This window comes from Vibrio diabolicus (assembly GCF_011801455.1).
GTDB classification, from domain to species: Bacteria; Pseudomonadota; Gammaproteobacteria; order Enterobacterales; family Vibrionaceae; genus Vibrio; species Vibrio diabolicus.
This window is the reverse complement of record NZ_CP042452.1, coordinates 1,613,973-1,729,315: the sequence shown is the minus strand read 5'-3', so window position 1 is coordinate 1,729,315 and position 115,343 is coordinate 1,613,973. Positions and strand designations below refer to the sequence as shown.

General features: G+C 45.3%; 104 protein-coding genes, 1 pseudogene and 1 riboswitch (2 of these 106 cut by a window edge). Of the genes and pseudogenes, 41 read left to right on the top strand and 64 right to left on the bottom strand.

Translation table 11 applies throughout. The features are described from left to right. Window positions 1-2,758, bottom strand: the 5' portion of a protein-coding gene (gene pulA, locus FR741_RS23030; RefSeq protein ID WP_167427803.1) for a pullulanase-type alpha-1,6-glucosidase. It extends 1,232 nt beyond the left edge of the window; 2,758 of the gene's 3,990 nt are visible here — the first part of the coding sequence; it begins with the start codon at window positions 2,756-2,758; the stop codon falls past the left edge of the window. Window positions 2,759-3,304: 546 nt separating this feature from the next. Here pulA and FR741_RS23025 point away from each other — a divergent pair. From FR741_RS23025 to pdxY, 6 genes are all read left to right on the top strand, one after another. Continuing rightward, complete coding sequence (locus FR741_RS23025; RefSeq protein WP_046875696.1) at window positions 3,305-4,501, top strand: tetratricopeptide repeat protein; 1,197 nt, start codon at window positions 3,305-3,307, stop codon at window positions 4,499-4,501. Between the two features lie 540 nt (window positions 4,502-5,041). Next, window positions 5,042-5,488, top strand: coding sequence for a helix-turn-helix domain-containing protein (locus FR741_RS23020; RefSeq protein WP_031780583.1), 447 nt, complete (start codon window positions 5,042-5,044; stop codon window positions 5,486-5,488). Window positions 5,489-5,896: 408 nt separating this feature from the next. Further along, complete coding sequence (speF, locus tag FR741_RS23015) at window positions 5,897-8,077, top strand: ornithine decarboxylase SpeF (RefSeq protein ID WP_069528156.1); 2,181 nt, start codon at window positions 5,897-5,899, stop codon at window positions 8,075-8,077. Between the two features lie 61 nt (window positions 8,078-8,138). Next, window positions 8,139-9,449 carry a putrescine-ornithine antiporter gene (gene potE, locus FR741_RS23010; protein WP_005396773.1) on the top strand — a complete coding sequence of 437 codons (1,311 nt, stop codon included), beginning with the start codon at window positions 8,139-8,141 and terminating at the stop codon, window positions 9,447-9,449. Window positions 9,450-9,593: 144 nt separating this feature from the next. Beyond that, window positions 9,594-9,782: an AbrB/MazE/SpoVT family DNA-binding domain-containing protein gene (locus FR741_RS23005; RefSeq protein ID WP_005396772.1), complete on the top strand. Its 189-nt coding sequence runs from the start codon at window positions 9,594-9,596 to the stop codon at window positions 9,780-9,782. Window positions 9,783-9,883: 101 nt separating this feature from the next. Further along, window positions 9,884-10,753, top strand: coding sequence for a pyridoxal kinase PdxY (gene pdxY / locus FR741_RS23000; protein WP_167427802.1), 870 nt, complete (start codon window positions 9,884-9,886; stop codon window positions 10,751-10,753). Window positions 10,754-10,825: 72 nt separating this feature from the next. Here pdxY and sstT read toward each other — a convergent pair whose 3' ends face one another. The 7 genes from sstT to malT all read right to left on the bottom strand — a co-directional run bounded on the left by sstT (window position 10,826) and on the right by malT (window position 19,552). After that, window positions 10,826-12,043 carry a serine/threonine transporter SstT gene (gene sstT, locus FR741_RS22995; RefSeq protein ID WP_005396770.1) on the bottom strand — a complete coding sequence of 406 codons (1,218 nt, stop codon included), beginning with the start codon at window positions 12,041-12,043 and terminating at the stop codon, window positions 10,826-10,828. A gap of 357 nt (window positions 12,044-12,400) precedes the next feature. Continuing rightward, window positions 12,401-13,477 carry a ribosome small subunit-dependent GTPase A gene (gene rsgA, locus FR741_RS22990; protein WP_167427801.1) on the bottom strand — a complete coding sequence of 359 codons (1,077 nt, stop codon included), beginning with the start codon at window positions 13,475-13,477 and terminating at the stop codon, window positions 12,401-12,403. 269 nt (window positions 13,478-13,746) lie between these two features. Further along, window positions 13,747-14,055: a PTS transporter subunit EIIB gene (locus FR741_RS22985; RefSeq protein ID WP_005396768.1), complete on the bottom strand. Its 309-nt coding sequence runs from the start codon at window positions 14,053-14,055 to the stop codon at window positions 13,747-13,749. Next, entirely contained in the window at window positions 14,045-14,659 is a 615-nt protein-coding gene (locus tag FR741_RS22980) for an SCO family protein (protein ID WP_006740812.1), read from the bottom strand. Before FR741_RS22980 ends, FR741_RS22985 begins: the two co-directional genes overlap by 11 nt. A gap of 9 nt (window positions 14,660-14,668) precedes the next feature. Beyond that, on the bottom strand, window positions 14,669-15,094 hold the full coding sequence (locus tag FR741_RS22975; protein WP_167427800.1) for a hypothetical protein: 426 nt from the start codon (window positions 15,092-15,094) through the stop codon (window positions 14,669-14,671). A 251-nt stretch (window positions 15,095-15,345) separates the two neighbouring features. Continuing rightward, a complete protein-coding gene (locus tag FR741_RS22970; protein ID WP_041853110.1) occupies window positions 15,346-16,263 on the bottom strand; it encodes a DUF368 domain-containing protein in 918 nt (305 codons plus the stop codon). Window positions 16,264-16,843: 580 nt separating this feature from the next. Further along, window positions 16,844-19,552, bottom strand: a complete 2,709-nt coding sequence (gene malT / locus FR741_RS22965) for an HTH-type transcriptional regulator MalT (RefSeq protein ID WP_104972957.1) — start codon at window positions 19,550-19,552, stop codon at window positions 16,844-16,846. 734 nt (window positions 19,553-20,286) lie between these two features. On the opposite strand from malT, the gene FR741_RS22960 reads away from it, so the two are divergent. The 5 genes from FR741_RS22960 to FR741_RS22940 all read left to right on the top strand — a co-directional run bounded on the left by FR741_RS22960 (window position 20,287) and on the right by FR741_RS22940 (window position 30,586). After that, window positions 20,287-22,740, top strand: a complete 2,454-nt coding sequence (locus FR741_RS22960) for a glycogen/starch/alpha-glucan phosphorylase (RefSeq protein ID WP_005396762.1) — start codon at window positions 20,287-20,289, stop codon at window positions 22,738-22,740. Window positions 22,741-22,857: 117 nt separating this feature from the next. Next, the gene (gene malQ, locus FR741_RS22955; RefSeq protein WP_048625439.1) at window positions 22,858-25,038 is read left to right on the top strand and encodes a 4-alpha-glucanotransferase; all 2,181 of its coding nucleotides are present in this window, start codon (window positions 22,858-22,860) and stop codon (window positions 25,036-25,038) included. A gap of 282 nt (window positions 25,039-25,320) precedes the next feature. Next, window positions 25,321-27,516 (top strand): 1,4-alpha-glucan branching protein GlgB, encoded by a 2,196-nt coding sequence (glgB, locus tag FR741_RS22950; RefSeq protein WP_233059817.1) that lies wholly within the window; start codon window positions 25,321-25,323, stop codon window positions 27,514-27,516. A gap of 151 nt (window positions 27,517-27,667) precedes the next feature. Further along, entirely contained in the window at window positions 27,668-28,345 is a 678-nt protein-coding gene (gene mtgA, locus FR741_RS22945; protein ID WP_167427799.1) for a monofunctional biosynthetic peptidoglycan transglycosylase, read from the top strand. Window positions 28,346-28,525: 180 nt separating this feature from the next. Next, on the top strand, window positions 28,526-30,586 hold the full coding sequence (locus FR741_RS22940) for an alpha-amylase (protein ID WP_167427798.1): 2,061 nt from the start codon (window positions 28,526-28,528) through the stop codon (window positions 30,584-30,586). Between the two features lie 67 nt (window positions 30,587-30,653). Here the strand turns inward: FR741_RS22940 and FR741_RS22935 are convergent, their stop codons facing one another. Next, entirely contained in the window at window positions 30,654-31,370 is a 717-nt protein-coding gene (locus FR741_RS22935) for a DsbA family protein (RefSeq protein WP_167427797.1), read from the bottom strand. A gap of 96 nt (window positions 31,371-31,466) precedes the next feature. Beyond that, complete coding sequence (locus FR741_RS22930) at window positions 31,467-31,754, bottom strand: hypothetical protein (protein ID WP_084742283.1); 288 nt, start codon at window positions 31,752-31,754, stop codon at window positions 31,467-31,469. 448 nt (window positions 31,755-32,202) lie between these two features. Here FR741_RS22930 and FR741_RS22925 point away from each other — a divergent pair, with 448 nt between their 5' ends. From FR741_RS22925 to FR741_RS22910, 4 genes are all read left to right on the top strand, one after another. Beyond that, a complete protein-coding gene (locus tag FR741_RS22925) occupies window positions 32,203-32,940 on the top strand; it encodes a nucleoside recognition domain-containing protein (RefSeq protein ID WP_104970429.1) in 738 nt (245 codons plus the stop codon). Then, window positions 32,940-33,407: a YjiG family protein gene (locus FR741_RS22920; protein WP_005458317.1), complete on the top strand. Its 468-nt coding sequence runs from the start codon at window positions 32,940-32,942 to the stop codon at window positions 33,405-33,407. The genes FR741_RS22925 and FR741_RS22920 overlap by 1 nt, the downstream gene beginning before the upstream one ends. 9 nt (window positions 33,408-33,416) lie before the next feature. Further along, window positions 33,417-34,541 (top strand): M20 family metallopeptidase, encoded by a 1,125-nt coding sequence (locus FR741_RS22915; protein WP_167427796.1) that lies wholly within the window; start codon window positions 33,417-33,419, stop codon window positions 34,539-34,541. 171 nt (window positions 34,542-34,712) lie between these two features. Beyond that, window positions 34,713-35,087 carry a YkvA family protein gene (locus FR741_RS22910; RefSeq protein ID WP_074190348.1) on the top strand — a complete coding sequence of 125 codons (375 nt, stop codon included), beginning with the start codon at window positions 34,713-34,715 and terminating at the stop codon, window positions 35,085-35,087. Window positions 35,088-35,096: 9 nt separating this feature from the next. Here the strand turns inward: FR741_RS22910 and FR741_RS22905 are convergent, their stop codons facing one another. The 8 genes and pseudogenes from FR741_RS22905 to FR741_RS22870 form a co-directional block, all read right to left on the bottom strand. Further along, window positions 35,097-36,290, bottom strand: a complete 1,194-nt coding sequence (locus tag FR741_RS22905) for a lipase family protein (RefSeq protein ID WP_065646924.1) — start codon at window positions 36,288-36,290, stop codon at window positions 35,097-35,099. Continuing rightward, on the bottom strand, window positions 36,290-36,763 hold the full coding sequence (locus FR741_RS22900; protein ID WP_233059816.1) for a DUF6795 domain-containing protein: 474 nt from the start codon (window positions 36,761-36,763) through the stop codon (window positions 36,290-36,292). Before FR741_RS22900 ends, FR741_RS22905 begins: the two co-directional genes overlap by 1 nt. A 645-nt stretch (window positions 36,764-37,408) precedes the next feature. Next, window positions 37,409-37,776: pseudogene (locus FR741_RS23705) on the bottom strand (IS3 family transposase); the annotation flags it as partial. A gap of 109 nt (window positions 37,777-37,885) precedes the next feature. After that, window positions 37,886-39,190 carry a dicarboxylate/amino acid:cation symporter gene (locus FR741_RS22890; RefSeq protein ID WP_167427794.1) on the bottom strand — a complete coding sequence of 435 codons (1,305 nt, stop codon included), beginning with the start codon at window positions 39,188-39,190 and terminating at the stop codon, window positions 37,886-37,888. A gap of 402 nt (window positions 39,191-39,592) precedes the next feature. Beyond that, window positions 39,593-40,858 (bottom strand): DUF1835 domain-containing protein, encoded by a 1,266-nt coding sequence (locus FR741_RS22885; RefSeq protein WP_167427793.1) that lies wholly within the window; start codon window positions 40,856-40,858, stop codon window positions 39,593-39,595. Between the two features lie 366 nt (window positions 40,859-41,224). Continuing rightward, a complete protein-coding gene (locus FR741_RS22880; protein WP_048625432.1) occupies window positions 41,225-43,390 on the bottom strand; it encodes a polysaccharide biosynthesis tyrosine autokinase in 2,166 nt (721 codons plus the stop codon). 55 nt (window positions 43,391-43,445) lie between these two features. Beyond that, window positions 43,446-43,886 (bottom strand): arsenate reductase/protein-tyrosine-phosphatase family protein, encoded by a 441-nt coding sequence (locus FR741_RS22875; RefSeq protein ID WP_031780663.1) that lies wholly within the window; start codon window positions 43,884-43,886, stop codon window positions 43,446-43,448. A 130-nt stretch (window positions 43,887-44,016) separates the two neighbouring features. Beyond that, window positions 44,017-45,135, bottom strand: coding sequence for a polysaccharide export protein (locus tag FR741_RS22870; RefSeq protein WP_006740798.1), 1,119 nt, complete (start codon window positions 45,133-45,135; stop codon window positions 44,017-44,019). Between the two features lie 455 nt (window positions 45,136-45,590). Here FR741_RS22870 and FR741_RS22865 point away from each other — a divergent pair, with 455 nt between their 5' ends. Then, window positions 45,591-46,484, top strand: coding sequence for a hypothetical protein (locus FR741_RS22865; RefSeq protein WP_167427792.1), 894 nt, complete (start codon window positions 45,591-45,593; stop codon window positions 46,482-46,484). 65 nt (window positions 46,485-46,549) lie between these two features. On the opposite strand, the gene nfsA is transcribed toward FR741_RS22865, so the two are convergent. Further along, complete coding sequence (nfsA, locus tag FR741_RS22860) at window positions 46,550-47,272, bottom strand: oxygen-insensitive NADPH nitroreductase (protein WP_167427791.1); 723 nt, start codon at window positions 47,270-47,272, stop codon at window positions 46,550-46,552. Window positions 47,273-47,467: 195 nt separating this feature from the next. Between nfsA and FR741_RS22855 the strand changes: the two genes are divergently transcribed. Together FR741_RS22855 and FR741_RS22850 are read left to right on the top strand one after the other, a co-directional pair. After that, window positions 47,468-48,109: a MarC family protein gene (locus FR741_RS22855; protein WP_005397799.1), complete on the top strand. Its 642-nt coding sequence runs from the start codon at window positions 47,468-47,470 to the stop codon at window positions 48,107-48,109. Between the two features lie 179 nt (window positions 48,110-48,288). Then, entirely contained in the window at window positions 48,289-49,161 is an 873-nt protein-coding gene (locus tag FR741_RS22850) for a patatin-like phospholipase family protein (RefSeq protein ID WP_048625429.1), read from the top strand. 53 nt (window positions 49,162-49,214) lie between these two features. Here FR741_RS22850 and gbpA read toward each other — a convergent pair whose 3' ends face one another. From gbpA to FR741_RS22835, 3 genes are all read right to left on the bottom strand, one after another. Beyond that, entirely contained in the window at window positions 49,215-50,678 is a 1,464-nt protein-coding gene (gene gbpA, locus FR741_RS22845) for an N-acetylglucosamine-binding protein GbpA (protein WP_167427790.1), read from the bottom strand. Between the two features lie 105 nt (window positions 50,679-50,783). After that, window positions 50,784-50,884: riboswitch (cyclic di-GMP riboswitch) on the bottom strand. Between the two features lie 272 nt (window positions 50,885-51,156). After that, on the bottom strand, window positions 51,157-51,657 hold the full coding sequence (locus FR741_RS22840; RefSeq protein WP_167427789.1) for a fasciclin domain-containing protein: 501 nt from the start codon (window positions 51,655-51,657) through the stop codon (window positions 51,157-51,159). An 80-nt stretch (window positions 51,658-51,737) separates the two neighbouring features. After that, on the bottom strand, window positions 51,738-53,219 hold the full coding sequence (locus tag FR741_RS22835) for an FAD-binding domain-containing protein (protein ID WP_167427788.1): 1,482 nt from the start codon (window positions 53,217-53,219) through the stop codon (window positions 51,738-51,740). A 108-nt stretch (window positions 53,220-53,327) separates the two neighbouring features. Here FR741_RS22835 and FR741_RS22830 point away from each other — a divergent pair, with 108 nt between their 5' ends. Beyond that, window positions 53,328-53,633, top strand: a complete 306-nt coding sequence (locus FR741_RS22830) for a DUF6482 family protein (protein WP_005397804.1) — start codon at window positions 53,328-53,330, stop codon at window positions 53,631-53,633. Between the two features lie 70 nt (window positions 53,634-53,703). Here the strand turns inward: FR741_RS22830 and trhO are convergent, their stop codons facing one another. Next, window positions 53,704-54,684: an oxygen-dependent tRNA uridine(34) hydroxylase TrhO gene (gene trhO / locus FR741_RS22825; protein ID WP_085342522.1), complete on the bottom strand. Its 981-nt coding sequence runs from the start codon at window positions 54,682-54,684 to the stop codon at window positions 53,704-53,706. Window positions 54,685-55,148: 464 nt separating this feature from the next. Next, the gene (locus FR741_RS22820) at window positions 55,149-56,444 is read right to left on the bottom strand and encodes an alpha/beta fold hydrolase (RefSeq protein WP_167427787.1); all 1,296 of its coding nucleotides are present in this window, start codon (window positions 56,442-56,444) and stop codon (window positions 55,149-55,151) included. A 210-nt stretch (window positions 56,445-56,654) separates the two neighbouring features. On the opposite strand from FR741_RS22820, the gene FR741_RS22815 reads away from it, so the two are divergent. After that, window positions 56,655-57,812 carry a D-alanyl-D-alanine carboxypeptidase family protein gene (locus FR741_RS22815; RefSeq protein WP_006740788.1) on the top strand — a complete coding sequence of 386 codons (1,158 nt, stop codon included), beginning with the start codon at window positions 56,655-56,657 and terminating at the stop codon, window positions 57,810-57,812. Between the two features lie 85 nt (window positions 57,813-57,897). Here FR741_RS22815 and FR741_RS22810 read toward each other — a convergent pair whose 3' ends face one another. Together FR741_RS22810 and FR741_RS22805 are read right to left on the bottom strand one after the other, a co-directional pair. Next, a complete protein-coding gene (locus FR741_RS22810) occupies window positions 57,898-60,555 on the bottom strand; it encodes an alpha-amylase family glycosyl hydrolase (protein WP_167427786.1) in 2,658 nt (885 codons plus the stop codon). A 129-nt stretch (window positions 60,556-60,684) separates the two neighbouring features. Further along, window positions 60,685-62,148: a helix-turn-helix domain-containing protein gene (locus tag FR741_RS22805; RefSeq protein ID WP_408646640.1), complete on the bottom strand. Its 1,464-nt coding sequence runs from the start codon at window positions 62,146-62,148 to the stop codon at window positions 60,685-60,687. A gap of 167 nt (window positions 62,149-62,315) precedes the next feature. Here FR741_RS22805 and FR741_RS22800 point away from each other — a divergent pair, with 167 nt between their 5' ends. Both FR741_RS22800 and FR741_RS22795 read left to right on the top strand, forming a co-directional pair. Next, window positions 62,316-62,969 (top strand): oxygen-insensitive NAD(P)H-dependent nitroreductase NfsB, encoded by a 654-nt coding sequence (locus FR741_RS22800; RefSeq protein ID WP_005374924.1) that lies wholly within the window; start codon window positions 62,316-62,318, stop codon window positions 62,967-62,969. A gap of 69 nt (window positions 62,970-63,038) precedes the next feature. Further along, entirely contained in the window at window positions 63,039-63,329 is a 291-nt protein-coding gene (locus FR741_RS22795; protein ID WP_005499915.1) for a putative quinol monooxygenase, read from the top strand. Here the strand turns inward: FR741_RS22795 and FR741_RS22790 are convergent. Further along, entirely contained in the window at window positions 63,326-64,249 is a 924-nt protein-coding gene (locus FR741_RS22790; RefSeq protein WP_167427876.1) for a LysR family transcriptional regulator, read from the bottom strand. The two genes, FR741_RS22795 and FR741_RS22790, sit on opposite strands and share 4 nt — an antisense overlap. A 150-nt stretch (window positions 64,250-64,399) precedes the next feature. Here FR741_RS22790 and FR741_RS22785 point away from each other — a divergent pair, with 150 nt between their 5' ends. Continuing rightward, on the top strand, window positions 64,400-64,618 hold the full coding sequence (locus FR741_RS22785; protein ID WP_005396617.1) for a VF530 family protein: 219 nt from the start codon (window positions 64,400-64,402) through the stop codon (window positions 64,616-64,618). A gap of 968 nt (window positions 64,619-65,586) precedes the next feature. Here the strand turns inward: FR741_RS22785 and FR741_RS22780 are convergent. Continuing rightward, the gene (locus tag FR741_RS22780; protein ID WP_005374933.1) at window positions 65,587-66,039 is read right to left on the bottom strand and encodes an acyl-CoA thioesterase; all 453 of its coding nucleotides are present in this window, start codon (window positions 66,037-66,039) and stop codon (window positions 65,587-65,589) included. 210 nt (window positions 66,040-66,249) lie between these two features. Between FR741_RS22780 and FR741_RS22775 the strand changes: the two genes are divergently transcribed. Further along, the gene (locus FR741_RS22775) at window positions 66,250-67,014 is read left to right on the top strand and encodes a ferredoxin--NADP reductase (RefSeq protein ID WP_167427784.1); all 765 of its coding nucleotides are present in this window, start codon (window positions 66,250-66,252) and stop codon (window positions 67,012-67,014) included. A gap of 134 nt (window positions 67,015-67,148) precedes the next feature. On the opposite strand, the gene FR741_RS22770 is transcribed toward FR741_RS22775, so the two are convergent. From FR741_RS22770 to FR741_RS22725, 10 genes are all read right to left on the bottom strand, one after another. Next, window positions 67,149-67,820, bottom strand: coding sequence for a DUF2057 domain-containing protein (locus tag FR741_RS22770; protein ID WP_005396614.1), 672 nt, complete (start codon window positions 67,818-67,820; stop codon window positions 67,149-67,151). 216 nt (window positions 67,821-68,036) lie between these two features. Beyond that, window positions 68,037-69,185: an AI-2E family transporter gene (locus tag FR741_RS22765; RefSeq protein ID WP_005396613.1), complete on the bottom strand. Its 1,149-nt coding sequence runs from the start codon at window positions 69,183-69,185 to the stop codon at window positions 68,037-68,039. Beyond that, entirely contained in the window at window positions 69,178-69,864 is a 687-nt protein-coding gene (locus FR741_RS22760; protein WP_005396612.1) for a potassium channel family protein, read from the bottom strand. Before FR741_RS22760 ends, FR741_RS22765 begins: the two co-directional genes overlap by 8 nt. Window positions 69,865-69,880: 16 nt before the next feature. Further along, window positions 69,881-70,771, bottom strand: a complete 891-nt coding sequence (locus FR741_RS22755; RefSeq protein WP_167427783.1) for an HlyD family secretion protein — start codon at window positions 70,769-70,771, stop codon at window positions 69,881-69,883. A 12-nt stretch (window positions 70,772-70,783) separates the two neighbouring features. Beyond that, the gene (locus tag FR741_RS22750; RefSeq protein ID WP_005462724.1) at window positions 70,784-70,987 is read right to left on the bottom strand and encodes a DUF1656 domain-containing protein; all 204 of its coding nucleotides are present in this window, start codon (window positions 70,985-70,987) and stop codon (window positions 70,784-70,786) included. Continuing rightward, entirely contained in the window at window positions 70,987-72,630 is a 1,644-nt protein-coding gene (locus tag FR741_RS22745; RefSeq protein ID WP_167427782.1) for a TolC family protein, read from the bottom strand. Before FR741_RS22745 ends, FR741_RS22750 begins: the two co-directional genes overlap by 1 nt. A gap of 10 nt (window positions 72,631-72,640) precedes the next feature. Then, window positions 72,641-74,815, bottom strand: a complete 2,175-nt coding sequence (locus FR741_RS22740; RefSeq protein WP_167427781.1) for an FUSC family protein — start codon at window positions 74,813-74,815, stop codon at window positions 72,641-72,643. 388 nt (window positions 74,816-75,203) lie between these two features. After that, window positions 75,204-76,073 carry a DMT family transporter gene (locus tag FR741_RS22735; protein WP_140087581.1) on the bottom strand — a complete coding sequence of 290 codons (870 nt, stop codon included), beginning with the start codon at window positions 76,071-76,073 and terminating at the stop codon, window positions 75,204-75,206. A 141-nt stretch (window positions 76,074-76,214) separates the two neighbouring features. Next, window positions 76,215-77,183, bottom strand: a complete 969-nt coding sequence (gene yidZ / locus FR741_RS22730; RefSeq protein ID WP_024702169.1) for an HTH-type transcriptional regulator YidZ — start codon at window positions 77,181-77,183, stop codon at window positions 76,215-76,217. After that, window positions 77,158-78,348, bottom strand: coding sequence for an MFS transporter (locus FR741_RS22725; RefSeq protein ID WP_152813220.1), 1,191 nt, complete (start codon window positions 78,346-78,348; stop codon window positions 77,158-77,160). Before FR741_RS22725 ends, yidZ begins: the two co-directional genes overlap by 26 nt. 132 nt (window positions 78,349-78,480) lie before the next feature. Here FR741_RS22725 and FR741_RS22720 point away from each other — a divergent pair, with 132 nt between their 5' ends. Together FR741_RS22720 and FR741_RS22715 are read left to right on the top strand one after the other, a co-directional pair. After that, window positions 78,481-78,951 (top strand): GNAT family N-acetyltransferase, encoded by a 471-nt coding sequence (locus FR741_RS22720; RefSeq protein ID WP_167427780.1) that lies wholly within the window; start codon window positions 78,481-78,483, stop codon window positions 78,949-78,951. A gap of 25 nt (window positions 78,952-78,976) precedes the next feature. Continuing rightward, window positions 78,977-79,432, top strand: coding sequence for a GNAT family N-acetyltransferase (locus FR741_RS22715; protein ID WP_167427779.1), 456 nt, complete (start codon window positions 78,977-78,979; stop codon window positions 79,430-79,432). 10 nt (window positions 79,433-79,442) lie between these two features. Here FR741_RS22715 and FR741_RS22710 read toward each other — a convergent pair whose 3' ends face one another. Further along, window positions 79,443-79,955, bottom strand: coding sequence for a DUF2799 domain-containing protein (locus tag FR741_RS22710; RefSeq protein WP_053808269.1), 513 nt, complete (start codon window positions 79,953-79,955; stop codon window positions 79,443-79,445). A 343-nt stretch (window positions 79,956-80,298) separates the two neighbouring features. Beyond that, window positions 80,299-80,973 carry a fructose-6-phosphate aldolase gene (locus tag FR741_RS22705; RefSeq protein WP_167427778.1) on the bottom strand — a complete coding sequence of 225 codons (675 nt, stop codon included), beginning with the start codon at window positions 80,971-80,973 and terminating at the stop codon, window positions 80,299-80,301. A 213-nt stretch (window positions 80,974-81,186) separates the two neighbouring features. On the opposite strand from FR741_RS22705, the gene FR741_RS22700 reads away from it, so the two are divergent. Further along, window positions 81,187-82,116 carry a glycyl-radical enzyme activating protein gene (locus tag FR741_RS22700; RefSeq protein ID WP_167427777.1) on the top strand — a complete coding sequence of 310 codons (930 nt, stop codon included), beginning with the start codon at window positions 81,187-81,189 and terminating at the stop codon, window positions 82,114-82,116. 2 nt (window positions 82,117-82,118) lie between these two features. Then, on the top strand, window positions 82,119-84,542 hold the full coding sequence (locus FR741_RS22695; protein ID WP_167427776.1) for a formate C-acetyltransferase/glycerol dehydratase family glycyl radical enzyme: 2,424 nt from the start codon (window positions 82,119-82,121) through the stop codon (window positions 84,540-84,542). 49 nt (window positions 84,543-84,591) lie between these two features. On the opposite strand, the gene FR741_RS22690 is transcribed toward FR741_RS22695, so the two are convergent. The 4 genes from FR741_RS22690 to FR741_RS22675 form a co-directional block, all read right to left on the bottom strand. Then, a complete protein-coding gene (locus tag FR741_RS22690; protein WP_167427775.1) occupies window positions 84,592-85,674 on the bottom strand; it encodes a saccharopine dehydrogenase family protein in 1,083 nt (360 codons plus the stop codon). Between the two features lie 24 nt (window positions 85,675-85,698). Further along, entirely contained in the window at window positions 85,699-86,643 is a 945-nt protein-coding gene (locus FR741_RS22685) for an SDR family oxidoreductase (RefSeq protein WP_167427774.1), read from the bottom strand. 253 nt (window positions 86,644-86,896) lie between these two features. Then, window positions 86,897-87,334: a MerR family transcriptional regulator gene (locus tag FR741_RS22680; protein ID WP_167427773.1), complete on the bottom strand. Its 438-nt coding sequence runs from the start codon at window positions 87,332-87,334 to the stop codon at window positions 86,897-86,899. A 98-nt stretch (window positions 87,335-87,432) separates the two neighbouring features. After that, a complete protein-coding gene (locus FR741_RS22675; RefSeq protein WP_025788520.1) occupies window positions 87,433-87,978 on the bottom strand; it encodes a TetR/AcrR family transcriptional regulator in 546 nt (181 codons plus the stop codon). A 98-nt stretch (window positions 87,979-88,076) separates the two neighbouring features. Here FR741_RS22675 and FR741_RS22670 point away from each other — a divergent pair, with 98 nt between their 5' ends. The 4 genes from FR741_RS22670 to FR741_RS22655 all read left to right on the top strand — a co-directional run bounded on the left by FR741_RS22670 (window position 88,077) and on the right by FR741_RS22655 (window position 89,630). Continuing rightward, window positions 88,077-88,550, top strand: a complete 474-nt coding sequence (locus FR741_RS22670) for an HPP family protein (RefSeq protein ID WP_005462762.1) — start codon at window positions 88,077-88,079, stop codon at window positions 88,548-88,550. A 139-nt stretch (window positions 88,551-88,689) separates the two neighbouring features. Next, window positions 88,690-88,905 carry a TIGR02450 family Trp-rich protein gene (locus tag FR741_RS22665; protein WP_046875742.1) on the top strand — a complete coding sequence of 72 codons (216 nt, stop codon included), beginning with the start codon at window positions 88,690-88,692 and terminating at the stop codon, window positions 88,903-88,905. Between the two features lie 118 nt (window positions 88,906-89,023). Next, window positions 89,024-89,401, top strand: a complete 378-nt coding sequence (locus FR741_RS22660) for a PH domain-containing protein (RefSeq protein ID WP_104973117.1) — start codon at window positions 89,024-89,026, stop codon at window positions 89,399-89,401. A 10-nt stretch (window positions 89,402-89,411) separates the two neighbouring features. After that, window positions 89,412-89,630 (top strand): DUF6500 family protein, encoded by a 219-nt coding sequence (locus tag FR741_RS22655; protein ID WP_006741989.1) that lies wholly within the window; start codon window positions 89,412-89,414, stop codon window positions 89,628-89,630. Here FR741_RS22655 and FR741_RS23700 read toward each other — a convergent pair. The 9 genes from FR741_RS23700 to fliD form a co-directional block, all read right to left on the bottom strand. Continuing rightward, entirely contained in the window at window positions 89,627-89,914 is a 288-nt protein-coding gene (locus tag FR741_RS23700; protein WP_031780567.1) for a hypothetical protein, read from the bottom strand. The two genes, FR741_RS22655 and FR741_RS23700, sit on opposite strands and share 4 nt — an antisense overlap. Before the next feature lie 78 nt (window positions 89,915-89,992). Next, on the bottom strand, window positions 89,993-90,985 hold the full coding sequence (locus FR741_RS22645; protein ID WP_005396581.1) for a flagellar motor protein MotB: 993 nt from the start codon (window positions 90,983-90,985) through the stop codon (window positions 89,993-89,995). Next, on the bottom strand, window positions 90,985-91,842 hold the full coding sequence (gene motA, locus FR741_RS22640; protein ID WP_005396580.1) for a flagellar motor stator protein MotA: 858 nt from the start codon (window positions 91,840-91,842) through the stop codon (window positions 90,985-90,987). The genes FR741_RS22645 and motA overlap by 1 nt, the downstream gene beginning before the upstream one ends. A gap of 10 nt (window positions 91,843-91,852) precedes the next feature. Then, window positions 91,853-92,581, bottom strand: a complete 729-nt coding sequence (locus FR741_RS22635) for a FliA/WhiG family RNA polymerase sigma factor (RefSeq protein WP_167427772.1) — start codon at window positions 92,579-92,581, stop codon at window positions 91,853-91,855. Between the two features lie 12 nt (window positions 92,582-92,593). Continuing rightward, window positions 92,594-93,094, bottom strand: coding sequence for a flagellar basal body-associated FliL family protein (locus FR741_RS22630; protein WP_005398533.1), 501 nt, complete (start codon window positions 93,092-93,094; stop codon window positions 92,594-92,596). Window positions 93,095-93,116: 22 nt separating this feature from the next. Then, window positions 93,117-94,190, bottom strand: a complete 1,074-nt coding sequence (locus FR741_RS22625) for a flagellar hook-length control protein FliK (RefSeq protein ID WP_167427771.1) — start codon at window positions 94,188-94,190, stop codon at window positions 93,117-93,119. Further along, window positions 94,187-94,507 carry a hypothetical protein gene (locus FR741_RS22620; RefSeq protein WP_005398525.1) on the bottom strand — a complete coding sequence of 107 codons (321 nt, stop codon included), beginning with the start codon at window positions 94,505-94,507 and terminating at the stop codon, window positions 94,187-94,189. The genes FR741_RS22625 and FR741_RS22620 overlap by 4 nt, the downstream gene beginning before the upstream one ends. Further along, entirely contained in the window at window positions 94,491-94,877 is a 387-nt protein-coding gene (gene fliS, locus FR741_RS22615) for a flagellar export chaperone FliS (RefSeq protein WP_005398523.1), read from the bottom strand. Before fliS ends, FR741_RS22620 begins: the two co-directional genes overlap by 17 nt. A 20-nt stretch (window positions 94,878-94,897) precedes the next feature. After that, entirely contained in the window at window positions 94,898-96,235 is a 1,338-nt protein-coding gene (gene fliD / locus FR741_RS22610; protein ID WP_006741986.1) for a flagellar filament capping protein FliD, read from the bottom strand. 388 nt (window positions 96,236-96,623) lie between these two features. On the opposite strand from fliD, the gene FR741_RS23695 reads away from it, so the two are divergent. Beyond that, entirely contained in the window at window positions 96,624-96,911 is a 288-nt protein-coding gene (locus tag FR741_RS23695) for a hypothetical protein (RefSeq protein ID WP_041853112.1), read from the top strand. A gap of 282 nt (window positions 96,912-97,193) precedes the next feature. Here FR741_RS23695 and FR741_RS22605 read toward each other — a convergent pair whose 3' ends face one another. The 10 genes from FR741_RS22605 to FR741_RS22560 all read right to left on the bottom strand — a co-directional run bounded on the left by FR741_RS22605 (window position 97,194) and on the right by FR741_RS22560 (window position 106,780). After that, complete coding sequence (locus tag FR741_RS22605) at window positions 97,194-98,516, bottom strand: 6-hydroxymethylpterin diphosphokinase MptE-like protein (protein WP_167427770.1); 1,323 nt, start codon at window positions 98,514-98,516, stop codon at window positions 97,194-97,196. A gap of 55 nt (window positions 98,517-98,571) precedes the next feature. Beyond that, entirely contained in the window at window positions 98,572-99,417 is an 846-nt protein-coding gene (gene lafA, locus FR741_RS22600; protein ID WP_005398051.1) for a lateral flagellin LafA, read from the bottom strand. Between the two features lie 304 nt (window positions 99,418-99,721). Then, complete coding sequence (locus FR741_RS22595) at window positions 99,722-100,492, bottom strand: EAL domain-containing protein (protein ID WP_047009608.1); 771 nt, start codon at window positions 100,490-100,492, stop codon at window positions 99,722-99,724. Window positions 100,493-100,511: 19 nt separating this feature from the next. Then, window positions 100,512-102,602, bottom strand: coding sequence for a flagellar biosynthesis protein FlhA (gene flhA / locus FR741_RS22590; RefSeq protein WP_006741984.1), 2,091 nt, complete (start codon window positions 102,600-102,602; stop codon window positions 100,512-100,514). A gap of 31 nt (window positions 102,603-102,633) precedes the next feature. After that, window positions 102,634-103,761, bottom strand: coding sequence for a flagellar biosynthesis protein FlhB (gene flhB, locus FR741_RS22585; protein ID WP_006741983.1), 1,128 nt, complete (start codon window positions 103,759-103,761; stop codon window positions 102,634-102,636). Next, the gene (gene fliR / locus FR741_RS22580; protein WP_167427769.1) at window positions 103,758-104,534 is read right to left on the bottom strand and encodes a flagellar biosynthetic protein FliR; all 777 of its coding nucleotides are present in this window, start codon (window positions 104,532-104,534) and stop codon (window positions 103,758-103,760) included. The genes flhB and fliR overlap by 4 nt, the downstream gene beginning before the upstream one ends. Next, entirely contained in the window at window positions 104,534-104,803 is a 270-nt protein-coding gene (gene fliQ, locus FR741_RS22575; protein WP_005375036.1) for a flagellar biosynthesis protein FliQ, read from the bottom strand. Before fliQ ends, fliR begins: the two co-directional genes overlap by 1 nt. A gap of 13 nt (window positions 104,804-104,816) precedes the next feature. Further along, the gene (gene fliP / locus FR741_RS22570) at window positions 104,817-105,575 is read right to left on the bottom strand and encodes a flagellar type III secretion system pore protein FliP (protein WP_005398045.1); all 759 of its coding nucleotides are present in this window, start codon (window positions 105,573-105,575) and stop codon (window positions 104,817-104,819) included. Between the two features lie 18 nt (window positions 105,576-105,593). After that, window positions 105,594-105,965, bottom strand: coding sequence for a flagellar motor switch protein FliN (gene fliN / locus FR741_RS22565; RefSeq protein ID WP_005398044.1), 372 nt, complete (start codon window positions 105,963-105,965; stop codon window positions 105,594-105,596). After that, the gene (locus FR741_RS22560) at window positions 105,962-106,780 is read right to left on the bottom strand and encodes a FliM/FliN family flagellar motor switch protein (RefSeq protein WP_005398043.1); all 819 of its coding nucleotides are present in this window, start codon (window positions 106,778-106,780) and stop codon (window positions 105,962-105,964) included. The genes fliN and FR741_RS22560 overlap by 4 nt, the downstream gene beginning before the upstream one ends. A 384-nt stretch (window positions 106,781-107,164) precedes the next feature. On the opposite strand from FR741_RS22560, the gene FR741_RS22555 reads away from it, so the two are divergent. Genes FR741_RS22555 through fliJ form a run of 8 tightly spaced genes read left to right on the top strand, consistent with a single transcriptional unit; the run spans window position 107,165 to window position 115,185 of the window. Continuing rightward, a complete protein-coding gene (locus FR741_RS22555; RefSeq protein ID WP_167427768.1) occupies window positions 107,165-108,184 on the top strand; it encodes a MotY family protein in 1,020 nt (339 codons plus the stop codon). After that, complete coding sequence (locus tag FR741_RS22550) at window positions 108,184-109,515, top strand: sigma-54 interaction domain-containing protein (protein WP_006741978.1); 1,332 nt, start codon at window positions 108,184-108,186, stop codon at window positions 109,513-109,515. The genes FR741_RS22555 and FR741_RS22550 overlap by 1 nt, the downstream gene beginning before the upstream one ends. Before the next feature lie 15 nt (window positions 109,516-109,530). Beyond that, window positions 109,531-109,887, top strand: a complete 357-nt coding sequence (gene fliE, locus FR741_RS22545; RefSeq protein WP_005375045.1) for a flagellar hook-basal body complex protein FliE — start codon at window positions 109,531-109,533, stop codon at window positions 109,885-109,887. A gap of 3 nt (window positions 109,888-109,890) precedes the next feature. Next, window positions 109,891-111,639 (top strand): flagellar basal-body MS-ring/collar protein FliF, encoded by a 1,749-nt coding sequence (gene fliF, locus FR741_RS22540; RefSeq protein ID WP_031780427.1) that lies wholly within the window; start codon window positions 109,891-109,893, stop codon window positions 111,637-111,639. Beyond that, the gene (locus FR741_RS22535; RefSeq protein WP_005394839.1) at window positions 111,608-112,621 is read left to right on the top strand and encodes a flagellar motor switch protein FliG; all 1,014 of its coding nucleotides are present in this window, start codon (window positions 111,608-111,610) and stop codon (window positions 112,619-112,621) included. Before fliF ends, FR741_RS22535 begins: the two co-directional genes overlap by 32 nt. A gap of 4 nt (window positions 112,622-112,625) precedes the next feature. After that, complete coding sequence (gene fliH, locus FR741_RS22530) at window positions 112,626-113,381, top strand: flagellar assembly protein FliH (protein WP_005394841.1); 756 nt, start codon at window positions 112,626-112,628, stop codon at window positions 113,379-113,381. Next, complete coding sequence (gene fliI / locus FR741_RS22525; protein WP_005394843.1) at window positions 113,374-114,720, top strand: flagellar protein export ATPase FliI; 1,347 nt, start codon at window positions 113,374-113,376, stop codon at window positions 114,718-114,720. Before fliH ends, fliI begins: the two co-directional genes overlap by 8 nt. A 24-nt stretch (window positions 114,721-114,744) precedes the next feature. Then, a complete protein-coding gene (gene fliJ / locus FR741_RS22520; protein WP_005394844.1) occupies window positions 114,745-115,185 on the top strand; it encodes a flagellar export protein FliJ in 441 nt (146 codons plus the stop codon). A 13-nt stretch (window positions 115,186-115,198) separates the two neighbouring features. Here fliJ and FR741_RS22515 read toward each other — a convergent pair whose 3' ends face one another. After that, window positions 115,199-115,343 carry the 3' end of a S1 family peptidase gene (locus FR741_RS22515; protein ID WP_395185959.1) on the bottom strand. The gene runs 860 nt beyond the window's last position, so 145 of the gene's 1,005 nt are visible here — the last part of the coding sequence; its start codon lies beyond the right edge, outside the window; the stop codon is at window positions 115,199-115,201.

The window sequence follows — 115,343 nt, the reverse complement described above, 5'->3', positions numbered from 1 at the left end:
TATTGTCGCTTCCATCGAAGAATACACGGTTGAACCAGTCACCAGAATCGTACGAGTCACGCTGCATTGACTTAGAGCGCAATAGCTCAGAACCCATGTGAATGAACGGAATACCTTGACCTAGCATCACCGTTGATAGTGATACAGACTGCATTCGTGCGCGCTCAGCAGATGAAGTGCCTGTCGCAATCTTGTAAGCGTTGTTGTCCCACAGCGTTTGGTTATCGTGCTTAGACACGTAGGAAATGTTCTCTGATGGCACTTTTGTGTAGCCTGCTGGAGCACCATTGTAATCAACATTTTTACCAAGTTTGGTTTCGCCTTTGTAATCCAGAAGGACGTAGTCAGCTAAGTTACCAGCCATACCTAGACGAACCAGATCTTGGTTGTGTAGACGGCCATTCACAGATTCTGCGTCAGTTTTGGTTTCTTCGTTCGGGTAAGCAGCGTTACCAAAGCCTTGGTTGAAGCGAAGTGGGTGCTTACCTTCAGAATCTACACCTCCATCAAACGGGCTTCCGCCACGAACTGCGTCACGCAGACGATCAGAGAAAGTACCGATTTCTGTCCCCGCCATGTTGACTTGTGTTGCTTGATCGAAGCGAGCGTTTTGCGCGACTTCACCGAAGTCCCAGCCTTCGCCGTAGAATAAAGTATTCGGATCAATTTCACGGACTTTTTCAAGTGCGTAAACCATGACATCTTTCGGCTGGTGGCCCATAAGGTCAAAACGGAAACCATCGACTTTATAGTCATCCGCCCACACCATCAATGAGTCAACCATCAGTTTACCCATCATTAGGTTCTCGGTTGCAGTGTTATCACAACAGGTTGAGTTTTCTACGCCGCCAGTGTTGACGTTTAGGCGGTGGTAGTACCCAGGGACAATTTTATCCAGTACTGATTTTTCGTTCACACCGGATGCATTCGTGTGGTTGTACACCACGTCCATGACCAGTTTCAGATCCATTTTATGCGTCGCTTGCACCATTTCGCGGAACTCAAGAATACGCTTAGACCCGTTAGGATCGGTCGCATAACTACCTTCTGGCACGGTGTAGTGGTATGGGTCGTAACCCCAGTTGAAGCTGTCTAGCATGCGAAGATCGTTCATCAACGCTTGTGCTTTGCCCGTTGTTGGGTCGTAGCTGTTTAATACCTCTTCAATCACTTTGCCGTCGTCTTCGGTCTCACAGATGGACGCTTCTGGCTTGATGCCACAAAGTTTACCCACGGTGTCGGTGATATCGACTCGTTTGTCGGCGTCTTCATCCACGGTTGCAATATCAAATGCTGGTAGGATATGCAGCGTTGTTAGGCCTGCATCTTTTAAGGCTTGTAAGTGAGAAACAGACTCACGCTCAGGTTCTGTAAGCGCCAGATATTTGCCATCAAGACTTGGTGTGCCTTTGCTGTCGTTAAAGCTGAAATCACGAATGTGTGACTCGTAAAGGACGTGGTCTTCGTCTTTTTTAACCGTTGGGCGTGCGTAGTTTTTCCAATCTTGAGGCATTAAGCTTGGATCATCTAAATCAACCACTTGCGAGTATCGTGAGTTCTTAGACAAGCTCATTGAATATGGGTCTGTTACCAAACGCGTTTCAACGACGCCAGTTGTAGGGTGGTACACCTTAACTTGGTAGCGATAGTATTTGTTAACAACATTACTTTGTGCCTCAGAAGCCCAGATACCTGTTGCTGGATCTTCTGTCATTGCAACGGTAGCTTCTTCCGCTAAGTTTTCATCGTAGATTATCAGATCAACATCTTGAGCAGTTGGCGCCCATAGCTTGAAGGTTGCAGCATCGCCTTCCACAATCGCGCCGAGCTCTTGACCAATCGCGTTACCTGCCTTGGAATCTGCAAATACCGCATCCAAAACGCCCGGCTTTTGCACTTCAGTTGCAGAAATGACGTCACCATTCGCGTTGTAAGCTACCATAACGATTTGTGACTTCAGGATCGTGCGTAGGGTCGCGTCATCGACATCAATGCCTGCAGCTTGGAGGCTAGCAAGGTGACGGAAGCGTGATTTCAGACCATCAGATAAATCACCTGCTTTCGTCAACTCAACCGCCGTGCCACCGGAGATTTGCTTGTCTTCATCCATTTTAATGTCGTTGCTGAGGCTGTAGAACAGCTTCATGGAATCCGCATTGGCCGCCGCTTCCCACGCGATGGTGTTGGCATCTAGCCAATGCGCTTTTTGACCATCAATATCAACAGGGCGTTCTTCGATTGGCTCGTAGTAAAGCTCACTGCTGCCGTGGAAGCCAAACAACCCTTTAGATTCGCCGATTTTCGTCAGCTCTACTTTTGAATTTGCACTGCCGAATGCTTTCTCATCGCCTTTGTGCAGAATGAAGTTCATGCATTCGTGTGGGTCAGAGGCATCTGGGTTCACTTTCAGTACGTAATAAGCACCGTAGGTGTCGTTGATGCCATCGAATGGATGCGGTGCCGACCAATCCGTTCCTGTGCCAGGAATGCCCATTGCGTCTAAATCTGTGCTGGTACAGCCTTCACCGTTCCACAGGTGCAAGCCCCAACCTTCGTAGTCGCTGGCCGTTGAAGCGGACGCCACGTCGCGTTTGTAATAAATGACGACCTCGTTCTCTCCCGCAGGGTACAAGCCTGAGCCTGGGTTCGTCGTATCTTCGTTCGTGCTATCACTACCACAACCGCTGATGACTGCGACGGAAATCAAAGGCAGTACGGTTTTGGCAATTGTTGATAATTTAAATGTCTTATTGTCCACGTTTACAAATCCATTGTTATTGAATTGATATTGAGCTGCGCGCTGCCTTCGCTGACTCAGTCATCAAGAAGGTTTCGCACACGCTAGAAAGGCAGATGCCGAAAAAGGAAATGTTCAACTAGATGCTAATACACTGAATCATCAGCAAAATGTGAGAGCAGGCAGTTAAGTTTTTTACAAGTGAAAATTTTCTGTCACAGTCGATTTTGTTCACAAATTAAATAATAAAACAGACGCATAGTGAGAGCTTCTGCACATCATTAAAATGTAAAATTTTATAGGAGGAGCAAGGGGGGATGATAGGGGAGGAGAATATCTCAGCCCCAAAACCGTGACTAAGTTCTATAAAAATCACAGTGATATTTTTCAATTAAAAATAAGTTGCAGTGATATTGCATAAAATACCGCCATTAAGTCTTGGCAAGCTTCAGATTTTCGCTAAGTGGTCGTTATATAATGAAGGTAGTCGGCGTTATGTCGGCGCGTAATCTTAAGATTTCCCTGAGAGGGAGATGAATTGGGCCCTGAAACCAAAAGAGGCTATTTATGAGTAGTATGGGCATTGCCATTGCGGCAACTGGCCTTTCACTCGTCCTGATATTTGTGTGGATGATCTCGTTGTCGATGCGGAAACAGAGACTCGAGGCAGAGAGGAAAGCTCGCGAAGCCGCTTATCGAAAGGCGATGCAAAAAGCGCGAGAGCAAGAGCGTAAAGAGCGTGAGTTCAAAGCAGAAACCGGACATATCCCCACCATTTTATTTCTAGCGAAAGAAGCTGAGAAGGACAACATTCGTCAAGCGCTGTATTGGTATGATAAAGCCGCTAAGTTGGACAATGTGACGGGAATGTACGGTATTGTTCGCTTGAGTGAGCGCATGCGTGAAGATGTGATTTTAAAAGAGCAGGCAAACTTTTGGCGTACCGCCATTGCCGGAATGGAAGGGGATACCGAAGCGAAATTTGCGACAGGCAAAGCGTTGGTTTTTGGCCGCGGAACGGAAAAAAATATTCCCAAAGGTAACCAACTGATTGAAACTGCAGCCGAAGAAGGCTGCATTGATGCCATGCTTTACATGGGTGAATGGCAACTTTCACCAGACAATAGTGCAGGACGCAGTGCAGATGCGCTTTATTGGTTTATGAAAGCGGCTGAAAAAGACAGTGCGGACGGAAAGATCCAAGTTGGCTTATGTTACCTAAATGGTGTTGGTACAGAAAAAAGCATGGTCAAAGGCTGCTATTGGCTTGAAAGAGCCGCAGAAGGTGGCAGCGCCGAGGCGATGTATCATGCTGGCGAAGCGTGGAAGGACAAAGGTAAAACAGGCAATGCGATTGCTTATGTTTGGCTGTTTCTTGCTGCCAATATGGGGTATCAGCCAGCGCGTACGTTGCGTGACGAAGTGGCGACCAATATTGGTGTTGACGTCGTCGTTGGATTGCAATCTATAGCGAAACCGTTGCAAAGAAAGCTGGCGTCAGGGATGGTAAGAAAGCATTCCATTATTCGGGCGCTGAACAAGGTGTACAAACGCGAAGCGTATTTTCCTGCAGAGGAGGAGCTTAACGCGGTGCTGAGTGACGAAAATAAAGACGATGCTAACGCATGGGATGAAGCATCGGCGCCGAACTTCCAGCCAGACATGACCACAGCAACGACGGAAGGGCAGACAACCACATCGTCTACCGAAAAAAAGCTCTCTAAAGAGGCGCTCGATTTCACGCAGAATTTCCTTCAACCATAATTTATCTTATCCATAAGCCTCATAATTGAGGCTTTTCTTTTGCCTTTCTGTCTCAGTATCTCTGTCGATCACAATTACAGACTGTAAACTTATCTAAGCGATTCATTTACTGGACTGCATACTATTTGTTCGATTTTTCAACACATTTTTAGTGCTTCGCTAAGATGGGATATGTTTATCTTCAAATAGAGGGATTTCCCTCTTTATCTACTTCTCCTGTTGGGCTCAAATCAAGTCTCTTCAATTGATAGTAATAATGATTGAAGAGCAATACTTGATGCCCAGAGTAATAGGTGAATAGTATTCATTACTTTATCTAATAATGTAAATTAAAAATTGTATTATAAATCTTAAATTGTGTTTTTATATTTAGGCATGGATTATTGATTTTATAATTAATTAGGCGCAAGATGACGTACAAAATAAAATAGCATAGATAATATGCAGAATTACACTAGGAAGTAACTTTTTCATTACATGTTTCAGCAGAAATGGAGCGAATTAGTTTGCTCTGTTTTTATTTCTATTAGAGATTTGTGTATGTTGAGAATCATTAGTGCAGATAAATTCATCTCTTCAAGATTTATCTTAGAGTACAGTAAGGCTGAGTTCGCTTCTTTATTAGGCGTTTCCGTTGCTAAGATAAGTAATATTGAAAGTGGAAAATCTTCAATCCCCCCGGTGTACGATTACGCCATTAATTATTTACTTAGTGAGCATCCTTTTAAAGATAGTGCAGTTGACGCTTTATGCTCTCACGAAACGTTAAACTTTGCTCGGCGTATTGACGTCAACACCAAAGTAAAGCGCCTGTCCTGCAAGCGCTGCGATAGCCGAAGGCTGCACGTTATGGCAGGAATGAGTGGGTTGTATTTTGTTGAGTGTATGGATTGTAAACATACCATGTACTCGTCAGGCATGTCTGTAAAGCGTTATCAGCAATGGTCGAATGGTGGAGTCAAGCTAGATAGTCATTTATTCAATTAAGTTGTTTTTTCTTTATATCCAAAGTAAAGAGCCATCAATACATGTGTTGATGGCTCTTTTATTATGTGTTTAAATTTGGTTAAAAGTGGAGTGTTTTAAACTGCAATAATATAATTTAACTTATTATATAGTGATGGAAATCTCAAAACTTTATTTTCTTATAATAACCTTCTTTTTAATAATGGGCGTTGTCACATAATTATTGAAGGTTCTTTCCTTTTAGGTGCGTTTCAATATCATTGAGATAGAAGCTGGAAAGTGATGAAAGTCTCTAAATTTTAATTCGATAAAATAAGTCTTTTAAATATGAAAATTTAATCACGAAATTTGTAATTTGAATTTTAAATAAATATTTCGTTTGTAATATCTGTCCTTGTCATTTTTAAAGAACAAAAAGAGATATTTCAAATGAAACGTTTAATTATAGGTGTTAGTAATTACATGCCTGAAGACTTTAGCTTATTAGCTGAATCTTTAGATGAACAATTTAATCGTCACTTACTGCCTTTAGAACAAGTTGAATTAACCGACGTTGGTGCGGCTATTATTACGTCAGCAGACATTAAAGCGGGTCTGCACAGAATGATCTCGGAAACAGGGTACGGAATTCCTGTTTTCTTAGTGACCGATGAAACTCCAGTTTCGGCAGAAGATTACGTTTGGTTAACGGGTGTTATTGATTTAGAAAGACAATCTATCGATTACTACTGCCGTCAAATTAATGAAGCCGTGACTAAATATGAGTGTCGTCTGCTCCCTCCTTTCTTCAAGCAATTAACGCACTACGTTGAGATGGGTAACTCGGCGTTTGACTGTCCAGGGCACCAAGGTGGTCAGTTCTTCAAAAAACACCCTGCTGGTAAACAATTCTACGATTTCTTTGGCGAAAACCTATTCCGTAGCGACTTGTGTAACGCGGACGTGGACTTAGGTGACTTACTGATCCACGAAGGTTCTGCACACCAAGCGCAAGCACACGCTGCAAAAGTATTTAACGCTGACAAAACTTACTTCGTACTCAACGGTACTTCTGCTTCAAATAAAGTGGTGTGTAACGCGCTAGTAACTGAAGGTGATTTGGTATTGTTCGACCGCAATAACCACAAGTCGAATCACCACGGCGCGTTAATCCAAGCGGGTGGTATGCCGGTTTATCTAGAAACGGCGCGTAACCCTTGGGGCTTCATTGGTGGTATGGATGAGCATTGTTTCGATGAAGAGTACATTCGTGCTCAAATCGCGAAAGTATCTCCAGAGCGTGCACGAGATGAACGTCCGTTCCGCCTGGCCATCATCCAGTTGGGTACTTACGACGGTACAATTTATAACGCTCGTTACGTCATGGATAAGATTGGCCACCTTTGTGACTACATCTTGTTTGACTCGGCATGGGTAGGCTATGAGCAGTTCATCCCTATGATGAAAGACTGTTCGCCACTGCTACTGGATCTGAAACCAGATGATGCGGGTGTGATCGTGACTCAGTCTGTTCACAAGCAACAAGCTGGCTTCTCTCAAACGTCGCAAATCCACAAAAAAGACCGCCATATCAAAGGCCAAGCTCGTTACTGCAATCACAAGCGCTTTAACAACGCGTTTATGATGCACGCATCGACATCTCCTTTCTATGCGTTGTTTGCTGCATTGGATGTGAACGCGAAGATCCACGATGGTGAAGCAGGCTTACGTTTATGGAGCGACGCGGTTAAGACAGGTATCGAAGCGCGTAAAGAAATTCTCAAAAGTTGTGAGTTAATTCGTCCGTTCATTCCAAATGAAATTGAAGGTCAACCTTGGGGCAGTTACGACACGGATGTGATCGCGACCAACAAGAAGTTCTTCATGTTCGAGCCAGATGCAAACTGGCACAAGTTTGAAGGTTATGGCGAAGGTCAATACTTTGTTGACCCATGTAAATTGTTGCTAACCACGGCAGGCATTGCCGAAGACGGCAGCTACGCAGATTTCGGTATTCCGGCAACGCTATTGGCGAACTTCCTTCGCGAAAACGGCATCATCCCTGAGAAGTGTGACTTGAACTCCATCTTGTTCCTACTCACTCCAGCCGAAGATATGGGTAAGATCCGTCACCTTGTCGCGCAAATCAACCGATTTGAAAAATTCATTCGTGATGATGCACCTCTCAGTATCGTGCTACCAGGCGTCTACGAAGCGAACAAAGAGCGCTACCGTGGTTACACCATCCGTCAGCTATGTCAGGAAATGCATGACATGTACAAAGAGCTGAACGTGAAACAGCTACAAAAAGCGATGTTCCGCAGTGAATACTTCCCACAAATGGTTCACAAACCAGACGTGGCAACACGCAAATACTTCCGCGGTGAATGCGATTACTTACCACTTAAAGAGGCCGTCGGCCGCGTAGCCGCCGAAGGTGCGCTGCCTTACCCTCCAGGCATTATCTGTGTGATCACTGGTGAAATCTGGACCCAACAGGTGGTGGATTACTTCTTATCTCTAGAAGAAGGCATCAACCGATTCCCAGGCTTCGCGCCAGAAATTCAAGGTGTGTACCTTGAAGATGTCGACGGTCGCACTACCGCACATTGCTATGTCCTAAAAGATTAATCTACCCGTTCGCACCACGCTCTGGCGTCGGTGCGAACCGCTTATTCGTGGAGAATAATTTATGAGTACTGAAACTAAAAAAATGTCGGTGGTGCAGTTAACCATTCTGACGTTCATCAACATGGCTGGCTCCGGTATCATCATGCTGCCAAGTAAACTGGCGCAAGTGGGCACCATTTCTGTGTTGTCTTGGTTGATCACGGCAGCGGGCTCTTTGGCGTTGGCTTATGTGTTTGCAAAATGTGGTCGCTTTAGTAAACGTGATGGCGGTATGAACGGTTACGCGTCTTACGCATTCGGTAAATCGGGTGCGTTTATGGCGGGCTGGACTTACGGTTTGTCGCTCCTTATTGCGAATATTGCGATCGCGATTACCTGTGTGGGTTACGGCTCCGCATTTTTTGAAGTGACCCTATCTCCGGTCGAAACCTGTTTGTACACCATCGCCATTCTTTGGATTTGTACTTTCGCTAACTTCGGTGGTGCGAAAATCACAGGTCAAATCGGTACCTTCACGGTATGGGGTGTGATCCTACCGGTATGTTCGCTAGGTATTGTTGGTTGGTTCTGGTTTAACCCAACCATGTACATCGAAGCTTGGAACCCACACCACCTGCCATTTGGTGAAGCTGTGAGCGCTTCTATTGCCATGACACTATGGGCGTTTCTTGGTCTTGAATCAGCTTGTGCGAACTCTGAAGCAGTAGAAAACCCAGAGAAGAACGTACCAATCGCAGTATTGGGCGGTACGTTGATTGCTGCGGTGGTTTACATTGTATCGACAAACATCTGTTCTGGTATCGTTGCAAACTCTGAGCTTGCCGCTTCTACCGCGCCATTCTCAACCGTATGGTCTGTGATGCTTGGCTCAGCAGCAGGTAAAGCGGTTGCTGGTATGGCGGTATTGGCTTGTGCGGGTTCTCTATTAGGTTGGCAGTTCACTATCGCGTCAGTGTTCAAATCATCTTCTGATGCGGGCTTCTTCCCTAAATTGTTCTCTCAAGTGGACAAACGTGGTACGCCAATCAAAGGTATGGTGGCCATCACGGTTATCCAATCGGTGCTGTCTTTAATGACTATTTCTCCAACGCTGAACGAGCAGTTCGAAGCGCTGGTTAACCTAGCGGTAGTAACGAACGTTATTCCTTACATCCTATGTATGGGCGCAATTTTCATCATGCAGCAAGTGGCGCACGTGCCAGAGCGCGAGATGAAAACCACCAACATTATCGCTCTGATTGGTTCCCTATACAGCTTCTACGCGCTATATGGTTCTGGCTACGAAGCGATGATGTGGGGCTCAATCGTCACCTTCCTAGGCTGGAGTGCTTACGGTCTGATTGCTGCCAAGCATGAGCCTTTAGCAAATTAAAAAATAATGAAAGAGCCTTCCCAAACGCGGTGTGGAAGGCTCTTTGTTTTTAGGCGCTTATGCCAAGCCCAAGTCAGAACAAGGCTCTTGGGAATAAATATCCAATGATGTGAAAACTCATTTTCGACATTTGGAGGACGAAAGATGATAAGTCAACCTGTTAAAATCGGTGACGATACCGCCGTAGTCATTCCAAGCGTAATCCTGACTCAACTCGGGATAAGGGAAGGAGATACCCTAGAAATCGCACTGAATAAAGACAAAATGGAAATCAAGAAGATGGTGTTGAAAACCAGCGCTCCAACTTACTCTGAAGAAGTTAACGAGAATTGAGTTAGAGAATCTTGGTTTGTCGGATACACTACTGGTTTCGCAAAACTGGCGCTTGCCGCTGTCTTTGAACTATCGATAACAACAATAAGAGGTAAGGTACTATGCAAGGTATCCTCTCTATACAATCTCATGTTTCTTTTGGTCATGCTGGTAACAGCAGTGCCGTTTTCCCAATGCAACGCATGGGCTTCGAAGTATGGCCGATTCATACCGTTCAATTTTCTAACCACACGCAGTATCAAGAAGGCTGGACTGGGCGAGCGTTTGCGGCTGAAGACATCAGCGAGTTAGTTCGTGGTCTTAGTAACATCGGTGCATTGGAAAAGTGCCAAGCGGTGTTGACGGGCTACCAAGGCAGCGCAGAGCAGTGCCTTGCTGTTGAAGAAACCGTGACGAAGGTGAAGCAAGCGAACCCGAAGGCACTTTATGTTTGCGACCCTGTGATGGGCGCGCCAGACAAAGGCTGCATTGTAGCTCCGGGTATTGCTGAAAATCTTCTGACTCGTTTGATGCCAATGGCGGACGTGATCGTGCCTAACCAGTTCGAGCTAAGCCAATTTTCAGAGATGGAAATCCACTCACTAGACGATGCGATCACCGCATGCCAACGTGCACTAGCGAAAGGTCCAAAAATAGTGCTAGTGAAGCACCTTTACTGCCTAGAGAATGGCAGCTTCAACATGTTACTGGCAACGCAAGAAGGCATTTACTTAGCGAAGCGTCCTCAGTTTGAGTTTGCCAAACAGCCTGTGGGTGTGGGTGATCTTATCTCGGCTATCTTCACCGCTGGATTATTGAAGGGGTGGTCTCCTAAGCAAGCTTTCCAACACTGCCATGACGCGTGCTACGGGGTATTAAGCGCCACTTACCATGCAGGGGAGTGGGAGCTGCAAACTATCGCGGCACAGCAAGAGTTTGTTGAGCCAAGTAAGCATTTCTCAATTGAAGAGGTGGCTCTGGCCACCGCGTAATTGAGCGCAAATAATTAGTATATAAAAAAGGGGAGCCATCATCGGCTCCCCTTTCTATTTATTCTGTCAGTCTTACTGAGCTTTTTGCTGTTCTGATTTACAAACTGCTGCTGTGAAGACAACGTCTGTTGAACTGTTTAGTGCAGTTTCAGCAGAGTCTTGAATCACGCCGATGATGAAGCCAACCGCTACAACCTGCATTGCTACGTCGTTTGAGATACCAAACAGACCACACGCAAGTGGGATAAGTAGTAGCGAGCCACCTGCAACACCTGATGCGCCACATGCAGAAACCGCAGCCACAATACTGAGCAGTAGCGCAGTCAGTAGATCAACTTCAATACCCATAGTGTGCACAGCTGCAAGCGTTAGCGTTGTGATAGTGATTGCAGCACCAGCCATGTTAATGGTCGCACCTAGTGGGATAGATACTGAGTACGTATCTTCGTCCAGTTTTAGCTTCTCACATAATGCCATGTTTACTGGGATATTCGCCGCACTTGAACGAGTGAAGAACGCGGTTACACCACTTTCACGTAGGCAACGGAATACAAGTGGGTAAGGGTTTTGCTTAGTTTTAACGAACACGATCGCCGGGTTTACAACGAGTGCGATGATCATCATTGCGCCAAGAAGAACCGCCAGAAGGTGTGCGTAGCTTGCTAGTGCGCTAAAGCCTGTTGTTGCGAACGTTGAAGCAACCAGACCAAAGATACCAAATGGTGCAAGACGAATGATAAAGCGAACAATGTGAGACACGCTGTGGCTGAGATCTTCAAACACGGCTTTCGTTGTTGCAGATGCGTGGTGTAGCGCAAGACCCAGACCCACACCCCAAGCAAGAATGCCAATGTAGTTTGCTTCTACTAGTGCATTTACTGGGTTGTCGACCAGTTTAAACAACAGTGTGCGTAGAATTTCAGCAATACCTTGAGGCGGCGTTGCACCTTCAGCGCCGGTGACAAGCGTTAAATTGGTCGGGAAAAGGAAGCTTAGAACCACTGCTGATAGCGCCGCGAAGAACGTACCCATCAGGTACAGTACAACGATTGGACGCATGTACGTGTGCTGGTTTTTCTTTTGGTTCGCAATTGAAGCGGCAACCAAAATAAACACAAGGATTGGCGCGATCGCTTTAAGAGCACCAACAAAAAGGCTACCAATTAATCCTGCACTTTCGGCATGGCTTGGGGAAATTGTGGCGAGCAAAATACCAAAGACAATACCGACAAGGATCTGGACGACGAGGTTACCACGAGCAAATCGGGCAACGAGGCTGTTGTGTTGCATACATCATTCCTGCAATTTTATGCCAGAGCGAGCAGGGCAATAGTCCATCATTACACGGCGATAATGCCCTTGTATTGCAAGGGGTGAGCATTGCTTCTGGTCACTAAGACACATGATTATCAATTATCCTGTTTTTATAAATTCAGCCATTTTCTTGCTGAATATCACATATCTTAGCTTGGTAATATTTTGTGTCTAGTTTTAGTTTGTTTTTGGATTAAATGTTTGCTCAATGTTATTTAAATAAGATTTTTATGTTGAAAATTATCATTAGTTATGAGTAATGGTTTTTAATAAAGTTGTTAAAAAGGAGACTTTCGTCTCCTTTGATTTTATTGACAACTCAAACGTAACAAATCAATAACTTTGTTGGCGCCTGCGCTTATCACTCATGGCATTTCGAGTGAGTTTCCCGAACTGTCGACTTTGAGCTCGTTGTTCTGCCAAAGTCGCGCCGTTAAAGGCTTGTTCTCGCAATAGTTTTTGATAGTTATTGAAACGACGAACCTCCAGTTTGCCATTTTCAATCGCAGCTTGAACTGCGCAACCCGGCTCAGTTTGATGCTGGCAATCACCAAAGCGACAACGCTGAGCGAGAACCTCAATGTCAGAAAATGCCTCACTGACGCCCACTTCGCAGTCTGCTAGTTGAAGCTCGCGCATTCCCGGAGTATCAATCAAGATGCCGCCATCAGGTAATAGATGGATAGAGCGAGATGTGGTTGTATGTCGCCCTTTGCTATCGTCTTCACGAATATGCCCAGTCGCCTGTTCTTGCTGCCCGAGTAATGCATTCACAAGAGTTGATTTGCCAACGCCTGAAGAACCGATAAAAGCGACGGTTTGCCCCTCATTACACCAACTCATGAGCTTAGAAGTACTTTCTGCATCTAAGCCGTTGACCGTCTCAATGACTAGCAGAGGGTCTAGCTTCTGTACTTGGCTTTTGAGTTCATTGACGTCGTCACACAAATCGGCTTTGGAAAGGACGATGACGGGTTCGACTTCGGCTTCATGAGCCAAGGCGAGATAGCGTTCAATACGACTTAAATTGAAGTCGTCGTTAAGGGAACAGACGATAAAAACGGTATCCACATTTGCGGCGATGAGTTGCTCTGCCACTTTGCTGCCCGCTGCTTTGCGGCTAAAGAGGCTCAAGCGATCCAGTAAGCGAACAAATTGCTGATCGTCATTTAAGATAACCCAGTCTCCGACGGTCATATTGGGTAGAGAGTGGTGGGCATTGAGGTGGACTTGCCCCGTTTCTGTCGCCAATAGGTAACCACTTCGGTGATGCGCAATCACACGTGCAAAGATAGTGTCGTCGTAATCGTCTAGTGTCAGTTGTTGCGGAAAAAATGGTTTCCAACCCAATCGTTTTAGTGGGTTTGAAGTTGAAATTAATGTGTCACAAAAAGTATGTGTTTGATTCATTGTTGAATTATCCCAGACGCAAAAAAGCGCCTTAATACAAATCGCATTAGGGTCTAATTCGGATAGAGTTGACCCCGGTGAAGACCGGGCAGAGAAGGGGAGTTGTGGCTATGCCACGTAATTGGTGCGGTTACCCTTGCGATGCCCAGTTAGTGTTATTCAATACAATCATCATGTGTCCTCTTCGTTGGTTAATAAATAAGTGAATTAATTAAGCCAAGAGAGTATAGCCGCCCTTTTTCTTAGAGGGTAGCTATACTGCGAAAATATTAGCTTTGTTTGTTGATGCGCTCTTCCATTATCTGCGAATACGTGTTGGCTTTTAAGCCGTATATGATTTGGACATGACGCTCATCCAATATCACGACGCCATGTGCGCCATGATTTTTGAGTGCATTTTTATCGATGATGGACGTCGTTCTAAGGGTAAGACGCAGCCGAGTCGCGCATGCCCCAGTTTCTAGCAGGTTTTCTATCCCCCCAATGGCGTCAATGATCGTATCGACGTCTTGTTCGACATTGGGGTTGGTTTGAGTTAGGAAACTGAAAAACTGTTTCAGCAATGACTTAACTGTCATTTGAGGAGCCTTCAGTTGTCAGTTTTGAAATGGCTTCAACAATCGGTGCCGGCGAGAGTGTATGCGGTACCTTGGTGATTAACGTGCCATCCGGCTTCAAGAAGTAAAAGTAAGAGCTGTGATCAAGCGTGTATTTGAGCTCCGAGCCTTCCAATTCGGTTTTGCGGAAAATAACACCATAGTTGTGTGCCAAAGGTGTGGTTACATCAAGCGGTGCCGATAGGCCTTCAATCATTGGATGGAAGTAATGGGCATATTTCGCCGAGGCATCGGCCTCATCACGCTCTGGATCTAAAGAAATGAACATTGGGCGCAGTTGCGCTTTTTGCGCTTCATCGATCTGATTTAGGGCTCCTGCCAGCATAGCAAGCGAAGTTGGGCAAACATCTGGGCAGCGAGTAAAGCCAAAATAGACGACTCGAATGCGAGGGTCATTCACATCGAAGATATTGACGGCTTGGTTATTTTCCCCAAACAATACCGTTTGTTGAGAGGTGGAACTATCCACTTGCTCTGGCTTCGTTTTCTGATTATCTAAATAGCTTTTTACGCCAAACCCGAGGGCGAAAGCAACTACGAGAAATAGGGACCAATTGCGGCTCATAACGATTCCTTATCTTTGCATTTTTATAGCAGGGTAAACGGTACTCTCTCCATCACTGAGTTCACCAACCCAGGTCATGGCGTCTTGAGTGCAAACCGGCAGAATAATGTCACCTTGATATCGACCGGGAGCGACTTGCTTCAGTAAAAACTTGGGTTCTCCCATCTCCATTTCTCTTCCTGAAAGGCTTAGGACTAGTTGCTCAGCATCGCTTGTGCGCCACTCAACATTCAGAGTTGTAGGGACCAAGGGTTGAGCAGTATCTGCGTTGAGCGTCATCGTAACATTCTCTTGAACGCACGAGGCAGTAGAGAGAAAGCAATACTCATCTATCGGTTTGATCGGAGTGGATGAAGAAAAGCTTTTTAGTAAAGTCGGGGCATAAAATCCCGCAATCAGTGCGGCTGAAACAGCGGCGATTTGTAACACTTTCATTAAGGTTCAGCATTTATCACTTAACATTACCTGCATCGTAGCACAGAAGCGTCATTCGCCAACTCGTGGCCTAGATAAATTGTGCGTTGTGCCTCGATGACAGAGATCAAAATAACCGCGCGGTGTAGGGGTTGTTGAATCAAGCCCATAAAGATTTTCAATTGCGATGATTTTCTCTTTGCCAACAAACAAGAACGAAGCCAATTGGCTCCGTTCTTGTTTGTTGATTCCGTATTGATTTGATACCGCAGTTACTTGTCTGAATCTGCAAATTTTTCGAGACTCAAAACCAGCGCAATGGCAGCAAGCATCATCACAACGGCAAGCACTAACTGAGAAGGTTGTGATGTCACGTGTTCAAATTCAAATGGTGATAGGTTGTGTTGTAGCAAGGGCACTTGCTCACCCTTGGAATTGGTACGCCAAGTGATGGTTTCTTTCCAAGGCCAAATTTTTGGTAACGTACCAATCATTAAGCCTGTCAAAAACATCAGAGTGAAATCGCGGAACTTGCGTAGTAACCACGACAATAGATGCGAAAAGGACAGCAAACCAATCACACAACCTGACAAAAACAGCGCCAATGTATCGACTTGGAAACCTTTCACGGCGGCTAATACTGGCGCATACATCCCAATCAATAACAAGATAAAGCTGCCAGAGATGCCCGGTAAGATCATCGCGCAAATCGCGATAGCACCAGCGAACAATGTGTTAATGGCCGTTGGTTCCATGTGCAGAGGTTTAAGCACGGTGATGCTGTAAGCAAACCCGACACCAACAAGTAAAGTCACGAAGCGGATAAGATCACGTTGTTCAACCTGACGAATAATGTGATAGACCGATACCAAAATCAGACCAAAGAAAAATGACCAAAGTGGGATGGGGTGTGTGTCAAGAAGCCAAGTGATCAACTTTGCTAGCGTAGCAATGCTGGTGAAAATACCGGCAAACAGAGCGATAAGGAAGAAACCGTTGATGTGATTAAAGGCGGCTTTAACCCCTTTTTTTCGCCAAATAGAGAAAAGTGATGGGTTAATGCGTCGAATGCTCTCAAGCAGCGTATCGTAAATGCCGGTGATAAACGCGATGGTGCCGCCTGATACGCCAGGAACAACATCTGCTGCGCCCATGGCGATTCCTTTGAAGAAAGTAATTAAGTAGTTCATTGCTCTAATGCTAAGTCGTTTCGATGGCACAGAGTATACAAACATTGCGACGAAAAAAGTATGAAATAGTGCTGTAGCTACTGGGTTTTATATCCAAGTAATTGCTTATTTTTGTTACAGGTTATGAGGTGATTCCAATGCAACGATCTCTTAATATTTGGTTTACATTATTGAGATGATTAACTGTACTATCAATGGCTACGTTTGTTGCATTATGCAAATGCAATTTGATAATTAAATTTGCGTTTTGCTAAATTTTATATAGACAAATTCACTTTATATGAGATCCTGTGCCCAAAAATAAGTCTTTGCATTTTGGCATGATTAATGCATAATACTGCTCGACCCTTCTTAAGCCGAGGGTCACCTAGCCAACTGACGTTGTTAGTGAATACAATTTGTTCACACTAAATATAAGCCAATCGCGATTATTGCGGTTGGCTATTTTTTTATATGAACAACGTTACTTACGTGCTTTGCAAATTGCACTTCCCTCGTTCTAGACTCATAAAAAAGGGCTGACTCATCACGCCAACCCCTTGTATTTCACTTTAGGTTTTAATCTGTTTTCTCGAGCTGATCAGTACCCCATCAACTGGAGTAAATTTTCAGCTGTCACAATGGCTTCTTTACGATTGGCGATATTGAGCTTTTGGTACAAGTTGCGAATGTGGGTTTTAATCGTGGTGCCTGCCACATCAAGCTCTTGCGCGATTTGCTCATTACTGAAACCAGAATAAATCAAACCAAGCACCTGCCACTCACGTTGAGTCAGTGGGCTTGTGCGAACCAGTTCCGGTACGTTAGGGTGGTTTACCAGCTTCTCAATGAAGTCTTCATCAAAGTGAATAGAGCGGCTGCGCTGATTGGAGGAAATATCCTTCATCAATTGTTGAGCGCGGTGACGTTCTAGATCGCCTAACTCATGGCGGAGGCTTAACTTCTCCAGTAGTCCGCCAATGGTGGCGCCATCAATGAGGAAATTACCTACCATCCCCGTCTGGTTTGTCATCACTAACGCTTCTTTTAGCAATGCTTTTGCTTGCTCTTCGTCTTTTTGGCGAGCAGCAAACACCGCTTCGACCACTAAGTTGCGATTAGTATCTGTGATCAGGTTGGTTCGACGAGCTTCACTTTGGAGGAAATCCAATGCTGTGCGCGCTTCGGTATATTGACCTAAGTTGATGTGTGCGCGTGCAATGTTACGCCATTGCAATTGTGAAAAGTGGTTGCATGCCGATTCAGGACGAACCGCAGTGTTGAGCCATTCTTGCATTGCATCGGTATTCCCGCGCGCTTGCCAAAACAGGATCAACGATAGTGAAGCGTTTGCTGTCCAATCTACGTGGTAAGTTGACTGTTTCATCAAGTGTTGGATATGCTCAATGAATTTACCAGCTTTGTCTAGCTCGCCACGGCCAACCGCAATACGCGCCAGCATCGAGTAGCTGTGTAAGTGCTTACTTGGCGAATGGTTTTCGAGAATTTGTAGACCTCGGTAGGCACATTCCTCTGCTTCATCAAGTCGGTTCCAGCACCAAAGCACTTGCGCACGAATACGCAGCAAAAACTCGTGCAGAGGAACATGTTGAAGTTGCTGATCTTCAATCAAACGGAATGCGGAATCTTGCAGCTCAAAGGCGGCTTGTACGTAACCTTGCGCAATCAAAATCTCGCTTTGTTGTAAAATCGCCCATAACGCTTGGTGGTAAACTTGGTACTGACGAGCCAGCTTCTCGGTTTGTTGCATCATTGGTAACGCGCGGTCGAGTTTACCTAGTACGTGGTTGACTTCGCCAACAACCGAAGTCGCCACAATGCGGCTACGATAAATCGTGTTATCAAGTTGGCTAAGTGCTAGCTCCGCTAATTCGAGTGCTTTCTCTGGCTGGTTGCTGTTGATAGCCACTTGAGCAAGTAGCGCGTTTGCTTGACCTTGATAATGAATATCTAACTCAATGTTACGCTTTTTATGCTCCTCTTCCGCTTCTTCAAGCAGGTGGCCTACTTGGTTATAACGATGCTGACTTTGAGCCAACCAAGCTCGGAGCATCGTAAGTTTTGGGTGGCTGAACAGAAGCTCAGCATCCAACTTATTAATTGAGCTTTCCAGTGTGCTGAGCTCGCCTTGGTTAAACATCTTCCAGCCGAATTCGTTTAGAATTTCTACCACCAAGTCTTTATCGTTCGACTTTTGTGCATGGTGAATCGCTTGGTGCGGTGCTTTTTGTTGTAACCAGGCAACAGCTGCATTGCGGTGAAGATCTTTTTCTTGCTGAGGAATACGCGCTTGGCGCTCATGAGACAAAAACTCGCCAAATAAGTTATGGAATCGGAACCAGTTTTGCTCCCCTTCGAGTGGGTAGATGAATAAGCCGTAGCGGTTTAATGATTCGATCAAACCAAGCGCATCTTCGCGTTGGGTGAGGGCAAACACCAACTCATCATTGAAGTGGTCAAGCACGGAAACTTGCATCAAGAAATGACGAGTTTCGTGATCGAGTAGGTCAAATACTTCTTCGACCAGATAATCCCACAAATGCGCGTGATTGAACTGTGATACTGACTCTACGGTTTGCGCCAATGTGCGGTTTTGATGCTGCGCTTGTAACGCGATCAACTGCATCGCCGATGGCCAACCTTCCACATAGGTTCTGAGGTTGTTTGCCATGTCTTCGTCGATGCCATCGGCAATACGCTGATTAAAGAAGCGAGTCGTTTCTTCGGTATCGAACGCCAACATCTCGTTGCCTATTTCGATCATTAAATCACGAACACGTAAGTTTGCAGTACCCAGAGGCGGCGCTGCACGACTTGTTACCACAACGGTGAGGTTGTCTGGCATGTGTTTTAAGAAGAAACGCATGGATTCATGAATTTCATCGTTGGTGATCAAGTGATAGTCATCTAGCACCACGTAGCACTCTTGATGAAAATCAGCCATTTCCGCGAACACTTCGCTGAATAAAGAACGTAGAGAAGAGATCTGGCGTTTTTCCGCCAGTTTTTGTGCGTTAGAGCAACTGAAGTTGGTGGCTTTGTTTAATGCTTGAAGCAGGTAATTTACAAAGCGAAAGCCGTCGTTATCGCTGTCATCAATGCTGTACCAGCCGACGTTTGGTTTATCGGATAGCCACTGTGCTGCCATGGTGGTTTTTCCGTAACCTGCTGGGGAGCGGAATAAAACCAATTTGTAGTAAGGCGCTTGCTGTAGTAAGTCCAACACTCGTGGGCGCACGATGGCATTGTGCAGGCGTCCTGGTCGAGTAAGCTTAGATGGAATCCACATTAGTAATTATGTCCTTATTTATGTATACCCAAGTGATTGCGACGTGATCATTTCAGTAAGGCCCCCTCGAAAGCTTCGTCTTACTGAATGATGTCATCAGCATCAAAAACTGCTTGAATGCCGGTTAATGTCGCCTCTTGTTGGGGCTTGCATCCGTCTGAAAAACCATTCCATACGGTCACTTAGATATAAAAGCTAGCGAAAACTAGAAATAACTCACACCGCCTAATTCTAGTTTGTATAAAAAGCGTACAATCCTGTGAGCCGTGTGGGATGGTACGACATCAGAAATGTCCGTTACTTTGATCCACTTCCTAATTCTCAAGGGTTGATGGATTTACCATCAACTACGCCCTTTATTTGTGATTCTTGTCACTTAAATATCTTTTGTGTCGAGTGTATTAAGATCTCGTTGCACATCGATTATGAAAAATCTTTTCATGTTAACCAAGTTAATGTGACCAATATTACAATTTTCACATCATCAGATGAGTGGGCTATAAAAAGCGTCATGAACGGGTTTTAACCTTTCTCATATTCCATTGTGATCAAAATCACTAAGAACTGAAGCAAAGTTCACTTTGTTGAGATTTGGATCACTAACCTAGCAATGGTACCCCTCTACGCCCTCAGCCCTCCTCCTTCAAAGGAGGAGAATTAGGAGGATGTTTATTCACAGAGGTAAATGCACGATGTATGGCAGATGAATTACCAAAAGACGTGAGAATTTCGTAATGAAACCTACTCAACAAAAACAATTTGACAAGAAGTCGTTCCAAGAAAGCGTAAAGAAACACCTATCTGTAACTTACGCTCACACGATTGAAAACGCAGACAGCCGAGCTTGGTACCTAGCAATGGGTCATGCACTGGCTGAGTTCACTACTTTAGATTTGCTTGCTACTGAAGAAGATCCACGCATTAAAAGTGCGAAGAGCGTTAACTACCTTTCGCTAGAGTTCCTTATCGGTCGTTTGACGGGTAACAACCTAATCAGCATGGGTCTGTACGAACAAGTAACAGAAGCAATGGCTGAACTGGGTTACAACCTAACTGACCTGCTAGAAGAAGAACGTGACCCATCATTGGGTAACGGTGGTCTTGGTCGTCTAGCGGCATGTTTCATGGATTCATGTGCGGCGCAAGAATTCCCAACCGTCGGTTACGGCTTGCACTACGAATACGGTTTGTTCAAACAGTCTTTTAAAGATGGTCGCCAGCAAGAAGCACCTGACGCATGGCGTGGTGTAGAAGGCTACCCTTGGGAAATTGCTCGTCCAGAACTCGCACAAGAGATCGGTTTCTACGGTCACGTTGAAGTGGTTAACGAGAACGGCAAAGAAGTTCGCAAATGGGTTCCTGGCATGTCTGTAAGAGCAATGCCTTGGGATCTACCAATCGTGGGTTACGAATCAGACACGGTTTACCCGCTACGTCTTTGGGAATGTCAGGCAATTGCACCATTCTCGCTAGCAAGTTTTAACAACGGTGACTACTTCGAAGCGCAGCACGCACTGATCGACGCGGGCAACATCACTAAAGTGCTTTACCCGAATGACAACCACGAGAAAGGTAAAACACTGCGTCTAATGCAACAGTACTTCCACTCAGCTGCGTCTGTACGTGACATCCTACGTCGCCACGAAGCAGCTGGCTACTCGCTAGCGGATCTACCGAAGCAAGAGACTATTCAGCTGAACGATACGCACCCAACGATTGCGATTCCTGAGCTAATGCGCATCCTGATGGACGAAAAAGGTCTTACTTGGGAAGCGGCTTGGGAGATCAGCTCTCAAACATTTGCGTACACAAACCACACGCTACTTCCAGAAGCACTAGAGACATGGCCAGAGTCGCTAATTCAGCACCTACTACCACGTCACATGGAGATCATTTACGAGATCAACCACCGCTTCCTACAAGACGTACGTGCAATGTGGCCGGGTGATGTCGCGAAACAACAGAAGCTTTCTATCATCGAAGAAGGTTTCCATCGCATGGTTCGCATGGCAAACCTATGTGTAATTGGCTCTTACGCAGTAAACGGTGTAGCGGCGCTTCACTCTGAATTGGTTAAGAAAGACCTATTCCCAGAGTTCCACGAAATGTACCCAACACGTCTACACAACGTAACGAACGGTATTACGCCACGTCGTTGGTTGAAGTTCTGTAACCCAGGTCTTTCTAAGCTAATCACAGAGAAAGTCGGTCCAGAATGGCCTGCGAAACTAGAGCAACTAGAAGGCATCGCTAAGTACGCCACTGACGAGAAATTCCAGAAAGAATTCATGGCAGTGAAGAAAGAGAACAAAGAACGCCTAGCTAACTGGGTGAAAGAGAACATGGGTATTGAACTCGATACTAATGCGATCTTCGATGTTCAAATCAAGCGTCTGCACGAGTACAAGCGCCAGCACTTAGACCTTCTACACGTACTGTCTCTGTACCATCGCATTATTAACGAACCAGGCTTCGAATGTGTGCCTCGCGTTGTGTTCTTCGCAGCGAAAGCGGCACCGGGTTACCACCTAGCGAAAGAAATCATTTTCGCTATTAACAAGATTGCTGAGAAAGTGAACAACGACCCTCGCATCGGCAACAAGCTGAAAGTGGTCTTCATTCCTGATTACCGCGTGAGTATGGCTGAAATTATTATTCCTGCGGCGGACGTATCACAACAAATTTCACTTGCGGGTAAAGAAGCATCAGGTACTGGTAACATGAAGATGGCGCTTAACGGTGCCCTAACGATCGGTACGATGGATGGTGCTAACGTTGAGATTCGTGAAGAAGTAGGCGATGAGAACATCTACATCTTCGGTCTAGACGTTGAAGGTGTGAAAGCGCTGAAAGCTCAAGGTTACAACCCATTTGATTACTACAATGCGGATCACCTACTCAAAGCGTCTATGGACCTACTACTGGGTGAAGAATTCACTCCAGGTCAACCAGGCTTACTGCGTGCAACGTACGACAGCCTACTAGATGGTGGTGACCCGTACTTATGTCTTGCGGACTTCGCATCTTACGTGAAAGCGCACGAAGACATGAGCGAACAATACAAAGACCAAGCTGGCTGGGCGAAGAAAGCCATTCTTAATACCGCCCTTGTCGGCAAGTTCACCTCAGATCGCTCAATTCGCGACTATGTGAACAACATCTGGAAACTAAAAGCGGTTCACCGTTAATAGAACAGAGTTAAGACCAAGGTAGCCAAGCGCTACCTTTGGTCCTTTTCCAAAAGAAGTTATTGATAACAATAAAACCCTACATGGAAGGTGTTGGTATTACCTTCGGAGAAAGCGATGAAAGAACAAACAGCATTAAAGAAAGTCGCGGAAATGGCGAGATTGGCTGATAGCTATGTCAGTGCTTGGGGAGATGAGGCAAAAGTGTCTGAGGAGACGCTACGCCGCTTGCTCGCTTCGCTTGGCTACGATACTAGCAGCGATGAAAAACTATTGGCTTCTGCTGAAAAGAAACATAAAAAAGACGTACTAGCCCCTGTTCTTGTTTTACGCGACGGCGAACCAGTCGAAGTGGAACTAAACCTAGGTACGAGTGCTCGTGAGAGTGAATTCAGCTGGCGTTTAGAAACAGAACAAGGAGAGGTACTTGAAGGCTATCTTCAGTCCCAAATTGTTCGTGATGAGCGTGCTGAGGGTGGCCCTCTAGTGTTTGCATTGCCAAAGAACTTGGCTTGGGGTTATCACAAATTGATTGTCAGCCGTAAGCGTCGTAAAACGCCTTACGAGATGTCATTGATCATCACGCCGAAAGCGTGTTTCAAACAAGACGATCTAAACCAACATAAAAAGCTATGGGGTCCTAGTATCCAGCTTTACACACTGCGTACTCAGCACAACTGGGGTATCGGTGATTTTGGTGACCTAAAACAGTTGGTGAGCGATATCGCTTCTCGTGGCGGTGACTTCATTGGTTTGAACCCAATTCACTCACTGTTCCCAGCGAACCCAGAAGGCGCGAGCCCATACAGCCCGTCTTCTCGTCGTTGGTTGAATATCATGTACATCGACGTAAGTTCTGTACCTGAATTCGCACTGAGTGCTGAAGCTCAGCAACGTGTTGGCAGTGCAGAGTTTCAACAGCGTCTACAAAAAGCACGTGACTCTCATTGGGTGAACTACACAGAAGTTTCGCAACTGAAAATGAGCGTTCTTCCGCTGCTGTTTAGTGAGTTTAAAGCTCGCCATTTAGATAAAAACACCGACCGCGCTCGTGCATTCTTGGATTTTGTAGAAAAAGGCGGCGACAGCTTGTTACACCAAGCTGCATTCGATGCGCTTCATGCTGATTTACACGCAGAAGATTCAAACATGTGGGGTTGGCCTGTATTCCCTGAGAAATACCGCACATTCGACGCAGCCGGTACTCAGAAATACATCAAAGACAACCAAGACCGCGTTCACTTGTACATGTACCTACAGTGGATCGCAGACGATCAAATCAAAGAAGCGCAGGCACTGGCAGAAGAAAAAGGCATGGCTGTGGGCTTGTACCGTGACCTTGCTGTCGGTGTTGCCGACTCAGGTAGTGAAACTTGGGCCGACGACGGTAACTTAGTGTTGGACGCCAGCATCGGTGCGCCGCCGGATGTACTTGGTCCTCTGGGTCAAAACTGGGGTCTGCCACCGCTTAACCCTCAAGTTTTAGAAGCGACTGGCTACGACGCGTACATCAAGTTGTTACGTGCCAACATGAAGCACTGTGGTGCATTGCGTATCGACCACGTGCTTGGTCTACTTCGTTTATGGTGGATTCCAAAAGGCGAGAAAGCGACAGAAGGCGCTTACTTGTACTACCCAGTGGAAGATATGCTCGCAATCCTAGCACTTGAGTCGCACCGTCATCAGTGCTCTGTGATTGGTGAAGACTTAGGTACTGTGCCAGATGAAATCGTCGATATCCTACGCGATGCAGGTGTGCACTCATACAAAGTATTCTTCTTCGAAACTTCGAAAGAAGACGGTGGGTTCATTTCTCCGAAGCACTACGCAGAGCAATCGATGGCGGCACTGTGTACGCATGACATGCCAACCCTGCGTGGTTTCTGGCACTGCGATGATTTGAAAATGGGTCGTGAGATTGGCCTTTACCCAGATGAAAAACAGTTGGAAGGCTTATTTGCTGATCGCTTGAAGTGCAAGCAAGGCATCTTAGACAGCGTTCGCTGGCACGGCTATTTGCCAGAAGGCATTGGTCATGATGCTCAGTACGTACCGATGGACTCGTACCTAAGCGAAGCGCTGCAACTGCACGTAGCAGCGGGTGACTCTGCACTGCTTAGCGTTCAGCTTGAAGACTGGCTAGAAATGGATCAACCGGTCAACATTCCTGGCACGGTGGATGAGTATCCAAACTGGCGTCGTAAGTTGTCGATGAACCTAGATGAAATCTTCAGTCGTGAAGATGTGAATCGCATTTCCAAACGCCTCACTGAAGTTCGCGCACAGGCGAGCAAATAAGATGCGTAGAGTGACGTAGATGAATGAGCGGATTACCAATTTTGTTAGCTCAGAGGTACGAAAGTTCCGTCTAGGTCACTCATTCCGAAAACACAATCCGTTAGGATGAAGTACCGTTATTATGCCCGCGACAATAGCGGGCATTTTTTGTTTTTGACATCGCTTGATGCATACATGTTTTAAGCGAAGTCTTTTGTGAGTTCACAACGTTGGCTGTGGAGAAACCGATGTTTGATTCAGATTTCTGGTCTTGAAAAGGATATTGGCTCTAGGGAGAAAGATTTGAAAACCACCAAAACCAAGAAAATAAAGAAACAACACGAACGCGCATATGAACTGCTTGCTGAGGCGGCTTACTCAGACCCATTTTCGGCGTTGGGGCCATTCATTGATGATGGCGAAGGATCGCTGCGAGTGTGGATGCCGGGCGCAAACAAGGTTGAACTGCTTGTTAATGGCGAACCTCGCGTGGCGCTTGAGCGTGATGGTGACAGCGGTTTTATCTTAAAAGAACAACGCGATTTACACCTGACCCACTACCGTTTGGCGGTCGATTGGAATGGTGTTGAACAAATTATTGATGACCCGTACCAGTACCACAATATTTACCAAGAGTACGAGCATCTGCATACGCCCAAAGACATGTATCACTATATGGGCGCACACTTTGTCACGCTAGAACGTGGCGGTGAAAACATCTCCGGTGTTCGCTTCCTTGTCTACGCACCGCATGCATCGGCTGTTAGCCTTGTGGGTTGCTTCAACCAATGGGACGGTCGTCGTCACCCAATGCAACGTTTAGATTATGGCATTTGGGGTTTGTTCATTCCTGGCTTAGAAGAAGGCGTTCAGTACAAATTTGAGCTCAAAGGGCCAAATGGGGAAGGGCTGCCACACAAACAAGACCCTTGGGGTTTTTACTCTGAGCAGTACCCATCGTTCGCGTCCATTACTTACGATCACAAGCGTTACCAATGGCAAGATGCGAAATGGCAAAATCGCGCAGTGACGCAAAAGCGTGATGAAGCGTTATCATTTTATGAGCTACATGCTGGGTCATGGAAGCGCAACGAGAAAGGCGATTTCCTCAACTACCGCGAACTCGCGGAGCAGTTGGTGCCATACCTTGTGGATATGGGCTACACCCACGTTGAGCTGATGCCTGTGTCTGAGCATCCATTCTATGGTTCATGGGGCTATCAACCCGTTGGCTTGTTTGCGCCAACCAGCCGTTTTGGCTCACCTGATGATTTCAAATTCTTCGTGGATGCGTGTCACCAAGCTGGTATCGGTGTAGTGCTGGATTGGGTTCCTGCGCATTTCCCATCGGATGATCATGGCTTAGCGAACTTTGATGGTACGCCTCTGTTCCACGACCCGGATCCGCGTCGCGGTTGGCACCAAGATTGGAACTCATACATCTACGATTTAGGCCGTGAACATGTGCGTCGCTTCCTTGTATCGAACGCACTGTACTGGTTTGAACAATTCCATATTGATGGCATTCGCGTGGACGCTGTCGCGTCGATGCTCTATCTCGATTATTCACGTAGCCACGATCAGTGGGTACCGAACGTCGACGGTGGCAACGAAAACTACGACGCAATCGCAACCTTAAAATGGATGAACGAAGAAGTGTACAAGCACTTCCCGAATGCGATGACGATTGCGGAAGAGTCAACGGCGTTTCCGGGGGTGTCTGCGCCAACCTTTATGGGTGGTTTAGGTTTTGGCTTCAAGTGGAATATGGGGTGGATGCACGACAGTCTTTCATACATCAAAGAAGATCCTGTTCACCGCAAATACCACCACAATACCATCACATTCCCGCTGGTTTATGCGCACAGCGAAAACTACGTCTTGTCTCTCTCTCACGATGAGGTGGTGTACGGAAAAGGCTCTATCCATAACAAGATGCCAGGTGATGAATGGCAGCAAACCGCAAACCTACGTGCATACTACGGTTACATGTATGGTCAACCGGGCAAAAAGCTGAACTTCATGGGCGCGGAAATCGGCCAAACGGCGGAGTGGAACCACGATGATCAGTTGCAATGGTTCTTGTTGGAATACGAACGTCATCAAGGCGTTCAAAAGCTGATGCGCGATTTGAACCACTTGTACCGAAATGAAGCGGCGATGCACGATCAAGATTGTGTTCCTGCTGGTTTTGAGTGGCGTCTACAAGACGAAGCGGATGCGAGTATCCTAGCGCACGAGCGTATCAGTAAAGAAGGTGAGCGTATTTTGATCATCACCAACTTTACGCCCGTACCACACGAGCGTTTTCGTTTAGGCGTTCCAAATGCAGGTCAATACGAACTACTGCTGAACACGGACGACAGCAAATACGGCGGCAGCGATTTTAAAGTGCAGACCAGTGTGAAAACGGAAAAAGTCGAAAGTGAATCACTGCCTCAATCACTTGAGCTTCGTTTACCACCACTTTCAACCGTGTTCTACAAGCTGAATAAATAATTCAGTCTAATCAAATTCTAAGCTCGTTTTACATTGTAAATCGGGCTTTTTTTGACCTATTTTTTACCTCAAAAACTTGTTGTTCCTGATTGAATCAGGCAAGCTCGCTGGTTTGTTTATCATCAATCGCTAATGCATTGGGGAACCACACATGTTGAAAAGGCTTAAGTCATTTCTATTTAAAATGGTGTTGATCTTGCTGATCGCCCCAGTCGTTTTGGTTGGTGTGGTGAAATACGTCGATCCGCCAATATGGGGATGGAAGTTAAGCCGCATTGTTGTGCCACCAAAGAACTATCCAGACAGCAGCCAACACGAATGGGTACCCTTGTCGCGTATTTCAAAAAATATGCAGTTAGCGGTGATTGCGACCGAAGACCAAAAATTCCCTCATCACTATGGATTGGACTTCGAATCGCTATTCGACGTGATTGCCGAAGCAGGTGACAATGGCCCGTCGAGAGGCGCGAGCACGATTACCCAACAAGCCGCGAAAAATGTGTTTTTGTTTCCTTCTCACTCCTACGCTCGCAAGGCTTACGAGCTTTACTTTGCTTTGCTGATGGAGCTGATGTGGAGTAAAGAGCGCATTCTCGAAGTGTATCTAAATGTGGCTGAATTTGGTCCCGGTATTTACGGTGCTGAAGCGGCGGCGCAGAATTATTTTGGTGTCAGTGCAAAGCAACTCTCGAAGTGGCAAGCAGCGCGTTTAGCCGTGGTGTTGCCAAACCCATATCGAATCAAAGTCTACCCACAAAGTGATTACACTGCTCGCCGCACAAGATGGGCGATGAACCAAATGAGCAATCTTGGCAGCGTGCAACTTTAAGTCCCTCAATCCATTGCGCTTAAATAGAACTACGCCCCTATATCAATAAAATGTGAAGCGTCACAACCTTTGGGGCGTAGGCAGTTAGAATGATGTGTTCAGTTTCTTATCTAGGCACAATTAGTGTGAATAAAACTAATAAATGTGCATGGTTACCATGTGCTGCCAATGGACTGAACGATGAAACTGAACCTGATTACCACTACTTTACTGCTTGCGTCGGCAAGTGCCATCGCCGAGCCTAACATCACCATTTCTACCACGACCAACAGCCGTGACTTCCCGCTAAGTGCAGAGCAGCCTTTGGTTGTGCCTCTAACCAAAGACGGATACACGCTTAAAATCACGGGCGTTGAAGGCGACTGCATTGCCCCCGATGGTCAAAAAGTGAAGTTCAATAAACCTCTTGCGCTAAACTGCGGTAAGCCAACGGAGCTGCCATTAAAAATCCGCTTTACCGGCGATTACTCTTTTGCTTTTGATGCAGAAGCCAGAACACTGCGTTTTAAGCGTGAACCTAAGAAAGCCGCCAAAAGTGAGTTCAAACGCCCAATTCCACAAGTACAATGTGAGGTTTACCAAGGCGGAGAAGTCACCATTGCGTTAGGTGACAGTTTCCCGGATGGCACCAAGTTGCGAGATGCTTACTCGGGGCAAATGGTTGAAGTGCAAGATCAGCAAGTATCGCTGACGCCAAGCAAAGACTCTGGCGGCCTAGTGCTTTTAGAGCCTGTACAGAAAACCAAAGAAGCGGTGCCATTTGATTACCGCAATGCCAACATTTACTTCGTGATGGTTGACCGTTTCAACAATGCTGATACGAGCAATGACAACAGTTATGGTCGCAAAAAAGACGGCAAAGACGAAATTGGCACGTTCCACGGCGGTGACCTTAAAGGCGTGATTGAGAAACTGGATTACATTAAGAGCCTAGGTACAGACGCGATTTGGTTGTCGCCAATCGTTGAGCAAGTGCACGGCTTTGTCGGTGGTGGCGATAGTGGTTCATTTCCGTTTTATGCATACCACGGCTACTGGACGCGCGATTTCACCAAGATTGATGAGAACTTCGGTAACGAAGAAGATTTAAAAACGCTGGTGGAAGAGGCGCACAAGCGCGGCCTTAAAGTCTTGATGGACGCAGTAATCAACCACACTGGTTACTCAACGTTAGCCGATTTGCAATTTGACGGTATTGAGGTGTTAAAACCTAATGCCGAGCTGCCCAAGAAATGGGGCGACTGGCAACCAAAAGCGGGTGAAAATTGGCATAGCTATCACCAGAATATTGATTATCAGAGTCCGAACTGGGCTAAATGGTGGGGCGGCGATTGGGTAAGAACCGGCTTGCCAGGTTACCCAGCTCCGGGCAGTAGCGACATCACCATGTCATTGGCGGGGCTGCCTGACTTTATCACTGAACAAGGCAAAGCTGTAAAACCAGCTCAGTGGCTATTAGATAACCCTGGCACTCGCGTAGAAGCTCGTGACAATTACACCGTCTCGGATTACTTGATTGAGTGGCAAACTGACTGGGTGAAACGCTTCGGCATTGATGGTTATCGCGTCGATACGGTGAAACACGTCGAAGGTGAAGTTTGGAAGCGTCTAAAAGAGGAAGCATCGAACAGCTTAGAGCAGTGGCGTAAAGAAAATGGCAAATCAGGTCAGCCGTTCTGGATGATGGGCGAAGTCTGGGGACACACCGCGTATCGGAGCCCTTATTTCGATGATGGTTTTGACGCGTTGATCAACTTCGATATGCAGAAGAAGCTAGACAAAGGCGCGGCGTGCTTTAGCCAAATGGCAGACACTTACCAAAGCTATGCGGACACTATCGCGAACGAGAAAGACTTCAACCCAGTCAGTTACATGTCTTCTCACGATACGGAGTTGTTCTTCTCACGTTTTAAAGATTACGGCATGCAACGTAACGCCGCGAACGCATTGCTCCTTAGCTCAGGAGCGGTTCAGGTTTATTATGGCGATGAAGTAGGCCGTAACATTGGCCCCTACGCGGATGATTTCCACCAAGGCACACGCTCTGACATGGTATGGAAACTATCGGATGAGAAGCAAGCGCTGCTGAAACATTGGCAAACCCTTGGTCAGTTTCGTAAAGCGCACCCAGCGATTGGTGCGGGTCAGCACGAAGTGATTGAACAAGAAGGCGCGTATGTGTTCTCTCGTTCACTTGGCGATGACAAAGTCGTCGTAGCGTTTGTTGGGCGCGATAAGTAACCAAACGTTCTTTATGTCGATAAATAAAAAGCCCTTCCTTGGGTTCTCAGGGAAGGGCTTTGTTGTCTTAGTTCGCCAGTTCTTGGTCGATGACTTTTTCTAGCTCGTCAAACGGCACATAGCCAGGAATGACTTGATCATTAATAATCAACGCGGGCGTGCCGCGTAAACCAAGTTGCGTGAAATACTGATAGTTTTTATCAAGCAGCGCTTTGGTCTCTTTGTCGTCGACAAGCTGCGCTTCTGTCCCCGTTTTGTTCGCGATTTGTTTTAACGAACGTGCATCATGTGCGCCCGGTTTTTTCACCAGTAACTCATGCACTTGTTCGTACTTATCTCGCTGGTTTTGCCAAACATTTAATGCGTAACTTGCCGAGTTGTAGCCGTTTTTCTCGTATTGTTCTTTAAAAGAGACATTGAGGTTAAGCACTTTTATCTGCGGATATTCTTTGCCAACTTTGACCAGTTCTCCTTCTAAACGTTTACAAAAAGGGCAACTGTAGTCCGTTACGTTAATAATGGTTAACTCAGGGTTTTCAGCTCCAAAAGAGGAATGTTTGTCATCACTTAGATAGTGACGAACCTCCTTCAAGGTGTCTCCAAATGACTGTTGATACGCAATGTACTCTTGAAGGTTTTGGTGCAATGAATCAAGAATTTGAGGATTCTCTTTTAGTATCTGAGTAACTTCCTCTAGCTTTTGTTCTGCGGTCTTTTCTGATGCGAAAGATACGGCAGGTACGATAGCCATCGTTAACGTCAAAAGTGTACGAGTGAATGTCATAATATTTCCTAAAACTTTTAGATTTCGTTGTTTGTTATGTGAAGTGAATAAAATACGTACAAAAGTCAGGCGATAAGGTCTTTCGCCTTGCTAGGTTTATTCTCTAAACACGCAAAGTTTTAGGTGAACCCGATACTTTTCCGGTATCGGTTCTGTGTATTCCAGATAATGAATTGCTGTGGATGCCATCGGCAGCGCCACAATCAAAGCAAACAGAAAAAATGGAATAAGAATATGGTCCAACTGGTGTTGGTACGCTTGAACCAGCTTCTCTGAAAGGTCGCAAGATGGTGATAAATTCACACTTTCATCTTGCTGACTCTGTATTTGGTGAGCCTTAGGGCAGCTTTTCGAGAAGCCGGAGTTTTGGCTTAAACATACCATCACCACCCAAAACACGAGGGCGAGTGTCCACTTGGCTATTTTAGGTTGTGAGCGTAACAATGGGCTGCCTAGTCCTGTTGATTCTGGTTTATGCCGTTTGCATGTGACCGGACAATCCTAACCTAAATTTCATTATGGAATGTTACTTTCGAGTTAATCGATATCGCCTCAATGCCAAAGTATGAAGTACGTCATGAATGTTGTAGAAAGCAATATTCGTTGGAATCATTGGTCGGATTGATGAAGAATTCCTGAGGTATCGATATAGATTAATATACCTAATTGTTAGCACAAATTTTTATTATCTTTCAAATGTGATTAAAATCATAAAACAAAACTTCATAATTGAGTCGCCAGAATGTTCGGCAGGCGGATTGATTTTGATCATCTCTCTAGCACATTATTCGGGTGAACATATGTGTCCTGTCCCACATGTGTAGGTAATGTTATGAAAAATCCTGTTCAAACCGAGCGCAAGGTTACGCTGGGGTGCTACGTTGCACTGGCGTTTGCGGTCGTCTTCTTCTCTGGTCTCATGCAATCGAACGAATGGTATGGCGTATTTGATTTCACCACGTTGAATGGCTCTTTCGGCAAGGTGGCTTATGGTGTTACCGAAACGGCTGACGGTGTGCAAGTTGCAACAACGTCGCTTCGTGGTACTGGTGGTAGCGGTGCACGTGACGGTTTCATTTTTGCACTTACTTTGATTCCTACCGTTATGTTCGCACTGGGTATGATCAATGTACTTGAGCACTATGGTGCGCTTGAAGCAGCTCGTAAGCTTCTTACTCCTCTTCTACGTCCTCTAATGGGCATCCCAGGTAACTCTGGTTTGGCTCTTATCGCTTCGCTGCAAAGTACCGACGCAGGTGCGGCGATGACTCGTCAGCTTAAAGATGAAGGCCATCTTACCAAACGCGAAACCGATGTGTTCACTATGTTCCAGTTCACCGCTGGTGCCACCATTGTTAACTTTTTCTCCTCAGGGGCGGTGCTGTTTACGCTGACGATGGCGGATGGTTCGCTTGCCGTAACGTCTTCTATTGGTTTGGCGGTTGTGGTGATGTTCTTGTTTAAAATTGTGGGCGCGAACTTATTCCGTATCTACCTAAACATCACAGAAGGTAAAGAAGACAAGCAAGAGCAAAACAAATCTGAGAACTTAAAAGAGGAGACGGCGTAATGAGTGATGTAAAAGTAAGTAAGCCGATGGTGACGGATATTTTCGTTGAAGGCGCTAAAAAAGGCTGGGTTATTGCGACAACATCAACCGTGCCTAACGTTCTTATGGCGTTTGTCATCATTAAAGCGTTGCAGATTACTGGCGCGTTGGATTTGATGGGCTCGGTATTTTCTCCAGTAATGGCGGTTTTTGGTTTGCCAGGTGAAGCGGCTGCGGTGCTGATTGGTGCTTGGATGTCGATGGGCGGCGCAGTTGGCGTGGTTATCACATTGTTTGACCAAGGCATCTTGAACGGTACGCACATTGCGATTCTTGCACCTGCAATTTACCTAATGGGCTCACAGGTTCAGTACATGGGGCGAATTATGGGACCTATCGGTACTGAAGGTCGTTATATCCCAATTATGATTGCGATTTCCGTATTGAACGCATTTGGCGCAATGCTAGTCATGAACTTGTTTGTTTAGGGGGCAATCATGCAGTTTTCTCTCAATGAATATCTCGAAGAACTTCGTCCTCTCATCAATGTCGATTGTGGCACGTACACCACTGATGGCATTGAGTTCATCGCTTCTCAATTTGAAGAGAAGTACCAAGCGATGTCAGGTTGGAGCGTAAAACGCATCGACTGTGGCAGAGCGGGTATCGGTCTTGAAGTTCGAAACAAGCCTGAAGCTGAGCAAGTTGACGTGATGCTGATTGGTCACATGGACACAATGTTCCCTGTCGGTACCGCAGAGTTACGTCCTATGTCTCAAGACGCTGAAAAAGCGTACGGTCCGGGTGTCTCGGACATGAAATCTGGCTTGCTGAATATTGTGTACGCGATGCGTAACCTCGACCAAGCGGTGTTGGATAAACTGTCGATTTGTATCTGCATGAACCCAGACGAAGAAACCGGATCGTTAGATTCGGTCGACTGGATTCAATCTGTTGCAAAAAACGCGAAGAACGTATTGGTGGCAGAAGCAGCACGTGCAGACGGCGGTTTAGTCAAAGCGCGCAAAGGCATGGCGCGTTACAAAATCACGTTTAACGGCGTGGCGGCCCACGCTGGCAACGAGCCAGAAAATGGCCGCAGTGCAATTACCGAGATGGCGAACTGGATTCTCGCAATCAATGCCATGACGAACTTCGAATCTGGTACCACATTAAACGTGGGTATTGTGTCTGGCGGTAACGGCGCAAACATCGTCCCTGAGCACGCTGAAGCGATCGTGGATGTGCGTTTCTGGAGTAATGAAGAATACGATGATGTCGATGGCAAGCTAAACGGCATGCTGGAAACACCATTCGTTGATGGCGTTAGCATCGAGTTGGTTCGTAAAGCTTACAAACCTTCTATGGTGCCAAGCGCGCAAACTGAAAGCTTGATGGCATTAGTTGAAGAAGCGGCAAGTGAACTGTCTATCGACATCAACTGGAAAGAAGTGGGTGGCGGCTCTGATGCAAACAATACGGCAATTCTTGGCGTTCCAACTTTGGATGGTCTAGGACCTATCGGTGCAGGTTTCCACAGTGACCAAGAGTACTTGTTGCTTGAGTCTATCGAACCACGTATCAAAATGCTGATGCGTGTACTGGAGAAGATTGCTCAATAAGGCATTCTCCTTCTAAAGCTTGGTTCCCAACATCACGATCCCCAGACTTTGGTTTGGGGATTTTTCTATCTGTGTTTTTGTTTCACTTTACTATCATTTCTTGTTATTAATCTTGCGTTCAGGTTCGATTTATTAATATGTTGGCCACAGTCATAAATTTCGGAGGCAACGATGAGCACAACAATGTCTGTAAAATCGGCGCCGAAAGACGCCAAAGATCAAACGATGCAAGCGCCAGATGAGAAAACATTCTGGCGCAAAATGAAAGGGTCGGTTAAGAAAGCGGGTGAAGAAATTGCCGTTATGGGTATCAAATCATGGCTCGCGATGACAGATTCCAACACCGCCGTTCGCCATAAGGCGATTTTAGGTGGCGCGTTGGCTTACTTTGTATTGCCCACCGATATGGTGCCAGATGTGTTAGCAGGCGTCGGCTTTACCGATGACATGGCAGCGCTTACCTTAGCCGCTAACTCAGTCGGCAATGCCATTACTGAAGAACACGAAGAACGAGCCAGAGAAAAATTGAATTCGATGGCGGATTAAGTTGAAAATTTATTGTACAGCGCTAATAGCCATTTGTGCTGCTCGATAAAGTTTTCCAAATACCATAAGAAAAACATTTCTAATAAATTTTGCAGACATATCTTCAATTGCTGTTACTGGTTTTCCAATAAACACCAGCATATGGCCTAAAAGCCCTTTGACTTGTGATTCTCTTACTTTAGATGCTTTAGCTACTTTTTCTATATTTCTAGCGAGTATGTCATAAAATGTCATTCCAGTAGATACTGTGGCTTGGGCTGCTATTGCTGAAAACAAGCCAGTATCTTTTAATAATGTTATTAATGCTGCTTGAATTCTTTCTGACCAATACTCTGTAAATGATGCTTGGTTTCTGTGCTCAAACTTAAATCTAGTAGGAGTATACAAGTACTTGTTAGATCTGACTTTTATTGCTCCCCACGTTTCGGAGTTAGCATTATCTAAATACCCTAAACTTGTTTCGCTAGACATACTATGAGCATTTAAATTAAAGCCAGTACTAGCGTCTAAGCGGTACTCATCGCCATTATGTGGCGCATGAATAAATGGCCAGACAGGTACTTTAGGTACAGGATCTGCGCCGTGAGTACAGCGGTATACTTTGTCGTTGCTTTTACTAGATTTACGGGAATATTGTTCTAAACCAACTCTAGGTGCGCCAAAAGTATATAAATTCACTCTTAATGAATACTCTTCTCTCAGCCAATCAGAACATAATGAAGCTAGAGCCCCTCCTAAACTATGCCCAACACAATGAATTCGGTTAGGTAAACTTTGGAATTGCTGTAAATATTGTTTTATACTTGGTTTGATACTTGAAAATGAATTAATAAATCCAGCATGAGCAATAGAGCCATTTGGAGAGCCTTTAAGGCCTACATTTAGGTTGGTTACCCAATCATTGGCGTTTTGCGTCCCTCTAATGGAAATTACTAAATCTCCCTTATATTTTCCTTTCCCAACACCAATTACCGCAAACGCTTCAGATGTTCTCATTACACCAGGTATCACTTTTCTAAACAATGGTATACGATCTAATCCTGTGATACCTCCAGTTCGGCCACTAAAAACATCTTGCTGCGAAAATGCAAAGTGTTTTTCAAAACCTCCTTGTCCCTTGAACGCTAGTCTCCCTTGCCCCTGATATACTCCATACGGTATATTCGCGATCTCTGATGCAAGTTTTGGTGTTAAAGACGGCATTATGTATCCTCCGTAAACTCTGCTTTATATAAAAATCCATTTAAATTGCAATTGCTAATAACCATTAGATCTCGAGCATTATCTAGATTGATATTTTTGAAAAAATATCGGAATTCTTTATTTTTAAGCTCACAGTAAAGATTATTTAAGTTATCTTTTATAAATATAGGCGGTGAAACGTAGTTTAACTGGGACTCCCAAATGTACTTCTTTTCTTCATTTATATAGGTATATATTCCGATATATGAATATGTTTGATTCAAAGCTGATTCTTTGAACCTTTGAGAATGTATGACTGGTTTAAAGTGAAATTCACCTAACTCATTAGTACTTGAACTCCTTTTGTAAGTATTCTTTAAAAAATTAGCTTCTAAGTAAACGGTTACATTTTCTAGAGGTCTTTGCTCAAGAACTAAAGTACCTTTTATCTCTGGGCTTAATGTGTATTTAAATTTCTTAAAAAAACCGAACATACTTTCGTTGAAACCTAATGCAAGTATTGGAAATGAGAAACTGAATAAAAAAAGACTATTTTTAAACATGAATTTATGATGTATGTATCTTAGTACCAAATTAATTATCAGACTACTACCTATCGCGATTTGGTTTTGATCTTTAATTTAATAATGGAATTTGTATCTCTATATGATGAAAATGTCCCTTATGTCATTTTCAAAATGATAAACATAGACTAGTAAAACTCTAATTCTTCAGAAGAATTATTATCATAACCTAGCTACTTACCGATTCGTAACTAAGAAAAGTCTAGAAGCAATTATATCTGTACATTAGCACCTTTAGCGGGGGCATCTCGTATCAAAATGCGTTGACATTTTTTACACTAAGCCAACTTCGTTAGCTGTTGGCTTTTTGTATAGAGGCCTCCAGTTAGGCTGGATTTCCCGTAAAGCTTACAGCTATAAGTCAGTTATATAACCCCTTTCAATTTGATAAAAACGTTTTGTGGTCTGGCAATTGCAGAGTTAATTAAGAATTGAAAGGGGTCCCAATGGATACAAAAAGAGCTTAGCGCACACGCGATGGAATTATAAATATCATGTAGTTTTTGCACCAAAGTATGAAGGCAGGTGTTCTATGGTGAGAAGCAAAGGATAGTAGGCGAGATACTTTTTTATGAGATTCGTCTCATGTTCAGAGTCGAGAATATCAATTAACTCGTTAAAGGAGAGGCTCTTCACCCGTTCATCTTCCAATTCTCTTTCAAGTCGTTGGATTTTTTTAGCCGGAAACTCTTTCGGTTTCGTTTTTTATGCATGGTGTTCTTCCTTGGGTTATGTATCCAATCCATTTTTCCATATTTTCTTAGTCAGGTTAAAACCGTTGAACGCCCTTGAATAACATAGGTTGCTTGGGCTTGTTTGTAATTCATGTAGCCTTTTTCAATAGCATCGACGACCTGTAATTTAAAGCATAGTGTGCTTTCACGCGGGGTTCGCTTAACGTAGGGGTTATGTGCAGTAGTCATAATTTGTCCTCAATGTGTAAATACATTTCAGGACAACACATGGAAACAAAAAACCACCTTAGAATAAGGTGGTTTTTTCTTAGACAGGATAACTTAATCGTAAAACGATTTAGGCGTCAGCGCGTTTAAGATGCACTTCTTCTTCGGCTACGCCTGCCATTGGATCGTTGAAGCGAGCTTCATCCAATGCACCTTCTGATTTTGCGACAATGACGGTAACTGCACTGTCACCAGTAATGTTTACCGCAGTACGAATCATATCAAGTAGACGGTCAACACCCATGATGAGCGCGATACCTTCAAGCGGCAGACCAACTTGGTTCAATACCATGGCTAGCATTACAAGGCCAACACCAGGGACACCCGCAGTACCGATAGATGCCAATGTAGCTGTCATGATTACCATGAGGTAATCGCCCATAGTTAAATCAATATTGAAGGCTTGAGCAATAAAGGCGGTTGCTACACCTTGCATGATCGCCGTACCGTCCATGTTCACGGTTGCACCAAGTGGTACTGTGAACGATGATACGCGGTTCTCAACACCCATTCGGTGCTTAACCGTTTCCATTGTTACTGGAATTGTTGCGTTCGATGATGCTGTAGAAAAAGCAAACATGATCGCGTCTTCCATCTTACGTAGGAACGTAATTGGATTTAGACCAGTGAAACCTTTTAACATTAAGCTGTAAGTGACTAGGCCGTGCAGGACAAGCGTACCCGCCAGTACTAAGAAGTACTCTGCCAGATTGACGATTGCGCCCAGACCAAGACCAGTAAATAGCTTCGCCATTAAGAAGAACACACCATAAGGCGCTAAGTTCATCAAAATCGCTACCAGTTTCATGATCACTTCATTCAGATCAGAGAAGAACGCTGCAATACGTTCACCAGGTTTGCCTGCTGCGCTGATCGCAATACCAAATAGCACTGCGAAAACAATAACTTGCAGGGTTTTACCTTCAGCCATTGCACTGATAGGGTTGGTTGGGAACATATCGATGATCACCTGACCCAAAGATGGTGCTTCTGCTGATTTGAATGAACTTGCTGCGGTTAGGTCAGCGCCAGCACCTGGCTGGAACAGAGTACCCATAGTTAGAGCAAGCGTAATCGCGATAGCCGTTGTTGTAACGTAGAAAGCGAGGGTTTTACCACCCATGCGACCCAGTGTAGAAAGGTCTTTGAGGGAGCTAGTACCACAAACTAGTGAAACAAACACTAGAGGGACTACGAGCATTTTTAAGCTGGCGACGAAGATCTGTCCACCAACTTCAAATAATCCATTAACAATGTATGCGTCGACAAATCCGTTGCCGGCAAAAAGTGTGCGAATTGCAAATCCTGTCAAGATACCCGCTACCATACCCAAAATTACGCGGCTGGTTAGCGACATCGGTTTCTTGGTATTCATGAGAACACTCCTTATAGTTATGCACCTTGAGTTCACTTCAAAGCGGCGAGCAGAGTAGCAGTGGAGTGAGAAAATACGAAAGAATAATCCTCTAAATGGTTAATAGATGTGAACTTTATCACTAATAAAAATGGAGTTTTAACCAAATCTTAACTATTTGACTGGTCGAAAAGTTTGTATTTTAACACTTTTATCGAACATACAACCGATAAGAAAGAGTATTTACATTTATTTTTATTAGTAAATGGAGTGCATATTATCTCTAAGGAATGTTGCTCTTGCATAACTATCTAGATTTTATTCAGGCTAGAAGCCGTCTCTTTTTGATTGTTTTTGTATTGGGCTGAACACAAGGGGCTAACGAGCCGTCTATGCCCCTGCTTATGTTATTTATCCGATGAATCAATGAAGGTTGGTCAATGTAGATAATTGGAGGTGATCCCAACTCCAATTATTCTGAGTGGTATTGCTAATACCCCCAACCCAATAGCGTTGCTTCGCTCGGATGAAGCCTTCCAAACAATGCAGACCAGTCTCAGTGATATGGACGCTTTGTTCCCACCACTCCCTTTCACGTGACTCAATCGTGATTAAAGGCGTTTGACCTTGTGCTAGAGGGAGGAGTAAGGCGTAAAACATCGTATCGCCCAGGTAAGGCAGAGGTTCACGTTGTTGATATTGCTCAAACCAATCTTTGATGAGAATTGAACGATTTTGAGAACTTAGGACCTCTAATGCAATCTGCTGAGTCAAGCTTAATCCTGTTTGTGAATGAGGTAACTCTTGCATATGGCGTGTTAGCACGTTGAGCATATTGGGTAAGCAATCTAGATCATGCTGCTCGATCAAATTAACCATAGAGATGGGTGTCGGTGATGTGACTGCGTGCCAGGAATGTTTAGCCTGACTGAATAATTTGGCTGTCACGGGTTTACGGTATTGCCAACAAGCGCGAATAGCCTCTTTAGGCAACTGCCCCAAACCGATGAATCGCTCAGTGCCAGGGAACTGGTTCAACTCAATGATCTCTATCACCTTGTTTTCTACATTCTCTAACAATGTTAGGGCACGAAGCAGCATTAATTGGTCATAGCTGTCATGTTCGACCCAAAAGACGATTCGTTCAAATGTATCACTGAGCAGCGTATCAATATTAGCTTGCTCAAATTTGACAATATCTTGCACTGAATCTTCACGCTTCATCACGGGCAGCAGAGTCTCTACGACATATTGGGCACGAATGGCAAGGAAGTTTTGTGGTGTTGCTGGGATTGGACCCATACAAAGCGGATCTATTAGGGCTAAAAATGTCCCCTCGAATCCGCTGTCTTTAAGCCGTTGCTGAATATCATGCCCACAGCGGACATGGAGCGTTTTTAGTTCGCTATCAAGAGGAGGGAAGTGATTTTTGATGGCGTCTTTGTGAGCTTCTAACTCTTCGACATGCGCTTTTAATTTACTCCAACTTGGTAAACCTAATTCTCTGGCTAGCGAATGTTGAACGTCAGCTAATTGAATTGTATTGGGAGCTAATGACTCTGGTTTGGAGTGAAATCGCTTAACTCGATCCAACATCTCATCATCGTGTTGACGTATAGCTTTGAGCCTTTTTTTAGCAACGGATTTTTGTTGGTTAATGTTGATTAAGAAGCTATTTGTAGAGTTCATTTTTCACCTTTCTTATCTCTTCCACACTCGCCTAAATAGAAGCTAAAAAGAAGGTAAAAACAGATTGTTCCTGCTATACAGAGCAGGGTGGAAGAGTTGCCGTGAACCAAGTTCTTTCCGCGAGTGTTGGGGGCTTTAGGCGTGAGCAGACTGATAGTAGGGTTTCACAATCCATCATGCAACTATTCATGAGAGAACCGCATCACAAAATATCAGCCCCATTAAAGAAGTGCTGAATAGTTTGACAGCCAATGCCTATGTAGATGTTAACGACCATCCGTTTTCTAGTAGATATGCATTACAGGATCCAGTAATAAAAAAGCCCTGCTAGGTCTAGCAGGGCTTTGTAATACATGTAGATATTAATTACTCGCTCTTGTAAGCGTAGTTATAGTAACCGTAACCATATCCGTATGAGTTTGACGCTTTCTTCTCTACGGCGTTTAGAATTACGCCTTTTACTTCCACGCCGGATTGTTCAAAGCGGCCTTGTGCGACTTCAATTTCCTTCAAAGTCGTTTGATCAAAACGAGCTACCATCAGTGTTGTTCCTGCGATTGCACCAACAATGCTTGGGTCGGTAACCGCGAGTACTGGCGGCGTATCGATGATCACAAGATCGTACTGCGCCGACATTTCGTCAACAAAGCTCTTAAAGCGAGGATGCATCAAAAGCTCTGACGGGTTTGGTGGTACTTGGCCACGAGTAACCACATCTAGATTGTCGATGGATGTTGATTTAATGATATTGCTATGGGATGTCTTGCCGCTCAAATAATCAGAAAGGCCGTTATCCCAACGTAAACCAAAACATTGCTGCAAATAACCTTTACGCATATCTGCATCGATAAGCAGTACTTTCTGACCTGTTTTCGCAGCGACGGCTGCAAAGTTTGTCGATACGAACGTTTTACCGATAGATGGTGCTGGACCTGAAATCATAAGAACATTGTTCTTCGCTTCCATCATCGCAAAGTGCAGGCTAGTACGAAGACTACGCAGGGCCTCGATGGAAAGGTCGGCCGGGTTAGCTTCAGCAAGAAGGACTAGCTCATCGTTGCTGCCTTTGTTTCGTTTAAGCTTGTTTGCAAATTCCAGTTGTTGAATAGATTTTGGAACGCTAGCGTAAACAGGCATACCAATCTGCTCAATTTGATCTGGTGTTTCTACACCACGGTGGAATGCCGCACGAATTAATACGAAAGCCACGCCTGCCATGCCACCAAGCAGTGTTGCTAGCACAACGATAAGCGCTTTTTTCGGCTTGATTGGCTTAGAGAACGACTGAGCGTTATCTAAGATTCGAACGTTGCCAACGGTTCCTGCTTTAATGATGTTGAGCTCTTGAACCTTGTTCAATAGCTGGATGTAGATTTGTTGGTTTACTTCTACATCGCGCGTCATGCGTAGAACTTCACGCTGTGTTTTCGGTAACTTTTGAACTTGTTTATTAAGACGCTCTTTCTCTTTGAGTAGCGTCTCACGTTTATCAAGCAGAGACTTATAAGCCGGGTGATCTTGTGTAAAGCGCTGGCTGATTTCACTCTCTTTGAATGTAAGCTCATTTAACTGCGCTTCTAATTCAACCATCACTTTAAGCGTTGATTGAGCTTCAAGGCCTAAGTCGATAGATTCATTTTCTTGACGGAATCGATTTAAAACGTCTTCAGAAGCGGTCAGTTTTGTTTTGATGTCTGGAAGGTGGCCTTTCAAGAACTCGAGACTTTGCTCTGCCTCTGCTGAGTTTCTTTGAACGTTTTGCAAGAAGTAGTTCTGGCTAATGTCGTTCAAGATAGCTTGAATCTTAGCGCGATCTTCACCAGAGAAGCTTAAAGAAATAATCCCGGTTTGCTTACCACGTTCGCTTATCGATAAGTTTTCTTGAAGTTTATTAATTGCATCTAATTTGCTGACTTTACTCACGGTAAAGGATGCGCCGTCTTGCGCTATCATTTCTGTAGCTAAGAATTGATAGCCGTTCTTTTCAATGAGCTCGCCAACCTTACCTTCTAAAATGACGTTATTGTCATCTTCTATAAGTCTGAACGTCTGTTTTTCAGAATCAATAACTTCGAGAGTTAGAGGAATTCCAACTGCGTAAGAAGGGGTATTAAATCGTGAAACGCTCAGACTGATTTGTTCGCCTTGCAGTCGAGCTAAGCCCTTACCGATGATAGGCATGTAATTCGGAGAGACGACCGTGGTTAAGTTGAACTTATCAACTGTACCACCCAAAATCATACGAGATTTAATGATCTCAATTTCTGTTGTCGCTGATGACTCTGCTGAAAACAGCTCTCCCATATCACCAACCATCGCTGAAATACCACCGGAGCTCTTACTTTCAATTTGGATAAGAGCGTCAGCTTTGTAGATAGGTGTTGATAGAATGGCAACGCCGACGCCTATAATTGAAAATAGGACTACGGTACATAGAATGAGCCATTTGGCATCAAGAATGATCCCAAATAACTTTCCCAAATCGATCTCATCGTCGGCTTGACGTGATTGCTTAATAGTTTGTGTTGTCATTACTTTAACTTCTTAAATACCTTGCCATTGGCGTTTATATATTTAGCCTTGCGGCTTATAGTTTTTGAGACCACGCTTTTGCTGCTTTTTCTATAAGCGTATAAGCATGTTCGAAGGCTTCTCTACTTTGTCTGTATGGATCAGGAATGTTTTTTTCACTTATCCATTGTCCAAACAGCATCGTTTTGCCTCGTGCCTCAGGAGCGACTTTGGTTAAGGCTTCTAAATGACCTTTTTCCATAACCAATATCAGATCGTATTGAGCGCAAAGCTCAGGTGTTAATTGTCGTGCTTCGTGTCCATCTAAGCTTACGCCATGTTCGTTCGCGATGGTGGTTGCCATATCATCAGCAGCCTTTCCTGTTAAATGACTTTTATCCACCGCGATTCCCGCTGACGCGACATGTTTGTTTGGTAGTAAAGACTGCAAAAGCCGCTCTCCTGTTGGAGAGCGGCAAATATTGCCTACACAGACGACAAGAATATTAGAAAACAAATGCTTACCCTATTTTAAATTGTATGCCTATGATCCCAACTGAATTGCTTGCTTCTTTATATTGCACAATTGAGCTACGTAACTATTGAATGCATGCCGCAAGAGATAACTTTCTTGCGGCATGTCGTTTTTACGGCCAAGTGCGTACTCGTAGTACACCTTCGGTTAATTCGTTAAAGCCGGAAATGGTTGGAACAAGTTGAGCAATAACGCGGTTCCAACGGCTAACAGGCGCAGCTGTTACATAGACTATGTCGTATGGGTTGAGATCAAACTCTGTTCCAATCACCAAAGCAGAAGCATCAGAAACATCTAACTGATAGATGTCCGCCATTTTAGCTTCTTCTTTTGAACGTCTGATGACGAAAACGCCAGTGGCATCGGCAGAGATTTCATTAATGCCACCAACGCTACTTAGAGCCTCAGTAAGGCTCATACCGCTGCGATCAATTTTGAGTAGCTTCGGATCGTTAACTTCGCCCATAACAAATACTTTTTGTGCATCGTTACGGGGAATATGAACAATATCACCTGGCTTTAGAAGACGGTTTTGAGTTAAGTCGCCTTGTTGCATCAGAGCATACAAAGAGACGTTTTCAACGACACCGTTTCGCGTCAGTGTTGCATTACGCCAATCGGCTTCGGCTGCCAGTCCGCCTGCTCTATTCACGGCATCAAGAAGTGTAAGAGGAATGTTTGTGATTGGTTGTTGCCCTGGCTTGTTCACTTCGCCAGTCACATAAGTCTTTTTAGAGCGAAATGCTGCAACGCTTACATCGACTTGCGGGCTCTCAATGTATTTTGCAAGACGGTTGGCAATGTCTGCACGAATTTGGCGAACGTTTTTACCTTCAACGTGTACAACGCCAATGTAAGGGTAGAAGATCGTGCCATCCGAATGCACCCAGTTACCTGCTTCGGCTGAACTACGATATGAGCCAGCTGGGATCGTGAGCTCTGGGTGGTCCCAAATAGTAATATTTAAGATATCACCAGGTCCTACTTCGTATTCATACTTGGCGATTTCAATATCTAACTCTGGATTTGGCTTTGAAAAAGGATCTATTGAATTTAAAGAGGTCACTCGCTCCAAAGTTAAAGGATAAACCGTAACCTGCGATTCTATATCACTCGATTCAGTGCTCATTACTGTTTTGTCACTGACCGAAAGGTGGCTACCAGGCAGAGTACACCCTGTAAGAAGGATAGGAAGTACTGATATCCCCAAAAATTTATTAAATGTGTTCATTGGTTTATAACTACCGAAAGAAAGTTTGCCGACTGAAATTGATTCATTCTAATTGAACTGCATTTCATCAATGTTGACGATTTACTGCAGTTTTAAGCCTTTAGAAAGCGAGTCCATTCAGAATTATTTGTGTAATAAACACTCCAAATGGCTGCTAGCGACTTAGAGCTCTTAGTTTCATTTATGAAGGTGAAAAATCTACCCCACAAAAATAGTCAACCATTATCCATCTGGTTGCAATAAAGGCAACTACATACTTAAAAAATACTTACGAATACATGACAAAATTATGTCTATTTAGCGTTATTGAGATGAATGCATGATTTTGCACATGTAAACAGGCAGGAATGTGAAAAAACTCATGCCAAAGTTGTATGCATCCTATTTACACCATATGCAACTGCCGTTATGCTTCCTGTTGCGGTCGGATATAACAACAAATATTGGAGCTAATTTTGAAAATCAAACTTTTAACGGTAAGTGTGGCTGCAGTCCTACTAGCAGGTTGTGGTAGTGACAGCGATCCTGAGGTAAAAACATACTCAGTACAGGCTTATGATCCAGCTGTTATCGGCATGGAAGTCTCTTACGACTGTGGTGGAGATTTAAAAGGTAAGGCTGATGAACTGACAACAAACTACAAAGGTATGGTTGGCTATGCGCGCATTAGTCACATAGACGTAGTTAGTGCTCCAAGTGAGTGTACTTTCACATTAAAGCACACTGATAAGAGTGTAGATGCATCTAATGGTAAACGTATTACAACTGATTACAAAATTCCAAAAGGTCTAGCGCAAGCAGATGCACCTGTAACAGGTTCACCGTTTACTACTCTAGTAACGGATACTTTGGAAGAAGGTGCAATTTACACGCCAGAGGTTGCAGAGCAAGTGTTTGCTGATTTAGGTCTTGATGTCAATGCGATGGGCGTTTCAGTTAATGATTTGCTTCGCAATACTGAAAGTGTAGTTAAGCAGTTAGATGAGAGTGGTGATGCTGCAACAAAAGCATTAGCGACTAAACTGGTTGCTACAGCGAATGTAGTTTCAGATGTCATTAAAGCGAACCCTACGGCTTCTCCGAAAGCAATTTCAGTAGCAGCCAAAGCTGTAACTGAAGAGGTAATTAAGAAGAACCCAAATTACCCTAAAAATGATTCTGGTGATGTTATTTACGTAGAGGTATCTGAAGAAGATACTAAAGATGTTGTTAACCAGGTTGAAAAAGAGATCGAAGCAGGAAAACCTGTAGATGATTTCAAACCGGTAGTGCCACCGATTCCAGATGCGAAGCCAGGCAAACCAGTTGATCCTGTTGATCCGCCATCAGGTGGTTCAGGCGGTAACTAATTAACTGTACTGATAATTAAAAGGCCTCTTCAGAGGCCTTTTTTGATCCTATCGTACTGTGTTCATCACCTTTTAGTGAGCCCTTTACTGTTTAAGTAAGGCAGGATGTGCGGACGTGATTCGCCAGCTAGTTTACTGGTGACTTCTTGTGACCAAGTGCTTTGTTTTTGATTGCTCGAACGGTTTGCATAGTAGTTTTGCATGGTTTGGTCATAAGCCTGAATATCATCCAAATTTAGGTCTTGATATTGATTCTCATGCACCACGACATGAGCAGGTAGACGTGGCTTAACTTCAGGGGCTTGATCTGGATGACCAAGACACATACCAAATAAAATGGCTGTATTTTTAGGTAAGCCTAATAACTCGTCGACTTTTTGAGCATTGTTTCGTAAGCCACCAATATACACGCCTCCTAGTCCCATAGACTCTGCTGCAAGTAAGCAGTTTTGTGCCATGATGCCAGAATCAACAGCACCGATAAGTGTTAACTCGGTGAAATTAGCTTGCACATCAGGATTGATACTTGCGTGGCGCTGGTAATCAATGCAAAACACCAAAAACTCAGCAGCGCTTTCAACGTACCCTTGATTCCCCGCATATTGTGCCAATAGCGTACACTTTTCTTTATCAGTCACGCGGATAATTGAGACGACTTGCAACATACTTGATGAAGACGCCGCGAGGCCAGCTTGTAGAATCGTTTCTAATTGTTCGCTCTCAATAGGTTGTGAGGTGAACTTTCGAATTGAGCGGTGATTGAGAATTGTTTGTATCGTACTGTTCATGGTGACTTAACATCCCCTGTTACATGTAAAGGCTGAAGCCTCACCTTAGCGATATTTGATGAGTCGGTAAACTATCTCAAAAGAAAAACAATGCTTAGCGCATAAGTGTGAAGATGAATAGAGAATACATCACTCGTTCTGCTTGAGAGCGTATATACTGTTTTTAGAATCAACAATTTAACTGCAGTGGAAAATATGAAAGAACTCATCGTTCATACAGTCACGGTGTTTATGGGCTTCTTTGCGATCATGAACCCCATCGCCAATATTCCTATCTTTTTGAGTTTAACGGCTGATGAGGATAAAGAAACCGTGCGTTCCATGGCGCTTCGTTCGGTTTTTATTGCATTTGTCATCATTGCGATATTTTCGATCGCCGGTAAATTAATTTTTGATTTGTTTGGTATCACGCTGTACGCCTTGCGAATAACGGGCGGTATCTTGGTGTTTTTGATCGGTTTTAATATGCTTCAAGGTGATTCGACGCATCAGAAAACTAAGGAGAAAGCGTATTCTCCAGCGCAGCAGCAGGCGGCGTTGAGCATTGCCGTTTCTCCACTTGCAATGCCGATATTAGCAGGGCCTGGAACGATTGCTACCGCGATGAACTTTGCTACGGCGGGTGGTTTTGATCAAACCATTATTACCATCGTTTCTTTTGCTGTGTTGTGTGTTATTACCTATATACTGTTTTTATTTGGAGACAAATTGGTCAAAGCAGTTGGACCGAGTGCTCTGAACGTCGTGACGAAAATGATGGGCTTAATCCTAGCGGTTATCGGTACTCAAATGTTTATTGATGGCGCGGGCGAAGCCTATAAAACTGTTTTCTCATAGGCGTCTCCATCTCGTCTAAATCCACACCTACATTTCTAGCTGGTGTGGATTTTTTGAACTTTAGTTTTCACTTTCTAAGAAAGAAATAAATAGACTTCACCTATTTCAATAATAAGAATATTCAATTGTTTTGATTGCACGAATTTCATTACTCTTTTGGCAAGAATAATGGGGGAAATATGGCAACAAAAGCAATTGTAGTGGAAGGTGGCGCGATGCGAGGTGTCTTCGCAAGCGGAGTGCTAGATGCATTTTTAGAGCAGAGCTATAAACCGTTTGATTTTGCCATTGGCGTATCTGCTGGCGCATCAAACTTGATTGGTTATTTGACCGACTATCCGCATCGCAGCATCAATGTCATTACTAAGCTGGCAACGAGTAAACGCTTTTTTGATCCGACTCGATTCGTTAAAGGTGGGGATCTCATTGATGTGAAGTGGCTGTTTGAAGAGTCTAATCGTTTGTATCCCGTCGATGAAAATAAACTGTTTAATGGCATTCCTTTTCTGGCAGCGACGACGAATGTAGATACAGGACAGGCAGACTATTATCGCGTGACGCGTGATAATTTTCATCATGCGATTGAAGCGACAACAGCGTTACCCATTGCATACAAGCACACCCCTTGCTTTTCTGGAGGCTGCTATACCGATGGTGGGGTTGCAGATTCTATCCCGGTGCGTGAGGCTTATCGTCGCGGGGCTCGCGACATAACCGTTGTGCTTTCTCACCCGCTAAATTATGCCAAGAAGCCAGTAAAAACCACATGGCTGATGAAGAAGTTATTTGCCGAACATCCTAAAATGGCGGACGCGATGTTAAGACGTGCAGATAACTACAATCAATCGTTGGAATTTATTCGTAACCCTCCACCGGGAACGCATGTCAGAGTGATTGCACCACCAGATAATTTTCCTGTTCAGCGCTTATCAATGCGACAAAACGTTCTATTGGAAGGTTATGAAATGGGGCTGATTGAAGGGCGGGCTCATTTGGCTAATTTGTCAGGTGTTCATGGTTTAGATCGGGAAAACTGCCATTTTTGCGTTTGATAATGAAAGAGCCTCATAGCGAGGCTCTTTTTACTTAACGTTCAAAGGGCGATTTAGTTGACTTTGTCCCAAGCCATTTCCCAGTGTGAACCTGTTCCTGGTTCGTATTGGTTTGCGCTTTCTTTCCACTGTACACAGTAACCAGAGTATGGGAAGGGTTTACATTGGTAAATGGCACCGTCGCTTGCAAGCACTTTTGTGCCCGCTGTGTAGCTAGATAGCCCTTCAGGAAAGACAAAATCGTACTCGCCAGATGGTGGTGGCGTTACTGACTCTTCTTTTAAGTGAAAGTCGAGCGTTTGCTGATCCACCAAGTTGCCATCTTTGTCTTTAATACGAGTCACGAGCATATGGTGACCAGGCTCTGATTTGCTTAAAGCGAGCGATACAGCCTCCACCGAACCGTCTTTCATTTCATCTGCCCAGCTTGCAAGTGGCTCACGGTGGTGATTGTACACGGTGAGTTCTGCGTTTAAATCGCCTTCAGCAGTTAGTGTCAGATCCAACGTTGTCGGTGTTGACTCAATGATATACTCGTCTGTTAAGCCATCTACTGTGAGTGAGTACTCTGGAGCGGGAGTTTCTATCTTGTAGCCGATTTCTACACGCTCAAGGCCGCTATTAGCTTGCAGGTACACCGGGTTAGTACCATAAACAGGAGTGAATTTATCCTCGGCATACTGTCCAGCTTGCAGTTTAGTTTGCTCTTGGTTGATCTTCGTTGCTAGAGCGTAAGACCAATTTTTCGCTTTGCCCATGACTGCATCGGTAATTTCTAGCTCGGTTCGATAAGCTATGTTTTCACCCGCCTGATCAAATACGCGTGTATAAACCGAATCTCCAACATTTAAATCCATCGTCGGAATAATTTGACCGCCTTGCGTCCAATCTGGAATGACTGGACTGTCACCATCAAATTTCACATCGATCACGTTATAAAATGAAGCCGCTGTGTCGCCAACATCCCATACCGCCAGAATGACGTGATACCCCTCGCGCGTAGGCACATTACATTGATGGCTCACCTGTTTTGGAGGTTGAACCATATTGCCGTCGACTACACAGAAAGGAGTCAGATCAAACGAGTCGCGTGATAGTGAGGCATTTGGGTTCCAATCAGGTTTGGTGATGTAATATTTCCAGTCACGCGTCACATGGTTAGCGGTAAATGTCCATTCAAAAGTATGTGTACCTGATTGAATAGGACGTTTCACCCAGCGGTCGGCAGTTTGTTCATCAAGAGCGGCAGCTAGAGCGGTTTCGGCACTTGCTATTTTTCCATCGCGAGGCCCTGTTTGTGGAAAACCATCAGGACCTTCAACACTTTGTGGCTCGTATTGAATGGCACCGCAGTTATTATTTTTTTCGTTAGTATCAGGTGTTGGATACTTACATAGTGCCGCGCGACTTGCAGCGACACCATCATTGGTTTCTGATACGTAGCCGTGAGCCGCAGCACCTGAGCTAATGCTTGCAAGTGCTAACGTAAGTACGGATTTGGTTGGAAAGGATTTCATCACATGTCCTCTGTTATGGCTGACAAATTAATGTCACACCTCGGCGCATGCTGAGCACGAAGCAACGCTGCATGAATCCATACTTTGGATAATGTAGTGTTGCAACATGGCAACCCCGCTATCATGAGCATTACTTTTGATGATGGAATGCTGACAGACCGGAAGCTTTGCGTCCCACCCTTTCGAGTGGTTTGCCGAAATGTGATTGAGCAGCCAAAATTTAGCTCAAGAATTTACATGTGGAAAAGTAAACGACACTGACATGGAATCATGTTCTCAAATTGAAAGGTAACGGTACGCCAACCTCATTGATATTGTGCTGTTTTGTTTCTAAGGTATTGGTTTTCATGTTGTTTTTGTCTTTTCTATAGCTGGAGTGAATGAGTGATTGGTTGTTGGGTCGAAGGTGGGAAGGGGCAGTATTAAGGATAGAAGAAGCACCGTTTAAAGGGCGGAATATACCGCCCTCTGAATCATTTTATTTAGGCATAATGACGGTATCAATAACATGAATGACGCCGTTTTTAGCTTTCACATCGGTTGCCATTACATTTGCATCGTTGACCATGACTTTATCACCCATGGTTTTAATCATCACGTCTTGCCCCTGAACCGTAGTCGCTTTGTCCAGCTTAACAACATCGGCAGCCATTACTTTCCCTGGGACGACGTGATAAGTCAAAATGGATACTAACTTGTCTTTCTTTTCCGGCATTAAGAGCATATCGACTGTACCGTCAGGCAGTTTTGCAAAAGCGTCATCCGTTGGTGCAAAAACAGTAAATGGGCCTTCTCCTTTGAGTGTATCGACTAGATCAGCCGCTTTCACTGCAGCGACAAGTGTATTGAAAGAGCCGTTTTCAGTGGCAACGTCGACAATATCAGCCTTCATCATGCCATGCTCATGAGCCTTGACGGGAAGCATAAAAGATAAAGTCGCCATCAATGTAGCCGTGATAACCAAGATACGTTTAAACATAATGTGTTCCTTACGAGTTGAGGGTACAACGGTTTCCCTAGAGAATGTCTCCGTTTGTACGTATCTAAATGAAGAGATGATCAACGAGCCCTGCTTTCTTTCGATGGTCTCACGTGTCGCGTTAAAATCCGTTTGCCTTCTTGTTTTACATCGGCCCGTTTGCGCCATGTCCATAGACGCTCCCTTGCGTCTTTAGCTGCGCTATTTAGGTCGACAATAGGCGCTAGGTAATGGCTATCCGGTTTCAAGTGGTACATGACGGTTTCCATCTGTGTCATTTTCCAGGGCTCGAACAATAGTGGGGTGGGGACCATTTGCAATTCAGGCACCCATTTATAGATGAACGCGCCATCAGGGTCATGTTCTTGGGCTTGCTTAACCGGGTTGTAAATCCGGATTGTATTGGTCCCAGTTACCCCGGCTTGCATTTGGAATTGTGGGTAATGAATACCAGGCTCAAAGTCGAGGAATAGTTGCGCTAAATGCGTTACACCTACTCGCCAATCCATGTTCATGTGGTGAGTAAGAAAGCTAACCAGCATGGCACGCATGCGAAAGTTAATGTAACCAGTGTGGTGCAAACAGCGCATGCAGGCATCAATCAAAGGTACGCCAGTATGCCCGGATTTCCATGCTGCTAACTTTTCTTCATCGAAAGTACTACTTTGTTTAATCAATGGCTCGTAAGCCCGATTAACGCAGTAAAACTCCATGTCGTATTCCGATTCGAATTTTTGGATGAAGTGACAGTGCCAATGAAGCCGTGAAGACAATGCAATTAAGCTGCGACGAAATCCAGAGACTTGCCAGTATTTCATTAGGTACTGATAAACTTCACGCAAGGATATATTACCCCAAGCGAGGTATGGAGAAAGGCGAGTACAGGCTGTACGTGAGGCTGTGGGACTAGAAATGCTTCGATAGTAATCACGACCTCGACGATTGAAAAAGTCCTCCAGTGTTTTCCAAGCGAGTTGGCTTCCTCCCGTTTGCATTCCTTTGCATTTTGATAGCCAGGATGAAGGTGGCGAAAACGCGCAGCCGAGTGATTCTGCATCCAATGAATGCAACAAGTTGGTTTGCAGCTCAAGAGGGCTTATGGAGGCTCTCATGACCAAATCCCAATGTTTGTCCCAACCCTGCCGGTCTTTTGCTCCTCTAATAACAGCACCGTGCTCGAACTCAAACCACGTGATGTTCTGCTCATGCAGCCAGTCGGCAATTTGCTTATCGCGCTCAAAGGTGCAGTTGAGCCCTATTTCCTGATGAGCAAACACAGCGTTGATTTGATATTGCATTTGAATTGATTGAAAACATGCTAAGGCATCGCCAAACAGAACCGTGATGCGGTGTCCATAGGCTTTGAGCGTTTCATTCATGTCTTGCAATGATTGCCAAACAAATCGCCAGTGACGCTCAGAATAGTGAGGGTTGTTTAACAGCAACGGTTCAACAATATATAAAAGTACCGTTGGGTGCTTTGACGACAATGCTTGTGTTAGGGGCTGGTGGTCAGTCAGTCTTAAATCTCGTTTTAACCACACGACATTGATTGTTTTCATCGGAATCCTCTTTGTTTCCGATGTTGTACGCAAATGACCCGAAGAGATCTCACCTAATGATCGGTTTTGTTCATTAAAACGTAGAGATTGCTCACAAGGAGGTGAGACATGTCGATACCACTGAGTAAGTTAGAAAAGTTCTTCTACGTAGATAAATTGATCATTCACTCGCTTGATCTAGCATTGTATCAAGCATCTGTCGTAGTTGATGGAAAAGCGCAATTCATCACTGATGACAACGGTATTTTTTTGAGGGCTCATTCCCTTATCGAGATGCAAAAGAAGTGCAAGAATATCAAAGCAAATAAGCAGGTTTTAGTACATAAAAGTGCTTATGATGAGATGGTGGGGCTACCCGAAGGCAAAAGAGACAATCAACTAGAGGTTTTGGTGAGGGATACAAAATTGTATTGAAAGAGTGTTGGTGCATAGTAAAAGCGAGCCACCTTACGGCAGCTCGCTTAAAATAGAATTAGAGTCGAGCTTAGTCTTGTTTACGCTGAGCTTCTTTTTGTGCGTACTTAGCGGCACGTCGAGCTTCTCTTTGCTTGGCACTTTCGCCACCAACATGCTGCTCGCCTCGTTGTTCTGCAAGAACAATTTGTTTTTCACGTTCGCGGAATCGAGCAATTTGTTCTTCTGAGTGTGTGCCGTGACATTTCGGGCAGCTCACGCCTTGCTCGAACAATTCTGACTGTTTGTCTTCTTCAGTGATCGGTAGACGACAAGCGTTACATAAGTCGTAATCTGCTTTTTCTAGCTGGTGGTTTACTGCAACACGGCCATCAAAAACGTAGCAGTCACCTTCCCACATGCTCTCTTCTTGAGGAACTTCTTCAAGATATTTAAGAATGCCGCCTTCTAAGTGGTAGACCTCATCAAAGCCCTGTTCTTTCATGTAAGCAGTTGATTTTTCGCAGCGGATACCACCGGTACAGAACATCGCCACTTTCTTATGCTTTTCCGGGTCCATGTTTTCTTTTACATAGTCTGGGAATTCACGAAAGGTTTCAGTATTTGGGTTTACAGCGCCTTTGAATGTGCCGATCTCGATTTCGTAATCATTACGTGTATCGACAACAAACACTTCAGGATCAGCAATAAGATCGTTCCACTCTTGAGGTTTCACGTAAGTACCCACTACGTGGCGAGGGTCTATACCTTCAACACCTAATGTTACGATCTCTTTTTTCAATTTCACTTTGGTGCGATTGAATGGCTGGGTCTCAGAATACGACTCTTTGTATACGGTGCCAGTCAAACGAGGTTCGTTGTTTAGCCACTCCAGTAGCGTATCAATACCTGCACGATCAGATGCAACTGTACCGTTGATACCTTCACTTGCCAGTAGTAATGTTCCGCGAATATGGTGTTTTTCCATCAACGCAAGTAATGGCTCGCGTAGCTCTTGATAGTTATTCAGCTCAACAAACTTGTACAGCGCACAAACTACATACTGACTCATGAGGTTTCCTTTAAAAATACAGGTGGTCAACGACCTTAAAATTTTAGCGGCACGAAGTATACCTGACTAAACTAGTCGGAAATACGGACAAATTATACGGATATTATGAGTAGGCGGGGCCTGGCGGTCTTTGATAGGGGGAGCATGTCCGCAGGTGAAGTCGCTATGTGTTCAAATTATAAGCATTAATTATAGTAGGTTAGGTAGGTTGGAGCCGATACTTTTGGTTTAAATTTATGCTGTTATTCCGTTTTAGGCCCTTCAAAAAAGTTAGGCGCAAGAAGCACCAAGTAATCACCGGAGTCATTGACAAGGAAAGGACATGTCGCAGTTTTATACATGAGGTTGTGAGGGATAAAGGTTTAGGGACAAAGAGTGAATGACTGATCGCCATTGTTCATAAACCGCTATAAAACGCCTTTTCACCACATACTGAAAAGGCGCTTTTCTAACGTCTGCCGTGCTTATTTCAACGTAGCTGCGGTCTGTTTGCCCATGGCTATGAGACTGTCGAGAATACGTTCACCGTCGGCACGTAAACCGTTGTGCTCGTACTCATTGGTGATCCACGCTTTTGAGTTTGGTATTAACGCGAGCGTCTCTCGGCTGATATCCATTTCAACAAACATATCATCGGCGTAAACGGCGCAACTGACAGGCACTTTGTTCTGAGCCAGTTGTGTTTGATCGTACAGCGCAGTCCAATCTTCTTTCGCTGCCAATATTTCTGCTGCGTCTTTTAGTGGCTTGAGGTTAACGTATTGGTCGAACATCCATGGGAAGACCATTTCCCCCGTAAAGTAAAATGGCTTACCAGATTCATAATTAAACTCTAATCGGGTTTGGCGAACGCGGTGCGCACTCCAATTCGACGCAAAACCTTGGCAGTAAATCGATTCATGCAAAATGGCGTAGATCGGGTTGGTTTGGAAGTTTTGCTGCGCCAACATATCGTTCAAGAACTCATAACGAAGTTGTTGTTTGCCGTTCACTTCAATCAATGCACTTTCTAGCCAATAGTAAGTTGGCAAGAAAGTATCACTCACACCAAAGTTGATGCCGATTTGCTGAAATTGCTCCACCGTGAAGCGTTGACCATTTGGTAGGTACTCTTCGTTTTCCTGCAAGTGATTCGCAATGTTTTGGCAGAGTTGTTGCGCTTTTGGAAATTGCTGGAAGAACGCTTGGTTTTTCTCCATGGTGCGTTTGAAGGTGGCTTCATACACATCGTCGGCATGACGCGAGACTGATGGCACGCCACCCGTGATATAGCTTTGTAGCAAGCTGTCTGGGAACAAAGACAAATAGGTGAGGGAGCAAAAACCACCAAAGCTTTGACCTAAGATCGCCCATTTTTCGACGCCAAATTGCTCACGAATGTATTCCGCGTCGCGCACGATGTTATCCGCTCGGAAGTGGCTTAAGTACTCGGCCTGTTGTTGCGGCGTGAAATGAGCCAGAGTCTGATGATTAACCATCGAACTATTGCCCGTACCGCGCTGGTCGAGAAGCAAAACTCGGTACTCTTGCAGCGCGCGTTTTACCCAGCCGTTATTGCCGTTTTGACGCGGAGAGGGAAAGCCTGGCCCGCCCTGAAAGTAAACCAACCAAGGTTTGGTCGATTCTTCATCGCCAACTAGGCAAACCGCACGAGCGAAGACTTCAATGGTGCCTTTACTCACGTCTTGGTAATCCAGAGGAACGGTAAAACTGTGGGGAGTGTAATGCAATCCTGCGTCGATAAATGATTGAGCGTTCATTGTTATCTTTATTTCCTTATTGAGGGGTAGCGCTACTTTACTGCGAATGGCGTGAAGAACCAATGCTATTTCCAAATCGCTTCGTCAGTTCTATACCTTGGTCAAATCAATGTAAGTTCAAGAAAATGAAACGATTAGCGACTGGTGCAACTGGTTGAGTGAGCTATGCTCAATAGAGTTGCGACAAAGTGAGAGCATGGAGGAAGTCGGATGAAAGTGTCACTAGCTCGATGGATTATTGTGACTTGTTTAATAAGCGTACCTACTTTTGCCGTTGTTACGCCCAACCCACCTCAATTAAAGGCGAAAGGTTACGTATTAATGGACTTTCAATCCGGTGCCATTATTGCCGAGCATAACGGGCGAGCAGGCCTTGCTCCGGCTAGTTTAACCAAGTTGATGACCGCTTACGTCGTTGGACAAGAAATCAAAGCGGGGCGTTTGAAATGGGATGATGTTGTCACCGTGAGCGAAAACGCGTGGTCGGCCAAGTTTCCCGGATCTTCTAAAATGTTCATCAAACCGAAAGATGAAATTAGTGTTGCGAACTTAATGCGCGGTGTGATCATCCAATCGGGTAATGACGCGTGCGTTGCACTGGCTGAGCACGTTGCTGGCAGTGAACGCGGCTTTGTCGCCTTGATGAATGGCTGGGCGGAGAAGTTAGGGCTGCAAGACACTTATTTTGTAAACTCCCATGGTCTCGATAGTGAAGGCATCCAAACCTCACCCACCGATATGGCAAAACTCATGCAGTCGATCATCAACGATGTTCCCGCTGTGTATGCGCTATATAGTGAGAAAGTCTTCAAGTGGAACGACATTACGCAGTACAACCGCAATAAATTACTGTGGGACAATTCCATTGACGTCGACGGGGGCAAAACCGGTTACACCAGCAATGCGGGATACAGTTTGGTGAGCTCCGCCAAAGAAGGGAAAATGCGGTTGATTTCGGTAGTGATGGGCACGCCAAGTAAACAGGCTCGAACGAGCCAATCCAAGAATTTGCTCAGCTATGGTTTTCGTTTTTATGACACCAAACAAGTTGCCAAACAAGGGCAGGTTGAGTCTAAAGTTCGCGTTTGGAAGGGAAATGCCAATCAAGTTGAGGCGATCTTCGCTAATGATGCCTATCTCACTCTGCCTCGTTCAATGACGGCTGGGCTTGATAAGAGTGTGGTGTTAAATGAACCATTGATTGCACCGATCGCGCAAGGGGATGAGATTGGTAAGGTCGTTTGGAAAAGCGATGACAGTACCGTGGCGAGTTATCCCTTGGTCAGCAGCCAAGCGGTAGAAGAGGGCTCGTGGTTCGCTCAGCTTTGGGACAGTTTGGTGCTGTGGGTGAAATCGTTCTTTAACTAAAATAAAAACGAGCAGAAGTGTCTTTCTGCATTCTTTGGTTGATGACCCGCCCAGCTAAACGCTGGGCGGTGTCTTATTTAACGGTTTATTCCGACAAGGTGATGATTGGTAAATCGTCCCAAATCTTACTTTCATCCGATGCGCCACCGGAGAAGCTCCAAGGGCCTTTGTTTTGTTCTAGCGGACGGTAAGTTGCTGAAAGGCCGTCTAAGTCCCAAGTCGTGACATAGAAGCGGATACCATCGAGCGACTCTGGGCGGCCTAGTGCATCGCTAGCAAAGTCCATTGAAATGGTGTTGTTGGCTTTGTCTACTGTCACTGTTGGTGCTGGTGTTACGGTTTTTCCCCATGTCGTCGCATTTGCTCCTTTGGTGTTGTAAATCGAGCTTTGCCAGCCAAAAACAACCGCATTACGACTCCACGTTCCGCTTGGTATAGAAGCGTTGATCTTCGGTAGCTCAGACAAGTTAGTTGCGGCTTCTTCAGGTAAATCAATAAAGATGGTGAAACCAACGTGGTCAAAGCCGTTTGGCGGCAACCAAGTATCGGTGATTTTGTCCATGGTGAAGGTCAAGCGCACGTTACTGCCGACGGTAAATATCTCCGCTTTGTTGATTGCGAGTTGGCTGTTGTCTTTGTCGAACGTTGGATCGGTTGGTAGCGAGTAGTTACCGTTAGGACCGCCCATGCCGTCTTGTGCATCGCCTGCATCATCAATGGTGTCATCCGGCGTGTTTGACCAGCTTAGTTTCGAGACAAAATTCACGTCCTCGATGCCTGCTTTTTTCTCGGTGGAATAAATCGCGAAGCGGTGCTGTTGTTCGCCAATAGCAAAGTGACTAGTCGACAGCGTGACGCTAAACTGACCATCAGCGCCTACAGTAATGGTTTGTGCTGTTTCCAAGTTACCATCGACGACAAGGTTCAACTTCTCGTTGGCGTTCGCACTACCCGCGATAACAATATCACCAGTGATGGTTTGTCCTTCCCAATCCTGCGCTAGTTGGATGTTGAGGTCTGGTGTATCTACCGATTGGGTGTCGTTAGTTTTCGAGTAAATCACGGCAGATTTGGCTGGTAGCTCAAGGGTTACGTGACCATTTTCATCTGCGACTAACTGCTCTGGAGCGTTTGCCCAGTTCGACATGATTTGTTGTTTGAAGACGGTGCCGCCAACTTGTTCTACATCGAGTTGGTTCATCAACATCGGCGAGTTGGATGTATTCATCACAACCAAGACTTCGTCGTTATCCAACGTTCGAGTAAAGGCGAAGACGCCCGCGCCCGCTTTATCGCTGCCAATCACTTTTATTTCGCCACGTGTCATAACTTTGTTTTCAGTGCGTAGCTTGGCAAGTTCTTGAATAAACAAGTACATTTCACTGTTTTGGTCGAACGAGTCTACGTAGTTGCCATCTTCACGGTAACCGCCAGCAAACATCGCATCACGCGCCGCTGACATCGCCTGTTCTGTACCTTGGTAAATCACAGGAATACCCGGTACGCTCATCATGGTGATCAGTGCTTGTTTCATGTCATTCACGCTACCTTGCGACAGAAAGCGCGGCATGTCGTGGTTATCAATGAAGTTCGGCATGATGTATGGATTCGGGAACATCTCCATCATTTTCTCAAGACGGAAACGCAAATAGTCGGTCGGTTGCCCTGATGCAAATACGCGCGTCATGGTCGCTTGCAATGGGAAGTTCAGTACCGAGGTTAGCTGTTTCGGCGAGCCACTTTCACCGATGTAAGTCAGCATCTTCTCTTCGCCTTCGGTGTTGTAAGGCGTAGATGTTTCGAAGACTTCTCCAAAGGTCAGGAAGTTATCGCGACCAGTATCAACCGCTTGCGTCATCACACCATCGTCGGCGTGTAGGAAATCGTTCCAGAAATCGTGTTCAACAAACTTCACCGTATCGATACGGAATCCGTCGACGCCGACTTCGCGAATCCATTTTCGGTAGCTCTCTTTTAGATAAGCGCGTACTTCAGGGTCGGACGTATTAAGGTCATCCAAATCAGATAGCTGCCAGGTTTTTTCTTGTACCGAATCGTTGTGGTCGGTGATGGTTGGCGTCCAGTGGTAGCTGCCTGTGCCGTCTGTTTTACACTCGTTCATGTTGAGTGGGTACGGCAGCTCTTGTCCGGCGGGTAGTGCATTTTTAATCAAACGGAAGCCTTGGCAAGGTAGGCTTGGATCATAACTGTAAGGATCATCGTATGTGAAGAAGTTGCCTACATGGTTGGTCACAATGTCCTGAATTAAGAACATGTTACGCGCATGCACTTCGCGTGCTAACGCTTGGTAGCTTTCTAGGTCGCCGAAGTGCTCATCCACTTTTTGGAAATCGCGCGCCCAGTACCCGTGGTAGCCGCCGTAGTTTTGCTCCGCATCCCACCATTGGTTAGCAACTGGCGGAGTAATCCAGATCGATGTGGCACCGAGAGTTTCGATGTAGCTTAACTTATCACTCACGCCAACGAGGTCGCCGCCGCTGAATTTTTTATCCGAAGTTGGATCGAATTCGTTTTGCCCTTGATCATTAAGAGCGCTGTCGCCGTCGTTAAAACGGTCGATCATCAGGAAGTAAATGATTTGATCTTGCCAATCAGGGGATGCCACGTGGCTGCCTGTATCGACTGGTGTGGTTTCGTCGCTTCCACAGCCAGAAAGGGCAAGAGCGATCGCGAAAGGAAGTATTTTTATTTTATTCATTGGGTTAGGTAGAGTTTCAAACACAGTATTTGCCTCCGTTATGCAGCAATGCAGAAACGATAAAGCAAAGGTTTGAAATTGAGAGTGTCATTTCACGCCAAAAAAGACGTGGAATGATGTCACGAAGAGACGATTTTGATCTGACCGACAGTTTTAATTGAGCGGTTGCACAATAGGATATTGTATCGGGTAATGCTCTTTCGCGAGCTCGTTGTCGGATTCATCATAAAGGCGGAAACGGCACTGCTTTGCAGTTTGAGTGAGCGATAATTGCAGCACCCAACAAGCATAATGTAGCGAGTGTTGGGTCAAGCGCATCGCGTGAGGTGTGGGGTCATCATCGACGTAACAGTCAATCCTCGCAACGTTTTCAAGTCGGCATGCCAGTTCGATAAAGAGCGTGTATTGCGCCCCAATATTAATAAGCTGCCGAGTCGGGACAATGTATTCCGTTGCGCCAATTAAAAGCCCCTTAGAAACCACATAATCACGCTGGTGGTTATTCTCAATGTAACGTTCCCCATCGACTTCATAACACAGGCGAAAGGTAAGGGGATGCGCCACCGGAAGTTCAGTCGTTGCCCATAGTTCGATGCCATGACTTAAAAAACGCTCGAAGAAGGCGGGATAGCGCCGCCATGCACCATCACGGTCACGGCATTCTACCGAGACCACTTTTTCAAACGCAATATTGTCCACTTCCATCCAGATTTTGCCGACAGGTTGGTCGATGTGGTTATCGTCGAAGGTATTGGCTTTGGCGTAGTACAAGCGGATCGGTTGCTGATTTAGCTGAGTTCGGTTATCCAAACATTGTTGGCGATACTGCATGGGTGAAAACGGATACCAACGACGAAAAGTGCGGTGAAAGTTCGATGGCTCTTCGTAACCAAGTTGATAGGCGATTTGCTGCGTCGTGAGTTGGGTATCGGCAAGCAAAGTGAGTGCTTGCTTTCTTTTAGCGAAATCAACGCATTGAGAGTAGCTCATTTGCTTTTCTTGCAGTCGACGTTGCAGGGTGCGTTTGGAGACGCCCAGTTGCCTTGCCGCTTGCTCTAACTTGAGCGCGTAATTACTGTTTTTGATGAACAAGGCGTTCAAAACACTCAGCAATTCTGGTTGTTCAATTGGCTGGTGAGAAAGCAGCAAATAAACATGTTTCACCAAGTCAAACACGCTTGAACTCGTTTTAGAATCTCGCGTTTCCCCTAGAAAAATATCGGCCGCGAGTGGGTTGTTGGCGTGAACTTGTACCTGTATTGATTCGCTTAACTCAAGCATTTCCAACTGCATTTTGAGCAAGCCAAACACCGACTCCGCCCAATTTGGCATATCGGCCGTTCTGCATTCGACTTGCAGATGGATTTGGGCATCACCATGTTGAAATGTGACGTACAAACGGCGGTCGAATAATGAAACACTTTTACTCCACCAAAGCAGCCCTTCTTGGAGGTTAGGCGCTTCTTTCAACATCATGCATTGCAAGGCAACCAACTTCTCAATGTGCCAATATTCGCCGGCAATTCGCAGATGATTGTGACCGAGCTTTTTGCACAGAAAGGATGTAATAACGTTATCTTGAGGCAGCATGAGTTGAGTTAGGTTGCGAGCAAATATGCATTATTGTCGAAAAGATGAAGAAGTTCAGTGAGAACGCTCAAAGCCTTTCTTATCGTTTTATTTTCAAATTTATTTTGAAAATGTTTTTAATCGAAATCGGTTTTTCCCTTTATCTCATGAGGTTATGCTGTTACACAGCTTAAATTCATTAATTGGAGAACCTCATGGATATCGTACAAGCTGCAAAATCTCGTTACTCAACGAAAGTGTTTGACCCAACGCGCAAGCTACCTCAAGAAAAAATCGATGCAGTTAAAGAGCTGATTCGTTTTAGTCCATCGAGTGTGAACTCTCAACCTTGGCATTTCATTCTGGCAAGCACAGAAGAAGGCAAACAGCGCATCGCTAAAGCGGCGCAAGAGAACTACGCGTTTAACGCGGCGAAGATTCTCAATGCTTCTCACGTATTGGTGTTTTGTGCAAAAACAGGCATCGATAACGACTACATTGAAGCGCTAATGGTGCAAGAAGAAAAAGATGGTCGATTCCCAACTGAAGAAGCGAAAGCGGCTGTGCGCGGTGGTCGTAGCTACTTTGTAAACATGCACCGTTTTGATCTGAAAGATGCGAACCATTGGATGGAGAAACAAGTTTACCTCAACGTGGGTACGTTGCTGCTGGGAGCTTCGACGCTAGAAATTGATGCAGTGCCAATTGAAGGGTTTGATCCCAAAGTACTGGATGAAGAATTTGGCTTGCGCGAAAAAGGTTACACCAGCGTTGTGATCGTGCCGCTTGGCTACCACGCGGAAGATGACTTCAACGCGAAAACGCCAAAGTCTCGCTGGGACGCAGAAACCGTATTCACCGAGATCTAATTCGAGCTTATTTGCAGGTGACGTAGAACCCTGTAATCAATATATAAATCGCAAAAGAGTGATAAAACGATGATCCACTTAGTTGCAGAAGTGAAAGCCTATCCAGACAGTAAGGATCAGGTGGTGAATTTGCTTGCTGGTTTACTAGAGCCAACTCGTCAAGAAGAAGGCTGTTGCCAATACGAGTTGTATCTCGACGAAAAAGTTGATGGCCTATTTATGTTCCAAGAAATTTGGGCATCGCAAGAGGCCTTGGATAAGCATTTGCAAAGCCCGCACATGGCGGCGTTTCTTGAAACATTGGAAGAGAACGATTGGGTTGAGTATACCCAGATTCGTCCTCTTCGATTTATCGCCTAATGACAGAAGGTTGCCAGCACGTTGGCGCGTTGTTGGCAGCATTTTTGTTGGATAAAGTCGCGGAAAGTCCGAATCGTTGGCGTCAGTAAGCGACGATCGGCGCACACCATGTAGAGCGGTACTGGGCCGCAATCCCACTCTGGTAACACTCGCACCAATCTTCCCTCGATTAAGTCTCGGCTGATGTCCATCAACGATTTATTCGCAATGCCTTTGCCTTTGAGCGCTAACCGATGTGGCAAGTCACTATCGTTGCTCATCAAGTTACCGCTGACCACGACTTGTTCTTTCTCGCCGTCACGCGTGAGCGTCCATTTGTTGTAGACCGAATCCGCGACCATATAGCACAAACAGTTGTGTTGCGTTAAATCGGCAGGAGAGGTGAGTTCTGGATGTGTAGCTACGTACTCTGGCGATGCACATAAGATCCGCTCGTTTGCCCCACACAATGCCAACACGACCAGATTGGAGTCGGCCGGCTCGCCGTAGCGAATCGCAATATCGACAGGCTTGGTGTACATATCCGTCAAGCTATCGGACAGCTCTAGTTTAATGGAAACATTTGGGTAGAGATCGATGAACTCATCCACCCAATCGAGCAACATATTGCGACCAAAATCGGAGGGTGCAGTAATGTGCAGTTGACCAGACAACTCCCCGCGCGCACTTGAGATCTGCTCCAACCCCTCTTGCAATGTTGCCAACGCTTGCGTGGTTTTGTCTAAAAATAGTTCGCCCTCTGAGGTTAAACGCAGGCTTCGAGTAGAACGCACAAACAGTGGGAAACCGATTTGCCCTTCAAGACGCTTAATCGATGCGCTAATGGCGGCAGGTGTCATGTTCATGCTGTTAGCGGCTTTTGAAAAGCTGCCTTGGCGCGCTGTTTCGACAAAAATATTGAGGTCGTTGAGGGCTTTCATCGTGAAAAGGATGTTTGTGAAGTTTGAGCTACTATAGGGGAGATGAGCAAAGTAATTCAAGCTAAACGCCTTTGAAGGTGAAAACATTAGGTTAAGTGGTCACTTTGAGTTAGATTAGCCCGCCACTTACATCGTTACTGGATCAACAACATGAGCAACGAACAGCCGAATAACCCTCTGCATGGGTTGAGTTTAGAAAAAATCGTCACCCGACTAGTTGAACACTTTGGTTGGAATGGCCTGTATGAGCGCGTTCGAGTGAACTGTTTTAAGAAAGATCCGTCGATCAAATCTTCTCTGAAGTTTTTGCGTAAAACGCAATGGGCAAGAGACAAAGTCGAAGCGCTGTATATCGAGACGTTTTGCTAATCGCTCTATGGCCTGCAGCTAGCCGTAAGTAGATTCTTAGTCTCGCTATGGCTCGCTAGAATGACGCCACTTTTCTTATCGTGTGGGCTGGAAGAGTAGCTCTGCTATTACGTCTAAAGCGAGATTCCGAATGACTCGCTTGTGCTCGTCCGGGATGGTTTTTTTAGATAGTGTTTTAGAGTCAGAACCTAAACGAGGTTCGTCATTCTGAACAGCGAGGAAGGAGCGTGATTCATAATCTACCCTCAGATTGTATTGAGTTTATTCATAGCTCTATGGCCTGCAGCAAGCGGTATGTAGATTCTTAGTCTCACTTTGGCTCGCTAGAATGACGTGCTTTTCTTATCGCGTAGGCTGGAAGAGTCGCTCTACTGATACGTCTAAAGCGAGATTCCGGATGGTCACTTAGGCTTGTCTGGAATCGCTTTTTTAGATGGTTTTGTAGAGGTCAGAGCCAAACTCGAACTGTTATTCTGAACCGAGAGGAACGAGCGTGATTCAGAATCTACTCTCAGATTGTATTGAGTTTATTCATGGCTTTATGGTCTGCAGCAAGCGGCAAGTAGATTCTTCGTCGCGCTTTGGCTTGCTAGAATGACGCAGCTTTTCTTATCGCGTAGGCAGGAAGAGTAGCTCTGCTGTTACATTTAAGGCGAGATTCCGGATGGTCACTTAGGCTTGTCTGGAATAGCTTTTTAGATGGTTTTATAGAGGTCAGAGCTAAACTCGAACCGTCATTCTGAACAGCGAGGAACGAGCGTGATTCAGAATCTACTCTCAGATTGTATTGAGTTTATTCATCGCTCTAGGGTCTGCAGCAAGCGGTAAGTAGATTCTTAGTCTCGCTATGGCTCGCTAGAATGACGCATCTTTTCTTATCGTGTAGGCTGGAATAGTACCTCAGCATTATTCCCGATAGCGATGAAGAAGCGCTGTCGGGAACCTCGCCTTTAATCTCTCGTTTCTTGCTACTCTAAATGATGCGTGCTACCCACAGTTCCTTCCAAGTCTAAAATCGACTGGCGAACGTGGTCTGGAATCGCCGCTTTTACGTTGTTCTTAAAATCAAACATCACACCAGTAGCGGTGGCGATGGTCGCAATCTTACCCCACTTCTTACTCAGCACTTGGTATTCCATCGTGATGCGATCTTCTTGCATGTCGATCACGCGCGAGCCGACTAATAACGTGTCTGGGTAAGTGACAGGCAGCTTGTAGCGGCATTGTGTCTCGCTCAGTACTGGTCCAATTTGTGAGGTTTGCAGGTCGACTAGCAGATTAATTTTGTTGAAGTAATCTAAACGCGCCGTCTCGAAGTAGCGAAAATAGACCACGTTATTGACGTGTTGCAGAGCATCCATTTCACCCCATGCGACTTTGATCTCTGTGATAACGGGAAAGTCTTTTAACAGTGTGTCCATTTTTAGTGCTCCTTTTTTATCTGCATTGCCACAAATTGCGACGCGACTTATCACTTTGAGCATTTATTCTAGATGTAATTATTTAATGTGTAATAAAATTGTTTTTAAAATGTGAAATAAAATGGCAATATTATTATGTAAACTAGAAACTTTACATAATCGAGCTGAAGGCGTAAGTTTAACTAAGAGTAACCAAATAGGAGGTGTCTCATGACTGAGCTGAAAGGTTTCAATCTAGCCAAGGTGGAAAAACGCATTGACTGGACTGGCGAACTGTTCAGTTTAAGGGTTTCAGGCGCGCCTCTTTCCTTTAAAGCTGGTCAGTTCACCAAGCTTGCTTTGCTTGATGATGAAGGCAAGCTGATCAGTCGTGCTTACTCTGTGGTTAATGCGCCAAGCGAACAGTTCGATTGGTTGGAGTTCCTAATAGTAGCCGACCCTCAAGGACAACTTTCTCCAAGGCTCCAAAAGCTTAAATCTGGTGATAGCATTTATGTTGGTGAGACCGCACATGGTGACTTAATCCACGATTCTATTCCTAAACAGGCTCATGATCTGTGGCTGCTATCTACAGGTACAGGTATTGGACCGTTTTTATCGCTACTGGATGATATAAACTTACCACCTCATAATGAGCGAATTGTGCTTGTTCATGCGGTTCGCTACGAAAAAGATCTGGTCTACAAATATCTGATTGAGCAACTACAGCAACGATATGAAGGCAGATTAAAGTACATCCCGATAGTCAGTAGGGAAGTGGTGGATGGTCAGTTACAAGGTCGAATTCCTGAACTCATCGAATTTGGTAGACTGTCCAACGCTGCTGATGTGCCATTCTCTGCTCAAAGTAGTTTTGTCATGATGTGTGGGAACCCGCAGATGATCAAAGATACCTTGCCAGTCTTACAAGGGCTTGGGTTGGAAAAGTATCGTCCTAAAACAGGAGGCAATATCATCTATGAGCGTTACTGGTAGCGTTTGGTTAAATTGATATAACCATATTGAAGACATGATGATCACCAATACCAAAGTCGCTCAAGCGTCCTAGCTTGTTCGATTAAAAAAGCCACATGAAGTGGCTTTTTTAATATCGATAGAGTTAATCAGACTTATTGTTGATTAACGTACGCTTTAAAGCGAGCTTTGGTTTCTGCGTCTGCTTTTTGGTACCAGAAGTGCAGCATCTCTTCTGCTGTCGAATCTGATTTAACCGCAGTCGCTCTCGCTTGTTTCATATCTTCAGGAATCTTTGCTGGTAGTGTGACTGGTTGAGCAACGGCTGCACCAGCAACAGCGATAGCAGCAACGCCGCCTGTTTTGTTGTAGCTTTCCACTTCACGCACGTAATCACGACCGATTTGCATACCCGGTTTGATCAATTTGTCTTGCTCAACGGCGACGGTGTTGCCTGAATCATCAACCAGTTTCCAATTTAAGTCCTTGATCTTTTCTTCCGCATCGCGAAGGTTGCGGTATTCTGGCATTTGTAGCGTCAGCTCGGCATTGGCAGCGTCAAATCGTGTAACGATAACATCGCTTTCAACACTTAAACGGTCATTACCTTGGTTAAAGTAAGGGGCGAAGCGAAATACGACTTGGTTAACGCCATCAGGTAACGTTAGTGTTCTTTCCGAGGCGAAAAAACCACCCGAAAGGTCTGCTTTTTCACCGTTAGCCGCTAATACTGAAACGTTGTCAGGAACACTCACGGTTACATCTGCGAATGCCATGCCACTCATTGCGAGAGCAAGCGCACAAGTTAAAGGCTTGATCAATTTCATTGTTTTTATCCTAAGCAAATTAGTGGTCATCGAGAGTGCATCGTTCATTGCCCGATTGCAACTCCCAAGTGTAAGAAGTATGAAAATTTAACAAGAACGTCATTTTTATCGCATTTATTACGGGGAAACTGTGATCCAAATAGAATCAAACCGCTGCAATAGAGCGGTTTGATATCATAAGTTATAGATTAAGTTTCTTTCTAACTTATTGATTTATTATATGCCTGCACCGTGTCCAGGCTCTGATTGGTCATCAGAAGCGTCTTGTTGTTCTGCCATTTCTTCTTGCTGTTGTGCTTTCTCAATGCTCAACCACCAAACAAATAACTCATACCAAATCGCCAGGATAACGGCACCTAAGAACAGACCAACGATGCCGTAGAAAAGCATACCACCGATGGCACCGAGCAGAATCACAGGCATTGGTACGTCGACACCACGTCCCATTAACATTGGTTTGAACAGGTTTTCAGAAAGTGCTGCAACAACTACCCAGACAGTAAACATGGTTGCTGTCGTTGTATCTTGAGTCATGTACATGAAGCCAATCACTGGCAGTACGGCAAGCAGCGCTGGTAGCTGAGCGATACACAAGATCATCAGAATCAGAGTGAGCAAACCAGCTGCCGGAACGCCAAATACAAAGAAACCAGCACCGATCAGTAGCGCTTGAATCGCCGCCACACCGACTACGCCAAGCAGTACGCTTTTAATGGTTGCTGCGATAAGCGTGGTCCAGCTTTTAGCGTTTTCACCAGCGGTACGAATAGCGATGGTTCTTAGACCTGATGCTGCAGATTCAGAGTACGTCATAAAACCTGCTGCAATCGCAAGTGACAAGATTGAAAGCAGTAAACTGCCCAATACACCGCCAAGTGTGCCTAGCAAAGAAGTGAGCGCGGACTTTATCTGCGGCATAAAGGTTTGAATCGCTTGTTCAAGGTTAGTCGCGAATAGGGTCCACACCTCATAGAGCTTATCACCTACGACAGGCCAATCCGCAACGGAAGGTTTTGGACCTGGGATCTTCACTTGTCCGTTTTGCAATACTTCAAGCGCATGCGTTGCACCATCCACAATAGAACCTGACACCATAACAAGTGGTGTGACTAAGAGTGCAATACCAAGTAAAGCAATCGTTGTGGCTGCCAGGCCTCTACGACCGCCATATGCACGCTCCAGCTTTTTTGTAAGTGGCATTAAAGCGACGGCTATAATTGCACCCCAAATAACGGGAAGAATGAAGGGTTTGATGATGTCGTACGTAAACATCAGCAAGACGAAGATCAAGCCAATGCGTATTGCTGATTCCACCATATTACTGATGAAAAGCTTACTGTCGATTTTTACCGATTGTTTATCCATTTTTGTTTACCTGATGATCAATGTTAGAACTGACGAGACTTGAAACAACAATCGCCATATAGAACACACCTGTAATGGCCTCTAAATACACCACGACTTGAGCCAGAGGTGTTAGAGGGCTGATATCGCCATAACCAAGCGTGGTTAAGGTGACGAAACTAAAATACGCCGCATTAGAGAAATTCTGCCCCCAAGAAATGGCTTCCATCCCAGTGAATGAGGTTGGCGAGAACTCTAGAAGAATGAGATAGGCAATTGCCCACATCAGACCAAGCAGCAAGAAAAGCGCGACTGAGCCAATGACTTTGTTGCTATTGACGTGGCCAGTGAAAAGAATCTGCCTTGCGATGGATTTAAAAGTGCCGAAAAAGAACGCGAAGGTGAGGGCAAGCATCACTACATTCATCTCTCGGATGTTGAAAACGGTCTTGATCACAATCACAAGAACCCAAACGCCAAACAGGGTATAGAGGAAACGAGACCACATTTTGTCGAAGCGAAGGCTGGCAAAACAGACAATGAACGTGAGAACCGTGAACGCCTGCAGTATGTGTTCAATCGTCCCTTCACCCACCACTTGTGCCATCGCACTCCCTAGCAACAAAATCACCAGCGCTAAAGTTAGATAGAAGAAGTTGTTTTCTTCATTAATGTTTTTGAGTTTTTTACCAATGACCATGGTTCTTCTCACTTAGTTACTGTTCATTTTCTGCCGATGAATCTTTCATCACCATGATGGACGCAGAAAGCCCGAATCGAAGATCAACATCTTCTGGAAGTTCTTGGATTGAGATTCGCACCGGAATACGTTGTGCCAAGCGAATCCACTGAAAAACAGGGTTCACGTTTGGAAGAAGGTTGTAGCCGACCGTGCCGTCTTTCGGCGCAATACCCCAACCGATAGAGTCAACCGTTGCGTCAATTGGCGTGTCTGGGTGAGACATCAAAGTGACACGTGCTTGGCTACCCGGTTCGATTTGCGCGAGTTGGTTTTCGCGGAAGAAGCCAAATACCCAGAAACTGTTTTTGTCGATCAGTGCGAGCAGTGGTTGGTTTGCGACCGCTTGTGTACCGTTTCGAATATCGAGATTAGACACAAAACCATCGACGGCCGCATAAACTTTGGTGAAACTGAGGTTAAGTCGCGCTGACTTTAATTGCTCTTCTGCAGATTTGATTTGCAGTAGCGATTCCTCGTAAGCGATTTCACGACGAATCAGATCCTTGTGAGAAACAGCGCCGCGGTCTTTCGCGCGAATGTCTTTAAGGCGATCGTATTCGATTTTTTTACCGCGAGAGCTAACAATGGCGCGTTCTAGTGCCACTTCGGCTTGAGACAAAGCAACTTCGTAAGTCGCAGGGTCGATTTCAAACAGTAAATCGCCTGTTTTCACTTCTTGGTTGTCTTGCACCGCGACATTTACAATTGGGCCTGATACACGAGGAGCTACTTTGATGACGTTGGCGCGCACTTGGCCGTCGCGTGTCCAAGGGTTATTAAAATACTCTTCAAATTTTTGATAGCCGAGCCAAGCTGCGCCACCAAGAATGACAAGATTGAGTGCGATTACGAATAGTTTTTTCATCTTGTTTGGCACCTAAAATTGAATATAAAAGCTGTCGATGGCCACCACATAACCGACCATGATGGCAATAAATGTCAGAGACGGAAAAGCGATGAAGCGAGACAAACGTGTCTTGTTCAATATCATCACCGTTATCCACGTTGCCGTGACGGCGAGAAAGAGCACCAGTAACGTGGGAGAAAAGTAAATGTCTCCCCAAGAGAGTTCATGAGGCATTAGAGATCCTCCGTTTTGTTCTCATCACTGGTCTCATCCGGAGTTTCGAGGCGCAAAGGCGGCAATACGCGGTTTTCTTCATTTAAATAACCATCCCAGTCAGTTCGTTCTGTCATTTGCTTGGCAATAGATTCACTGAGGAAGGGTTTGCCTGTTTGGGTTTGCCAGCCTCCACCTAGGGCTTTGTAGAGCGCTACAACTTGGTTCGCGACGTTCCCTTTGATCGTTGCGTAGCTGTCTTCCGCACGGGTCATTTTCTCTACCGAGTTGAGCAGACGTTCAAAAGAGATTTGGCCGTTTTCGTACTGTGTCATGGAGATGTTGAATGCACGAATGGAAGAGTTGACTGATTGCAAGCGTAAATCTTTTTGCTGTAAATACAGGTCATACGCTTCGATTGCATTGGTGACTTCATTAACGGCTTGCAGCACTTTTTTGTTGTAGTTGGTCAGCGTTTCTTGGAAGCGAGCATCTTCGAAACGAATGTTATTTTTCACGCGTCCGTATTGGAAAATATTCCAACTGAACGTTGGGCCAACCACCATGGTGAGCGAATCGCTAAAACTGAAACTGCTGCCATCGGGAACCGTACTGTCGATACCGATGGAGCCGAACAGTGAAAAGCTTGGGTAAAGAGCGGTTTCCGCCACGCCAATTTGCGCACTCTGCGCGCGAGCTTGCATCTCAGAGACTTGCAAATCCGGGCGTCGCATCACTAAGTTTGCGTCCACTTGGGTATCCAACAGAGGTGGACGCGGCACAATGGAGCGCTCGTCGGTGCCCGATAACGCCGATTTTCTGCCTGTCGATTTGAACTGCGCTTCATAGTCAGCAATTTGCTGTGTCAAACCGTCCGATTGCAGCAATTTCTCTACTTCTTCAGGCAGTACACCCAACAGCAAAGCAAGTGCCGTGCGCGACTGCTTCATCGCCACTTCGAGGCTTGGTTGCGCGGCTTTTGTGGTGTAAAGCTGGTTTTTCGCTTGCTGTACGTCTAGCTCTGTAACGTTGCCAGAGTCGAACTGCACCTGTGTAATGCGGACGACACGCTCTTGAATTTCGATGTTGCGACGAGACAGCAAAATGCGCTCTTGGAACGTGCGATAGTTAATGTAGTTACGCGCCACTTCTGCGGTGATGGTGACCATGATGTCGTGATACGACGCGATGGATGCGTAATAACCAGCTTCTGCTGATTCGATGCTACGAGCGTATTTTCCCCAAATATCCATTTCCCACGCAGCATCAAACGACAGAGCGGCGTTGTTTACACCCTGATCATTCACGTAGGCACGCGCTAGATTTCCTGACACGGTTTGAACTTGCGGGTATTGCAAGCCAGTCGAAATGCCAAGCAATGAACGAGCTTGGACAATACGCAGTCCCGCGGCTTCTAAATCGAGGTTCTGTTTGCTCGCCAACTCAACCAGCTGATTGAGAGTTGAGTCATTAAATTGCTGCCACCATTGTTGTAGCTGTTGCTCTGATTGCTGCGTATCTTTGGCTGCTTTTTGCACCGACCAGTCACTTGGCATTGGCGCCTGCTTTGGATGAACATAGTCTGGCCCCACAGTGGTACACGCACTGAGTCCGAGCAAAGAAAGTATGGCGAGGCTTGGTTTGGTTAGTTTTGGAAGCATCATATCCCCACCTTTAAAACCGCTTCTGTTGTAAGTTCACCCAATCGATATCCTCGTAGGTTTGCTTGCAATGCTTGATTGCTTCGAACACGTTCCGTTTTAAATTCAGCAAGATATAAAAACCGGCTATCTCAGAATAAGCGTAGTCAGATAAATCTAACTCACTAAAAAAATCTTCCAGTTTATCTTCGAATGTTTGGTAATCCTGACTGTATTGGTCGAATACGGAATCGAGTTCTTGTGTTGCTTGATGGCTGGCTAAAGCGCCCGCCATCAAAGGAATGATGGAATCGCGGTGTTGTTGGCGAAGTTGAGTAATCAACGGATTGGTCAGCAACTTTTTCTCTGCGGCCATTAAGATGTTGATATGACTACTGAGTACATCACACGCTTTGCTAAACGCGCCAATCGCTTCTGGCGTGGTTTTGTCAAAGTGTTTGTGGTTGATTTTCGAACCCCACACCTTGAGCTTTTTCGATGAAACGTTGAGCGTCACCAAATGCAAGGCCCGTTTGAGCGGCGTAATAATCGAGCTGGACTGCTTCTGATAGGAGTCAAACAGATCCCGAGTGTGCCTAAAATAGCGCTCTTTTATAGTCAAAAAGAGGTGTTCTGGTCGTGAGCTAAACGGGAAGTAGTGCGCGAAAATGATCATGAACACCACCATGTAGAACAGCAGCATGATCGTCATGAGGATCCCGAAGTGATAGAACATGTTGTTGTCTAAACCAAGAACAAACAAGCCCACCATGTAGAAAATCGTCACTGGCCCGTTGAACAGATAAAAGCCGATAAAAGTGTAGATAAAAATGAACAGGCCAAGTTCTAACCCGAGATCCAATTGCGGAAGAATGAAGACGTAAGAAGGCACCGCGAACAAGAAGCCGAAAGTGAACAGCACAAGCAACAAAATCGGGTGCACAGGTACGAACGACAGCAAAGACATAAACATGGTCGAGAAGACTACGAACGAGTAGCCGCCTGGCGGATTGAAATAAATCCAAATCAGTCCTGCAACCCAATAAGTGACAAAGGTTTTGACCGCGGTTTTAAAGTTTTCTGCGTCCCACCATAGAAACTTGCCTTTCGGTTTTGGCAGTGGCACGTCAAAGGAGACATTGTTCGTCACAGAGTCAATGCAGCTAATGCTCTCCGCCAAACGCGACAAGTTTTGATGCATGAGCCCCAAGAGGTGCCCCAGCATAAGCGCAGATCCTTTCTCTAGGTGCGCTGCGTCTTCAAGCAACGCTTGGTTGTATTCGACTTTGAATTCTTGAGCACGAAAAGCGGGCTCTTTTTCGTCCCACACTTGTTGGCAGGTATCAAATAGCGCGTCAATTTCCGCAACGGCTTGATCAAAGTTGCTGATGCTTTCACGGTCTTGCTGGTGGCTAAAGTGGCTGTGCGCCGCGACGGTCAATTGTTGCGTTACCTGCTTGTTCAAATGAACCGCCAAGCGCCACTCTTTCATGTAGGCCGACACGTCGCTGCATTCCACACTGACTGTGGCAAAACGCTGTTCGAGCGCATTTTGGGCGGCAAACATCTGTTCGATAAGAGAATCCACGCTAGGTTGTGGCTCTCCTGCTTCTGGATTTTCTTCTCCCTTTTCTTGAGGAGAGACTTGCTCTGCCGATTTTTGCTCGAAATTTTGCAAGATAGCGGTGAACAACGCGCGTTGTGCTTGGTTGAGTTGTTCGATGAGCTGTCTTAGGTTTTGTTCTGTTTTGGTAGGGAATAAGAAAGTCCCGACGAGTGTGTAAACCACCACCCCAAACACCGTCATATAAGCGCGGTCAACGCCATAAAGAAACGCACCTTCTGCGTCACCGCCATTGGACATCATTAGCGTCATCACACCGGTCAGCATGAGTAGCGTTGGATCTTTTTGATAGGCATTACGGAAGTAAAAAATGAAAGAGACCACAACCGATACGCTCAGCATGTACAGCAAGCGGTCTTGGGCAAACAATCCCACCAGTAACAAGCCAACGACGGCGCCAACCAACGTACCGAACACACGTAAGGTACCTTTGGCGAGTGATTCACGACGACTGCCTGTGGATGCAATCAGCATCACTGTGGTTGCGGCCGTCGATGCTTGCGGCCAACCCATGGCAAACGGGATCAGATAAGCCAGAGTCAGGCTAAGCGATACTTTAATAGCGAATTTTATTTTGTCGTTCATAGTGTCAAAGTTTGCTCAGGCTTATCGTTATAAGTTGATGAATTTCTTATGTGAATAATCAGAATCTTGTTCTGAATAAATTCGGGGGGCGGAATATAGCGGGTGAAAAAGTGTGCTTTGTAAACCCTTTGTCAAAACACAAAGTGCGTATTTGGCTCGATCTCGCGCTAGCCCTTGGCGTTATTGATGAAACGCCTAAAACGAGCAAAATCGCGATCTGTGACGATTCTCACTTTTGAAACAAAATCGTTGTGTTGTGTGAGCCAATTCTCACCTTATATCCTTCGCCTGATACTAAAGCAGGCCACTCGTACCATCTGCAATGAGCTTTGCTGCTTTAAAAAGCATAGATGATGAATGGGTATTTGAGAGGGAAAGTTATTATTTTTTATCGGCTTGCCGATTGTTCGCTTGTTTTTTTGGATCGAGATAAAAAAACCAAAGCGATACCACCAAGAATGATGCCACTGGTTAAAAGTGTATGCAGCGAAAGAGGTTCGTGGAGTACGACGGTACCTAGTAGCAAAGCAATGGCTGGCACGGAAAGTTGGCTGACGGCGGCCTGAAGTAAAGAGAGCTTACGCATGACTTGATACCAAAGCGTATACCCAAGGCCAGATGCAATGGCGCCAGACGTGATAGCGAGCAAAATTCCGCTCAGAGAGAGATGGATTGAGGACAGCATCAATGGTGATAGGAGTATGCCAATTATAGATGCAGCGATAAACCCCCATGTGATGCCACTACTTGGAGAAGGCGCTTGTTTGCCGAGCGCAGTAAACGCAGCCCAACAAACGCCAGAAATCAACATGAGAAATGCAGAACTGATATCGGGGCGAGTGGCAGATGGCAACATTAACCAAACAAAGCCAACAATCGAAAGGCCGATACCGATGATTTCGAGAAACTGAAAGCGCTCACCTTGCCACCAATAGATTGCCAGTAAAGTCAGTTGCACGGCACCAAACAAAAGCAAAGCACCGGTTCCTGTCGCCAGTTGTAAGTACGCGAAAGAGAAAAGGGCAGCGTAACCAAATAACGCCACGCCAGCAAAAAAGCGAAAGCGAGAAGTTGGCCGATCGGTTTTCCACTGACCTCTCACGACAAGCAATGCGATTAAGGTAATCGCGCCAGATATCAATCGAACGAGAGTGAAGCTTCCTGCATCAATCAACCCTTCGGCCAATGCAAGTCGGCACAATAATGAATTGGCAGCGAACGCCAGCATCGTAATAGCAGTGAGTAAAAAGGTCGACATCCTTGGCCCTTAACGCAGAAATATGGATTGAGTGTAGCGTCAAACGACCTTTTTCATTAGTTGATAAAGTGATTAGTTATAGCTGTCAGAGCGAGAAAACCATCAAAAATCACCAAAGAAAACCTGACCTTAGCCTGAGTGTTACTGTGGTAGGGATGGTTGTTCGTACAATGACTTGATGGTGTTTTTCAACCATAGCAATTTGGGATTGTACGCATTGCGTTTATGCCAAATCATGGTAAATGGAATCAGTAACTTGTCTTGTTGAGTTTGGTCTAACGGAATTGGCAAGCACACCAAATCGAGATGCAGCTTTTCTGTGTAGCTTTTGCAATAGTGCGGCGCGGTGGTGATCATGTCATGCGTGGGCTGCGCTGCCATAAAAAGGGATTGCTCAAAGTTGGACATCGTCAGCCCGATAGAGCGCTGTAGCCCTAGTTCCGTTAACACTTCATCCAACGCCCAAGTTTCACTTTTTTCCCAAACAATATTGATGTGTTGGTAGCTCAGAAAGGTCTCGAGATTCCACTCTTGCTGTAATGCCGGATGATCTTTATGCAAATACACCATCGGCAGGTCATAAAATAGAATCTCAAAATCCAAGAAATATGGCAGAAGATCCAACGACTCTTTCGATCTCGGGTGACTTTCTCGGCCGGTAAAACCGATATCTGCCTCGCCTCTAATGATGGCGTCGAGTGAATCGTAATCCCAGTTACTGGTTTTTACTTTCGCTTCAGGGTATCGCTGGTGGATAGCGACGATGAGTCTGTCCAGTACCGTGAGCACTAATGGCGACTCAATCGTGATATCAAAACGCACTCCTTTAGGCGTAATATCGCTGCGTTTTTCTGCAATCTGGCTGCCAATTTGCAGCCATTCTGCAAGATCTTGCTCCATGCTTTGTGCCAAAGGCGTTGGCGCAAGACCTTTAGGTGTTTTGACAAACAAGGGATCATCGAACCAATGACGAAGTTTGTTGAGCGACTTACTTACGGTAGAGGGCGTAACGTTCAGCTTTTTCGAGGCTTTCGAGACGCTTTGCTCTTGCAGCAATAATTGCAGAGTGAACAGTAAGTTTAAATCAAGTCGCGCTAGGGATTTCTTCATAATGGGTATCGTGAACAGGCTTTGGAATCAATAGTATTAGAGCAAGGCTGATTACGCTACCTAACACTAAGATAAACACCAACATATTCAGTGCACTAACGCCGATGAAACCCATAAACCAAATATAGAACGCTGAACTACAAACTTGAGCAATGCCCAGTAACGAGCTCGCCACGCCAGCTTGTTGAGAGAATGGGCTGAGCGCTTGGCTCATGGCCACGCCAAAGCCACAAGCGAAGCCAGCGCAAATCAGACCAAGTCCGAACACATAGTAATGAGATTGTCCATCATGGAAATGGGCAGCACTGAGCACGATGGCTGCACAAGCGAGCAATACTTGAGAGGTCATCATTAAGGTTCGCTGCTTAAAAATCCCCAATGCCAATGGCGCCGAGAACGAAATCAACATACTGATCGTCGCAGTCCCAGCCATGATGGAAGAATAGCCACCGCGATCAAAACCAAGCATGCTCATCACGACAATTGGTGAAGCGTTAACAAAGGTCAGAATGGTGGTCACTCCAAGCGCAGTAATGATCAGCCTACTGATAAAAAATCGCTCGAAGAAAGTCTCTTGATGGCTCTCTGGCGCTGTCTGTTCTTCACGTTGTTGGCTGGGTAGTGATTCCTTGAGAACAAAAATGGCCAATACACTGACGAGAATGCCCATTCCTGCCATTGTGGTAAACAAACTCGGCCAAGGAAATTTCAGCATAATCAAGTGACCAATCACGGGTGCGATCACTGGGATGATACAGGTGATGCCATTGAGCATCGACAATACTTTCGCGCGGCGCTCATCGTCTAACGTGTCGCGTAAAATCGCGAACGCGACGACATAGCAAGATCCAGCTCCGATGCCTTGGCAAAAGCGAGCAATCAAGAAAGCGTTTGGTTGCTCAGCCATCCCGCCGAGAAAAGACGCGAGCACGAAGATCATCGCGCCGACGACGGCAACAGGCTTTCGTCCCACAGAGTCTGCAATTTTCCCCGCGAATAACATGGTGGTAGCCATGCCAGCTAAATAGATCGAAAACGCAATATGCAACTGAGATTCACTGGCGTTGAGATCTGACGCAATTTGAGGCAAACCAACAAGATACAAATCAATGGCAGTAGGGTAGAGTAAAACGAGTGCAAAACTACAAAGTAAAAAACGGGACATGGAAACCTCTCTATCGAATGGCGAGGATAATAGAGTGCTAAACGTTTGCCTGCGAGTGGGAAATACGACACTAGGTATTTCTATTTACGACATACCCTGTATGAATTGAGCATAAAAACAACAAGGAAGATTATGATTACTATTGAAAAGTATTCGCCTGAGCGACATGAACAAACTTGCGAACTTAGCGTGCTAGAAGAGCAATCGCAGTTTACGGTCGCGGATGTGGGTGAAATGCTTACACGTCTTGAACCCACAGAGCTTCCGCATCTGATTTTGGCGGACGATGACGTGGTTGGCTTTTTTCTATTTGATGCTGCTTACAACGAGAAATACGATTTTTGCTCGAAAAACAGTTTAGGCGTGCGTGCTTTGCTGGTGGATCACCGTCATCAAGGCAAAGGCATCGCCAAGCAAGCCATTCAACAGTTTGCCGATTTCGCCAAACGCCATTATCCCGAGTTTGATGCGCTTTATCTCACCGTGAATTGCCGCAACATACCTGCTTATCAGTGCTATTTAAAATCAGGGTTTGAAGATACCAATGAGCTTTACCACGGCGGCCCCGTTGGACCGCAGCACATTATGAGACAACCGCTTTAACTAGGAAAACACCAAGGATGGAAATATGAGAATTGAAATTGACGATTTAGAACGGCCGCAGGTGCTTGCGTTGTTGGAAGAGCATTTACAGGACATGTACGCTACATCGCCACCAGAGAGCGTGCATGCGTTAGATGTAAGCAAGTTGAAGCTGCCTTCAATCACATTTTGGACGGGCTGGGATGGTGAGCAGCTATTGGGATGTGTGGCAATGAGCCAACTAGAAGATGGTCACGCAGAGTTGAAATCGATGCGTACGACGCCGTCGGCGAGAAAACAGGGCGTGGCATCCCGCTTACTCAATCACGTGATTGAGCAAGCGAAACATCAGGGGATACAACGTCTAAGTTTGGAAACTGGGTCGATGGCATTTTTTGAACCTGCGTATCGCCTATATGAAAAACATGGCTTCGTGTACTGCGAGCCGTTTGGCGACTATCAACCTGATCCAAACAGCCGCTTTATGACCCTAGCGTTGTAGCCCGTCGCGACTAAAAGTTAAAGTAGTAATTAGCTCCTGGCGAGATGAGTGATGCACGCTCACGCGCCAGTTGTTTTCTTCTCTCTCTAATACGCTTCGCGTTGTCTTTATCTAAGTTTGCATCCAATTGATGATCAAGGCGTGATATCTCCGCATCTAACGCATTAATGCGTTGTTGACGCTGATATTCTTGATGGCCTAACTGATAGTTTTTAAGGAAAAGATCGTTAGAGCAAACGCCATAGTAGGTTTTTCCTTCTACACCCACCGTGTAACCATTGTCTGGCGAACAGTAAAGAATGGTGCCTTTATCGAAACCGTCTTGCCACTCAACGTGATTTGGCGTTACGCCTGCTTCGCGACAGTCTTTAATGTATTCGTACAAAATGTTTGGGTTGTTGCCTGAGCGGCCATCTTGGTAGCCGACGCGATACCAGTCTGCGGTTTGGCATTGTTCTGGCGACATGCTGCTACAACCAGAAAGTAATGCAAATATGGCAAAGAGAAGCGCAATGCGTTTCATGAAGTGGATTCCTTGTTACTGCGTTAGGTTCGCTGATTATAAATGAACAGTGTTCATTTCCAATAGATAAAATTAATAATTACCGAGTTATTGATGCGTTGCGCTTGTGAGTTTGTCGGCTTGAAGCAAAAATTTTTTGCTTGTGGAACGAGCGTTGTTCGTCAGTAGTGATGTTACGAATAGAGTGCTTTGCGTGAAAGGAGAGGTGAGACTAGTGGGCTGGGAATCTCTTCGTAAGCCGCATCTACAAACAGTTGCCTGCGCGAATGTTACTTTTTCTCAGAGATTCCCATATCAAAAGCCCCTCGATCGAGGAGGAATGGGACTTTCGATAATTTTACGCTTAACTTTCAAATGAAAGTTTGTTGCCAAACGCGGACTTCCAGTCTTTATCAAATTGATCGACAGCCGGCTGAACTGCTGGATGAGAAAACATCTGCGCGGCCACATCGACAGGCAAGGTAATCGCTTCAATACCTAACTTCATCACTTCCATCGCTTGTTGGGTATTCTTAAAACTCGCTGCCAAAATTTTTGCAGGCAGTTGGTTTTGATCCAGTAGCAATTGCAGGTCTGCGACCACTTCTACACCGTTTCCGTTCATCGCATCAATACGGTTCACATAAGGCGCAAGATAGTCAGCGCCACACAATGCCGCAAGGAAACCTTGCTGAGCAGAGTAAATAGCAGTGGCGAGTACTTGAATTCCCTCTTTTTTCATTAACTTAATTGCCGCTATGCCCGTTTCGGTTGCTGGCACTTTAACGACCATATCATAGGGTAATTCTTGGATTTGGCGCGCTTCTTCTACCATGCCTTCTACAGTTGTGCTCACCACTTGAGCATGGAAACGGGGTGTGCCCCCTAACGCTTCTTGCATGCCAGCTAAGGTTTGGTTCAAGCCTTGTTTTGACTTCGCCAAAATACTTGGATTTGTGGTTACCCCTTTCAGAGGTAGGCATTGGTTAAAGCGTTTTACTTCTGCCACGTCAGCAGTATCTAAATAGAGTTCGATCATGGGTTCTACCTTATACAAAATCTTCGTTTTGATGATGGGATCACTATAGATCTGACAATCCGTCGAGATCTTGATTTTGATTAATTGAAATTTCAATTGAAATTATAATAATTTCACAAAACGAAAGTTAAGTGGCAATATTTCATTATCAAATGAAGCTTTCAGAAAAGAAAAGCGTGAAAAGTAGAAGAGCAAACCAAGAGGCGGACAGCAATGTATTTCAATATTCAGAGGTTCTCGACCCACGATGGTGATGGTATTCGCACCATTCTGTTTCTGAAGGGATGCAGTTTGTCCTGTCCTTGGTGCCAAAACCCAGAAAGCCGCAGTGAAAAGCACTCTCTGCTGTTTGATGAGCGCAGTTGTATAGCGGACTGCCAGCTTTGTGTGTCGGCTTATAAACAAACCGTAAACGGCGACATGGCGAGCGATGGTATCCGACGTATTGACGATCAAATCATCATCAATCGAAAAGCCATGAGCGAAGCGCAGATCATAGCGCTGCGAAACGTATGTCCAACACAAGCGCTCTGCATATGTGGAGATGCGGCGAAATCGGACGACTTGTTTGAAGTGTTGATGAAAGACAAGCCTTTTTACGATCAAAGCCAAGGTGGCGTGACGTTTTCTGGTGGCGAGCCGCTGATGCAGCCAAATCTTGTGGCAGAACTTGCCGAACGTTTGCATCAAAACCATGTGTCTACGGCGGTGGAGTCGTGCATGCATGTTCAGTGGAAAAACGTAGAAAAAGTTGCGCCGTATATCGATTGCTGGTTAGCGGATCTTAAACACACCGACGAAGAAAAGTTTCTCTGCTGGGCGAAGGGATCGTTAAAACGCATCAAAGCCAATTTTAGAAAATTGGCACCAATTGCCAAACGCATTGTGATTCGCGTGCCGGTTGTGCCGGGCTTCAATGACACCATTGATGAGCTCAAAGCGATCATTGATTTCGCTGCTTCATTAGAAAGCTGTCAAGAACTTCACTTGCTGCCGTATCACACCCTCGGCATCAATAAATACCGTTTGCTCGATATGCCTTACGAGTGTTCTGACAAACCATTAAATAATCCAGAACTGCTAGAAAACGCAATGCAATACGCAAGCGAACATACTCAACTTAACGTGATTGTTAGAGGTTAACCATGGACCTACATACCCTTCCAGAGCGAATCAAAGCCCACAAATCTGCACTGGTCAACATCGTAACGCCGCCTATCTGTACTGAGCGCGCAGAGGCTTATACTCGAGCGTATCAGGCAAATGAAGACAAACCTGTGATTGTGCAACGAGCGTTGGCGTTACAAGAGCACTTACGCACTCGCACCATTTGGATTAAGCACGACGAGCTGATTGTCGGTAACCAAGCGAGCAAAGTACGCGCTGCGCCGATCTTCCCTGAATACACGGTGCGTTGGATTGAAGCGGAAATCGACGAACTGGCCGACCGACCTGGGGCTGGTTTTGCGGTAAGTGAAGAAGACAAACAAAGCATTCACGCCATTACGCCATACTGGCGCGGTAAAACGGTTCAAGATCGCTGCTATGGACTCTTTACCGACGAGCAGCAAGAGATCTTAGCCAGCACCATCATTAAAGCCGAAGGCAACATGACTTCGGGCGACGCGCACCTTGCGGTGGATAACGAAAAAATCCTGAAAGTCGGTATGAACGGTCTGCTGGATGAGGTTCGTCAGCATCGCGCTAATAACGACGTGTCGACGTATGAAGGGTTGAAGAAAGAGCAGTTTTATAAGTCCGTCGAAATTGTCTTGCTTGCGATTAAGGAGCACATGGTGAGTTACGCCGATCTCGCTCTGGAAATGGCACAAAACGAAACTCGACCAGAGAGGAAAGCGGAACTGGAGACAATCGCAGAAAACTGTCGTCATGTGGCTTTCCATGCGCCAACCAACTTCTGGCAAGCTCTGCAACTGAGCTATTTTGTTCAGTTGATGTTGCAAATTGAATCGAATGGCCACTCTGTTTCATTCGGTCGAATGGACCAGTTCCTAAACGACTACTACGTGCGTGATCTTGAAAGTGGCGCGATGAACAAAGCGTTCGCCCTTGAGTTATTGCAAAGCTGTTGGTTGAAATTGCTTGAAGTAAACAAGATTCGCTCTGGTGCGCACTCAAAAGCATCGGCAGGTTCTCCTCTGTATCAAAATGTTTGTATCGGTGGCCAAAAGCTGAATGAGAATGGAGAACCTGAAGACGCCGTAAACCCGCTATCTTGGGCGATTTTAGAGTCTTGTGGTCAGCTACGTTCCACGCAACCGAACTTGAGTGTTCGCTATCATGAAGGTCTGAATCAAGAGTTCTTGATGGGCTGTATTGAAGTGATCAAATGTGGATTCGGTATGCCTGCATTTAACAACGATGAAATCGTCATTCCAGAATTCATCAAGCTTGGCGTTGAGAAAGAAGACGCTTACAACTATGCGTCTATTGGCTGTATTGAAACCGCTGTTCCAGGCAAATGGGGTTACCGTTGCACGGGCATGAGCTTCATTAACTTTGCGCGTATTTTACTGGCTGCGCTTAACGAAGGTGTGGATGCAACGACGGGCAAAGCCTTCTTGCCGCATGATAAGTCGTTGGCAAAAGGCAACTTCGAGAGCTTTGAGCAAGTCACCGCTTCTTGGGCGGAGCAAATTCGCTACTACACACGTAAATCGATAGAGATCGATACCGTAGTCGACAGTGTGCTTGAGCAGCAAGCGCAAGATATTTTCTGCTCATCGCTGGTGGATGACTGTTTGGCGCGTGGTAAAACAGTAAAAGAAGGCGGAGCGAAATACGATTGGGTATCTGGCCTGCAAGTGGGTATCGCCAATTTGGGTAACAGTTTGGCGGCGATCAAACATTTGGTGTTTGAAGAAGCACAAATCAGCCAAACGGAACTGGCTAAAGCATTAGAAGAAGACTTCGATGGTATTGAGAACGAACAACTTCGCCAACGCTTAATCAACTTCGCGCCAAAATACGGCAATGACGACGATTATGTCGACCAATTGCTGGCTGATGCTTACCAAGTTTATATCGATGAGTTGGTGCAATTTGTCAACACACGTCATGGGCGTGGACCAATTGGTGGTGGCTACTACGCGGGAACATCGAGCATCTCTGCCAACGTGCCATTTGGCGCATCCACGATGGCAACACCAGATGGTCGAAAAGCGAAAACGCCACTGGCGGAAGGCGCAAGTCCAGCATCGGGCTCTGACCGTTTGGGACCAACGGCGGTGTACAACTCAGTCGGTAAAATTCAAGCCAATAAAATCTTGGGTGGTGTGCTGCTTAACCAGAAGTTAAGCCCAGCGGCTGTCGCTTCAGAAGGAGATAAGCTCAAGCTTTCAATGTTGATTCGCACCTTCTTTAATCACCATAAAGGTTGGCACGTGCAGTACAACATCGTCTCTCGTGAAACCTTGCTGGCAGCGAAGAAGAACCCTGAGCAATATCGTGACCTTGTCGTACGAGTTGCGGGCTATTCAGCCTTCTTTACCGCGCTGTCACCAGACGCGCAGGATGACATCATCGCCCGTACCGAACACGAGTTGTGATGGTCTCAACCCCTGTTAATGCAGAAGGCACCGATTGGTGCCTTTTGGTTTACTCTTCAATGGTTATGCCACTAGAGCCGGGAAGCTGCGACACAAAATTGGAGCCCATGAGCTTAGAGGGGGTGTATACACCGGCTTCAGGCTTTGTATGTAGCAGGTGTTCTACAATCGCCAGAGATCCCGTTACGGTTAAGCTGTAGCCATTGGCCGTTTGCACTCGTGCTGTTTTGCTTTGTCCGAGTTTGTTGCTTGCTTTACCCCACACATATGTGGGTAATTGGTTTCTTTGCTCCTCATTTGGTCCTTTTACGGTTCTTTCAATACGGCTTTTTATGAGGCTTTGTACCCAGGTTATGCCGAGAAGGGGGCGAGCCCAATTCGCTCGTTTAGCGTTTTTTATCATGTTTGGCGATCCGGGAATAAAAACATCAATATTCTCAATCCCCGTGGTGTAATAGGCGGTTGAAACATCGCCCCACGGAATGGTCATCGCAAGTTTTTCGCCGTCACCAAAATCAATGTTGCGAACTTTATACGCTAGCGGAACGGTGGTGATTTTTCCGTTAAGCCGCACTTTACCGCCTTGAGCCAAACCTTCGACAGACGTTTTCGCCGTGCCCGGAGAAAAACCAGAGCGAGAGTCAAAACCGAGAGACAAATGTGTTGCATCTGGTAGCGCAGCTTTCAATGTGGCTGCAATACAATCCGTTGGAATAACATCAAAACCAACACCGGAGCACAATACGACACCAGCTTCCTTTGCTTGTGATTGCAGCGTTTGTGCAAACTCAAATACAGAGATCTCACCTGTAATATCGAGATAATGTGCGCCAGCTTCTAGGCTCGCTTTCATCATCGGTTTTGCCGTCGAAGAAAAGGGCCCTGCGCAGTTTAATACCAGTGAGGAACCCGAAATATGTTGGACCGCGCTGCTTTTATCCTCAAGAGAAAAAGCAAGACTTTGCAGCCCTAGTTCAGCCGCTAGGCTTTGTACTTTCTCTAAACTTCTACCTGCAAGGATTGGGTGGTGACCCCGTTTTACGGCCTCTCTCGCAATCAGCTCGCCGGTATAACCATTGGCTCCGTATATGATCCAACGCTCTGGGGATGATGTCGGTGTGTTATCTTTCATCAAAAAGCTCCTATCAATGCCTGCTTAAAGAAGTTTCTGGTCATTGGCTTTTTCTTGTTGAATTGTGGTCAAGCCTTGTTCGAATGTGGTGATTTTAAAATCTGGAAAACGAGTCTGAAACTTATCCGAAACGAAAAGGTTGTCAGATTCGTAGCGGGGCAAAAGCTCGGCAGCATCTCGAATGGTTTGATTAAATCGCCCAGCTAGCCACAATTGCCAGCGCTTGATGACTTTGTATTTCGGTTGAACGTTAAAAACCTTTGCTGCAACAGCGATAAACTCCCGATACGTCAGTCGACGATCGTCGCAAGGCAAATGCCAAGTTTGTCCGTAAGCATCGGGCGTATTCCCAATTAGCGCCATCGCTCGGCTTGCGTCTGGCGTATAAATTAAGCTGCGTTTGGTGTCATCACGTAAAAACACTTTTGCACTCTTTTGGTTAAGTAGATTATCGATAATGGCGGAATTAGTGATGCTTTGTGTTTTCCCCGGGCCGTAAAATTCCGGAGCACGACAGATAACGGCTTCGATTTCTCCTTTATTCATCGATTCTAGCAGCATGTCAGTAATGACCGCACGAATTCGACCTTTTTCTCCATTAGGTTGAAATGGTGCATCTTCTTGTTGAGGCGTATCCGTTTGCGGGTACATGTAGGTATTATCAAAGTAAACAAGCTTTGCTTGATGAGTTTTACATGCGGCGATGACATTACGCATCATTGTTGGCCATTGTTCCACCCACAGTTGAGTATCCATTGGTAGCCCTGCAGTAAGGTAAACGATACTAGAACCTTTTACGGCATCTGATGTTTGTTTCGCGTCGAGCAAGTCCGCTTTTACCAGTTGATCCGTCTCGTTGACTCGATGTGGATTGCGGCTCACCAAACGGATGTCGCTCGTAAAGTTTCGTTTTAGGCTTAATGCCAGCTTACGGCCAATTTGCCCACTTGCACCCAATATCGTTTGCATTCACCAATCTCCTGCTGTGTTGCTTTGATATTCATCCTAACGTTAAAGTTAGGTTTAAGGTCAACCCGCATTTTGAAGATAAATTGGATTGATTTTTTATTGAGTATAGAAACAAGGAGATGGCACATCTGAGCTAAGGGCGAATGGTTTTTACAGACTCAATTTAGTGGCTGGCAGGGGAATTGGCGAATCTTTAACCCAACATCAAGAGTAAAGCTTCGCTTGTTAACATTGCTTTGATTTGGTGACGGTCTTATTTTTTATTTGAGGGATTTTCTTTGGTCAGAATCGTTTGACCAAGTTGAGACATGACGCGTTTTGCATTCATTGCACAGTCCATGTCATCAGGCTTAGCTTCAATCTCTTTAAGTACTTCTTTTAACTTGCTTTTACTCTGGGCAATTTTTCTCTCAAGCTCCTCGAGCTCTTGGACTTTTTGCTGCAAGGTTGTCAATAACTGATGATGATCCCAGTTAGAAAGATCGGATGGCAGTAACGCACTTAGCTCATCCAAACTGAATCCAGCTTGCTGACCCGTTGTGATCATGTCCAGAATCATTAATGCTTCTTGCGGATACTCGCGGTACCCGTTGGCTTTACGGGTCACGGTTTTTAGCAGTCCGATGCGCTCGTAAAATCGAATACGCGAGGGAGCAAGGCCCGTTTTTTGCGCCAGTTCGCCAATTTTCATATCAAGCGTGTCTCATTAGGTTGATAAAATAACCTTACCATTTCTGAACATTCTCGCCAGCTTGGTGCTCGGTCGATTCGTTTTTTGCTTTCTTACCGTTACAGCTTGCGCAAAATTTCCACGCATTTCTTTGTGACGTCGTCGTACTCTTTTGTCATGTAAGCGGTAGTGATGGCGCCTTCTTTCATGATGCAAATGGCATCGAGTAATGATGTGTTGTCTGACTTGAGATAGCGTTGAATTAGCTCTCGAACCTGTTGTTTATGGTGGCGGCAATACGTTGCGATCTCGCCGCTGTCGTCACTGAATTCGGCGGACGTGTTGATGAAGAAACAGCCGCGAAACTCGCCCAATTTTTCCTCAGAACCATGAAACCAGCCGTTAAGCGCGGTAAACAACTGGTCGATCACGTCTGTGCTCGATTGTGCTGATGACAGTTTCTCCTCTAGCCACGCCATGAAGATTTGGTGGCGTTGTTCTAGTGCGGCGAGGATGAGCGCTTCTTTGCTTTCAAAATGGCTGTACAGCGTGCGTTTAGCCACGCCAGATACTTTAAGGACTTCATTGATGCCAATGGAGTTGATGCCCTGTTTGTAAAACAGCGACAACGCGGTGTCGATCAATAACTGTTTCTTTTTGTTCATAACTACGTCCTCAAAAAGTTCTACAAACACATATTGACAAAGGTAGACAGGTTTGTCTATTTTAATTTGTAGACAATTCGGTCTACTTTGAGGTGTTTATGAATAATTTAATTTTATCGTTGGTCGCGGGGCTTGGTGCGACATTGGCTATTGGTGTGTTGTCTTACGCCGAGGTGTCTCTTACTGAGGTGGTACTTCTCATGGCGCCATTTGGTGCTACGGCGGTGTTGGTGTTTGGGGTGCCTAGCAGCCCTCTCGCTCAACCAAAAAATGTGATCATTGGTCACTTCATTACGGCATCTATCGGTATTGCGTTTAGCCAATACGTTGAGATCACGCCAATCACGCTCGCGATTGCGACTGGGTTAGGAGTGTCAGCAATGCTGATTACGAAGACAACGCATCCACCTGCGGGCGCAAATCCTATCTTGATCATGGCCTCTGGGCAGGGGTGGAGCTTTCTGTTCACGCCAGTACTGATCGGCGCGGTGGTGATTGTGCTGGTAGGTAAGGCGTTGCAGTTGCTACAGAGTCAGTACTTAAACCCTCGTTTGAACGGTCAAAAGACCTAATTGGGTTGCAAGTAAGGCCGCATTAGGGGATGAGCTCTTTTGCGGCTTTTTCTTTTCGTGGATGCTTAAAAATAAAATCTGATTCTCTCTTGGTATTCAGTCGTATACATAAAGATGTTAGTTAAATTGGTATACCACTATGAATAAAATTCATCCCAAGAAGTTATTGCACAGCAAATGGACGGCGACGTCACCTAAAAATAAAGAGAAGCACTTTGTCGTAACAGAAATGGAGCTGGATGAAGACGGCAATGTTGTGAAATGTGTCATTGAGGCAGTCATGAGTAAACGCGAGCAAGAGATGAACTGGCAAGAGCTGAAAGACCCAGAGCTATGGCGGCAAGGGTGGAAGTAATGCACTTTGTTGAATTTTTTCCTAGGTTTGAAATCGAAAGATGGTACTTAGCTGATAGGCAATGGTCTGTGTATCTGCTACGTTGAGTTTGTTCGCTATCAACTAAAAAGGAATGACTATGATCGATTTCGACAATTCATCAGTGTTTAAGCTTAAACCCATTGAGGTATCAAAAGTTAGGGAAGATTTTCACAAGTTTCTTATTGATGGCGAGTCGGTATTTGCGGGCTTTAAAACGGTTCGCGACCAAGTGGTGTTTACCAACAAGCGAGTGATTGCGGCGAATGTGCAAGGGATTACGGGCTCAAAAGTGGATTACACGTCGCTGCCTTATAGCAAGATCAATGCATTTTCTATCGAGACGTCTGGTACATTTGACTTAGATTGTGAAATTGAGTTCTTCATGAGTGAGGTGGGAAAAGTACGTTTTGAAATTAAAGGTTCGTTTGATCTGATTTCTTTCAACCGTATGGTTAGTGAGTATGTACTAGCGTAAGGGAATAGAAATGAGAGCTTCATTGAGAGACAAAATAATAGAGGTCTGTGACAAAAAGATCGAAAGCAAAGGTGAGCAGGTTGGGCTCTCATTTTATGCGTTTTTCGCCAACAAAAATGATGATCCAGAACGGTTGATGGAGGCGGCTACATGGTGGATTCAGACCCATCGGCTCGACCACTTCGAAAAAGCAGTAAAAATAAAGTCAATGGTGGAGTCAGGTATCTAAATTAAAAAAAAGAAATAAAGAAAGCAGACAAATGCCAACAACGTCGCGGATAAAACAGGGTAGATAATATAAGAGTCCTGTTTATTGGTTCTTTGAAAGCACAGAGAAACGAGTAAGACGTTGTAGACGACGAGCAGCATACTGATCATGGTCCCACTGTTAAGCGTTAAACTGGACAGCTGAGTTAAGAAAAACGCCAATAAAAGGTAGTCGAAGACAATTAACCATAAAAAGGCTTTCTTCAACAGATCGCGTTTTTTGTTTTCGGATGGTGTTATGTGCATATAGAACTCAACTAAAAAGTCACAGTAACAGAGGTTTCAGTTAGAAAGGTCACCATCAGGCGAGGTGACCTTTTGAGGTTATAATTCTTGAATATTTACTTCGTTGGTGGCCGTATCACCCGAGTAATTGATGACTTCTTGTCGAATGACTGGTTGGTTAAATTCGGCTTTATCTTTCGCTTTTTGCAGTTCACTTTCTTGGTGGTTACCAAAAAGAGTTTCGAGTACTTTGGCTGCTGGCGTCGTTAAAACGAACAGCTCGATACGGCGGTTTTCGCTTGAATCTGGTTCATCAGGGTTAAGCAGTGCTCTATCCGACATGCCTGTGACCTGCATGACTCGATCATCCGGCATGCCACCTTCAACCAGCGTATTTCTTGCGACATCAGCTCGAGATGCAGATAACGCCCAGTTTGATTGACGACCAAAGCGTTTTTTAAATGGAATCGCATCCGTATGTCCGCTGATGATCAGTGGGTTGTTCACACGCTGAAATACAGGCGCAAGTGCAAGTAATAAGTCTTCGAAGAAAGGGGTCAGCTCTGCGCCACCACGACTGAACATATGCTGTTTGTAATCATCTTGAAGGACGATACGTAAGCCTTGTGGGGTCACGGTTACGTTGACATTTCCTTGTGCGTTAATCTGAGCGGTCATTCGTTCAATGACTTTCGCCAGCGCTGCAAGTTGCTCCTGAGTATCGAAGTTACCAGGAATCAACGAGTCGATTTCTGGCCCATCGCCGTCACCTCGAAAGTATGAGCTTACCACGTGGTTGGAATTGTGTTTACTTGGCACAGAAGAGTCCTGTGCCAAGTCAATAGGAGAGATACTTTGTGAAGTATCAAATGGATTACCGTAACTCTTGTCGAATACGCTTGAGCTATGTAAGTGGGCGACAATTGCTTTACGCTCTTCTTTGTCTACCACCTGCATAACCCAAAGCACAAGAAACAGCGCCATTAGGGCGATCATGAAGTCAGCAAACGCGACTTTCCACGCGCCGCCATGAGGTTCATCATGGCTGTGTGCTTTGGCACGTTTGAACACTACATGCTCTTGTTTTTGCATTATCCCTCCTGTTCAGCTAACCACTTCTCCATTTGGTTGAATGTTGGTTTGATGTCTAGCTGAATATGTTTACGACCAGCGTCGATGGCGAGCAATGTCGGCTTCTTCGCTACGTAGGCAACCAAGGTTGCGCGTACGCATTCAAAAGCAGTCATATTACGTTTTACTCGCTGAGCCATGGCGTTACTTAGTGGGTCTAAACCACAGTAACAACCGAAAATACCAATGAATGTACCTACGAGAGCTGCTGCAACGTGATAACCAATCATAGCGATTGAGCCATCAATGGCCTGCATGGTGATAATGATGCCACCAACTGCTGCAAGAATACCGAAGCCAGGTAGTGCTTCTGCTGTACGCTGTAGTGAGCGTGAAGGCAAAAGCATTTCGTTTTGGATAGCTTCAATTTCTTGCTCTAGCAGTCCCTCTAATTCATGAGGCGACATTTGTCCCATTGCCATTAAACGTAAATTATCAGTAATGAAAGAAATTAGGCGATGATCCTCAGCAATCGTCGGGTAAGCGAGAAACATAGAGCTCTGTTCTGGCGACTCAATGTGAGAGTCGAGAAACTTATAACCACGGTTGCGCGCTGTCTCAAGCAAGTTATTGAGTAGCGCCATTAATTCCATGTAGTACTCATGCTCTTCTGTCGGGCCTTTGATGGTCGCAGGCACTTGGCGACGCATTTCTTTCAGTACGTGAGGTGGGTTACCGATGATCAAAGAACCAGCAGCAGCGCCAATGATGATAAGGAATTCGGCTGGTTGCCAGATAGCGCCTAAGTTACCGCCGGCCCACATGTATCCACCGAAGACGCACACCAGGATAGTGAGGACTCCAAAAAACTTTTGCATCTTGTGACTCCTAAGAGGACATTAATTGGTTGAGTTGTTTCAGCGCTTGTTTGTGAAGCTGACATATACGAGGTGGTGTCAGATCCAATACCAGAGCTATTTCGTGTAAGTTGAGTTCATGTTGATAGAACAGAGTAAGCAGCAATTGATCACGCTTCGGCAATTTGCCTAAAGCGCTATCTAAACTGCGACGAATATGCTCATGTTCCATGCCATCATATTGCCCGCCAATATAGCTATCACCACTGCTTTCCATCAGTTGGTCAAGGCTTTGCATCTCTCCCGCAAGGGCGGCATTTTGGCGGTTGTAATAGTCCTGCTCATTCGTCCCCAAGGCTTGGATGATTTCTGCATCCGTAGGCATCCGACCTAAAGAGCGTGTGAGATCTCGAGTCACGTCGTTGAGTTCGTGAGCCTGTTGGCGAGTTTTACGTGAGCGCCAATCTAACCGGCGTAATTCGTCTAAAATTGCACCTCGAACGCGACACAGGGCAAAGGCAGGGAAATGAGGATCGTCAACATCGCCGTATCGGCGTCCAGCTTCAACTAGAGCGATAAGGCCAATTTGCTGCATATCTTCAATACTACAGTGAGAAGTGGCATGAACACGTAGCTGGTTAACGACGCGTTTCACCATAACTTGATGACGTTGCAGCAGTGCATTTTCGTCAATTGGACGTGATGGCGTCGTCACTTCCTCTTCTGTGGTATAGGTGTCTTGTATATTCATGTCTAACATGGTTGTGCTCCGTTATTGCACAACATATTTAGTCAACAAAACATCGTCTATTTCGCGAACGATGTCTGTCTTAGCAAAAGCCAGTAAAAGCGTTTGTTTTACTTCGTTTTGCAGAATATCAATGGCACCCGCTTGCTGTAACTCATCAAATGTTTTGTCGCTAAACAATTTTAATAATGAGTTTTGTACCATTGGCATGTATTCATCAATGTCTTTGATACGCTCAGGACGGCGTGTTTCAATTGCTAGTTCTAGCATGACAAAGTGAGTTTGCTTTTTACCTTTTACGGTTAAAACGACTTTGTCTAAAGGATGGAAGCTAGGACCTTTGCTTGTCGGTTCTTCTGTGACTAAAAATGACAATGGAGAATCATCGATCAAGGAACCAGAGTCAGGTGACTCTTGAGCGTGTTTGTTTAAGTACCAGATTCCGCCCATAATCGTGGCGGCCGAAACGAGGGCGCTGGTGATGATCATGGCGATAAACAGGGCGATCATTTGTTGTTTGGTCATAACCTTTTTCCTCGAGGATTAACTAGGCTTGAGTGTTCAGCCAGTGTTCTGAATAATTTGTTGTTGTGGTTTGGAATGCACCAGATTCTCGTGCTGCGAAAATAGTGGCGTCTTCTTCATTTGTATGTTGGTCATTGCGACTCTGGCTTTGATCAGAGCCCACGTTGACATCGACATGGACGAAGTTCTGCTCTTGCAGTTCTGTGCGTAGACGCTCAGACACTTGCATTAAAGCTTCTCGTGTTGCGGCTGCATTGGCATTGATGTGCACGCTTAGTCGGTCGCCTTCAACACGTACAAGTAAATCCAGCTTACCTAAATCCGGTGGGTCGAGGCGGATTTTGGCTTCTTGTACATTTTGTTGCGCTTGAAGAGTCACACGGTCATGCAGAACTTGCATCATTTGCTCTCCCCATTTTCCAGCACTGGTGTCAACGCGCACAGCCGCCCACTCAGAGCCTTGAGTTTGAATATGACTCGTGGCAACGGCGGTGTTCGGGGCTTGTGGCGTTGGTGTTTGTCCTTGGAGTGGTGAGGCCGTTGGTTGCCCTTGAGCTGGTTGACTCAATAGGGTCTGAAAGTCGGCACTGGAGATTGATAGACGCGAGTTCGATGACATCGGTTGGCTTTGTTGCACCTCTTGTTGCTTTGGAGAGGTGTTTAGCAAGGCGTTATTTGAGTCTTGTGTTGCAGACTTAACGTCGTTAGCTACCGCTAAAGGCGGAGTTTTTCCGAACTGACCCGGCTGCTTTTCGGCCATAGTGAGCATACTCTGGGTTAGAGCCTGAGCTTGCATAGCAAGATCAGGTGATTCTGTTGAACCCAGTGTACTTGTCAGGTGAGCATCTGCTTCAGAAGCCGAGTGTTCGTCAGTATCCGAACCACGATCATACGCCTTTTCTTCGCTGTCCAAAGCTGGAGCGGTAAGATGAAAACTCGGCACGGTTGAAGCTGAGGCGAAACCTTGGCCGTCATACTGGCTATGCTCAGACATAGGGTTATGAGAAAAACCGTGTACAGCTCTTGCTTGTTTTATGTTGCCTTCATGGCTAGGTGATGCATTGCCGGATATTTGAGTTGAAGGAGATACGATCATTGAGTTAGCTCCATGGTCATCGCTAATTGATAGGCCATAGCGCGCTCTTGATGGTCATTGACCATGTTCATCTCTTTTTCTAACTCGTTCTTCGACTTTTCTAATCTAGCGAATGCATCAGCATGAACGGTTTTGGCACGTTGAATTTCAGGTGCAAGCTTAGGATCCTTCAAAAAAGGTTTGTGACTGATCAATAGCTCTCGCAACTGCAAGTCATAGCGCTTAAGCGCATGCCAATCTGCTGTTTTTGTAGCGAATTGGATGAGCTGAGATAAATGACGAAATCGCTCTGGCGACACTTTATGCTTGTTGTCCAAAATTCATCCAACCTTCACGAATGTTACCCATTACACGCTCGACATTAACCAAGCGATTCGCATCGTTCTGCACGCTGGCGTAATAAAGCTCAACTTGGCAGAAGTCATACAGCTGGCGTAAGTTTTCAGCAATTTCGCCACCATTCTCATCATCTAGAGCGCTTGTGAGCCCAATCAAGATGTTCATGCATTTGTTGATTCCGTTACCTTTCTCAGCCAAGCGATTCGCAGCCAAATGGCCACGAATACGTTCAACTTCATCAAGTAAGCCATCGATCAACATAATGACTAATTGGTGTGGGTTTGCTGCTGCCGCTTGCGCGTTGAGGTCTACTTGCTGGTACGAGTCATAGCCAGAGTCCATAAGCATGAGTTTTTTCTCCTAAAGGCTTAGCCAAACATCGACATGGTTTGGTTCATTTGGGTCATTAACGCGTTCATTTGTGTGAACTGTTTGATGTAGCGTTTGTACGACATATCGTATTTACGCTCTAATGTAGATTGTTTATCTTCTATGCGATCCAAGTTAGCTTGAAGCGCATTTTTACGGGATTTGAATGCGCCTGATGAAAACTTCAGAAATGGATCAATCATCGCGTCCATTGAGTCAAGTAAGGCATCGTCGCCATTAAACATTGCTTCCAAGCCCACGCTGTTATTCTTTTGAACTTCGGCGAATTTTTCGTGGTCGACTTTCATTTTCCCATCACGATCCAAGCTCACTCCGATTTCACTCAGACGCATACCACCGTGTTCCCCTCGAACCAAATTAGTTAATTGGCTCTCAATGGAGCGAAGTGTTGGATCACTTGCTAACACTCCACGTTTTTTGTCTTCACTACCTATTTGGGTGTGCTGGTTCATTGCGCCAATAAGAGTGTTATATGCGTCAACAAACTTATCCAATTGCTCTTTAGTTGCTTCGCTGTCAGAGCCTATATCAAGGCCAACAGGTGTTTCACCAGAAGCTTGAGCTTTGGTTAGAGTAATATCTACACCGTCGATTACACCTTCAAATGTATTGCTTGCGTTCGTCAGTTTGAGACCAGAGTCTTTAGCTCCCAACCACATTACAGCATCTTGTGGGGCGCTAATTTGGTTTAGATTTGTGAATGCATCTTCAAACCAGGCTTGGCCAGTACCAGACGCCGATACGTTGATTTGGTTAGCAACACCAGTTTCAGTGCTTGATAACATAAAGTGAGTTTGACCATTTGAGCGAACTAAGGTGGCGTTTACTCCAGGGTTATCGCTGTTGTTGTTGATTGCTTTTGCTAAGTCACTGACTGTTGCTGTGCCATCACCGTCTGAATCAACAGTCGATAGATCTAGCGTCATTGTTTCGCCATTGATCGTGAACTCGAGAGAGCCAGTTGTTGGGACTTCAGTTGTTGCTTCTAGATCAGCAGGCATCCCTGTAGAGACTTGATGAGACGTGGCAACTTGCTCAACAAAAATTTGGTAGTTGCCTGTGAGGGCCTTAGCATCTGCACTGGCTGTAAAGTAACCTTCCTGAGATAGGGTTGCACTGTTCTTAATGATGGTGTTTGTGCTGCTGTTCATTTCGTTTAACGAATTACGAAAGTCTCGTAATGCCGTTTCAACTTTACCTAGAGCGGAAAGTTGCGCTTGATATTTGCTGGCTTGTAGCTGATAGCGCTGTTGAAACGGTTGAACGTCAAAAGTGGCAAATTTAGTAGCCATTGTAATTGGATCTAATGAACTCATGAGGTTACTCCCTCTCTCATATATACGGCTTAAATAGCTTATCTGCTATGCCTTGGTTTAACAGTTCATCGCAAGATGTGTGCCGTATATAAATGGCTATATATAACAATGCTTTGCGATGTATTATTTCATAGAGAGGAAGCTGTGGTTCCACCTTTTGTGTTCCGCTTTCCTCTAGAAAACAAGTAGCGTTTTCCTATAAGACAAGGCGACTCAAGACTCGTAAATGTTTAATAGAATTTCTAAGTGGAGTTGAAAGGGAGGAAGGGACTCAGAACAGATATTTCGGTGTTTACTTCTAATGAATTAAGATAATTCTTACATCGTATTTATATGCTTCCTGTTATCTTTTCATCAAATTGGAGTATCGGAAAGAAAAACAACAATTATGAACGAATTTGCCTTACGACTAATGAAGTGTGCTCGCGAATATGAGCGCTTTATTCACGCTAAATTACTTAGCAAGCAGAGTCTTAATTCTGACGAGTTGGCAAGTATCCAAAAAGAGGCCATATCAAAATTTCCTGAGTTAAAACGCTATCAGTTCGATAATAGTCCTGAGCCAGTGGAACTAGAGTTATTTAACAAAGTGTTAAGGAATATTATGCTGAAAGTAGGTTTTAGATTGCCAGACTCTCATTGGGATAATAATAGTTCTATTTACATCAGGCGATAAAAAAGCCTCAATGATGAGGCTTTCTAGAGCTAATAGCGTTCACTCAACGCTTTTATGTTAGGCGCAATTTCATACCTTAGAATATCTGCAAGTGCAGTGAAGTCATGAACTTCTCGGGCGGTATTTATTCGCGAAAGTATTTCGAGAACAGACGTGCGCTCTGACTGAACGGTGAATAATTTTGTTAGGAGATTTAGACATCTCCCTAACATTAAGTCGCCTGTCAAGTGGTCACCGTATGAGTAAACCTCTGAAGTTTTAATAAAAGTGTCATAAACAGAGTTAATCTCGGTTGCCATATAGTTCCTCCACATTGAAATATTCAGCACCAATAATTTTTGCACCAATACGGCTCCAATTGTAAAACTTGGTCTGTGGTGATGCTGCTATTAGGTTCTCAACACCGCTTCCAAACATGCGGTAGGCTGGTGAGGTTTTGATCATCTCACCATAACCATTCTCTACTCGTGCTGTCATCGTCGCGTTCGGGTCGTCTGGTCTGTTTTCGCGTCCTGAATGGATGATATCTCCAGGGAAACCAAAGTCGCATCCGATGAGTGATACTTGGGTAGCACCTTGTAAAAGGGTGAAGTGGATTAGAGGATGGATTACCGAACCAAACGAGTAAGGGCGATATTTAACCGGTAGTTTGCTTGCAAATCTGTCGTATGTGAAGTCACCCAAGTGTAAGTAATACTTCTCGCCATGCCAGTTTTGGAAAATACGGCTAGGCATATGGCTACCAAACACCAAAATAGTATTTTTGGCGATCTCATATGGAATATGTTCGTCACCTAAATTTAAATCTACAGCAAATACGACATCTGGTTTGATGTTATTTTCAATTAAGCACTTGCATGCAGTTGATGCAGCAATAAGCTTGGGACGATTTGGTCGGTTATAGACTGTTTTTAACTCTTCAATATGATGCTGGAGTGATGGGCCAGCACCAATACAAATAGCGTCGTCTACTTGATACATAAGATAATGATCAGAAGAGTTTAGGCGTTTTAAAAGAGGTTCGTTTTCTTTCTCTCTTGTGAGCAGTTCTTCATCGCTATGTCTATAGCTAGCGTTTGCATAGCCGATCAAAACACGGTTTTCTAAGCGGAAATAAAGCCATTGATGAGTATGACGCGAAATGGCTCTGTCGGCATTGAGAATGATACAATCATCCCAAGTAAGGCTCGCGAGTTTTCTACCTATATCGCTTTGGTCTTCTGAGACGATGATCAACGAAACACGAGGATCGGATATCCATTGTTGTGGAACGAGAGAAAGCACCAATTTTGCTAACGGTAGGTTATAAAGATAAACACGAATTGATCGAGCATTTTTATCTTGTGTTAACAGGGATGGGACATTGCCCATACCGATGCCCCAAATATGATAATCGTCGCTAGACGTTAGGCTTCGGTACTGGAAGGCTTCTTCGACCGGGTCATAAGCACTGCTAAGTTGAACTCCGTTGACTTTTAGGGTCATCGCTGCTTGTTCAACTACTTCAAAGTGTAAGTCGCTAAAGTCTGCACTGTCTAAGGCTTTTGCTACGTCAGGCCAACGAGAGCGAATGATATCAATATGTTGAGAATAAACTGGTGTCATAATATTCAGATAGTAAAAAACCCCACCGGATGGGTGGGGTTATAAGCTTCAATGATTAGCGTAGTAGAGACATTGCCATGCCAGGAAGCTGGTTAGTCTTAGAAAGAACTGTTGTACCTGCTTGCATAAGCATTTGGTTCTTAGTCATGTTTGAAGACTCTGTAGCGAAGTCTGCATCAGTGATACGGCCTTTTGCTGCAGAAGTGTTTTCAGTCATGTTACCAAGGTTAGTCATTGTGTGCTCTAGACGGTTGATGTTAGCACCAAACTGAGCACGTGCTGTACCTAGATCTGCTAGCATACCGCCAGAGCTTGAAAGGTTTGCAAGAGCTGTAGAAGCTGCAGCAGCAGTGCTGATGCTTGTCAGGCCAGCAATTGCTGTCGAGATGTCGTTTAGCTGTGTTTTTGCATTTACAGCTAGTTTCTCTGCACCAGTCGCACCAATTTGGTAAGTAACGCTGCTTGCACCAAAACCGCCGCCTTCAGCTAGAAGTTTTTGACCACCAAATGAAGTGTTTTCCATGATGTTGCCTAGCTCAGATGCTAGCTGTTTGAACTCTGCATCCAAAGCTGCACGGTCTTCTTGACTGTTTGAGCCGTTCAAAGATTGTGTTGCTAGGTCGTTCATGCGGTATGTGATGTTTGTCATCTCATCCATTGCACCTTCAGCAGTCTGCATCATAGAGATGCCGTCCTGTGCGTTACGCATCGCTACATTCATACCACGAGTCTGAGCTTCCAGACGAGTTGCAATTTGTAGACCCGCAGCGTCGTCTGCTGCTGAGTTGATGCGGTAACCCGTGCTTAGACGCTCCATCGCAGTGTTTAGAAGACCGCTTGTGTTGTTCAGAGTGTTTTGAGTTACAAGCGATGCGTAGTTAGTGTGCATTGATAAAGCCATCTTAGTCTCCTTAGTTAGTCACTATATCTTTCAGGCCTCGGGATATTCCCTAGTCACTAACTAGAGGCGGTCGGTCAGCTTTAATGATTAATTTGAAAATTAAAAAATTCCTAAAAAAGATCAAAATTGATGATTTTTAGTGACTTGTATTCCATGAAAATACAGATATAACATCAAATAACCTGAATAAGCCTGACTTAATCAGGGAAGCAGTCATCTATCAATATTGTCGTTCTTCGTTATAAATAAAAAAACAGCGCGAATAATTCGCGCTGTTTTATAAAGATTAATAGTTAGGATTCTGTCATTCCTCACCAAAAGATTGAAAAGAGAGGGAGGTCGGGATGTCACTGAAATAACCAAAGTAATAATTGGCCCCTAACAAGCGATAGCGGTTTAGCTCTGTTTGGCTCGCTACCCGCCCGGCTACCCAAGGGTATTTGTGCTTTCTTAAGAACTTAGCAATCGGTAGGAAAGCATGTCTTTCTTCTTTATCCTCTAACGTGACCGATAGTTTGATCATATCGGGACTAAAGTCAGCGACTCGCTCGAAGTTCACTTGTGATGTCGCGACTTCAAACCAAAGTGAGTAGGCGTTTTCTCTTAACTTCTCTATCAGCGCTGAGACTTTATCATAGGCGCATAGCGTTTTGTCTGCTTGAAGAGAAGGAATCACATGTTGAAAAGCGCAAGAGTGAAACTGAATCATCTGTTCGAGAAAGTATATGCCTGGTTCCCATAGTAATGCGTCAATTCTTATCGGCACGACGACGTTACTGATTAAGTCGGGGTGAAAGGCTTCTAGCTGAAACTGTGTTTGTCGCAATGCGAGATAAAGGCTGAACAAATCTAGGCAGTACTGCATTTGTTCAGAGAGTTCGAATTGATAGACGCTTTGTTCGCCACGCGTGCCAAATCTCAACGTCAGGTGTTGGAATTCTACCTCGCCTGATTGAGTCTCGCGAATGGCTTGGCACGCGTGTTGAATGTCATTGTGCTTTAAAGCATCAAATACTAATTGATCGTCATCCGTGACGATATGTTGTACTGCGAGACCAACCAAATGTTCGTACATCGCATGTGTTGAAATAAGATTAACCAAGGTTTCCTACCACATTGATTTGTTTGTTTTCTGGAATTTCGTTGTAAGACAATACTGCCAGTCCTTGCGTAAATGTGCGTGCGTAACGAGCCAGAAGTGGACGTAACTGAGGCATAACGAGAAGAATCGGAGGTAATCCCTGTTGTTTGAGCTGTTGTCTTATCAGTGGCAAGTTTTGTTGGAACTGACCAAGAATATTTGGCTCAATTGGGAAGCTGTCTAACATTACTGTACCAGAAGATTGTGCTTGTTGTAGCGAAGTCAGTAGCATTTGTTCTAGTTCATCAGAGAGAGCATAGACATTTAATTCGTTTTTCTGTCCCGCAATCAGGTTTACGAGCGTGCGTTTTAGTGCGCAACGCACATCAGATGCCAGTAAAATCGGGTCTTTAGTGTTTTCCGCGGATTCCAACATTGTGTTAGCAATCGTACGAATATCTTTTAGTGGCACTTGGTCTAGTAACAACTGGCGATATACTTTGAGTTGCTGCGCAGGGTTAAGTGCCGCGGCTAGGGCTTCGGCTAACTTCGGTGCTTGCTGTGTCAAACGTTGCGTCATAGCTTCAACATCGTCGTGCGTAAACAACTCAGCAAGGTTTGTTTTCATTATCTTGCTAATATGAGTCGCGATGACCGTGCCATCATCGACCACTTGATAACCCATGTTCAGCGCTTTCGCTTTGTCTTGATGTTCAATCCACACTGCTGGTAATTGGTAAGCAGGATCACTGCCCAAAATACCATCTACTTCACCGTACGTTTCTCCGACTGCAATCGCCATCAAACGTTCTGGCTCGATAAAGCCTTGTTCGATCACTTCGCCATTGAGAGAAATTGTATACTGATTCGGTTTAAGGCTTAGGTTGTCTCGAATACGCACCTCTGGTAATAAAAAGCCGACTTGTTCAGATAGGTTACGGCGCACACCGCGAATACGCTGTGATAAAGGTGCACCTTGTTCTTTGTTGACTAGGTGAACGAGACGGTAACCCAGGGAAAGCGACAACGTTTGAACATGAGGAATATCTTCCCATGTAAGCGGTGTATCGTCCTCTTGCATGGCTTGTGAAAGTGCTTCGACCTCCTCGATTTGGGAGTCTTGCACGGGCTTTTTCGTTTGACGCCAACCCGCGAAAGCTAAAGCACCCGCGAAAGCAAAAAAGGCCAAATGTGGCATGCCTGGCACCATGCCTATCACAGCCATGATGCCTGCGACGGTAAACAGTGTCGCCGGGGTTGCCAGCAATTGTTTTTGCATGGTTTCCGACATGCCATTATCGCTATCATTAATTCGCGTAACGATAATCGCTGCAGCCGTTGCCAATAGAAGTGACGGAATTTGAGCTACTAAGCCATCACCGATTGTAAGTAGTGCGTAGGTTTTAAAGGCGTCAGATGCTGCGAGTCCATGCTCAAAGACGCCGATGCTGATACCACCAATGATGTTGATAAACAGAATCAGCAAACCAGCGATAGCATCGCCTCGCACAAACTTTGAGGCACCGTCCATCGAGCCATGGAAATCGGCTTCGTTAGCGACTTCTTTACGACGCAATCGAGCGGTTTCCTGATCGATAAGACCGGCATTTAAGTCGGCATCAATCGCCATCTGTTTGCCCGGTAAGGCATCCAAAGTAAAGCGCGCTGACACCTCAGAGATACGTTCGCCACCTTTGGTAATTACGACGAAGTTAATGATCATCAAGATAACAAACACCACCATACCAACGACGTAGTTACCGCCAATAACGACTTCACCGAACGCTTGGATGACTTTACCTGCCGCATCCCCCCCATTATGTCCTTCCAGGAGTACGATTCGTGTGGAGGCGACGTTCAGTGTAAGACGTAATAATGTCGCGACTAACAAAATCGTTGGAAAAACTGAGAAGTCTAATGGTCGCTTTGCGGTAGTGCTGACCAGCAATACTAGGATTGCCAAGACGATATTGAAGGTAAACAACGCATCCAATAGCAGGGGAGGCAAAGGTAAAATCACCATTGCCAAAATCATTAGCAAGACAATTGGAATGCCAATGTAGCCTTTGGTTGATGTTTGAAGTTGTTTTAACCGGTTAAGCATACTTTCGTGTCCTTGGATAAACGCGGGTTAATCAGTGCTGCAAATGTTTTGGAATCGAAAAATGAGGCAAAGGAGTTGGCTCTTTTCCTTCACCTTTACGGAAAGCTTTCAATTGCAAAACGTAAGTAAGAATATGTGCCACGGCAATGTACAGTTGGCTTGGGATTGCTTGTTCAATCGCCGTGGTGTGATAGATCGAACGAGTCAACGGTGGTGAGTTGATGATCTCCACCTTGTTTTCTCGGGCGATTCGTTGAATGTGCATGGCTGTTTCGTCTACGCCTTTTGCAACCACAAATGGAGCATCAGAAAGTGAAGGTTCGTACTTCAGAGCGACAGCGTAGTGAGTTGGGTTAGTGATGATCACGTCAGCCGTTGGTACCATCTTATCGATTTTACGGCGTGCAAACTGCTGTTGAATTTGACGGATTCGCTGCTTTACTTCTGGGCGGCCTTCGTTATTCTTGAACTCCTCCTTCAGCTCTTGTTTGGTCATACGCAGCTCTTTTAGGTGCTCCCAACGTTGGTAGGGAATGTCTACAACACCAAATAACAATAACGCAAACCCCATCAACAGTAAGCCTTCAAAGAGAATAGACATTACTAGAGAAAAACCTTGGCTGAGCGGAAGGTTTTGCATGCCAAGTAATGGCTGTAGGTGGTTGTCTAAATAGCCATATAAGATGCCGAAGATCACGGCTACTTTGAACGTGGACTTTAAGAGCTCAACCACTGAGCGTGTCGAAAAAATGCGCTTTATCCCACTTAAAGGATTAATTTTGCTCAGCTTTGGCATCACGTTCGCCGGACGGAACATCCAACCGCCTAGTACAAGGCTGCTACCACAGGTCACGATAATAATGACGGTAAACAACGGTAATAACATGTCGATGATTACCGCTAAACTTTGTCCCAATTGCTCGACAAGCTGTTTAGGGTTTTCTAGGTCGGCTCGCGTCAGCATCATGTTGTAGCGAAAAATACCTGACATACTTTCCCAAATGCTATTGAGCTGAGAGTAAAAGTAGAGCGCTACCGCTAGAAATATCACCGCAGTAGTAAACTCTTTTGCACGAGGAATTTGTCCTTCCTGACGTGCTTTTTTTACTTTCTGCGGCGAGGCTTTTTCAGTTTTGTCCTGAGACGATTGATCGCTCATGCGCCCCCCAACATAAAGTTACTCAAGTGTCTGATGGTGTCGTGTACAAGCGCGGTGTAGCGACCCGGCACACCAGATACTGAAATTAATACGCTGAACAGGCCAAGAAGCATCGTCATTGGAAAACCTAATGCATACACGTTGAGTGAGGGAGCGGCGCGATTCATCACACCAAAACTTATGTTGGCTAAGAGCATTGAAACAATAGCAGGCAACGCTAGTGCTAAAGCAGAGGCAAACATCCAGCCGAAAATATTTACAACGCCTTGCAGAGAAAGCGATGTGATGCCAGAACCGACCGGCCACACGACAAAACTTTGAATCACGATATCAATGACGAGCAAGTGTCCTTCTAGCGCGAGAAATAACAAGGTTGAAAATATAAGAAATATGCGGCCCAAAATGGCGACAGAAAGTCCGTTGATAGGATCATTCATCATTGCCATACCCAATCCCATTTGCAGAGAAACGACCTGACCAAGCATGGTGAAAACGTTAAAGAGCATGTGCAAAATTAGCCCAAACATCACGCCCCAAATCGCTTGCTCAAAAGCAAGGAATAGAGACGTCATGGAGAATAATTCGACTTGTGGCATTGGTGGCATCAATGGTGCGGTAATCACGACGATCGAAAGTGCCAGTAAGGTACGGATCAAAACGGGAATGATTGCATCACCAAAGAAGGGCATCGAAATAAATACGGCTCCCACACGAAAAAACGGCCACCAGAGTTGACCGAGTATCGCTGAGAGCTCTGCAAATGTGATGGCCATTAGCCAATCATCCCCGGTATGTTGTGGAATAAGAAATCAAACAGTTCCATGATTTTTCGGAGCATCCAATGACCCGCAAAAATCACCATCAATAGCGTAACGAGCAAACGTGGTAAAAAGCTGAGTGTTTGCTCGTTGATTTGTGTGGCGGCCTGGAAAACGGCGATACACAAACCGACAATTAAGCCAGGAACAACCAGTACCGCAACCATCAAAATGATCAGCCATACTGCATCGGAAAATAACGTTACGGTTAGTTCAGGGGTCATAGCATGCTCCTATTTAACCGAAACTGGCAGATAATGTGCCAACCGTCATTGCCCAGCCATCCACGAGTACAAACACCACCAGTTTAAAAGGGAGTGAAACAATCAAAGGCGATAGCATCATCATACCCATTGCCATGAGCACACTGGCGACAACCAAGTCGATAACCAAGAAGGGGATGAAGAGCATAAAGCCAATTTGAAAGGCGGTTTTTAGTTCACTGATGACAAACGCAGGCAAGACAACCGCAAAAGAAATATCTTCAACGTTTTGGTCGAGTGGTTCATTGGCAATACGCAGCATTTGCTCAAGAGAGCTTTGATGAGTTTGTGCCAGCATGAACTCTCTCACTGGTTTCTCTGCTACAGAGAATGCTTGTATTAGCGTGATTTCACCATTGTCATACGGTTGAAATGCATTTTCATGAATATCGCTCCAAACAGGTCGCATGATCAGCAAGGTCAATGCCAAAGCAATCCCAACCAATACGCGGTTAGGAGGACTTTGTTGAAGACCAAGGGCTTGGCGCAAAATCGCGAGGACGACGATAATCCGAGTAAAGCTCGTTGCCATCAGAATGAATGCTGGAAGAAAACTGAGCGCCGTCATCAACAACAGAATTTGCAATTTAACGCTGTATTCTTGCTGTGTGTCGCCATCAGAAACGGACAAGATAGTTAAGCCGTTGTCTGCCGCCATGGTTGGGAAAGCAAACAAAAGTGACACCAGTACCAAAAGAGGTAACCAACGGTGCCAAGCGCTCAGATTTTTCATTGTGATGCCTACCTAAGATTATTGACCAACGCCACTCAATGCAGAGTCATGTACATCGATCAGACGAAGTCCGTACTTATCATTAACAACGACGACTTCAGCGTGACCCATTAGAGAGCCGTTTACCTTTACGTCTAAAGGCTCACCATTGAGCTTTTCAAGTTCGATAACCGTGCCTTCTCCGGCTTTCATTAAGTCCCCAAGTGGGATTTCTTTGCTTGCAACTTCCAGCGTGACAGTGACGGGAATACTTTTGAAAAAGCTAAGATCACGTTCCGCAGTTGCTGGTTCTTGTTGGAGCGTACTTTCAGCTTCAAAGTCTTCTAATTGAAAGTCGTCAAAGTTCAATTCTTCTGCGTCGAATGCATTCGTTTCTGGCGCTTCGCTCATCGCTGCGGTTCCTTATCAGGGTTAAAGATCAAAACAAGTTGGCCGTCTTGCTCAGCAATACGACCTGTAAATAAAGATTGGTTACCAATGCTGACTGGAACCGTATTAAGAAGCTCAATTGGTAAAATATCGTTAGGTTGTAAGCCTACAACGTCGCTCAACGGCATCTTCTTTTTACTTAAAACAACATTCAGTCGAACAGGCGTTGCCTCTAAAGAGCGACAGAATGGTTGGTACAAATCCGTATCGGGCTGCAGTTCAAGCTGCTCGATCAGTGTTTGAATAAGGTGGCTATCTAGTTTGAGATGAATTGAGCCTTGGTGATCGTCAAACGCGATGTTTAATTGCACGTTAATTCCAATCCCTCGGGGCGCTTCGTACTCACCCATTTCCCACATCTCACCTGGTGCAAGCCAACCAATAATGATACGACTGATTCTCTCTTGTAAGCGGAGGTCACTTGCTGTCAGTGTTGTTGCTGAACGCTCAGTGCTGGCGCCATAGAACCGATCTGCCAGTTTTATTAACGTGTGAGCATCTCCATGAACAAATACCATGCCGCCCTCTTGGTGTTGATAGGTTGACGTTTGGTCTTTATCCATTTTTATCGGTGTAAAGCGATGCAAGTCTACAGAGGTTAAGCTAGCTTCCACTTTACTCGTACTGAGCCAATTTTGTAATTCAATCGTAAGGCTGGAACAAGACTCTGAAATCAAGCCTTCAAGCTTTTCACGAATGATATGAATAGGTTTGCCTAATAATTCTACATCAAGTAGTTGAATATCAGAAATAGGCTCGCTAACTCTATTTTCCATTTATATTTTACCGTGCGTTAACAATCGAAACTGTTTTAACTTAATGGCGTGTAGTCTACACAGAAATTTTAATGATCTTTTAGTTTCAAACTCTAAGATTGTGACTTTAGTTCACATGTTGCCTTGAGCATATAGTCTTAATCTTTTAATAAAATTTAAAAAGGGTTAGTTTCCTTTATAAATTGCTTAATAAGAAAATATAAAAATATTAAGCGTTTTTAGTTGTTATTAACTTTTTAAAACCATCTTCATGGTGTAACGGCTAATTTAGATAATTAAAATATAAGACATTGTTTTTAAAGCTTAAATCTTGATTTTAAAGGTTTGGCTATGCTCTTGTGAGTATTTTGTAACCAGTTTCAATATTCAGAATAGGTAATTAACATGATTAGCTATGCCAGTTATCACGGCTTAGTGGCATATTTAATTAAATTGATAAGGTCATGGAATTGTAAGATATACATGAACCCTAACGGTTTAATAAATTGTAAAATATTTATTTTTGTCAGTTTGCTAGTGTCTAAGGTGACATATTCAGGTGAGGTTGTGACCATCCCCATGGACCTTTCAAAGTGGACATATAAAGGAAACAACTTTGAATGCAACTTATTGCACTCAAGCACGCCGTATGGGAAGTTTTATTTCCGTTCGGAACCTAACAATAAAACTTATTTTATTTCCGATATACATTATGAAAATAATAAATGGAAAACGATTGCTCTAATAAGTCAAAGTGCCCCATGGTCTAGTGAGCTTTATAGAAAAGAGTTTGCCACCCTTGATTTTACTAAGCCATCCCAACGATTTGTCTTCAGCAAAGGTGCTGATGAACTCATGGATTCAATTGCTACTGGTAATTGGGTGACGTTGTCACTAAAGGGAAGTAATGCTTCCTCTTTGTCGGAGATTGTGATTCCGACTATTCAAATTCAAAACGCGCTCAAGTCATTTAATGCCTGTCGAGCGCGTTTGCCTAAGCTTTCGTTTTCAGAGGCACGAAATCTTGTTCTGTCTTTTGACTTTGGTCAGAAGGCGCTCAGTCGTAAGCAGCAAGAAACGCTCGCAGCGCTAAATAGCTATGTATCTGTTGATGATCGTGTGACCAAGATCTTAATTGATGGCCACACCGATAACGTTGGTTCTAGCTTGGCGAACCTTTCAGTATCACGTACTAGAGCAGAGCAAGTTGCCGAGGCCTTAGTTGAACTTGGTATTGATAAATCGATGATCGAAACAAGAGCGCATGGTTCTCGTTACCCAATTGCCAGCAATAATTCGACGAAGGGCCAAGCGAAAAATCGACGTGTAACGTTGCGCCTAGTGAGAGATAACGAGCGAACGGCAGTGAAACACCACCCTGATGTACAACAACAAAATCAACAAACGAAAGTTAAGGTTCAATGATGACGAAAACGAAAATTTTGTTGGTTGAGCCGAATGAAGCTCTTGCTCAACCAGTATTGGATGTGTTGCAAAATGCAGGTTACACCGCAAAACACACTCGTACTGGCCGAGGCGCATTACTTGAAGAGCGAGCAGAAATCACTCTTGTGAGCTCTACTTTACCGGACATGTGTGTCCGCGAGTTTGTTGCTTGCCACCAAAAGCAACGTAACTCTGGTGTTGTTATCGCTATTGTCGATCAAGAGCAGGGAATCTTGGCGGCTGAGACGATGAAATCGGGAGCAACCGATTATCTATTACGCCCATTTGAAGCGAATCAGCTGCTTAATTTACTGAAGCGCGTTGAAGCGTTAGGTAAGCCAATGGCCAACATTGTTGCGGAATCTTGGCGAAGCAAGCAGGTACTGCAATTGGCGCATCGTGCCGCTTGCACCAGCGCCAGTGTGTTAATTACAGGCGAATCGGGAACGGGTAAAGAAGTGCTGGCTCGATATGTGCATGAGCACTCTCCACGTATTGATGGTCCATTTGTGGCGGTTAACTGCGCCGCCATTCCAGAGTCGATGCTAGAAGCGGTTCTATTTGGTCATGTAAAAGGTGCCTTCACAGGAGCGACTAACTCTCAAAGCGGTAAGTTTGAAGAAGCGAATGGCGGGACGATTTTGCTAGATGAAATCGGTGAAATGTCCCCTGCAGTTCAAGCCAAGTTATTACGCGTTCTTCAAGAGCGTGAAGTGGAACGCGTAGGCAGCCACAAGGCGGTGAAGCTTGATATTCGTGTTATTGCGGCAACCAATAAAGACTTACGTGAAGAAGTTCAAAAAGGCACATTCCGTGAAGACCTTTATTACCGATTGGATGTTTTGCCTCTGCACTGGCCGCCTTTGCGTGAAAGAAAAGAAGACATTTTACCGATCAGCCAATTCTTTATTGAAAAGTATCAAGATAGCAGTCGCTGTCATCTATCCCAAGATGCGATCAGTGCGCTGAGTCAGTATCACTGGCCAGGTAATATTCGCGAGTTGGAAAATGTCATTCAGCGTGCATTGGTCATGCGTCATGGTGACTACATTACTGCCCATGATCTGATGCTGCCTATTGAACTTGTTGCGCCAGTTCCATCCGCTGAGCCAGCTTCAAGCTTTGGTCATGTAGAAGCGAAGAAGCAGGCCGAATATCAATTTATTTTAGAAAAATTACGTCAGTTTGGTGGAAACCGAACGAAAACCGCAAACGCGCTTGGAGTCTCTACTCGAGCGCTACGCTACAAACTCGCAGCCATGCGAGAACATGGTATTGATTTACAGTCGGCACTAGGCTCGGCTGCCTAATAGGAGAAAAAATAGATGGCAAGTCAACCTACTCATGCGGTCTCGGCAGAGCAACTTATGTTGTCAAAAATGCAGGCGATGCAGGCACAAGTGCAGCCGCCAGAGTTTATCGTGAGTGCAAATCCTTTAGATCAACAATCACTAAACGCACCATTATCGTTCTCACAAGCGATGACAAATGTGTTGGATACAGTGAATCAACATCAATCAGTGGCTAGTCAAAAAATGACGGCCGTAGAAACAGGAAAAAGTGATGACCTAGTTGGTGCGATGGTCGCTAGCCAAAAAGCCAGCTTATCATTTAATGCTTTGATGCAAGTGCGCAACAAAGTCGTGACCTCATTTGAAGATATTATGAAGATGCCGGTGTAATTCATGTCAGAACTAACCCCCCAAGTCGCCGGAAATACAGCCATGACCTCCGGCTCAGCACAGACATTTTCTACTGCGAATAGCATGGACGATGTAACAACGAAGCTGAAGCAAATCTGGTCGAGTAGCCAGAGAAACCTAGTGTTATCTGCCGTACTCGCTGCGATTGTTGCGGCAATCATTGTGGTCGCTCTTTGGAGTTCCTCACAAAGCTTCCGTCCACTGTATAGCCAACAAGAACGTTTTGATATCGGAGAGATTGTCTCGGTATTAGAAAGCGAAGGTGTAAGCTACCGTATGCAAGAGCAAAATGGCCAAGTTCTTGTGCCAGAAGGCGAAGTTGCGAAAGTTCGCATGTTGCTTGCGTCAAAAGGTGTTAAAGCCAAACTGCCAACAGGTTTGGATTCGCTTAAAGAAGACAGCTCTCTCGGTACAAGCCAATTTATGGAAACGGCGCGTTACCGTCATGGTTTAGAAGGTGAGTTAGTACGCACTATCATGTCTCTGAATTCAGTGGCGAATGCGCGTGTTCACTTAGCTATTCCTCGTCAAACCTTATTTGTTCGTCAAAACAGCGAGAACCCTTCAGCGTCAGTGATGCTTGAGCTGAAACCTGGCGAAGACCTCAAGTCTGAGCAAGTTGAAGCAATCATCAACCTAGTGGTTGGTAGCGTGACGGCGATGAAGCCTGAATTTGTATCTGTTATCGACCAATATGGCCGTTTACTCAGTGCAGATGTTGCTTCGGCGGAAGCAGGTAAAGTCAATGCAAAATACCTTGAATATCAAAAGAACGTTGAGAAGCAGATCATTCAACGCGCAGCAGACATGCTTACGCCAATTGTGGGTCCGAGTAACTTCCGTGTGCAAGTTGCTGCCGATATGGACTTTAGCCAAGTTGAAGAAACGCAAGAGATTTTGGATAACGCACCTGTCGTACGTAACGAGCACACCATTCACAACAACTCAGTTGACCAAATTGCGCTAGGCGTACCAGGTTCTCTAAGCAACCAACCGCCGGTAACTGGTGAAGAAGTAGAAACGAACGATAGCCAAAACACCAACGCACGCTCTGAAGTAAACCGTCAGTATGCAGTGGGGAGTAGTGTTCGTCGTACTCAATACCAACAAGGTCAAATTGAGAAAATGAGCGTGTCGGTACTGTTGAACTCGAAAGCCTCTCCGGATGGTGTTGCTTGGAGTGAAGCAGATAAAGAGCAGATTTCAAATATGATCATGGATGCAGTCGGTATTTCTGCGGCACGAGGTGACAGCTTAAGCTTGATGAGTTTCAACTTCACTCCAATTGAAATTGATGCGCCTCCTGCGCTGCCGTGGTGGCAAGACCCTACAGTACAGCAGCCAATACGTTACGTTATCGGTGGTTTGTTAGGCTTGGCGATGATCTTCTTCGTACTACGCCCATTGATCATGCACCTCACAGGCGTTGATAAGCCAGTACCAGAGTTAGACTTTGCAGAGCCGCAAGAAGAGCCTGATTATGACAACCTGCAAACGCGTGAAGAGCGTGAGCATGAAGAAGTGCTTGATCGCCGTCTATCAGAAAAAGGTATCTCAGCCTCTTCCGGCTTAGATGTAAACAGCGACATGCTGCCTCCAGCCGGTTCGCCACTAGAGATTCAATTGAAACACCTACAGCTTATTGCCAATGAAGAGCCAGAGCGCGTAGCCGAAATACTGAAACAATGGGTAAACATCAATGAACACAGTTCCATCAAAGCAGACGCTTAGTTATGTAGAACAAACCGCGCTCGTGCTATTAGGCATGGGCGAGGATGCCGCTGCGAAGGTTTTACAGCACTTTAGCCGTGATGAAACCCAGCGGGTGACTCGTGCAATGGCGAAGTTGAATGGCATTAAGAGCGATTCCGCTCGCGGCGTTATTCAAACTTTCTTTGAAGACTTTCGTGAGCACAGTGGCATTCGTGGAGCTTCTAAAGAATATTTGTCTAATACGCTACGTAAAGCATTGGGTAATGATTTGGCAAAAGGGCTGCTGAATACGCTGTATGGTGATGAAATTCGCAACAATATGCAGCGCTTACAGTGGGTGGAAGCAGAAACACTTGCTCGTTTCATTGTGAATGAGCACCCGCAAATGCAAGCGATTTTTCTTGCGTATTTGCCAGCTGATAGCTCTTCAGCGGTGTTGAAGCACCTGCCACAAGATTACCATGACGAAATCTTGTTCCGAATTGCTCAGCTGCAAGACATCGATCATCAAGTTGCTATTGATTTGCATGAGCTCGTTGAGCGCTGCATTGAAAAAGTATCTGCAAGCCAAAGCACACCGCTATCTGGTGTCAAGCAAGCTGCTGACATCATTAACCGCTTTGAAGGTGATCGCGGGTCGTTGATGGAAATGCTGAAGTTGCATGATGAAGATGTCGTTAATGCCATTGAAGAGAATATGTTCGACTTTATGGTTCTTGGTCGTCAGCGTGAAGAAACCATGGACATGCTGGTGCAGCAGATCCCACTAGAATTGTGGGCAGTTGCACTTAAAGGTTCAGAAATTACGTTACAGCAAGCCATTAAACGCTCTATGCCTCAGCGTATGGTGAAAGCACTGGAAGACGATATGGAAGCGCGCGGGGCTGTGGCGCTAAGTCGTGTTCAAAAAGCGCGTCAAGACATCATGCAAATGGTGCGTGAATTGGATGAATCTGGTGAAGTTCAGTTGCTTCTTTATGAAGAGCCAACGGTGGAGTAACGTCATGGTAGAGACAAAATCAAGTACGATGCGACTGCCGCCGAGTGGATACCGTTTGCACCGTTTTCCGCCTTTGGCGCAGCCTAAGGCTATAGAAGACGAATTCGGGCTAGATAACCAAGGTTGGCAAGAGCCGCAAGTTGATATTCAACAACAGCTTGAAGCCGGTTTTCAACAAGGTTTACAACAAGGGCATGAAGAAGGCTTACGTCAAGGTATCGAGCAGGGTAAGCAACAAGGCCTGTTAGATGGGCAAAAAGAAGGCTTCCAAAAAGGCTTTGTGTCTGGTGAGCAGTCAGGAAAACAGAGCTTTCTAGAGGCGGCGAAACCCGTGAACGAGCTCTTTCATGCGCTGTCTCGCTGGCAAGACGAAAAAGAGCAACAGCAACGTCATATGATTTGTGAGCTGGTACAAAAAGTGGCTCAGCAAGTGATTCGTGCTGAGCTCACTTTAATGCCTCAACAGATCCTTGCCTTGGTGGATGAGACATTGTCTGCCATGCCAGGCAAAGCGGAAACCGTAACCGTGCATTTAAATCCGCAGGATTTAGAACGAATTACTCACATTAATGCTGATCTGCCACAATCTTGGAAACTGGTGGCTAATACGGAACTTCCGATTGGTGGCTGCCAACTAGTGACCGATGATGCAGAGGCGGATGCAAGTTGCGACTCTCGTTTAGAAGCCTGTATGGACAATGTAAAACAACACCTTTTGGATGAAGTTAGTATTCCGCAGGTAGAATCAGAGCATGAGTAATACCTTAAGCCATGAGCTATTGAGTGAGCGTTTGAGCGAAGCATTGGCTTCGCTCGATTCAATCCCTGTTGCTCGCGTGACAGGGCGCTTGATTAAAGTAAACGGCTTAATGTTACAAGCCGTTGGGTGCCGGTTTAAACTGGAGCAGCGCTGTCTCGTAGAAACCGCAGAAGGCGACATGATCGAAGCGCAAGTGGTGGGCTTTGAGCACACTATTGCTTACCTAATGCCTATTCGGCGCTTAGGTGGCTTATTTGCTGGTGCGAAAGTCATTCCTCTGGACGGTGACAGTACCGTGCAGTTAAGTGCTCAGTGGTTAGGGCGAGTGCTGAATGGTTTAGGTGAGCCGTTGGATGACGGGGCACCGCTTAAAGGGGGAGATCGTGTTTCACTTGAACCAAAACCGATTAACCCATTGAAGCGACGTCCTGTTGATACCCCACTCAACGTTGGGGTGCGCGCAATCAATGGACTCTTGACCGTCGGAAAAGGGCAACGCATTGGCTTAATGGCGGGCAGTGGTGTCGGTAAAAGTGTTTTAATGGGGATGATCACCAAAAACACCGAAGCCGATGTGATTGTGGTCGGTCTTATTGGTGAGCGAGGCCGAGAGGTACGCGAGTTCATCGAACGAAACTTAACCCCAGAGGCGCGCAAGAAGGCGATTATCATCGCAGCTCCTGCTGATGAATCCCCGCTGATGAGGTTAAGAGCGACACTGCTTTGTCATCGCGTTTCCGAGTATTTTCGAGACCAAGGCAAAGATGTTCTGTTGTTGATGGACTCTCTCACTCGATACGCCATGGCACAGCGTGAAATCGCTCTGTCGTTGGGCGAGCCCCCGGCATCTCGCGGTTATCCGCCCTCTGTCTTCAGCGTGTTACCGCAACTCCTCGAGCGTGCGGGCAACAGTGAAAATCAGCACGGTAGCCTAACCGCAATTTATACCGTGTTGGCGGAAGGGGACGACCAGCAAGATCCTGTCGTGGATTCTGCGCGTGCTATCTTAGATGGGCACGTTGTATTATCGCGTCAACTTGCCGAGCAAGGGCACTATCCTGCCATTGATATTAATGCGTCTATCAGCCGTTGTATGAGTACCTGTACACAGGAGGCGCATAGCACGATCGCGAATAATTTCCGCCAGATGTACTCAAACTATCTTCAGGTGAAAGAACTGCTGCCGTTAGGAGGCTATCAACCGGGGCAAGATCCTGAATTAGATCAATCTGTTGCTATGTATCCAAACTTACGCGCGTATTTACAACAAGCCGCCAATGAGTCAGTGGATTACCCAACCAGTTTGACCGAGCTCGCGCAGCTTTTTCAAAGTGCTTAACCAAATGGGAGTGGTATCGTTGAGATGAAATCCAAGTTAAAAGCAGTGGGTAAGCTGCAACAAATGGAAGAAAAGCAACGTGATCGTGTGGGTCAGCAACTTGATGCCATGCGCCAACGTCACTCCCATCTTTCAATGCAGTTGGAACAATTGTCAGCATTGAAAGGTCATGCGGGACAATCAACCAGAACTGTTCCAACACTGACAAGCGCAGCACTGATGAACTTTAATCGTGTCGATCAAATGCTGCAAAAAATGCTTCGCCACCATGAGCATGAACAAGCCGTCATGCAAGCGGAATGCGCGTCTGTACAAAAAACGCTGGAGCACAAACACGCTCGTGTTCAAGGGTTAGAAAAAGTGCTCGAACGATGGCGTACTAAGCAAAATTATGAAAAAGCGAAAAAAGAGCAAAAAATAATAGAAGACATCATCAACTCTCGTGTTAAGCGCAAGATATTATGATGTCTTATCGAAGCTATTTGGAGCGCGAATAATTTCTTCGGCGTCTTAGCCAACCAAACCAGCCTCCAAGCATGATCATCCCTGCGCCAAGTGCGCCACCACTACTGCCATTGTCCTCAAAGCCAGATGTGTTGGTATCTTCTGGTTCAAAGCCGGAA

What these genes read in the sequence shown, in the direction of transcription:
- FR741_RS23025 (WP_046875696.1), top strand. Translation starts at nt 3,305, where the DNA reads ATGAGTAGTATGGGCATTGCCATTGCGGCAACTGGCCTTTCACTCGTC.
- FR741_RS23020 (WP_031780583.1), top strand. Translation starts at nt 5,042, where the DNA reads ATGTTGAGAATCATTAGTGCAGATAAATTCATCTCTTCAAGATTTATC.
- speF (WP_069528156.1), top strand. Translation starts at nt 5,897, where the DNA reads ATGAAACGTTTAATTATAGGTGTTAGTAATTACATGCCTGAAGACTTT.
- potE (WP_005396773.1), top strand. Translation starts at nt 8,139, where the DNA reads ATGAGTACTGAAACTAAAAAAATGTCGGTGGTGCAGTTAACCATTCTG.
- FR741_RS23005 (WP_005396772.1), top strand. Translation starts at nt 9,594, where the DNA reads ATGATAAGTCAACCTGTTAAAATCGGTGACGATACCGCCGTAGTCATT.
- pdxY (WP_167427802.1), top strand. Translation starts at nt 9,884, where the DNA reads ATGCAAGGTATCCTCTCTATACAATCTCATGTTTCTTTTGGTCATGCT.
- sstT (WP_005396770.1), bottom strand. Translation starts at nt 12,043, where the DNA reads ATGCAACACAACAGCCTCGTTGCCCGATTTGCTCGTGGTAACCTCGTC.
- rsgA (WP_167427801.1), bottom strand. Translation starts at nt 13,477, where the DNA reads ATGAATCAAACACATACTTTTTGTGACACATTAATTTCAACTTCAAAC.
- FR741_RS22985 (WP_005396768.1), bottom strand. Translation starts at nt 14,055, where the DNA reads ATGACAGTTAAGTCATTGCTGAAACAGTTTTTCAGTTTCCTAACTCAA.
- FR741_RS22980 (WP_006740812.1), bottom strand. Translation starts at nt 14,659, where the DNA reads ATGAGCCGCAATTGGTCCCTATTTCTCGTAGTTGCTTTCGCCCTCGGG.
- FR741_RS22975 (WP_167427800.1), bottom strand. Translation starts at nt 15,094, where the DNA reads ATGAAAGTGTTACAAATCGCCGCTGTTTCAGCCGCACTGATTGCGGGA.
- FR741_RS22970 (WP_041853110.1), bottom strand. Translation starts at nt 16,263, where the DNA reads ATGAACTACTTAATTACTTTCTTCAAAGGAATCGCCATGGGCGCAGCA.
- malT (WP_104972957.1), bottom strand. Translation starts at nt 19,552, where the DNA reads ATGTGGATTCCATCTAAGCTTACTCGACCAGGACGCCTGCACAATGCC.
- FR741_RS22960 (WP_005396762.1), top strand. Translation starts at nt 20,287, where the DNA reads ATGAAACCTACTCAACAAAAACAATTTGACAAGAAGTCGTTCCAAGAA.
- malQ (WP_048625439.1), top strand. Translation starts at nt 22,858, where the DNA reads ATGAAAGAACAAACAGCATTAAAGAAAGTCGCGGAAATGGCGAGATTG.
- mtgA (WP_167427799.1), top strand. Translation starts at nt 27,668, where the DNA reads ATGTTGAAAAGGCTTAAGTCATTTCTATTTAAAATGGTGTTGATCTTG.
- FR741_RS22940 (WP_167427798.1), top strand. Translation starts at nt 28,526, where the DNA reads ATGAAACTGAACCTGATTACCACTACTTTACTGCTTGCGTCGGCAAGT.
- FR741_RS22935 (WP_167427797.1), bottom strand. Translation starts at nt 31,370, where the DNA reads ATGACATTCACTCGTACACTTTTGACGTTAACGATGGCTATCGTACCT.
- FR741_RS22930 (WP_084742283.1), bottom strand. Translation starts at nt 31,754, where the DNA reads ATGGTATGTTTAAGCCAAAACTCCGGCTTCTCGAAAAGCTGCCCTAAG.
- FR741_RS22925 (WP_104970429.1), top strand. Translation starts at nt 32,203, where the DNA reads ATGAAAAATCCTGTTCAAACCGAGCGCAAGGTTACGCTGGGGTGCTAC.
- FR741_RS22920 (WP_005458317.1), top strand. Translation starts at nt 32,940, where the DNA reads ATGAGTGATGTAAAAGTAAGTAAGCCGATGGTGACGGATATTTTCGTT.
- FR741_RS22915 (WP_167427796.1), top strand. Translation starts at nt 33,417, where the DNA reads ATGCAGTTTTCTCTCAATGAATATCTCGAAGAACTTCGTCCTCTCATC.
- FR741_RS22910 (WP_074190348.1), top strand. Translation starts at nt 34,713, where the DNA reads ATGAGCACAACAATGTCTGTAAAATCGGCGCCGAAAGACGCCAAAGAT.
- FR741_RS22905 (WP_065646924.1), bottom strand. Translation starts at nt 36,290, where the DNA reads ATGCCGTCTTTAACACCAAAACTTGCATCAGAGATCGCGAATATACCG.
- FR741_RS22900 (WP_233059816.1), bottom strand. Translation starts at nt 36,763, where the DNA reads ATGTTCGGTTTTTTTAAGAAATTTAAATACACATTAAGCCCAGAGATA.
- FR741_RS22890 (WP_167427794.1), bottom strand. Translation starts at nt 39,190, where the DNA reads ATGAATACCAAGAAACCGATGTCGCTAACCAGCCGCGTAATTTTGGGT.
- FR741_RS22885 (WP_167427793.1), bottom strand. Translation starts at nt 40,858, where the DNA reads ATGAACTCTACAAATAGCTTCTTAATCAACATTAACCAACAAAAATCC.
- FR741_RS22880 (WP_048625432.1), bottom strand. Translation starts at nt 43,390, where the DNA reads ATGACAACACAAACTATTAAGCAATCACGTCAAGCCGACGATGAGATC.
- FR741_RS22870 (WP_006740798.1), bottom strand. Translation starts at nt 45,135, where the DNA reads ATGAACACATTTAATAAATTTTTGGGGATATCAGTACTTCCTATCCTT.
- nfsA (WP_167427791.1), bottom strand. Translation starts at nt 47,272, where the DNA reads ATGAACAGTACGATACAAACAATTCTCAATCACCGCTCAATTCGAAAG.
- FR741_RS22855 (WP_005397799.1), top strand. Translation starts at nt 47,468, where the DNA reads ATGAAAGAACTCATCGTTCATACAGTCACGGTGTTTATGGGCTTCTTT.
- FR741_RS22850 (WP_048625429.1), top strand. Translation starts at nt 48,289, where the DNA reads ATGGCAACAAAAGCAATTGTAGTGGAAGGTGGCGCGATGCGAGGTGTC.
- gbpA (WP_167427790.1), bottom strand. Translation starts at nt 50,678, where the DNA reads ATGAAATCCTTTCCAACCAAATCCGTACTTACGTTAGCACTTGCAAGC.
- FR741_RS22840 (WP_167427789.1), bottom strand. Translation starts at nt 51,657, where the DNA reads ATGTTTAAACGTATCTTGGTTATCACGGCTACATTGATGGCGACTTTA.
- FR741_RS22835 (WP_167427788.1), bottom strand. Translation starts at nt 53,219, where the DNA reads ATGAAAACAATCAATGTCGTGTGGTTAAAACGAGATTTAAGACTGACT.
- FR741_RS22830 (WP_005397804.1), top strand. Translation starts at nt 53,328, where the DNA reads ATGTCGATACCACTGAGTAAGTTAGAAAAGTTCTTCTACGTAGATAAA.
- trhO (WP_085342522.1), bottom strand. Translation starts at nt 54,684, where the DNA reads ATGAGTCAGTATGTAGTTTGTGCGCTGTACAAGTTTGTTGAGCTGAAT.
- FR741_RS22820 (WP_167427787.1), bottom strand. Translation starts at nt 56,444, where the DNA reads ATGAACGCTCAATCATTTATCGACGCAGGATTGCATTACACTCCCCAC.
- FR741_RS22815 (WP_006740788.1), top strand. Translation starts at nt 56,655, where the DNA reads ATGAAAGTGTCACTAGCTCGATGGATTATTGTGACTTGTTTAATAAGC.
- FR741_RS22800 (WP_005374924.1), top strand. Translation starts at nt 62,316, where the DNA reads ATGGATATCGTACAAGCTGCAAAATCTCGTTACTCAACGAAAGTGTTT.
- FR741_RS22795 (WP_005499915.1), top strand. Translation starts at nt 63,039, where the DNA reads ATGATCCACTTAGTTGCAGAAGTGAAAGCCTATCCAGACAGTAAGGAT.
- FR741_RS22790 (WP_167427876.1), bottom strand. Translation starts at nt 64,249, where the DNA reads ATGAAAGCCCTCAACGACCTCAATATTTTTGTCGAAACAGCGCGCCAA.
- FR741_RS22785 (WP_005396617.1), top strand. Translation starts at nt 64,400, where the DNA reads ATGAGCAACGAACAGCCGAATAACCCTCTGCATGGGTTGAGTTTAGAA.
- FR741_RS22780 (WP_005374933.1), bottom strand. Translation starts at nt 66,039, where the DNA reads ATGGACACACTGTTAAAAGACTTTCCCGTTATCACAGAGATCAAAGTC.
- FR741_RS22775 (WP_167427784.1), top strand. Translation starts at nt 66,250, where the DNA reads ATGACTGAGCTGAAAGGTTTCAATCTAGCCAAGGTGGAAAAACGCATT.
- FR741_RS22770 (WP_005396614.1), bottom strand. Translation starts at nt 67,820, where the DNA reads ATGAAATTGATCAAGCCTTTAACTTGTGCGCTTGCTCTCGCAATGAGT.
- FR741_RS22765 (WP_005396613.1), bottom strand. Translation starts at nt 69,185, where the DNA reads ATGGATAAACAATCGGTAAAAATCGACAGTAAGCTTTTCATCAGTAAT.
- FR741_RS22760 (WP_005396612.1), bottom strand. Translation starts at nt 69,864, where the DNA reads ATGGTCATTGGTAAAAAACTCAAAAACATTAATGAAGAAAACAACTTC.
- FR741_RS22755 (WP_167427783.1), bottom strand. Translation starts at nt 70,771, where the DNA reads ATGAAAAAACTATTCGTAATCGCACTCAATCTTGTCATTCTTGGTGGC.
- FR741_RS22750 (WP_005462724.1), bottom strand. Translation starts at nt 70,987, where the DNA reads ATGCCTCATGAACTCTCTTGGGGAGACATTTACTTTTCTCCCACGTTA.
- FR741_RS22745 (WP_167427782.1), bottom strand. Translation starts at nt 72,630, where the DNA reads ATGATGCTTCCAAAACTAACCAAACCAAGCCTCGCCATACTTTCTTTG.
- FR741_RS22740 (WP_167427781.1), bottom strand. Translation starts at nt 74,815, where the DNA reads ATGAACGACAAAATAAAATTCGCTATTAAAGTATCGCTTAGCCTGACT.
- FR741_RS22735 (WP_140087581.1), bottom strand. Translation starts at nt 76,073, where the DNA reads ATGTCGACCTTTTTACTCACTGCTATTACGATGCTGGCGTTCGCTGCC.
- yidZ (WP_024702169.1), bottom strand. Translation starts at nt 77,183, where the DNA reads ATGAAGAAATCCCTAGCGCGACTTGATTTAAACTTACTGTTCACTCTG.
- FR741_RS22725 (WP_152813220.1), bottom strand. Translation starts at nt 78,348, where the DNA reads ATGTCCCGTTTTTTACTTTGTAGTTTTGCACTCGTTTTACTCTACCCT.
- FR741_RS22720 (WP_167427780.1), top strand. Translation starts at nt 78,481, where the DNA reads ATGATTACTATTGAAAAGTATTCGCCTGAGCGACATGAACAAACTTGC.
- FR741_RS22715 (WP_167427779.1), top strand. Translation starts at nt 78,977, where the DNA reads ATGAGAATTGAAATTGACGATTTAGAACGGCCGCAGGTGCTTGCGTTG.
- FR741_RS22710 (WP_053808269.1), bottom strand. Translation starts at nt 79,955, where the DNA reads ATGAAACGCATTGCGCTTCTCTTTGCCATATTTGCATTACTTTCTGGT.
- FR741_RS22705 (WP_167427778.1), bottom strand. Translation starts at nt 80,973, where the DNA reads ATGATCGAACTCTATTTAGATACTGCTGACGTGGCAGAAGTAAAACGC.
- FR741_RS22700 (WP_167427777.1), top strand. Translation starts at nt 81,187, where the DNA reads ATGTATTTCAATATTCAGAGGTTCTCGACCCACGATGGTGATGGTATT.
- FR741_RS22695 (WP_167427776.1), top strand. Translation starts at nt 82,119, where the DNA reads ATGGACCTACATACCCTTCCAGAGCGAATCAAAGCCCACAAATCTGCA.
- FR741_RS22690 (WP_167427775.1), bottom strand. Translation starts at nt 85,674, where the DNA reads ATGAAAGATAACACACCGACATCATCCCCAGAGCGTTGGATCATATAC.
- FR741_RS22685 (WP_167427774.1), bottom strand. Translation starts at nt 86,643, where the DNA reads ATGCAAACGATATTGGGTGCAAGTGGGCAAATTGGCCGTAAGCTGGCA.
- FR741_RS22680 (WP_167427773.1), bottom strand. Translation starts at nt 87,334, where the DNA reads ATGAAAATTGGCGAACTGGCGCAAAAAACGGGCCTTGCTCCCTCGCGT.
- FR741_RS22675 (WP_025788520.1), bottom strand. Translation starts at nt 87,978, where the DNA reads ATGAACAAAAAGAAACAGTTATTGATCGACACCGCGTTGTCGCTGTTT.
- FR741_RS22670 (WP_005462762.1), top strand. Translation starts at nt 88,077, where the DNA reads ATGAATAATTTAATTTTATCGTTGGTCGCGGGGCTTGGTGCGACATTG.
- FR741_RS22665 (WP_046875742.1), top strand. Translation starts at nt 88,690, where the DNA reads ATGAATAAAATTCATCCCAAGAAGTTATTGCACAGCAAATGGACGGCG.
- FR741_RS22660 (WP_104973117.1), top strand. Translation starts at nt 89,024, where the DNA reads ATGATCGATTTCGACAATTCATCAGTGTTTAAGCTTAAACCCATTGAG.
- FR741_RS22655 (WP_006741989.1), top strand. Translation starts at nt 89,412, where the DNA reads ATGAGAGCTTCATTGAGAGACAAAATAATAGAGGTCTGTGACAAAAAG.
- FR741_RS23700 (WP_031780567.1), bottom strand. Translation starts at nt 89,914, where the DNA reads ATGCACATAACACCATCCGAAAACAAAAAACGCGATCTGTTGAAGAAA.
- FR741_RS22645 (WP_005396581.1), bottom strand. Translation starts at nt 90,985, where the DNA reads ATGCAAAAACAAGAGCATGTAGTGTTCAAACGTGCCAAAGCACACAGC.
- motA (WP_005396580.1), bottom strand. Translation starts at nt 91,842, where the DNA reads ATGCAAAAGTTTTTTGGAGTCCTCACTATCCTGGTGTGCGTCTTCGGT.
- FR741_RS22635 (WP_167427772.1), bottom strand. Translation starts at nt 92,581, where the DNA reads ATGTTAGACATGAATATACAAGACACCTATACCACAGAAGAGGAAGTG.
- FR741_RS22630 (WP_005398533.1), bottom strand. Translation starts at nt 93,094, where the DNA reads ATGACCAAACAACAAATGATCGCCCTGTTTATCGCCATGATCATCACC.
- FR741_RS22625 (WP_167427771.1), bottom strand. Translation starts at nt 94,190, where the DNA reads ATGATCGTATCTCCTTCAACTCAAATATCCGGCAATGCATCACCTAGC.
- fliS (WP_005398523.1), bottom strand. Translation starts at nt 94,877, where the DNA reads ATGCTTATGGACTCTGGCTATGACTCGTACCAGCAAGTAGACCTCAAC.
- fliD (WP_006741986.1), bottom strand. Translation starts at nt 96,235, where the DNA reads ATGAGTTCATTAGATCCAATTACAATGGCTACTAAATTTGCCACTTTT.
- FR741_RS23695 (WP_041853112.1), top strand. Translation starts at nt 96,624, where the DNA reads ATGAACGAATTTGCCTTACGACTAATGAAGTGTGCTCGCGAATATGAG.
- FR741_RS22605 (WP_167427770.1), bottom strand. Translation starts at nt 98,516, where the DNA reads ATGACACCAGTTTATTCTCAACATATTGATATCATTCGCTCTCGTTGG.
- lafA (WP_005398051.1), bottom strand. Translation starts at nt 99,417, where the DNA reads ATGGCTTTATCAATGCACACTAACTACGCATCGCTTGTAACTCAAAAC.
- FR741_RS22595 (WP_047009608.1), bottom strand. Translation starts at nt 100,492, where the DNA reads ATGTACGAACATTTGGTTGGTCTCGCAGTACAACATATCGTCACGGAT.
- flhA (WP_006741984.1), bottom strand. Translation starts at nt 102,602, where the DNA reads ATGCTTAACCGGTTAAAACAACTTCAAACATCAACCAAAGGCTACATT.
- flhB (WP_006741983.1), bottom strand. Translation starts at nt 103,761, where the DNA reads ATGAGCGATCAATCGTCTCAGGACAAAACTGAAAAAGCCTCGCCGCAG.
- fliR (WP_167427769.1), bottom strand. Translation starts at nt 104,534, where the DNA reads ATGGCCATCACATTTGCAGAGCTCTCAGCGATACTCGGTCAACTCTGG.
- fliQ (WP_005375036.1), bottom strand. Translation starts at nt 104,803, where the DNA reads ATGACCCCTGAACTAACCGTAACGTTATTTTCCGATGCAGTATGGCTG.
- fliP (WP_005398045.1), bottom strand. Translation starts at nt 105,575, where the DNA reads ATGAAAAATCTGAGCGCTTGGCACCGTTGGTTACCTCTTTTGGTACTG.
- fliN (WP_005398044.1), bottom strand. Translation starts at nt 105,965, where the DNA reads ATGAGCGAAGCGCCAGAAACGAATGCATTCGACGCAGAAGAATTGAAC.
- FR741_RS22560 (WP_005398043.1), bottom strand. Translation starts at nt 106,780, where the DNA reads ATGGAAAATAGAGTTAGCGAGCCTATTTCTGATATTCAACTACTTGAT.
- FR741_RS22555 (WP_167427768.1), top strand. Translation starts at nt 107,165, where the DNA reads ATGATTAGCTATGCCAGTTATCACGGCTTAGTGGCATATTTAATTAAA.
- FR741_RS22550 (WP_006741978.1), top strand. Translation starts at nt 108,184, where the DNA reads ATGACGAAAACGAAAATTTTGTTGGTTGAGCCGAATGAAGCTCTTGCT.
- fliE (WP_005375045.1), top strand. Translation starts at nt 109,531, where the DNA reads ATGGCAAGTCAACCTACTCATGCGGTCTCGGCAGAGCAACTTATGTTG.
- fliF (WP_031780427.1), top strand. Translation starts at nt 109,891, where the DNA reads ATGTCAGAACTAACCCCCCAAGTCGCCGGAAATACAGCCATGACCTCC.
- FR741_RS22535 (WP_005394839.1), top strand. Translation starts at nt 111,608, where the DNA reads ATGAACACAGTTCCATCAAAGCAGACGCTTAGTTATGTAGAACAAACC.
- fliH (WP_005394841.1), top strand. Translation starts at nt 112,626, where the DNA reads ATGGTAGAGACAAAATCAAGTACGATGCGACTGCCGCCGAGTGGATAC.
- fliI (WP_005394843.1), top strand. Translation starts at nt 113,374, where the DNA reads ATGAGTAATACCTTAAGCCATGAGCTATTGAGTGAGCGTTTGAGCGAA.
- fliJ (WP_005394844.1), top strand. Translation starts at nt 114,745, where the DNA reads ATGAAATCCAAGTTAAAAGCAGTGGGTAAGCTGCAACAAATGGAAGAA.